The 114532-nt window shown below is 59.9% G+C and carries 97 protein-coding genes, 3 tRNA genes and 2 pseudogenes (1 of these 102 only partly in view); 64 read left to right on the top strand and 38 right to left on the bottom strand.

What is annotated here, in order from left to right; genetic code table 11:
• Window positions 1-1491: the 5' portion of a bifunctional 2',3'-cyclic-nucleotide 2'-phosphodiesterase/3'-nucleotidase gene (locus SJY32_RS10465; protein WP_376874634.1), read on the bottom strand. Its footprint begins 459 nt before the window's first position; only the first 1491 of its 1950 coding nucleotides appear in the window; its start codon is at window positions 1489-1491; its stop codon lies off the left edge, out of view.
• Window positions 1492-1869: 378 nt separating this feature from the next.
• Here SJY32_RS10465 and nudC point away from each other — a divergent pair, with 378 nt between their 5' ends.
• A complete protein-coding gene (gene nudC / locus SJY32_RS10460) occupies window positions 1870-2931 on the top strand; it encodes an NAD(+) diphosphatase (protein WP_376874631.1) in 1062 nt (353 codons plus the stop codon).
• A gap of 66 nt (window positions 2932-2997) precedes the next feature.
• The gene (locus tag SJY32_RS10455) at window positions 2998-3462 is read left to right on the top strand and encodes an SRPBCC family protein (protein ID WP_376874628.1); all 465 of its coding nucleotides are present in this window, start codon (window positions 2998-3000) and stop codon (window positions 3460-3462) included.
• 18 nt (window positions 3463-3480) lie between these two features.
• Here the strand turns inward: SJY32_RS10455 and SJY32_RS10450 are convergent, their stop codons facing one another.
• A complete protein-coding gene (locus SJY32_RS10450; protein WP_376874625.1) occupies window positions 3481-4359 on the bottom strand; it encodes a prephenate dehydratase in 879 nt (292 codons plus the stop codon).
• A 288-nt stretch (window positions 4360-4647) separates the two neighbouring features.
• Here SJY32_RS10450 and SJY32_RS10445 point away from each other — a divergent pair, with 288 nt between their 5' ends.
• The 6 genes from SJY32_RS10445 to SJY32_RS10420 all read left to right on the top strand — a co-directional run bounded on the left by SJY32_RS10445 (window position 4648) and on the right by SJY32_RS10420 (window position 12497).
• The gene (locus SJY32_RS10445; RefSeq protein WP_376874622.1) at window positions 4648-5181 is read left to right on the top strand and encodes a c-type cytochrome; all 534 of its coding nucleotides are present in this window, start codon (window positions 4648-4650) and stop codon (window positions 5179-5181) included.
• 193 nt (window positions 5182-5374) lie between these two features.
• Window positions 5375-7312 (top strand): extracellular solute-binding protein, encoded by a 1938-nt coding sequence (locus SJY32_RS10440; protein WP_376874619.1) that lies wholly within the window; start codon window positions 5375-5377, stop codon window positions 7310-7312.
• Window positions 7313-7364: 52 nt separating this feature from the next.
• The gene (locus SJY32_RS10435) at window positions 7365-8516 is read left to right on the top strand and encodes a microcin C ABC transporter permease YejB (protein ID WP_376874616.1); all 1152 of its coding nucleotides are present in this window, start codon (window positions 7365-7367) and stop codon (window positions 8514-8516) included.
• Window positions 8516-9634, top strand: coding sequence for an ABC transporter permease (locus SJY32_RS10430; protein ID WP_376874613.1), 1119 nt, complete (start codon window positions 8516-8518; stop codon window positions 9632-9634). Before SJY32_RS10435 ends, SJY32_RS10430 begins: the two co-directional genes overlap by 1 nt.
• 5 nt (window positions 9635-9639) lie before the next feature.
• Window positions 9640-11280, top strand: a complete 1641-nt coding sequence (locus SJY32_RS10425) for an ABC transporter ATP-binding protein (protein WP_376874610.1) — start codon at window positions 9640-9642, stop codon at window positions 11278-11280.
• Window positions 11277-12497: a glycosyltransferase gene (locus SJY32_RS10420; protein ID WP_376874607.1), complete on the top strand. Its 1221-nt coding sequence runs from the start codon at window positions 11277-11279 to the stop codon at window positions 12495-12497. Before SJY32_RS10425 ends, SJY32_RS10420 begins: the two co-directional genes overlap by 4 nt.
• A 33-nt stretch (window positions 12498-12530) precedes the next feature.
• Here SJY32_RS10420 and hemN read toward each other — a convergent pair whose 3' ends face one another.
• Window positions 12531-13886 (bottom strand): oxygen-independent coproporphyrinogen III oxidase, encoded by a 1356-nt coding sequence (gene hemN / locus SJY32_RS10415; RefSeq protein ID WP_376874604.1) that lies wholly within the window; start codon window positions 13884-13886, stop codon window positions 12531-12533.
• Between the two features lie 136 nt (window positions 13887-14022).
• Here hemN and fnrL point away from each other — a divergent pair, with 136 nt between their 5' ends.
• Window positions 14023-14769, top strand: a complete 747-nt coding sequence (gene fnrL / locus SJY32_RS10410) for a transcriptional regulator FnrL (protein ID WP_376874601.1) — start codon at window positions 14023-14025, stop codon at window positions 14767-14769.
• 66 nt (window positions 14770-14835) lie between these two features.
• Here the strand turns inward: fnrL and SJY32_RS10405 are convergent, their stop codons facing one another.
• Window positions 14836-15690: a universal stress protein gene (locus SJY32_RS10405; RefSeq protein WP_376874598.1), complete on the bottom strand. Its 855-nt coding sequence runs from the start codon at window positions 15688-15690 to the stop codon at window positions 14836-14838.
• A gap of 265 nt (window positions 15691-15955) precedes the next feature.
• Here SJY32_RS10405 and ccoN point away from each other — a divergent pair, with 265 nt between their 5' ends.
• The 8 genes from ccoN (at window position 15956) to ccoS (ending at window position 23973) form a co-directional block, all read left to right on the top strand.
• A complete protein-coding gene (gene ccoN / locus SJY32_RS10400) occupies window positions 15956-17551 on the top strand; it encodes a cytochrome-c oxidase, cbb3-type subunit I (protein WP_376874595.1) in 1596 nt (531 codons plus the stop codon).
• Window positions 17552-17563: 12 nt separating this feature from the next.
• The gene (gene ccoO / locus SJY32_RS10395; RefSeq protein WP_376874592.1) at window positions 17564-18289 is read left to right on the top strand and encodes a cytochrome-c oxidase, cbb3-type subunit II; all 726 of its coding nucleotides are present in this window, start codon (window positions 17564-17566) and stop codon (window positions 18287-18289) included.
• Window positions 18290-18299: 10 nt separating this feature from the next.
• The gene (locus tag SJY32_RS10390) at window positions 18300-18521 is read left to right on the top strand and encodes a cbb3-type cytochrome oxidase subunit 3 (protein WP_376874589.1); all 222 of its coding nucleotides are present in this window, start codon (window positions 18300-18302) and stop codon (window positions 18519-18521) included.
• Entirely contained in the window at window positions 18518-19390 is an 873-nt protein-coding gene (gene ccoP, locus SJY32_RS10385) for a cytochrome-c oxidase, cbb3-type subunit III (RefSeq protein ID WP_376874586.1), read from the top strand. The genes SJY32_RS10390 and ccoP overlap by 4 nt, the downstream gene beginning before the upstream one ends.
• A gap of 289 nt (window positions 19391-19679) precedes the next feature.
• Window positions 19680-21098, top strand: coding sequence for a cytochrome c oxidase accessory protein CcoG (gene ccoG / locus SJY32_RS10380; protein ID WP_376874583.1), 1419 nt, complete (start codon window positions 19680-19682; stop codon window positions 21096-21098).
• Window positions 21095-21595, top strand: a complete 501-nt coding sequence (locus SJY32_RS10375; RefSeq protein WP_376874580.1) for a FixH family protein — start codon at window positions 21095-21097, stop codon at window positions 21593-21595. Before ccoG ends, SJY32_RS10375 begins: the two co-directional genes overlap by 4 nt.
• A gap of 100 nt (window positions 21596-21695) precedes the next feature.
• Window positions 21696-23810: a heavy metal translocating P-type ATPase gene (locus SJY32_RS10370; protein WP_376877684.1), complete on the top strand. Its 2115-nt coding sequence runs from the start codon at window positions 21696-21698 to the stop codon at window positions 23808-23810.
• A 4-nt stretch (window positions 23811-23814) separates the two neighbouring features.
• Window positions 23815-23973, top strand: a complete 159-nt coding sequence (gene ccoS / locus SJY32_RS10365; RefSeq protein ID WP_376874577.1) for a cbb3-type cytochrome oxidase assembly protein CcoS — start codon at window positions 23815-23817, stop codon at window positions 23971-23973.
• A 111-nt stretch (window positions 23974-24084) separates the two neighbouring features.
• Here ccoS and SJY32_RS10360 read toward each other — a convergent pair whose 3' ends face one another.
• Both SJY32_RS10360 and SJY32_RS10355 read right to left on the bottom strand, forming a co-directional pair.
• Window positions 24085-25839 carry a serine hydrolase gene (locus SJY32_RS10360; protein ID WP_376874574.1) on the bottom strand — a complete coding sequence of 585 codons (1755 nt, stop codon included), beginning with the start codon at window positions 25837-25839 and terminating at the stop codon, window positions 24085-24087.
• Window positions 25840-26116: 277 nt separating this feature from the next.
• A complete protein-coding gene (locus SJY32_RS10355; RefSeq protein ID WP_376874571.1) occupies window positions 26117-26842 on the bottom strand; it encodes an HAD family hydrolase in 726 nt (241 codons plus the stop codon).
• A 258-nt stretch (window positions 26843-27100) separates the two neighbouring features.
• On the opposite strand from SJY32_RS10355, the gene clpS reads away from it, so the two are divergent.
• The 3 genes from clpS to SJY32_RS10340 are packed head-to-tail and all read left to right on the top strand — an operon-like array spanning window position 27101 to window position 29299.
• Window positions 27101-27421: an ATP-dependent Clp protease adapter ClpS gene (gene clpS / locus SJY32_RS10350; protein ID WP_376877681.1), complete on the top strand. Its 321-nt coding sequence runs from the start codon at window positions 27101-27103 to the stop codon at window positions 27419-27421.
• Window positions 27422-27445: 24 nt separating this feature from the next.
• Window positions 27446-28462: a class I SAM-dependent methyltransferase gene (locus SJY32_RS10345; RefSeq protein WP_376874569.1), complete on the top strand. Its 1017-nt coding sequence runs from the start codon at window positions 27446-27448 to the stop codon at window positions 28460-28462.
• Between the two features lie 24 nt (window positions 28463-28486).
• Window positions 28487-29299: an SDR family NAD(P)-dependent oxidoreductase gene (locus SJY32_RS10340; protein WP_376874566.1), complete on the top strand. Its 813-nt coding sequence runs from the start codon at window positions 28487-28489 to the stop codon at window positions 29297-29299.
• Between the two features lie 57 nt (window positions 29300-29356).
• Here SJY32_RS10340 and SJY32_RS10335 read toward each other — a convergent pair whose 3' ends face one another.
• Window positions 29357-29803, bottom strand: coding sequence for a hypothetical protein (locus tag SJY32_RS10335; protein WP_376874563.1), 447 nt, complete (start codon window positions 29801-29803; stop codon window positions 29357-29359).
• Between the two features lie 166 nt (window positions 29804-29969).
• Between SJY32_RS10335 and hemF the strand changes: the two genes are divergently transcribed.
• From hemF to SJY32_RS10315, 4 genes are all read left to right on the top strand, one after another.
• Window positions 29970-30902: an oxygen-dependent coproporphyrinogen oxidase gene (gene hemF / locus SJY32_RS10330; RefSeq protein ID WP_376874560.1), complete on the top strand. Its 933-nt coding sequence runs from the start codon at window positions 29970-29972 to the stop codon at window positions 30900-30902.
• A gap of 3 nt (window positions 30903-30905) precedes the next feature.
• Complete coding sequence (locus SJY32_RS10325) at window positions 30906-31520, top strand: LysE family translocator (RefSeq protein WP_376874557.1); 615 nt, start codon at window positions 30906-30908, stop codon at window positions 31518-31520.
• Between the two features lie 34 nt (window positions 31521-31554).
• Complete coding sequence (locus SJY32_RS10320) at window positions 31555-32136, top strand: LysE family translocator (RefSeq protein WP_376874554.1); 582 nt, start codon at window positions 31555-31557, stop codon at window positions 32134-32136.
• Between the two features lie 66 nt (window positions 32137-32202).
• Entirely contained in the window at window positions 32203-34149 is a 1947-nt protein-coding gene (locus SJY32_RS10315; RefSeq protein WP_376874551.1) for a DEAD/DEAH box helicase, read from the top strand.
• An 82-nt stretch (window positions 34150-34231) separates the two neighbouring features.
• On the opposite strand, the gene hemE is transcribed toward SJY32_RS10315, so the two are convergent.
• Entirely contained in the window at window positions 34232-35263 is a 1032-nt protein-coding gene (gene hemE / locus SJY32_RS10310; protein WP_376874548.1) for a uroporphyrinogen decarboxylase, read from the bottom strand.
• A 96-nt stretch (window positions 35264-35359) separates the two neighbouring features.
• On the opposite strand from hemE, the pseudogene hemC reads away from it, so the two are divergent.
• The 3 genes and pseudogenes from hemC (at window position 35360) to SJY32_RS10295 (ending at window position 38191) form a co-directional block, all read left to right on the top strand.
• A pseudogene (gene hemC, locus SJY32_RS10305) lies at window positions 35360-36301 on the top strand (hydroxymethylbilane synthase).
• Between the two features lie 129 nt (window positions 36302-36430).
• Window positions 36431-36898 (top strand): transglycosylase SLT domain-containing protein, encoded by a 468-nt coding sequence (locus tag SJY32_RS10300; protein WP_376874545.1) that lies wholly within the window; start codon window positions 36431-36433, stop codon window positions 36896-36898.
• A 99-nt stretch (window positions 36899-36997) separates the two neighbouring features.
• Entirely contained in the window at window positions 36998-38191 is a 1194-nt protein-coding gene (locus SJY32_RS10295; RefSeq protein ID WP_376874542.1) for an ROK family protein, read from the top strand.
• Window positions 38192-38201: 10 nt separating this feature from the next.
• Here SJY32_RS10295 and SJY32_RS10290 read toward each other — a convergent pair whose 3' ends face one another.
• The gene (locus SJY32_RS10290) at window positions 38202-40757 is read right to left on the bottom strand and encodes a heavy metal translocating P-type ATPase (RefSeq protein ID WP_376874539.1); all 2556 of its coding nucleotides are present in this window, start codon (window positions 40755-40757) and stop codon (window positions 38202-38204) included.
• A gap of 240 nt (window positions 40758-40997) precedes the next feature.
• Between SJY32_RS10290 and SJY32_RS10285 the strand changes: the two genes are divergently transcribed.
• Both SJY32_RS10285 and SJY32_RS10280 read left to right on the top strand, forming a co-directional pair.
• Window positions 40998-41654, top strand: a complete 657-nt coding sequence (locus tag SJY32_RS10285) for a L,D-transpeptidase (protein WP_376874536.1) — start codon at window positions 40998-41000, stop codon at window positions 41652-41654.
• A gap of 195 nt (window positions 41655-41849) precedes the next feature.
• A tRNA-Met gene (locus tag SJY32_RS10280) sits at window positions 41850-41926 on the top strand.
• Between the two features lie 249 nt (window positions 41927-42175).
• Here the strand turns inward: SJY32_RS10280 and SJY32_RS10275 are convergent.
• Window positions 42176-42505 carry a phage holin family protein gene (locus SJY32_RS10275; protein WP_376874533.1) on the bottom strand — a complete coding sequence of 110 codons (330 nt, stop codon included), beginning with the start codon at window positions 42503-42505 and terminating at the stop codon, window positions 42176-42178.
• Between the two features lie 3 nt (window positions 42506-42508).
• Window positions 42509-42877: a DUF883 domain-containing protein gene (locus SJY32_RS10270; protein ID WP_376874530.1), complete on the bottom strand. Its 369-nt coding sequence runs from the start codon at window positions 42875-42877 to the stop codon at window positions 42509-42511.
• Between the two features lie 451 nt (window positions 42878-43328).
• Here SJY32_RS10270 and SJY32_RS10265 point away from each other — a divergent pair, with 451 nt between their 5' ends.
• Window positions 43329-43502, top strand: a complete 174-nt coding sequence (locus tag SJY32_RS10265) for a DUF1328 domain-containing protein (RefSeq protein ID WP_376874527.1) — start codon at window positions 43329-43331, stop codon at window positions 43500-43502.
• 231 nt (window positions 43503-43733) lie between these two features.
• Window positions 43734-44222 (top strand): Dps family protein, encoded by a 489-nt coding sequence (locus SJY32_RS10260; protein ID WP_376874524.1) that lies wholly within the window; start codon window positions 43734-43736, stop codon window positions 44220-44222.
• 77 nt (window positions 44223-44299) lie between these two features.
• On the opposite strand, the gene SJY32_RS10255 is transcribed toward SJY32_RS10260, so the two are convergent.
• From SJY32_RS10255 to SJY32_RS10235, 5 genes are all read right to left on the bottom strand, one after another.
• On the bottom strand, window positions 44300-46585 hold the full coding sequence (locus SJY32_RS10255) for a molybdopterin-dependent oxidoreductase (protein WP_376874521.1): 2286 nt from the start codon (window positions 46583-46585) through the stop codon (window positions 44300-44302).
• Window positions 46586-46766: 181 nt separating this feature from the next.
• Window positions 46767-46961, bottom strand: a complete 195-nt coding sequence (locus SJY32_RS10250) for a hypothetical protein (protein ID WP_376874518.1) — start codon at window positions 46959-46961, stop codon at window positions 46767-46769.
• Window positions 46962-47181: 220 nt separating this feature from the next.
• Complete coding sequence (locus tag SJY32_RS10245) at window positions 47182-48180, bottom strand: LLM class flavin-dependent oxidoreductase (protein ID WP_376874515.1); 999 nt, start codon at window positions 48178-48180, stop codon at window positions 47182-47184.
• Window positions 48181-48381: 201 nt separating this feature from the next.
• On the bottom strand, window positions 48382-51504 hold the full coding sequence (locus SJY32_RS10240) for an efflux RND transporter permease subunit (RefSeq protein ID WP_376874512.1): 3123 nt from the start codon (window positions 51502-51504) through the stop codon (window positions 48382-48384).
• On the bottom strand, window positions 51501-52775 hold the full coding sequence (locus SJY32_RS10235) for an efflux RND transporter periplasmic adaptor subunit (RefSeq protein ID WP_376874509.1): 1275 nt from the start codon (window positions 52773-52775) through the stop codon (window positions 51501-51503). The genes SJY32_RS10240 and SJY32_RS10235 overlap by 4 nt, the downstream gene beginning before the upstream one ends.
• Before the next feature lie 302 nt (window positions 52776-53077).
• Here SJY32_RS10235 and SJY32_RS10230 point away from each other — a divergent pair, with 302 nt between their 5' ends.
• The 8 genes from SJY32_RS10230 (at window position 53078) to SJY32_RS10195 (ending at window position 64760) form a co-directional block, all read left to right on the top strand.
• Entirely contained in the window at window positions 53078-53662 is a 585-nt protein-coding gene (locus SJY32_RS10230; RefSeq protein WP_376874506.1) for an ANTAR domain-containing response regulator, read from the top strand.
• Complete coding sequence (locus SJY32_RS10225; protein ID WP_376874503.1) at window positions 53659-54801, top strand: CmpA/NrtA family ABC transporter substrate-binding protein; 1143 nt, start codon at window positions 53659-53661, stop codon at window positions 54799-54801. Before SJY32_RS10230 ends, SJY32_RS10225 begins: the two co-directional genes overlap by 4 nt.
• 337 nt (window positions 54802-55138) lie before the next feature.
• Window positions 55139-56437, top strand: coding sequence for a CmpA/NrtA family ABC transporter substrate-binding protein (locus SJY32_RS10220; RefSeq protein WP_376877678.1), 1299 nt, complete (start codon window positions 55139-55141; stop codon window positions 56435-56437).
• Between the two features lie 81 nt (window positions 56438-56518).
• Complete coding sequence (locus SJY32_RS10215; protein WP_376874500.1) at window positions 56519-57622, top strand: ABC transporter permease; 1104 nt, start codon at window positions 56519-56521, stop codon at window positions 57620-57622.
• Between the two features lie 5 nt (window positions 57623-57627).
• Window positions 57628-59328 (top strand): ABC transporter ATP-binding protein, encoded by a 1701-nt coding sequence (locus SJY32_RS10210; RefSeq protein ID WP_376874497.1) that lies wholly within the window; start codon window positions 57628-57630, stop codon window positions 59326-59328.
• 4 nt (window positions 59329-59332) lie between these two features.
• Window positions 59333-61768: a nitrite reductase large subunit NirB gene (gene nirB, locus SJY32_RS10205; protein ID WP_376874494.1), complete on the top strand. Its 2436-nt coding sequence runs from the start codon at window positions 59333-59335 to the stop codon at window positions 61766-61768.
• Window positions 61765-62121 (top strand): nitrite reductase small subunit NirD, encoded by a 357-nt coding sequence (nirD, locus tag SJY32_RS10200; RefSeq protein WP_376874491.1) that lies wholly within the window; start codon window positions 61765-61767, stop codon window positions 62119-62121. Before nirB ends, nirD begins: the two co-directional genes overlap by 4 nt.
• A complete protein-coding gene (locus SJY32_RS10195) occupies window positions 62118-64760 on the top strand; it encodes a molybdopterin-dependent oxidoreductase (RefSeq protein WP_376874488.1) in 2643 nt (880 codons plus the stop codon). The genes nirD and SJY32_RS10195 overlap by 4 nt, the downstream gene beginning before the upstream one ends.
• Window positions 64761-64874: 114 nt before the next feature.
• Here the strand turns inward: SJY32_RS10195 and SJY32_RS10190 are convergent, their stop codons facing one another.
• Window positions 64875-66287: a condensation domain-containing protein gene (locus SJY32_RS10190; protein WP_376874485.1), complete on the bottom strand. Its 1413-nt coding sequence runs from the start codon at window positions 66285-66287 to the stop codon at window positions 64875-64877.
• A 116-nt stretch (window positions 66288-66403) separates the two neighbouring features.
• Between SJY32_RS10190 and SJY32_RS10185 the strand changes: the two genes are divergently transcribed.
• Both SJY32_RS10185 and SJY32_RS10180 read left to right on the top strand, forming a co-directional pair.
• Complete coding sequence (locus SJY32_RS10185; protein ID WP_376874482.1) at window positions 66404-68035, top strand: (2,3-dihydroxybenzoyl)adenylate synthase; 1632 nt, start codon at window positions 66404-66406, stop codon at window positions 68033-68035.
• 48 nt (window positions 68036-68083) lie between these two features.
• A complete protein-coding gene (locus SJY32_RS10180) occupies window positions 68084-68383 on the top strand; it encodes a phosphopantetheine-binding protein (protein WP_376874479.1) in 300 nt (99 codons plus the stop codon).
• Between the two features lie 45 nt (window positions 68384-68428).
• On the opposite strand, the gene SJY32_RS10175 is transcribed toward SJY32_RS10180, so the two are convergent.
• From SJY32_RS10175 to SJY32_RS10165, 3 genes are read right to left on the bottom strand one after another with little or no spacing between them, the layout of a single operon-like run.
• Window positions 68429-69214 (bottom strand): SDR family oxidoreductase, encoded by a 786-nt coding sequence (locus SJY32_RS10175; protein ID WP_376874476.1) that lies wholly within the window; start codon window positions 69212-69214, stop codon window positions 68429-68431.
• Entirely contained in the window at window positions 69205-69885 is a 681-nt protein-coding gene (locus tag SJY32_RS10170; RefSeq protein ID WP_376874473.1) for an isochorismatase family protein, read from the bottom strand. The genes SJY32_RS10175 and SJY32_RS10170 overlap by 10 nt, the downstream gene beginning before the upstream one ends.
• Before the next feature lie 2 nt (window positions 69886-69887).
• Window positions 69888-71189 carry an isochorismate synthase MenF gene (locus SJY32_RS10165; protein ID WP_376874470.1) on the bottom strand — a complete coding sequence of 434 codons (1302 nt, stop codon included), beginning with the start codon at window positions 71187-71189 and terminating at the stop codon, window positions 69888-69890.
• Between the two features lie 407 nt (window positions 71190-71596).
• Between SJY32_RS10165 and SJY32_RS10160 the strand changes: the two are divergent.
• From SJY32_RS10160 to SJY32_RS10150, 3 genes and pseudogenes are all read left to right on the top strand, one after another.
• Window positions 71597-71919: pseudogene (locus SJY32_RS10160) on the top strand (siderophore-interacting protein); the annotation flags it as partial.
• Between the two features lie 21 nt (window positions 71920-71940).
• The gene (locus SJY32_RS10155) at window positions 71941-72375 is read left to right on the top strand and encodes a siderophore-interacting protein (RefSeq protein ID WP_376877674.1); all 435 of its coding nucleotides are present in this window, start codon (window positions 71941-71943) and stop codon (window positions 72373-72375) included.
• Window positions 72376-72466: 91 nt separating this feature from the next.
• Entirely contained in the window at window positions 72467-72796 is a 330-nt protein-coding gene (locus SJY32_RS10150; protein ID WP_376874467.1) for an ArsC/Spx/MgsR family protein, read from the top strand.
• A gap of 66 nt (window positions 72797-72862) precedes the next feature.
• Here the strand turns inward: SJY32_RS10150 and SJY32_RS10145 are convergent, their stop codons facing one another.
• On the bottom strand, window positions 72863-73069 hold the full coding sequence (locus SJY32_RS10145) for a cold-shock protein (RefSeq protein WP_376874464.1): 207 nt from the start codon (window positions 73067-73069) through the stop codon (window positions 72863-72865).
• A gap of 220 nt (window positions 73070-73289) precedes the next feature.
• Window positions 73290-75242, bottom strand: a complete 1953-nt coding sequence (thrS, locus tag SJY32_RS10140; protein WP_376874462.1) for a threonine--tRNA ligase — start codon at window positions 75240-75242, stop codon at window positions 73290-73292.
• 289 nt (window positions 75243-75531) lie between these two features.
• Here thrS and SJY32_RS10135 point away from each other — a divergent pair, with 289 nt between their 5' ends.
• Window positions 75532-76305 (top strand): alpha/beta hydrolase, encoded by a 774-nt coding sequence (locus tag SJY32_RS10135; protein WP_376874460.1) that lies wholly within the window; start codon window positions 75532-75534, stop codon window positions 76303-76305.
• 128 nt (window positions 76306-76433) lie between these two features.
• Window positions 76434-77165, top strand: coding sequence for an alpha/beta fold hydrolase (locus SJY32_RS10130; RefSeq protein WP_376874458.1), 732 nt, complete (start codon window positions 76434-76436; stop codon window positions 77163-77165).
• A 53-nt stretch (window positions 77166-77218) separates the two neighbouring features.
• Here SJY32_RS10130 and phaZ read toward each other — a convergent pair whose 3' ends face one another.
• Window positions 77219-78502, bottom strand: coding sequence for a polyhydroxyalkanoate depolymerase (phaZ, locus tag SJY32_RS10125; protein WP_376874456.1), 1284 nt, complete (start codon window positions 78500-78502; stop codon window positions 77219-77221).
• Window positions 78503-78730: 228 nt separating this feature from the next.
• Here phaZ and phaC point away from each other — a divergent pair, with 228 nt between their 5' ends.
• From phaC to phaR, 3 genes are all read left to right on the top strand, one after another.
• Window positions 78731-80524: a class I poly(R)-hydroxyalkanoic acid synthase gene (gene phaC / locus SJY32_RS10120; protein ID WP_376874454.1), complete on the top strand. Its 1794-nt coding sequence runs from the start codon at window positions 78731-78733 to the stop codon at window positions 80522-80524.
• A gap of 154 nt (window positions 80525-80678) precedes the next feature.
• A complete protein-coding gene (locus SJY32_RS10115; RefSeq protein WP_376874452.1) occupies window positions 80679-81128 on the top strand; it encodes a phasin family protein in 450 nt (149 codons plus the stop codon).
• A gap of 205 nt (window positions 81129-81333) precedes the next feature.
• The gene (phaR, locus tag SJY32_RS10110; RefSeq protein ID WP_376874450.1) at window positions 81334-81894 is read left to right on the top strand and encodes a polyhydroxyalkanoate synthesis repressor PhaR; all 561 of its coding nucleotides are present in this window, start codon (window positions 81334-81336) and stop codon (window positions 81892-81894) included.
• Between the two features lie 43 nt (window positions 81895-81937).
• On the opposite strand, the gene SJY32_RS10105 is transcribed toward phaR, so the two are convergent.
• From SJY32_RS10105 to hisA, 3 genes are all read right to left on the bottom strand, one after another.
• Window positions 81938-82249 carry a phosphoribosyl-ATP diphosphatase gene (locus tag SJY32_RS10105; RefSeq protein WP_376874448.1) on the bottom strand — a complete coding sequence of 104 codons (312 nt, stop codon included), beginning with the start codon at window positions 82247-82249 and terminating at the stop codon, window positions 81938-81940.
• 10 nt (window positions 82250-82259) lie between these two features.
• Entirely contained in the window at window positions 82260-83018 is a 759-nt protein-coding gene (hisF, locus tag SJY32_RS10100) for an imidazole glycerol phosphate synthase subunit HisF (protein ID WP_376874446.1), read from the bottom strand.
• 99 nt (window positions 83019-83117) lie between these two features.
• The gene (gene hisA, locus SJY32_RS10095; protein ID WP_376874444.1) at window positions 83118-83837 is read right to left on the bottom strand and encodes a 1-(5-phosphoribosyl)-5-[(5-phosphoribosylamino)methylideneamino]imidazole-4-carboxamide isomerase; all 720 of its coding nucleotides are present in this window, start codon (window positions 83835-83837) and stop codon (window positions 83118-83120) included.
• Window positions 83838-84005: 168 nt separating this feature from the next.
• Between hisA and SJY32_RS10090 the strand changes: the two genes are divergently transcribed.
• Window positions 84006-84395 carry a DUF2147 domain-containing protein gene (locus tag SJY32_RS10090; protein ID WP_376874442.1) on the top strand — a complete coding sequence of 130 codons (390 nt, stop codon included), beginning with the start codon at window positions 84006-84008 and terminating at the stop codon, window positions 84393-84395.
• Between the two features lie 82 nt (window positions 84396-84477).
• Here SJY32_RS10090 and hisH read toward each other — a convergent pair whose 3' ends face one another.
• Together hisH and hisB are read right to left on the bottom strand one after the other, a co-directional pair.
• Window positions 84478-85119 carry an imidazole glycerol phosphate synthase subunit HisH gene (gene hisH, locus SJY32_RS10085; RefSeq protein ID WP_376874440.1) on the bottom strand — a complete coding sequence of 214 codons (642 nt, stop codon included), beginning with the start codon at window positions 85117-85119 and terminating at the stop codon, window positions 84478-84480.
• Window positions 85119-85706, bottom strand: a complete 588-nt coding sequence (gene hisB, locus SJY32_RS10080) for an imidazoleglycerol-phosphate dehydratase HisB (protein ID WP_376874438.1) — start codon at window positions 85704-85706, stop codon at window positions 85119-85121. The genes hisH and hisB overlap by 1 nt, the downstream gene beginning before the upstream one ends.
• Window positions 85707-85885: 179 nt before the next feature.
• Here hisB and SJY32_RS10075 point away from each other — a divergent pair, with 179 nt between their 5' ends.
• Window positions 85886-86413, top strand: a complete 528-nt coding sequence (locus SJY32_RS10075) for a hypothetical protein (protein WP_376874436.1) — start codon at window positions 85886-85888, stop codon at window positions 86411-86413.
• Between the two features lie 104 nt (window positions 86414-86517).
• Here the strand turns inward: SJY32_RS10075 and SJY32_RS10070 are convergent.
• The 3 genes from SJY32_RS10070 to SJY32_RS10060 form a co-directional block, all read right to left on the bottom strand.
• Window positions 86518-86592 (bottom strand) — tRNA-Gly (locus SJY32_RS10070).
• A gap of 60 nt (window positions 86593-86652) precedes the next feature.
• Window positions 86653-86727: transfer RNA gene (locus SJY32_RS10065), tRNA-Gly, on the bottom strand.
• Window positions 86728-87028: 301 nt separating this feature from the next.
• The gene (locus SJY32_RS10060; RefSeq protein ID WP_376874434.1) at window positions 87029-90463 is read right to left on the bottom strand and encodes a pyruvate carboxylase; all 3435 of its coding nucleotides are present in this window, start codon (window positions 90461-90463) and stop codon (window positions 87029-87031) included.
• A 282-nt stretch (window positions 90464-90745) separates the two neighbouring features.
• Between SJY32_RS10060 and SJY32_RS10055 the strand changes: the two genes are divergently transcribed.
• Window positions 90746-92194 (top strand): TrkH family potassium uptake protein, encoded by a 1449-nt coding sequence (locus tag SJY32_RS10055; RefSeq protein ID WP_376874432.1) that lies wholly within the window; start codon window positions 90746-90748, stop codon window positions 92192-92194.
• 108 nt (window positions 92195-92302) lie between these two features.
• Here the strand turns inward: SJY32_RS10055 and SJY32_RS10050 are convergent, their stop codons facing one another.
• Window positions 92303-94120 (bottom strand): trypsin-like peptidase domain-containing protein, encoded by a 1818-nt coding sequence (locus SJY32_RS10050; protein ID WP_376874430.1) that lies wholly within the window; start codon window positions 94118-94120, stop codon window positions 92303-92305.
• Window positions 94121-94403: 283 nt separating this feature from the next.
• On the opposite strand from SJY32_RS10050, the gene SJY32_RS10045 reads away from it, so the two are divergent.
• The 8 genes from SJY32_RS10045 (at window position 94404) to glmM (ending at window position 105109) form a co-directional block, all read left to right on the top strand.
• On the top strand, window positions 94404-95363 hold the full coding sequence (locus tag SJY32_RS10045; RefSeq protein WP_376874428.1) for a glycine--tRNA ligase subunit alpha: 960 nt from the start codon (window positions 94404-94406) through the stop codon (window positions 95361-95363).
• The gene (locus tag SJY32_RS10040) at window positions 95360-95836 is read left to right on the top strand and encodes a DUF6446 family protein (protein ID WP_376874426.1); all 477 of its coding nucleotides are present in this window, start codon (window positions 95360-95362) and stop codon (window positions 95834-95836) included. Before SJY32_RS10045 ends, SJY32_RS10040 begins: the two co-directional genes overlap by 4 nt.
• Window positions 95837-97897, top strand: coding sequence for a glycine--tRNA ligase subunit beta (gene glyS, locus SJY32_RS10035; protein WP_376874424.1), 2061 nt, complete (start codon window positions 95837-95839; stop codon window positions 97895-97897).
• A 159-nt stretch (window positions 97898-98056) separates the two neighbouring features.
• Entirely contained in the window at window positions 98057-100591 is a 2535-nt protein-coding gene (locus SJY32_RS10030) for a putative PEP-binding protein (RefSeq protein WP_376874422.1), read from the top strand.
• Between the two features lie 241 nt (window positions 100592-100832).
• The gene (locus tag SJY32_RS10025) at window positions 100833-101543 is read left to right on the top strand and encodes a cell wall hydrolase (protein WP_376874420.1); all 711 of its coding nucleotides are present in this window, start codon (window positions 100833-100835) and stop codon (window positions 101541-101543) included.
• 147 nt (window positions 101544-101690) lie between these two features.
• A complete protein-coding gene (locus tag SJY32_RS10020) occupies window positions 101691-102647 on the top strand; it encodes a dihydroneopterin aldolase (protein WP_376874418.1) in 957 nt (318 codons plus the stop codon).
• Between the two features lie 39 nt (window positions 102648-102686).
• A complete protein-coding gene (folP, locus tag SJY32_RS10015; protein ID WP_376874416.1) occupies window positions 102687-103766 on the top strand; it encodes a dihydropteroate synthase in 1080 nt (359 codons plus the stop codon).
• On the top strand, window positions 103763-105109 hold the full coding sequence (gene glmM / locus SJY32_RS10010; protein ID WP_376874413.1) for a phosphoglucosamine mutase: 1347 nt from the start codon (window positions 103763-103765) through the stop codon (window positions 105107-105109). Before folP ends, glmM begins: the two co-directional genes overlap by 4 nt.
• Before the next feature lie 83 nt (window positions 105110-105192).
• Here glmM and ilvC read toward each other — a convergent pair whose 3' ends face one another.
• Window positions 105193-106215: a ketol-acid reductoisomerase gene (gene ilvC / locus SJY32_RS10005; protein ID WP_376874411.1), complete on the bottom strand. Its 1023-nt coding sequence runs from the start codon at window positions 106213-106215 to the stop codon at window positions 105193-105195.
• Window positions 106216-106339: 124 nt separating this feature from the next.
• On the opposite strand from ilvC, the gene SJY32_RS10000 reads away from it, so the two are divergent.
• Together SJY32_RS10000 and SJY32_RS09995 are read left to right on the top strand one after the other, a co-directional pair.
• On the top strand, window positions 106340-106798 hold the full coding sequence (locus SJY32_RS10000; protein ID WP_376874409.1) for an Lrp/AsnC family transcriptional regulator: 459 nt from the start codon (window positions 106340-106342) through the stop codon (window positions 106796-106798).
• Window positions 106795-107262, top strand: a complete 468-nt coding sequence (locus SJY32_RS09995) for an Lrp/AsnC family transcriptional regulator (RefSeq protein ID WP_376874407.1) — start codon at window positions 106795-106797, stop codon at window positions 107260-107262. The genes SJY32_RS10000 and SJY32_RS09995 overlap by 4 nt, the downstream gene beginning before the upstream one ends.
• A 2-nt stretch (window positions 107263-107264) precedes the next feature.
• On the opposite strand, the gene SJY32_RS09990 is transcribed toward SJY32_RS09995, so the two are convergent.
• The 3 genes from SJY32_RS09990 to SJY32_RS09980 form a co-directional block, all read right to left on the bottom strand.
• Window positions 107265-108506 carry a UbiH/UbiF family hydroxylase gene (locus SJY32_RS09990; protein WP_376874405.1) on the bottom strand — a complete coding sequence of 414 codons (1242 nt, stop codon included), beginning with the start codon at window positions 108504-108506 and terminating at the stop codon, window positions 107265-107267.
• Between the two features lie 59 nt (window positions 108507-108565).
• Window positions 108566-108811, bottom strand: a complete 246-nt coding sequence (locus tag SJY32_RS09985) for a hypothetical protein (protein WP_376874403.1) — start codon at window positions 108809-108811, stop codon at window positions 108566-108568.
• 114 nt (window positions 108812-108925) lie between these two features.
• Entirely contained in the window at window positions 108926-109579 is a 654-nt protein-coding gene (locus SJY32_RS09980) for a pyrimidine 5'-nucleotidase (protein ID WP_376874401.1), read from the bottom strand.
• Between the two features lie 113 nt (window positions 109580-109692).
• On the opposite strand from SJY32_RS09980, the gene SJY32_RS09975 reads away from it, so the two are divergent.
• Entirely contained in the window at window positions 109693-110337 is a 645-nt protein-coding gene (locus SJY32_RS09975; protein ID WP_376874399.1) for a GntR family transcriptional regulator, read from the top strand.
• 73 nt (window positions 110338-110410) lie between these two features.
• Here the strand turns inward: SJY32_RS09975 and SJY32_RS09970 are convergent, their stop codons facing one another.
• Both SJY32_RS09970 and carA read right to left on the bottom strand, forming a co-directional pair.
• The gene (locus SJY32_RS09970) at window positions 110411-112546 is read right to left on the bottom strand and encodes a glycosyltransferase (protein WP_376874397.1); all 2136 of its coding nucleotides are present in this window, start codon (window positions 112544-112546) and stop codon (window positions 110411-110413) included.
• A gap of 178 nt (window positions 112547-112724) precedes the next feature.
• A complete protein-coding gene (carA, locus tag SJY32_RS09965; protein ID WP_376874395.1) occupies window positions 112725-113891 on the bottom strand; it encodes a glutamine-hydrolyzing carbamoyl-phosphate synthase small subunit in 1167 nt (388 codons plus the stop codon).
• A 168-nt stretch (window positions 113892-114059) separates the two neighbouring features.
• Between carA and SJY32_RS09960 the strand changes: the two genes are divergently transcribed.
• Complete coding sequence (locus SJY32_RS09960) at window positions 114060-114518, top strand: GatB/YqeY domain-containing protein (RefSeq protein ID WP_376874393.1); 459 nt, start codon at window positions 114060-114062, stop codon at window positions 114516-114518.
• Window positions 114519-114532: the final 14 nt, after the last annotated feature.

Below are 114532 nucleotides of genomic sequence, written 5' to 3'. Positions count from 1 at the left end.
CGTTTCGTCGATCAGCAACTGGTCCCGCTGACCCGGTGCGATTTGCTGGAACACGCCAGCCGAAAGCTCCAGCCATTCCGCGATCTGCGCGCCAGTCACCCGCATCGCGCAGCAAAAATTGGGATACAGGTATAGATTGGCGACGTCGGCAACCGTCAGCGGGCCTGCGGGGATATCGATGAAGGCTTCTGGCCCTGACCGACCACCGATGCGGAAGGGGGCGACCGCCGAAAGAATGGGCAGGCCCTCATGCTCGGTGCCTGCCAGCACTTGGCGGATATGCCGGCTTTGCGCATCCGCGACGATTTGCAGGCAGGGATCCGCGCGAAGGAATGAGAAATAGCTGTGCAACCCTTGTGCGGTCGAGCCGACAATCTGCGCGAGATGGGCGAGTGTCGCCGCGTGCGCGGGCGCGATAATCGCGCCGATGGCGGGATCATCGGCCACCAGCGCACGCGTCTGTCTGTCTGGCCCGCGTTCAGACACTGGCCAAGCCTGCGTGTGCGTCGTAGCCACCTGCCAGCGACCGCAAGCGCGCACCAAGTCAAAATCCGCAACGCCCAAATGCGAGCCATACAGTCCCGCCATCACCGTCGGCGTTCCCGCAACGGTGCCGCGCATGGGATCAATATCGTCATGTCGCGGTAGGTCGTGGCTCGGGAAGGCGTGATGCGTGTGGCCGGCCACCAACAAATCAATACCCTCGATCTGCGCGAGGGCAAGGGCGGCTTGTTCGGCATACGGGCTATCACCCGCGGCATCTTCAACAAAGCCGGTGTGCGCGAGAACAACGATGAAATCGGCGCCGTCTTCGCGCATTCGCGGCAAAAAGGCGCGAACCGTTTCCGTCACCCCGCGCGCAACGACCTTGCCCGCCAGATGCTTGTGATCCCATGCCACGGTCTGTGGCGGCAAAACGCCGATGACGCCAATTTTAAGGGGATGTGTGTTGCCGTGACTGTCCAGCAGATCGCGATTCAGAATCAAGTAAGGCGGAAGAAGATGCGTATCATGCAGCGGCGTGCTGCCGAGCTCCACGACGAGATTGGCCGTCACGACCGGATGATTTGCACCTGCCAAGACATCGTGCAAATACGGCAGCCCGAAATTGAAATCATGATTTCCTAGCGTCGCCGCGTCATATTCAAGCGCGTTGAACGCGGCCATGACGGGGTTTGGCCGTCCCGCGGGCCATGCTTGAGAGTCCTCAGGTGATTGCGGTTGGCTCGCCGCGCGATTTTGCCATGCGCGCGCGATCACATCACCAATCACATCGCCCTGAAGCAAATCCCCATTGTCAAAGAGCAGTGTGTTGGGCGTCTCGCGGCGCGCTTCTTTGATCAAACTCGCGACGCGCGTCAGGCCGCGCATCTGGTCGGGGGAGGTGCCATAATAATCATGCGTGTTGAGGTGGGCATGAAGATCCCCCGTGGTGAGAATACGCAGCCGCATCCGGCTTTGTTCAATCTCGTTTTGGGGTTTGATGGGCAACGGGTCCGTTCTCCGGATTTTGGTATTTTGGACGGCAAGGCCAAGATGCCCTGCGCAGCTAACCCTGATAATCCACGAATATGAAAGTGCTGCAACATAAATACAACTTTGGGTTGCCAAGGTGTGATCTGGCGCGCAACGCTAAGGGCCCACTCGCCCGCAAGCCGCATGAAATAACGCTTTTAACGGATAGATTCCGTGTCTAGCGAGCCATCATCTTTCGTAAATATGTGACATTTCCGCCGCAAGGGGTTGCGCGCGGCGCCTCCCCAACGGCCAATTGTGACAAGCGTTGTGGAAGGGGGCGGGGCTTTGCTAAGACTACGCCAAGCGCCGCGTGCGAAAGATCGGCGCGCCTATAGAATGGATAAGATTTGAATGCCTCGTTTTGCCTTTGATCGCCTCTCCGACACAGACGCCCGCCGCTCACCGCAGAGTTCTCAGGATCAGCCTTCGCCGGGCAACACAGTCGCGGGCGCGCGCGTCTATCTTGACCGCGCGGCGCATGTGCGCGGCGATGCGGATGCCTTGGCAGAGGCATTGGAGCATGGGCGCGTGTTTCCGATTTGGCGCGGGCGTGTCTTGATCGGCGACGACGGTGCGCCCTGCGACTTTTCGCATGATCACGCGATTTTCGGGCAAGGCAGCGCGCCGATTTACCTCGGCCATTGCGCGCCGGACGGGGGCGAGGATACGTCGCAGGCCGCGCGCGAACATTGGTTCGCGGTTGATATCTCAACTTGGGAACCGGAATCGGGTGCGCCTGCGACGGAGGTGTTTCTTGATCCCTCCGAGACCGTTCATCCCGCCGCACCATCCGCGCGGTTTGTCGAGATGCGCAGCCATTTGGGCGCGCTCGATCCGCGGTGGGGGGAGCGGTTGGCCACGGCGCGCGCACTCGCGCTCTGGCATGTCTCGCACCGGTTTTGTGCGGCTTGTGGCACGCAAAGCGACATCGCCGATGCCGGATGGCGTCGTAGCTGCGGGCATTGCGGAACGGCGCATTTCCCACGCACGGACCCTGTGGTGATCATGCTGGTGACGCGCGGAAACTCCGTGCTGCTTGGGCGGTCACCGGCTTGGCCTGAGGGCATGTATTCCTGCCTCGCAGGGTTTGTTGAACCAGGCGAGACGGTGGAGGCGGCGGTCGCGCGCGAGGTGCTCGAGGAAACCGGAATTTTCGTCGATGCTGTGCGGTATGTGGCGTCCCAGCCGTGGCCGTTCCCCGCGTCTTTGATGCTCGGGATGCGCGCGGAGGCTGTCAGCCAAGAGATTACGATTGATCCCGTCGAGATTGAGGATGCGATCTGGATGACGCGGGAGGAGTTGGCGGATGTTTTCGCGGGGCTTCACCCGAAGATCACCGCGCCACGCAACGGCGCCATTGCGGGGTATTTACTACGTCAATGGCTTGCGGACGCGCCGGATTGCGGCGCATAAACGCCATTACACCGCCGCTTTTCCCGCGCAAGCGAGGCCAATTCCCAGTCTACGGAGCCTGACCCGATGCAGTTTTCTTCCCAGCAAGACATCCTCGCCCCGATTGAGCGCGCCTTCGATATCCTGTCGGATTTCAACCAGATCGAAACCATCGCCCGCGGTCGTAAGATCGATGTTAAACGGCTGGATAATTTGACGCAGGCCGGTGTCGGCCTGTCGTGGGACATCAGCTTTAAGATGCGGGGAAAACGCCGCGAGTTGATCGTCGATCTGGTGGAGTTCACGCGCCCGGACACGCTGGCATTTTCCGGTGTCTCCTCCTCGTTCGAAATCGAGGCGAACGTCGTGTTGACGGAAGTTACGCCGATGAAAACGCGCATGAAAATTGTCACGTCAATCGCCCCGCGCAGCTTGGGCGCGCGGCTGATGATTCAATCCGCGAAGCTCGGGAAGACGTCGCTCAACAAAAAATATGACAAGCGGATCAAGGCCTTCGCCGATGCGATCACCGCGTTCGCAGCCCGGAGCTAACCGGTTGCGCGCGGCCGCTCAGGATGGCTCGCCGCGGCGCGGATCGGCAGGGTACACGCCCAGAATTTCGAGATAATCGGTGAAATAGCCGAGTTCCTCTAGGGCGAGGGCGACATTCGCATCTTGCGGGTGGCCCTCAATATCGGCGTAGAATTGCGTGGCGGTGAAAGTGCCGCCGACCATGTAGCTTTCGAGTTTGGTCATGTTCACGCCGTTCGTCGCAAATCCGCCCAAGCCTTTGTAAAGCGCCGCCGGAATGTTGCGCACGCGGAACACGAATGTCGTCATCATCTTATCGGCGCGCGGCCGCATATCGGCCTCGGGCTGCATGATGAGGAAACGGGTCGTATTATCCTGACGGTCCTCAATATGGCGCGCCAAGACGTCGAGCCCGTAGATTTCGCCCGCGAGTTCGGAGGCAAGTGCCGCGACGGCGGGGTTGCCGTCTTGCGCAACGATCTGCGCCGAGCCCGCCGTATCCGCGCCGGTGATCCGCTCCAGCCCGTGCTCTTGCAAGAACCCGCGACATTGACCGAGCAAAACAGTGTGGCTCATAGCCGCTTTTACATCGGCCAGCTTTGTGCCGCGCACGGCGAGGAGGTTGATGTGCACACGCACAAAATGCTCGTCGATGATCTTAAGCCCGCTCTCGGGTAGAAGGTGGTGAATATCGGCCACGCGCCCGTAGGTAGAGTTCTCGACAGGGAGGCAAGCCATTTCGGCCGCACCAGACTTGACCGCCTCAATCGCATCTTCAAACGTGCGGCAGGGGATTACCTCCATGCCGGGGCGGGCGTCGCGGCAGGCTTGGTGCGAATAGGCGCCGAGCTCGCCTTGAAACGCGATCTTGCCTTTGCCTGGTGTCTGACGTTCGATTTGGGGCGTGTTGGCGGGCATCGCGTATCCTCCAGCTGGTGCTGCGCTAAACTGTTGCCTCGTCCTATACCTTGATCTGCGCGGGGAAAAGCGGCTTTGCGGCGGGAGGGTGCCGCAAAGTATTTGGAGCGCCCTGCGGCCTTTGGGCGCGACCTATCCGCGCAAGCTCGCAATTTCAGTAGACCTTTGTTGCATTTTTCACTTACGATCCGCGTAAATCGCAACGTTATCGCGCATTCTCATCTTGAAATCAGGGTGCTGAAACGGATAGATGCCCGCAACCCAATTCCGCTATCTCAGGGAAGAACCATGTTCAACACGATGACCATCACCAAAGTCGCAGGCGCCGTTCTGGGGGCATTCTTGTTCTTCCTGCTTACCTCTTGGGCGGCTTCGGCGCTGTTTACCGTGGGTGGCGGGCACGGAACGCATGAATTGGCCGAGGGCGAAGTCGATACCTCCGCGCCTGGCGATTTGCTGGCGGCAGCGGCATCGGATTCGGGCGAGCCTGAGGAAGAAGAAATCATCGATTTCGCGCTGGGCGATGCGGCCGCGGGCGAGAAGGTCTTTGGCAAATGCAAAGCTTGTCACAAACTTGATGGATCGAACGGCACTGGCCCGCATCTTGACGGCGTCTTCAACCGCGCACGTGGCGGCGTTGACGGGTTCAACTACTCCAGCGCGATGGCCGAGATCGGCGGCGAGTGGACACCTGAGCACCTCAACGACTTCCTGCTGAAACCAAAAGAAGCGGTGCCGGGCACCAAAATGGCCTTCGCGGGCCTGCCGAAGACGCAAGATCGCGTCGATCTGATCGCTTATCTCGAATCTGTGACGCCCTAAGCTCCAGACCAGTTGATGTGAACGCCGCGCCGAAAAGCGCGGCGTTTTTCGTTGCGCCGCTTTGGGGAACGGGCGGCTGTTCTCATGATCACAGCTTCGCCAGATCCCCTCTGCTCACGATGTTCTCACAGGTTTGCTGCTTGCGCTCGGCACAGCACCAGCTAGCTTACAAGGAACTTTATCGGAGGTTCCCATGACGCATCGCTCGCCGCCCACCCCCCAGATCATTGCGCAAGGCTATTCGAGACGCGAAATGCTGCGGTTCATGGGGATGACGGCGGCCTCTGTAGGGCTGTCAGGGGCGATCGGCGGGCACGCTTTTGCGCAAGAGGCTGGGAGTGTTGACGCAATGCCAGCGGATGCGCCAAACCCTTCGCACGGAATCTCGACCTTCGGCGATCTCAAATACGGGCCCGATTTCAAACACCTTGATTACGTGAACCCCCAAGCCCCCAAAGGGGGCGAGATTGGCGAATGGTTGCCGGGCGGTTTTGATACGTTCAACCCGTTCACCGTGGCCGGGCGCGCGGCGGCGCTTGCGACATTGCCGTTGGAGACATTGTTGGCGGGGACGTCCGACGAGATCGGCGCGTCCTACTGCCTGCTCGCGGAGCGCCTTGACTACCCGCCCTCACGCGATTGGGTGATTTTCACCCTGCGCGCGGAGGCAAAATTCTCGGACGGCAGCCCAGTCACGGCACAAGACGTTGCCTTCTCCTATGATCAATTGCGCCTTAAAGGGTTGTCCTCTTTCCAAGTCGTCATCGCCAAACAAGTCGCCTCTGCCGAGGCATTGGACGCGCGTCGGGTGAAGTTCACCTTCGTCGACGGCTACCCGCGCCGCGATTTGATTCAGACGGTTGGCGGTATTCCCATCTTCTCGCAGGCGGATTTCGAGACGCGGGGTATTGACCTTGAAAAGCCCATCGACGCGCCCTTCCTCGGTTCGGGGCCCTACATGTTGGAACGTGCGACTGATGGGCGCAAACTGGTTTGGCGGCGGAACGACGCCTATTGGGGGGCGGATCTGCCACTCAATGTCGGGCGCAATAATTTTGATCGTATCAGCCTGACCTATTTTGCCGATTACCAAACAGCGTTTGAGGGTTTCAAGGCGGGGAATTACACTTTCCGCTCTGAGGCCTCCTCATCGATTTGGGCAAATAGCTACGATTTTCCGGCGGTGCAAAAAGGGCATGTCGTTAAGCGGCAATTGCCGCGCGGCGGGATTCCTTCGGGTCAGTGCTTTGTGATCAACCTGCGGCGGCCGCAGTTTGCGGATATCCGGACGCGCGAAGCGTTGGGGATGCTGTTTAACTTCGAGTGGACGAATGAGACGCTGTTTTACGGGCTCTATGCGCGCGTGACCTCGTTCTGGGATCTTTCTCCAATGGCTGCAAAGGGCGTGCCAACCGCGGAGGAGCGCGCCTTGCTCGAGCCCGTGGCCGCCGATCTGCCCGAGGGAATTCTTGAGGCTGAGGCGGTGGAACCCTATGTGGCGGGCGCGCGGCAGATGGACCGCAAGACTTTACGAGCAGCGGGCGAATTGCTCACGCAGGCCGGTTGGATCGTGGGCGACGACGGTATGCGTCGAAATGCCAACGGCGAGGTGCTGCGGGTCGAAATTCTCAACGATAGCCAGACCTTCGACAAGGTGCTCAATCCTTACGTCGAGAATATGCGCGCGGTGGGGATTGATGCGCGCAACTCCCGCGTTGACGATGTGCAATACGAGTCCCGCCGCCGTAGCTTTGATTTCGATCTGCTGACATCGCATTTGGGTCAGGATGCGATCACCGGCTCGGATCTGGAGCAATACTTCGGATCAGGCGCGATCGACGATGTTTTCAACGCGATGGGCGTCGCCAATCCGGCAATTGATGCGCTCATCGAAAATGTCGTGCAAGCGGAGACGCGCGCACAGATGGAACTTGCGGCGCGGGTTCTGGATCGGGCGCTTCGATCTTTGCATTTCTGGGTGCCGCAATGGTATGCGCCGACACACAACGTCGCCTATTACGATATGTTCGAGCATCCCGAAACCCTGCCGCCCTATGCTCTGGGCGAGTTGGATTTCTGGTGGTATAACGCCGAAAAAGCAGAGAAACTAAAGGCCCAAGGCGCGCTGTAAACGCGCGAGGGGCTCGGAAAAAGCCGGTAAACGGTTGGAGAGAGCGGAACGAATGGGCGCCTATATCCTGCGGCGATTGCTTTTGATTATTCCCACGCTTTTGGGAATTTTAATCGTGAATTTTGCACTGACGCAATTTGTCCCCGGCGGGCCGATCGAACAGATTATGGCGCGTATCGAGGGCGAAGGCGATGCCTTCAAAAACATCGCAGGCGGCGGTGATGCGGGGCAGTCGCAGGATGCGGGCGGGGAGGGCGGCTATCTCGGCGCGCGCGGCCTGCCGCCTGAAAAGCTCGCCGCACTTGAGGTGCAAATGGGGTTTGCACGCCTAGTTTGCGCGGACGGTTATGACGGCACGCCGAACCCCACCGATTGCGAAAAACAGCAGATTTCCGCGCCGGAGCGGTTTTTGATTATGCTCGGCAATTACGCGCGGTTTGATTTCGGCTCCTCTTTCTTCAATCCAACGAAAACCGTTGTCGATCTGGTGCTCGAGAAAATGCCAGTGTCGATCACGCTGGGTTTGTGGTCGACTTTGCTTGCGTATCTGATCTCAATTCCGTTGGGGATCCGCAAAGCTGTGCATCACGGGTCCGCCTTTGATGCGTGGACCTCGGCGGCGATCATTGCGGCCTATGCGATCCCATCTTTCCTCGTGGCGATCTTGTTGTTGGTCTTGTTTGCCGGTGGCTCGTATTGGCAGATTTTCCCGCTATCTGGCCTGGTCTCGGACGGGTTCGCGAGTATGTCCCCGATGGAAAAGGCGCTGGATTACCTGTGGCATATCGTGCTGCCGGTTGCTGCCTATACAATCGCAAGCTTTGCGACACTGACTTTGCTGACAAAAAACTCGTTCCTTGACGAGATTACCAAGCAATATGTGATGACCGCACGGGCGAAGGGGCTGACGGAGGGACGCGTGCTCTATGGGCATGTGTTCCGCAATGCGATGCTGATCGTCATCGCGGGTTTCCCGGCCTTGTTTTTGGGTGTGTTTATGGGCGGGTCGATCCTGATCGAGACTGTGTTCTCGCTCGATGGGTTGGGGCGGATGGGCTATGAGGCCGCTGTGAACCGCGATTATCCGATCATCTTCGGCACGCTTTATGTGTTCGGGCTGATTTCTCTGCTAGTCGGGATCTTGTCAGATTTGATGTATGTGTTCGTCGATCCGCGGATTGATTTTGAAAAGAGGGCTGGTTGATGAAACTCCTGCCTGAACTCTCACCGTTGAACAAACGCCGTTGGGCGAATTTCCGCGGGAACCGCCGGTCATTCTGGTCGCTTATTTTGTTCTGCGTGCTCTTTGGGGTGTCGCTCTTTGCCGAACTCCTCGCCAATGACAAACCGATCCTCGTCTCGTATCGCGGCGACCTTTATTCGCCCGTGATGCGGTTCTACTCGGAGGAGACCTTCGGCGGCTTCATGCGAACCGAAGCCGTCTACCGCGATGAGGTTGTGCAATGTTTCATCCGGTCGGGCGGCTCGGAACTGTGCGAGGATGATCCTGAGGCGGTCATCGCCGAGGTTGAGGCAACTGGCACCGTTGAGGGTGAGGCGGTCGAGGCGGGCTGGATGGTGTGGCCGCCGATTCCCTACCATTACCGAACGATCAACAACGTAGGCGCCGCACCATCCGCCCCTGACGGCGATCATTGGCTTGGCACGGATGACACCGCCCGCGACGTGTTGGCGCGGGTCATCTACGGCTTCCGCCTGTCGATCTTCTTTGCGCTGATCGTCACGGGCGTCTCGTCGGTCATCGGGATCGCTGCTGGCGCGGTGCAGGGCTATTTCGGCGGGCGCACTGATCTGATTTTTCAGCGGATGTTGGAAATCTGGTCCTCGACGCCGTCGCTCTACGTGATCATCATCCTCTTCGCGATTTTGGGGCGGTCCTTCTGGCTCTTGGTTTTGGTCGCGATCTTGTTTGGGTGGCCTGCCTTGACAGGGGTCGTGCGCGCGGAATTCCTGCGCGCGCGCAACTTTGAATATGTGCGCGCGGCCCGTGCGCTTGGTGTTTCGGACAGGGTGATCATGTTCCGGCACATCTTGCCAAATGCGATGGTGGCGACGTTGACGATGCTGCCATTCGTGACCACCGGCGCGATTTCGATGTTGGCGTCGCTCGATTTCCTTGGCTTCGGGCTCCCGAGTTCGGCACCGTCGTTGGGGGAATTGACCTTGCAAGCCAAGCAGAACCTGCAGGCGCCGTGGCTCGCCTTCACCGCCTTTGCAACCTTCGCGACCATGCTGTCGCTCCTGTTGTTTATCTTTGAGGGCATCCGCGACGCCTTCGATCCGCGCAAAATCTTTAAGTGAGCCGTATGACACAGATTTCTGCTTCCAATGTTTTGCTTGATGTGCGCGACCTCAAGATCGGGTTCCGTTCCGAGGGGCGGCTGACGCCTGCGGTGAAGGGGGTTAGCTTCCAGATTTTGCGCGGCGAGACGCTTGCGATTGTGGGGGAATCGGGATCGGGAAAATCGGTCACGGCGCTCTCGACGGTTGCTCTCTTGGGGGCGAATGCTGTGCTGGAGGGATCGGTCAAATACCGCGAGCAGGAGATGGTCGGCGCGGATGCGGCCTTGCTGCGCAAAGTGCGCGGCAATGATATCAGCTTCATTTTTCAAGAGCCGATGACCTCTCTTAACCCTCTGCATACGATCGAAAAGCAGATCACAGAGAGCTTGGCGCTTCATCAGGGGTTGCGGGGGGCGCAGGCGAAAGCACGCGTGATTGAATTGCTGCAAAAGGTTGGGATACCCGATCCCGAGGGGCGTCTACAAAGTTACCCGCACCAGCTTTCCGGCGGCCAAAGGCAACGCGTGATGATCGCGATGGCGCTGGCGAACGGGCCGGAGCTTCTCGTTGCCGACGAGCCGACGACGGCGCTAGACGTGACCATTCAGGCGCAGATTTTGGAATTGCTGGCCGAGTTGAAGCGGACAGAGTCGATGTCGCTGATGTTTATCAGCCACGATCTGGGCGTGGTACGCCGCATCGCGGACCGTGTCTGCGTGATGCAGCACGGCGAGATCGTAGAGCAGGGCAAGGTTGAGGATATCTTCACCAATCCGCAACATCCCTACACCAAAATGCTGCTTGCGGCGGAACCGAAAGGCATCGCCGAGGCCGCGCCGTTGGGGGCGAAAGAAATCGTATCCACGCGGGATTTGCGCGTCTGGTTCCCTATTCAGCGGGGTTTGTTGCGCCAAACGGTCGGGCATATCAAGGCGGTGAACGCGGCAACGCTGACCGTGCGCGAGGGCGAAACCCTTGGGATCGTCGGGGAATCTGGCTCGGGGAAGACAACCCTTGCCTTGGCAATCATGCGCCTTATCGCGTCGGAAGGCCCGATCAATTATCTGGGCGAGAACATCGCGACATGGCCTGCGGCGCGCCTGCGCGCTTTGCGGCGCGATATGCAGATCGTGTTCCAAGATCCGTTCGGCTCGCTATCGCCACGGATGACGATCGAACAAATCATTGCCGAAGGCTTGACGGTTCACGGCGTCGAAAAGGGCCGGTCACAACACGATATGGTGGCCGAGATTATGCGAGAAGTCGGCCTTGATCCCGCGATGATGACGCGCTACCCGCATGAGTTTTCCGGCGGACAGCGTCAGCGGATCGCAATCGCACGGGCGATGATCTTGCGGCCTCGCGTAATGGTTTTGGATGAGCCGACATCCGCGCTCGATATGACGGTGCAGGTGCAGATCGTCGATTTGTTGCGCGATTTGCAGAAGAAACATGGCCTCACCTACCTCTTCATCTCGCATGATTTGCGCGTGGTGCGGGCGCTTGCGCATCACGTGATGGTCATGAAATCAGGTGATATCGTTGAAGCTGGTCCGACGGCGCAGATTTTCGATGCGCCCAAAACCGACTATACGCGCGCTCTGATGGCGGCTGCGATGGGGGATGAGGCGTCAACTCCGGCGGTGTCCGCCAGCCCTCAATGAAGATCCTGTTCGTTCATCAGAACTTCCCCGGCCAGTTTCCGCATCTGGCACCCGCCCTACGGGATCGCGGGCATCAGGTTATGGCGCTCACGGCGGAGACGAACAAACGCGCCTCGCCGGTTGAGGTCGTGAAATATCGCAAGCCCGAGCCCGTCACGCTGTCTTCTCCTCTGACGAAGCTCTATGCGGAAGTTTCGGAGCGCGGTCTGAAAGCTGCGCTCGCAGCCAAGCAATTGCGGGACAAATATAATTACGTCCCAGATGTGATTTTTGGCCATTCGGGTTGGGGTGAGACGCTGTACCTCAAAGAGGTCTGGCCCGAGGCGAAGCTGTTGGTGTATGCCGAGCTGATGTACCGGTCCGAAGGGTTGGATACCGATTTCGATCCCGAGTTTCGTCGCGAAGGCTTAGGCCCGAAGCTCTCGACGGTCGCACGGTCGGCGCATCTGATGCAGGCCATGATACAGGCGGATGCAGGTGTGTCGCCCACGCAGTTTCAAGCCGATACATTCCCGCCGGAATTGCGCAGCAAGATCTCGGTCATTTTTGATGGTGTCGATACGGATGTCATGGCGCCTGATCCCGACGCACGCCTATCCCTCTTGGGCGGGGACTTGGTTTTCAAACCGGGCGACGAGGTTTTGACCTTCGTGAACCGGTCTTTGGAACCCTATCGCGGGTATCACAGTTTTATGCGGGCGCTTCCTGCGGTGATGGCCGCGCGCCCGAAGGCACATGTGGTCATTGTCGGTGAGGAGGGGCAGAGCTACGGTCCTGCGCCCGCCCAGGGAAGCTGGAAACAGATTTTCCTAGATGAGGTCGAAAGCCGCCTCGATATGTCACGGCTGCATTTCTTGGGCCGCGTGCCCTACAGCACATTTACCGCCTTGCTACAGGTCTCGCGCTGTCATTGTTATCTGACATATCCGTTCGTGTTGTCATGGTCTTTGATGGAAAGCATGGCGGCGGGCGCGGTTGTGGTCGCGTCTGATACGGCGCCGGTCCGAGAGATGATTGTCGACGGGGAAAATGGCAAATTGGTTGATTTCTTCAATCATGCAGCCCTCGCGGATGCGATGATAGACGCGCTTGCTAATCCGCAAGCTTATGAAAGCATGCGGAAAAATGCGCGCCAAACCATCGTCGACGGCTATGATCTGAAATCGATCTGTTTGCCGCGTTTGGTTGAGTTTGTGGAATCGGCTGTAAGTGGCTGAAGCCGCCGGAGGAGGGCGGCTTCAGCGTTCACCTTAGATCGCGGAGGAATGACCGGCCTTTGACAGATCATACGCGTCAAAGGATCGCGCGATCACACGTGTGAGGGCGCGCGCCGCGAGGGGGATCTCCACCCCTTGTGGCGTGAGGGCGAGGGCACCTGTGAATTTGACGGCGGCCTCGCTTAGCATGCCATGCAGATCTTTTGGTGCGATGTCAAAATTGCTGAGGATTTCAGAGCGATCGATTTTGAAATCGCACATCAGCGCCTCGATCAATCGCGCGCGCAGCTTGTCATCGGTGCTAAAGCGATGTCCGCGCGCGGTTGCGAAGCCACCCGATTGAATTGCGGCGGTATAGGCGCCGGTCGCAGGATTGTTTTGCGCGTAGCCTTGCGGGAATTTTGAAATGGATGAGGCGCCCAGACCAATCAGGGCGGTTGCCTGATCGTCGGTGTAGCCCTGAAAATTCCGCCTTAACTTCCCCGCTCTTTGCGCGCGCGCGAGCCCGTCGGACGGCAGGGCAAAATGGTCGATCCCGATCTCGACATGGCCTGCGGCCGTGAACAAATCGCGCGCGGTTTCGAACAACGCGAGGCGCTCTTGCGGCGTGGGGAGATGCTCGGACGGGATCATCACCTGACGCCGCGCCATCCACGGCACATGCGCGTATCCGTAGAGTGCGACGCGGTCGGGCGCGAGGGCGAGGAGTTGCTCGACGCTCCGCGTGATGGTGGCGTGATCTTGGTGCGGCAGCCCGTAGAGGATATCCGCATTCAGGCTTTGCACGTTGCGCGCGCGGATCATATCCACGGCTTTTTGTGTGACTTCAAAGCTTTGCTCGCGCCCGATGACGGCCTGAATTTTCGGGTCGAAATCCTGCACGCCGATCGACGCGCGGTTCATGCCAAACTCGGCCAGCGCATCAAGCCGAGGGGCGTCGATCTCGTTCGGGTCAATCTCCACCGAGAACTCTGCGCCCTCGCCCAAAGGCACGGCGTCGAACACGGCCTGCGCAATCCGGCGCATCATATCGGCGGGCATCAAGGTCGGCGTGCCGCCGCCCCAATGCAAACGCGAGAGAGTCACCCCGCGAGCGAGGCGCGATTTGAGGAGTTTGAGTTCCGCTAGCAAAACATCCGCATAGGCGCGGACGGGATCGGACGATTGCGTGCCCTGCGTCCGGCAAGCGCAGAACCAGCAGAGCCTGCGGCAAAATGGAACATGCAAATACAGCGAAATCTCGCCACCTTCGGGCACCTGCGAGATCCAATCGGCAAAATCGGACGGCGCCACATCCTTGTTGAAATGCGGCGAGGTCGGGTAGCTGGTGTAGCGTGGAACTTTTGCGTCAAAAAGTCCCAAGCGTGCGAGTTGTGATTCATGTTTCATAGGCGTATCGTTAGGGACGCCAGCGAGGCTTTTCTTTGATGCAAATCAAATCAAGCACGGGTTGCGACAGACTTAGGCCCGATCGATTGCCGCGGCGGGTTGGATTTGTAATTTTCGGTAAACGTGAGTTGAAACGATGACGCTTCAAGTTCCCCAGACGCATTCGCCCGAATGTGGCGAGTGTCCTATCCGGCACCGTGCTGTTTGCGCGCGGTGCGAAGCGGATGAGCTCGAAGTCCTTGAGCAGATTAAGTATTACCGGAGTTTTGAGGCCGGACAGACGATTGCCTGGTCGGGCGACAAGATGGATTTTGTGGCCTCTGTTGTGTCAGGCATCGCGACTTTGACGCAAACGCTCGAAGATGGCCGCACACAGATGGTGGGATTGTTGCTGCCGTCAGATTTCGTCGGGCGCCCGGGGCGCGAGACGGCGGCCTATAATGTGACGGCTACGACAGATATCGTGATGTGCTGTTTCCGCCGCAAACCATTTGAAGAAATGATGGTTAAAACGCCGCATGTCGCGCAGCGTTTGTTGGAGATGACCTTGGACGAGCTGGATGCGGCGCGCGAATGGATGTTGCTTTTGGGGCGTAAAACCGCGCGTGAGAAAATCGCATCGCTGTTGCTTATCATCGCGCGGCGGGATGCTTCGGTGAAGCTGCAAACGGCGCGTGGCAGAATGACATTTGAACTTCCGCTCACGCGTGAAGCGATGGCGGATTACCTCGGTCTGACGCTTGAAACTGTGTCGCGTCAGGTATCCGCCCTGAAACGGGACGGGGTGATCGAGCTTGTCGGCAAACGCCAGATCATCGTGCCTGATATGGATCTGCTCGCCTCCGAGGCGGGTGACGATTCTGATGGCGGTTATCTGACTTGATCGCGCCGTAGCCGCCCTTCGGTTCATCTTGCGCCAGAGTGTCTGGCGCAAGAAAAAGCACGACGATCAATGGGCCATGAAGACAGGGGTAGTTGCGCTTTCCAGCATGTTGCGTGTGGTGCCGCCCAAGATCGCCTCGCGCAGGCGGGACTGCCCGTAAGCGCCCATCACCAACATATCCGTCTTCGTATCGGTCAGGTGGCGTTGCAAAACGTCCACGGCGCGCGGGAGCGTCTTGGCCAGAACTGAAATTTCGCAATTCACTCCGTGACGCGCAAGCCATTGCGCCAGCTGCCCGCCCGGATCCGAACGCTCGGGCCCGTGCGATGGCGGATCAATCACCGTGATATCAACGCGCTCTGCGCATTTAAGAACAGGCAACGCCTTGCGGATGGCGCAAAGGGCTTCGTTGCTTTGGTTCCACGCCACCACTACGCGACGCGGCGCAAGGGTTAACGCTTGGCCCTTCGGTGCGAGCAAAACAGATGTTCTCGCGTCAAACAACGCAGCCTCGACAATGGCTTCCTCCGCCGATCCACAATCCTCGCCATAAGGCGACGAGGCAACGACGAGATCGGCAAATCGCGCCCGTTGCCCGATGAGGGCGCCAACGGAGCCAAGCTGCGCGACGGCTTGCTCGGTGCTCCAACGAAGCTTGACGCCCTGTGCTTCCGCCTCGGACAACGCAGCCTTGGCAGCTTCTTGCAATTTACGCGCATCTTCCTCGGCCAACGCGCGACCTTCTTGATAAAGAGCCGCACTGGCACCCGAGAAATAATAGCCGGTTTGAACCAGATCCAGCCCGAGGCACAGAACGTCAAGATGCGCGTCTTGATCTTGCGCGGCGGCAATCGCGGGCGCCAGATCCGCCTCGATATAGGCAGGGCGGGTGAGGACGGTCATAACGGTTTTGTAATTCATTTGTTCGACCCTTTCAGCATGGAAATTATACTCACACTATGCCCTGTCACCCGCTCGCGCTTTGATGCGGATCAAATGCGTTTGCCGCCGCGGGCTGCGCTGTGGTGTCGCGGTGTGCAGCACTCACATTTACTTGATGCAGATCAATGCGTGCGCCGCGCGAGTCGTGGACAAGCAACGCAGGCGAACAAATTCCCGCCCGATGAGTCGTGTCGTGCAACAAGGCGACGGATGACTTGGGACGGGTAAGACGAAGGGACGCAGAATGGATTATTTTAAGCTGATCGTGCTTGGCTTGGTGACGATTTTCGCCGCCATTGCAGCCAATTATGCACGGGATCTCGCGTATCAAGTGAACGCAATCGAGGTCGCCATCGCGGCGACCGTGACGTTCATTTATGTGCTGCGCAATATGGGGGTGAAACGCTATGCCCCTGAAACCGAATATTTCGATAGTGTGGTGCGCGCGGGCGTGATCGCCACGTGCTTTTGGGGCGTTGTGGGCTTCCTCGTGGGGGTCTTTATCGCGTTTCAGCTTGCGTTCCCGCAGCTGAACCCCGAATGGGCGCAGGGCATTTTGAACTTTGGGCGCTTGCGGCCTTTGCACACTTCGGCGGTGATCTTCGCCTTCGGTGGTAACGCGCTTATCATGTCGGCGTTTTATGTCGTGCAGCGCACCTCGGCGGCGCGCTTGTTCGGCGGCAACCTCGGCTGGTTCGTGTTCTGGGGTTGGCAGTTGATGATCGTTCTCGCGGCCTCGTCCTATATCTTGGGCGGAACGCAGGGCAAGGAATACGCCGAAACGGTTTGGTATATCGACATCTGGATTACGATTGTCTGGGTTGCGTTCCTGATCGTCTTCATGTGCACAATCTTGCGCCGTAAAGAGCCCCATATCTATGTGGCCAACTGGTTCTACCTCTCGTTCATCGTCACAATCGCGATGCTCCACGTGGTCAACAATCTCGCGATCCCTGTGTCGGTCTTCGGCTCGGTTTCTGTTCAGGTTACGGGCGGCGTCCAGGATGCGATGACCCAATGGTGGTACGGCCACAATGCGGTTGGCTTCTTCCTGACGGCCGGTTTCCTCGGGATGATGTATTACTTCATCCCCAAACAGGCGGAGCGTCCGGTCTATTCCTACAAGCTGTCCATCGTGCACTTCTGGGCGCTGATCTTCCTCTATATCTGGGCTGGTCCGCACCACTTGCATTATACTGCGCTGCCAGATTGGGCGACAACGCTTGGCATGGTGTTCTCGGTGATCTTGTGGATGCCGTCATGGGGCGGGATGATCAACGGTCTGATGACCTTGTCGGGGGCATGGGACAAGCTGCGCACTGATCCGGTGATCCGGATGATGGTTGTGTCTGTCGGCTTCTACGGGATGTCCACATTCGAGGGCCCGATGATGTCGATCAAGGCCGTGAATTCGCTCTCGCATTACACTGACTGGACGATCGGACACGTGCACTCCGGCGCGTTGGGTTGGAACGGTATGATCACCTTCGGGGCGCTCTATTTCCTGACGCCAAAGTTGTGGAACCGTGAGGGCCTTTACTCCCTCAAGTTGGTATCCTGGCACTTCTGGCTCGCGACGATCGGGATTGTTCTCTACGCCGCATCGATGTGGGTATCGGGCATCATGGAAGGCCTGATGTGGCGCGAAGTCGATGCGAACGGGTTCCTCGTGAACGCCTTTGCAGACACGGTGAGCGCGAAATTCCCGATGTATGTTGCGCGCGGACTGGGCGGGGCGATGTTCCTCTTGGGTGCGATCATCATGTGCTACAACCTCTGGGCCACTGTCGCCAAACAGCCGCGAGACGCAGTTGTTGGCGCCGCAGTGCCCGCCGAATAAGGAGAGACGAATATGGGTCTTCTCGACAAACACGGCGTTATTGAAAAGAACGCCTCCCTGCTTCTGATTGGGTCTTTCCTTGTCGTTACCATCGGCGGGATCGTGGAAATCGTGCCGCTTTTCTATCTGGAAAGCACCATCGAGAAGGTGGAGGGCATGCGCCCTTACACCCCTCTCGAACTGAAGGGGCGCGAGATCTACATCCGTGAGGGTTGCTACAACTGCCACAGCCAGATGATCCGGCCGATGCGCGACGAGGTGGAACGTTACGGCCATTATTCGCTCGCGGCGGAATCCATGTATGACCACCCGTTCCAATGGGGGTCCAAACGCACGGGGCCGGATCTGGCGCGGGTCGGCGGGCGCTATTCGGATGCTTGGCATGTCGATCACCTGACGGACCCGCAATCGGTTGTGCCGGAATCGGTGATGCCAAAATACGGGTTCTTGTCGGATACGCGCATTGAGGGCGAGTTCATTGAGGACTCACTCAAAGCCAACGCGATGGTCGGTGTGCCTTATACATCGGAGATGATCGAGTTGGCGCAGGCCGACTTCAAAGCGCAGGCCGATCCTAACAGCGATTACGACGGCTTGGTTGAGCGCTATCCGGGGGCGAAAGTGTCGAACTACGATATGAAGCCCGGGATTACCGAGATGGATGCTCTGATCTCTTATCTCCAAGTCCTTGGGACGATGGTCGACTTCTCGACCTTCCAGCCCTTGGCAAGCCGGTAAGGAGGGCGAGATGGACTATCATATCTTGCGCGAATTCGCGGATAGCTGGGCGCTTCTATCGTTGTTTTGCGTCTTCGTGTTCGTGATCCTTTGGGTGTTCCGTCCGGGTGTGCGCAAAGTGCATGAGGATGTCGCGAGCATTCCCTTCCGCCATGAAGACAAACCCGCCCCGCGCGGCGCATCCGCTGCGCGCACCGATGAGGGCCATAGCCGTCAGGAGGCTTCGCGATGAGCAAGAAACCAATCGAGAAAAAGCAGCCTTCGACCACCGGCCATGAATGGGACGGCATCAAAGAGCTCAACAACCCATTGCCGCGTTGGTGGCTCTGGACGTTCTATGCCTGTGTGGTCTGGGGTGTTGCCTATTCGATCGCGATGCCGGCTTGGCCCTTGATCAACGGCGCAACGCCGGGCGTTTTGGGGAAATCGACGCGGGCCGATGTGGCGGCGGAGATTGCGCGTTATAACGAGGCCAATGGCCCGATCGAGGCCAAGCTCGCATCGGTGGAATTGACCGATATCGCGCAAGATCCGGAGCTCAGCGATTACGCGCGAAATGCCGGAGAATCCGTGTTCGAGACATGGTGCGCGCAATGTCACGGCGCGGGAGCGCAGGGCAATGCGGGCCTCGGCTATCCGAACCTGATTGACGATGACTGGCTCTGGGGCGGGTCGATCGAGGATATTCACCTCACGATCACCCACGGGATTCGCAATACCGAGTATGAGGATGCGCGACTGTCGGAAATGCCTGCCTTTGGTCGCGATGAGTTGCTGGAGAAAGATCAAATCGCGCAGGTCGTGCAATTCGTGCAGCAGATTTCAGGTCAGGACCATGACGCCGATCTCGCGCTCGCAGGCGCGACGGTGTTCGAGGAAAACTGCGCCTCGTGCCATGCCGACGATGGAACCGGGATCCGCGAATTGGGCGCGCCCAACCTGACGGATGCGATCTGGCTTTACGGTGGAGACACCCAGACCCTCACCGAAACCGTGAACAACGCGCGGTACGGGGTTATGCCAGGCTGGAAAGAGCGCCTCACGGAAGCGCAAATCCGCGCCGTGGCAAGCTACATCCACAGCAGCGGCGGCGGCGAGTAACCTCGCCTCACCCGAAACGAGAGATCCGCAGGTCACTTGGTCTGCGGTGAGAGCACCGGCCCCCTTGTCCTGTTCGCGCGTGTCTCGGGCGCGCCGGTGCTTTCTTAAACATCCCAGTTCCGCGGATATGCGGAGCTGGGAGTATTTCGTTAGGGGCAGGCGCTTTGACGCATGTCAATGTCGGCCCCATCAAGGCACGTTAGGACTGGTGTCAATGGTGCCGCCCCGAGACGTGAGCGGCGCATGGATGGTTCGCCCCTAGAAGAGGGGGCTTTGCGATAGACGGAGAATGCACGTGACGACAGAGCCGGACGAACAACTTTACGCCGCGCGTGAGCCCGTCTTTCCCCGTCGCGTGAAGGGCCATTTTCGCACGTTGAAATGGTGGCTGTTGGCTATGATGCTGGGCATCTACTACCTACTGCCTTGGATTCGTTGGGATCGCGGGGCCGATTTGCCGGATCAGGCAGTGTTGCTCGATCTCGCGCATCGGCGGTTCTTCTTTTTCATGATCGAAATCTGGCCGCATGAGTTCTACTTCGTTGCCGGCCTGTTGATCATGGCGGGCCTCGGCCTGTTCTTGTTCACCTCTGCTTTGGGGCGGGTGTGGTGCGGATATGCCTGCCCGCAAACGGTTTGGACCGATCTCTTCATCTTGGTGGAGCGTTGGGTCGAGGGGGATCGCAACGCCCGCATCCGGCTTTTGCGCCAGAAATGGAACGCCGAGAAAATCCGCAAGCGTCTTACAAAATGGGTTCTATGGTTGATGATTGGCTTGGCGACGGGCGGGGCTTGGGTGTTTTACTTCACCGATGCGCCCACGCTCTTGGTCAATCTTACGCAAGGCACTGCGCATCCGGCCGCCTATATTACGATCGTTGTCATGACGTTGACGACATTTGCTTTTGGCGGTTTCGCACGTGAGCAGATCTGCATCTACGCCTGCCCTTGGCCGCGGATTCAGGCGGCTATGATGGATGAAGATACAATCACAATCGCCTATCGCGAATGGCGTGGTGAGCCGCGCGGCAAGCAATCGGTTGCAGGCAACGGCGATTGCATTGATTGCATGGCTTGCGTCAACGTCTGCCCGATGGGGATCGACATTCGCAACGGTCAACAGTTGGAATGTATCACCTGCGGTCTGTGCATCGATGCATGCGACGAGATGATGGATAAGATCGGCAAGCCGCGTGGTCTGATTTCCTATCTCGCTCTTAAAGACGAGGCGATGGAACGGGCAGGGGGCGCGCCGCTTAAAGTTTGGAAGCACATCTTCCGGCCGCGCACGATGATCTATTTCGTGCTTTGGGCCGGCATCGGTGTCGGGTTGGTCGCGGCGCTGTTCCTGCGGGCGCCAGTCGATTTCAACGTGACGCCCCTGCGCCAACCGATCTATGTGACGCTCTCGGACGGCTCGATCCGAAATGCCTATGATATCCGCCTGCGCAACAAACAAAATGATGAAACCGAATTCCGGTTGAGCGTCACAGCGCCTGATGCCGTGCGCACCGAATTGGAGGGCGCCGAGGCCGATACGATCCTTGTTGCCGCCGATAAACTGAAAACCCAGCGCCTCTATGTGATCGCGCCGAAAGGTGCGCAAATGGCCCATGCCGAGAGATCCGAGATTACCATCTGGGTAGAGGATATCGAAACGGGTCTTCGGATTGGCGAGGCGGTGGTCTTTAACGGAGACGAAAAATGACGCAGGCTTATCCCACGATTCCAGAGACAAAAGGTGTCAAAATGGCTGCTCCGATGACCGGTTTTAAGGTTCTGATGATCGCGGTTGCGGCATTTGGTATCATCATCAGCGTGAACGTATTCATGGCTTTCAAGGCCATTTCGACCTTCCCCGGATTGGAGGTCGATAACTCCTATGTCGCCTCGCAAAGCTTCGACGCAGACCGCGCCGCGCAAGAGGCGCTCGGGTGGAATGTCGCACAGGTCTACGACGGCACGCGGCTGACGATCAACATTCTCAATGACGCGGGCCAGCCTGCGCCTGTCGCCAGTTTGGAGGTGTTGGTGGGGCGCAAAACATCCTCTCGCGAAGATCAACGCCTTGATCTGGGGTTTGAGAACGGCAGCTTTACCGCGCCGGTGTCTTTGGGCAAGGGGGCGTGGTTGATGCATGTTGATGCCACGGCCGAGGATGGCACGCGCTTCAAACAGCGTCTTGATTTTGTGGTGAAGGGGTAACCCCGTGACCGATGCGACTGCGCAACTGAGCGGCTTTGACGAACGCCCTTCCGCGATTTCGGCCTGTCCGGCCTGTGTGGCGGCGCCCTCCGCCGCGGGGATGGCTCTGGCGGGCCAAGACGCCCGCGACGCCCGGATTATGCTGTCCTTGCCCACGATTCATTGCGCGGCCTGCATCACGGATGTCGAACGGGCGTTGGCGCGCCATGAGGGTGTGGTGTCCGCGCGGGTGAACCTCACACTCCGGCGGGTGTCGGTTGAGGCCGATCCCGCGGTTACCGCGGATGCTTTAATCGCGGCGTTGCGCGCGATCGGCTACGAGGCGCATGAACTGGACCCCGCCTTGCTGACCTCCACCGAGGCGGATCGTCAGGGGCGCGATTTGCTGATGCGCATCGGCGTCTCGGGGTTTGCGATGATGAATATCATGCTGTTGTCCGTCGCCGTTTGGTCGGGGGCGGAGGCGGCAACGCGCGACTTGTTCCATTGGATCTCCGCCGCGATTGCTTTGCCGACGGTGGTCTTTGCGGGCAAACCCTTCTTCGCCTCGGCTTTCGCGTCACTGCGCGCGGGGCGGTTGGGGATGGATGTGCCGATCTCGCTGGCGCTGATTCTCGCCTCGGCGATCTCAATTTTCGAGACGATGCATTCGGGCCATCATGCTTATTTTGACGCGGCGGTGATGCTGACGTTCTTCCTTCTAACGGGCCGGTATCTGGATTACCGCACGCGCGCTGTTGCGCGGTCGGCGGCGGAGGAACTCGCGGCGCTCGAGGTGCCCCGCGCAATCCGCATGTCGCAAACAGGGGAGGAAATTGTCCCCGTCGGCGATTTGCGGGTGGGCGATTTGGTTGTGATCCGCGCGGGCGCGCGCGTGCCTGCGGACGGGATCGTCGAGCAAGGAACGTCGGAGATTGACCGCTCGCTGCTGACGGGCGAAAGCCTGCCTGTGTTTGCGGGGAGCGGCCTTGCGCTGAGCGCTGGTGAGACCAATCTGACGGGCCCGCTGATGATGCGGGTGACCGCGGCAGGGCGCGACAGTTCGTTGCACCGGATGGCGGATCTCGTTGCGACGGCGGAGAGTGCGCGCAGCAAATATACCTCGCTCGCGGAGCGCGCGTCGCGATTTTATTCGCCCGCCGTCCATGTGCTGTCCTTCGGGGCGTTTGCGTTTTGGATGTGGAAAACCGGCAATGACGTTCGGTTTGCCGTGAATATTTCGGCCGCCGTCCTGATTATCACATGCCCCTGCGCGCTCGGGCTTGCGGTGCCGGCGGTTGTCACGGCGGCGTCTGGTAAGCTGTTCCGGATGGGGCTTTTGATCAAGGATGGCACCGCGCTGGAGCGACTGGCCGAGGTCGATACGGTTGTGTTCGATAAAACCGGGACGCTTACACAAGGTATCCCCACGCTTGAAAACCTCGCAGGGCTCAGCGAGCGCGAGGTGCAGATCGCAAAGGCTTTGGCGAGTGCGTCGAGCCACCCCCTCGCGATGGCGCTGGCAGCGGCGATCGACGGGCCGAGCGCTTTGGGCACCGATCTGCGCGAGAGGGCAGGCTACGGTGTTGAGGGCTGGTTCGACGGCGAGCTTTGCCGTCTGGGCCGCGCGGATTGGACGGGGGCCGCGCCGGTAAACGTCACCGCGACCACGCTGCGTTTGGGTGATGCCACGCCGGTGACGCTGACGTTCCAAGACAGTTTGCGTGCGGGCGCGATGGAGGCCGTCAGCGCGCTTCAGGCGCAGGGCAAGCGTGTGCTTTTGGTTTCGGGGGACGTGGAGACTGCGGTGGAGGCGCTCGCCGCGCGATTGGAGATCCGCGACTGGCACGCAAGGCAGCTGCCGGAGCAAAAGGCGGATATTATCGCGCAGATGACAGAGGCGGGCGCGCGGGTTTTGATGGTTGGGGATGGGCTCAATGATACGGCTGCGCTTGCGTCAGCGCATGTCTCGATCTCGCCTGCCTCTGCTCTGGAGGCGGCCCGCACGGCCTCGGATATCGTGCTTTTGGGCAATTCACTCGCACCTGTGGCCGAAGCCATCCGTATCGCCGTGAAGGCGCGGCGACGCATCAAGGAAAACTTTGCGATCTCCTTGCTTTACAACGTGGTGGCCGTGCCGATCGCGCTGGTGGGGGCCGCAACGCCTCTGGCGGCGGCCTTGGCGATGTCGCTGAGTTCGATTACCGTGTCGCTCAACTCATTAAGGCTTAAGTAACGCAATGGACATTCTGACCTATCTGATCCCGATCTCGCTCTTGCTGGGCGGCGCCGGTCTGGGGGCGTTCTTCTGGGCACTCAGATCGCGCCAATATGATGATCCCAAGGGCGATGCGGAGCGGATTTTGCGCAAGGATTACGATGATCACCCCGCGCCGTGATCGGAATTTCAGTCACAAAACCCACGAAATAAAAGAGCCGCATCCTTCCCTAGGATGCGGCTCTTATCTGCGCACGTCCGGAGCTAACGGGGCGCAGGGGTAAAGGCGATCTTACGGCCCGATCAACTCGCACGGGTTGGAGCGCGCCGCGATCCGGCGGCATGCCAGTTTGGCGTCATCTTCGGTCATGCCGACGAAGCTTGCCTCAAATCCCTGCGGACGTCTGTTGACCTTGCGGAGCGCCTCGCTCAGCGAATTGCTTTCCATCAATGCTGTCTGAACCAAGGCGCGCTGGGCGTTATATTCGGACGTGTGGAGACCGAGTTTGATCCCCCAATGACGACCGCCGGATGTCGACGCGCGCGCGATAACCACAGGATCTTCGCGGGGTGCGGCGGGTGTCGGCCCGACCGACGCGAGCAATAAGGTCTCGGGTTGCGGTTTGGATGATTGCACGAATCCGGCAGCGGGGGCCGCGAGAGGTTCTTGCGCCGTCTCCGTTTGCGCCGGAGCGGGCGCGGACGCGAGTGCAAGCGTTTCGGGCTGGGGTGCCGTGGTCTGGGTCGGCGCGGCCTGCAACGCGGTCGGCTTGGCGGCCGGAATTACAGGAGCGGGAACAGCGGCGGCTTGCGCGACAGCGACAGGCGCTTCGGGTTCGCTCACAGGATCGTTGCGGCGCGGAGCCTTGAGCGGACGCGGGCTGACATTGAGCCCGCCCTTCGCTTGCGCGACAGCAACCGGCGCGAGCACCCCCGAATCGGATGGGGTGTCCGCAATGCTCGCCACCGCATCTTGCGCGTCACTCACTGCGGCGGCCACCACAGCGGAATCCGATGGTTTAGGCGCCTGCGCAAGCGCGATCGCAGCCATGATTGCATCCGTATCCGTATCCGGCAGGTCTACCATTTGCGGTTTGGAATCGGGGCGGGGGCTTTCTACCAACGCCGCGCCAGTCACGCGAATCGTTTTGGCCGAATGCCCCGGCGCAGGCGCATCGCGCGGCGCTTCTGCGAGGTATTGCGGCGCTTCGGGCGCTTGTTCGCGCACTTTGCCTGGCGCGCGTCCGAAGCCTAGATCGAGCAGCTCTGCCATTTTGGCATTGCGTTGTGCGGTCGATGTGCCGCCAAAGACGGTTGCGATGATGCGCTTGTTGCCGCGCTTGGCCGAGGCGGTGAGGTTGAAGCCCGCAGCCGATGTGTAGCCAGTTTTGATGCCGTCCGCGCCCTCATAGGCGGCGAGGAATTTGCGGTTTGTGGAGTAGACGGTGCCCACGCCAACATCGGCCGAACGGCGGGAGAAAATGTTATAATATTGGGGAAAATCGTAAAACAAATGCCGACCGAGCAGGGTCATGTCTCTAGCCGTGGAGAGGTGTCCTGTGCGGGTCAGGCCGTTCGCGTTTTTAAATGTCGTGTTCTTCATGCCGAGCGATTTCGCCATGGAGGTCATGCGCTCGGCCCAAGCTTCTTCGCTGCCTGCGATGCCATCACCGATGGCGGAGGCGGCATCGTTCGCGGATTTTACCGCTGCTGCACGGATCAGGTAGCGCAGCGCGATTTTTTGTCCGGCCTTCAACCCCAAACGCGAGGGCGGCTGGGCGGCTGCGTTTTTCGAGACGGTAATTTTGGTGTCGAGCGTGATTTCGCCCCGTTCAATCGCGCGGAACGCAAGATAGAGCGTCATCATTTTGGTGAGAGAGGCGGGGTGAAGACGCGTATCGGCATTGTTTGAGTAAAGAATTTCGCCCGTTCGCGCGTCCATAACGATCGCAGCATAGGGGGCTGCCTGCGCCAAAATCGGAGCGCAAAGGAGTGTAAATGCCAAAAGCCCAAAACGGACCCAACGCATTAGCGTGGTCACGACCATGATCTTTTCCTGCCTCATTTGGTCCCGGTTTTTTGTGGGACTCTGAACTGCTTTGTTTCAGCGTAACACGGGTGTGTGAGGGAGAAAACAACCTTATTTCAAAGTGTTTCGTCGCGTCCTTCACGCAACACTTCCAGATTGCGCGGCTGTATCTAGTGCGGTTCTTGCTCCGTTCGTCCTAGATTTTGGGACGAGAGGGGCGCGACCGATACAGCGGCGGTATTGCGGGCGGCCTGCGCGTGCCAGCTTTTGGTTTCGTCGCGCGGAACTCCGCCGATCATTCCCGATCAATTTCGCGCTCGTCCCCTTCGAGTCGTTCCACAAGCCGAGCGAGGGTGTTTAATGTCTCGATTTCGTGGAATCTTGGCTCGTCGCGGGGCGCGTCGGCGGCCTCGAGCGCCCATCCTAATTCGGCGGGCACATAGACGCCGTGGCCACCCGCGCCGATCATGGGCAAAACATCGGACTTCATCGAATTCCCGACCATCAGCCCCTCGGCGGCGCCGCTGCCATGGGCCGCAAAGATACGATCATAGACGGGGATCTGTTTATCCGAGACGATTTCGACCGCATCGAACATGGGCCCCAAACCCGATTGCGCCAGTTTTCGTTCCTGATCCAGCAAATCGCCTTTGGTGATCAACACCAATCGGTGCGAGCGCGCGAGCGCCTCAACCGCCTCGCCTGCGCCGTCGAGAAGCTCGATCGGATGACGTAGCATTTCGCGCCCTGCGGCCATAATTTCTCCGATGACCTGTGCGGGGACGCGGCCTTCCGAGATTTCAATCGCGGTTTCGATCATCGACAGGGTAAAGCCCTTCACGCCAAAGCCGTAATGGCCGATATTGCGCCGCTCGGCGGCCAGAAGCCGCGTCTCCAGGTTTTCACGATCCGAATAGGGCGCGAGCATATCAAACACGCGCTGCTGGGTGAGGTGAAAGAAACGCTCGTTGTGCCAAAGCGTATCATCGGCGTCGAAGCCTATCGTCGTAATGCGGCCCAATGCGCGCGCCTCCTGATCCGGTGGGTGAATGTGCCCCCCGCGGGAAGGGGTGCCCGAAATGCGGGCAATTTGTCGCAAATGTTGGCGTTGAGCAATGAGCGCGACATCTTTGAGCGGTAATACAGGGGCGCCGCGTCAGGCAATCGCATAGGCTTTTATCCTTCGGGGTTTCAATATCCCGATATATTCCTATATTCCCAGCTCAAACCTTTTGATTCCGCCGCAATCACGGAGCACGCCTTGCGTCAGCCCGATATTATGATGAACGATGACGACGCGCCCGACGGCGATCTAGGCATCGCCCTCAAGACGCGGCCGAAATCCAAACGCCCGCCGCTTTATAAAGTCCTTCTGCTCAATGACGACTACACGCCGATGGAGTTCGTGATCCATGTGTTGGAGCGCTTCTTCGGCCTTGATCACGCGCAGGCGTTCGAGATCATGTTGACGGTCCATAAAAAAGGCCTCGCGGTTGTGGGCGTCTTCTCTTATGAGATCGCTGAAACCAAGGTCGCGCAGGTTATGGATAGCGCGCGGCGCAACCAGCATCCGCTGCAATGCACCATGGAAAAGGAGTGAGGGCCTCGCGCCCCGCCCAATAAAATGTCTCATCCCCGTATCTCTCTTGCGCTTGACGCATTTCCTCCGCTGCCTGACGGGCAGATTCTCGTTCTGGGCGCACGTGAAAGTGACGATCTGTCCGATCTGGCGCAAGATCGTCTGACGGTGATCCGTGGCTTTGCGCCCGATTTCGCGGTTTTGAAGGCGCGCGGATTTTCGGTATTTCCCGCGATCGAGGGTCTGGAAGCAACGACCTTCGCCGCGGCGCTGATTTTTCTGCCACGCTCCAAAACCGAAGCGCGGGCGATGATCGCGCAGGCGCGGGCCCGCACCAAGGGCCCGATCTGGATCGACGGCGGTAAAACCGACGGGATCGATTCGATTTTGAAGGACATGCGCGCGGCAGGCGAGGTTGTCCCGCCGATTTCAAAAGCTCATGGCAAGATTTTCGCGGCGCATCCTGCGGGCGATCTGGCCGAGTGGCTGCCAGTCGAGACATCCCCCGCTGAGGGTTTCGTGACGCGTCCGGGCGTGTTTTCGGAAGGAAAGGTAGATCGTGGCTCGCAGCTTCTTGCGGCGGTGCTGCCCCCCAAACTCCCCTCGCGCGTTGCCGATCTCGGTGCGGGTTGGGGGTGGTTGTCCGCGCAGGTACTGGGCATTCGCGGCGTTGATGAAGTCCACCTGATCGAGGCGGATTACACCGCGTTGGAGTGCGCGCGCCTCAACATCACCGATCCGCGTGCGCAGTTCCACTGGGCGGATGCGACGGATATCAGCTTTGACCACCGTTTCGGGGCGGTCGTGATGAACCCACCATTCCATACCACCCGCGATGCCGATCCTGCTTTGGGGGCGGCGTTTATCCGTGCGGCGTCAAAAATCCTGTCGCTGTCGGGTAACCTCTACATGGTGGCCAATCGTCATCTGCCCTACGAGACCGCCTTGCGGAGCCAGTTCAAAGAGGTGGAGGAATTGTTCGCGCCACAAGCTTCCGGCGCGCGCGGGCCAGATGGCGCTTTCAAGCTCTACCGTGCCGCAAAACCCGTCATCGGGCGCTAAGCGCGCCTAGCATCGAGGTCTGATATGTCACTTTCAATTTCCGGTAAAACCGCAATCGTCACGGGCGCCGCGCATGGCATCGGCGGCTGTATCGCACGGCATTTTGTCGACCGTGGCGCGAATGTGATGTTCGCGGATATCGACGAGGCCAAACTGGCGGCGGATGTCGGGGCGGATGCCGAAGCTGAAGGCCCGGTGCGGTATTTCGCGGGGGATCTTTGCCAAAAGCTAACGATCAACAATCTCATTTCTGCGACCATCGATGCGTTCGATCGGATCGATATCCTCGTCAATGCATCGCGATGCTTCGAGGCGAGCGATCCGCTTGCCGTGCAAGACGATCTGCTCGACAAGATGCTGCGTCAAAACCTGACCTCTGGACTGCGCCTGTCGCAGATGGTCGCGAAGCGAATGGTGTCGCAGGCGGAAAAAGAGGGCGTTGAGGCGGGTCAGGCCATCGGGTCAATTATCAATCTCTCCTCCATCGCGGCACAGCGCAGCCAGCCTGAATTGTTGGCTTATTCCATCGCCTGCGCAGCGCAAGATCAGGCGACGCGGTCGCTCGCGTTGGCGTTGGCGCCCAAAGGTATCCGCGTGAATGCGGTGGCGATCGGGTCGGTGATGTCAGCCTCGCTACAAGCCGCGCTAAAAGAGAACGGTGACCTGCGGGATGCAATTTTGGATGCGACGCCGCTCGGCCGGATCGCGGCCGCGCCGGAGGTGGTTGAGGCAGTGCAATTCCTCGCCTCTGCGGGATCAGGGTTCATGACCGGTCAAATCATGACCGTGGACGGCGGCCGTAGCTTGATGGACGCGGTGAAAGTTCCGGCGTTCTGAAGCAAATGCGCGGGGCCAACGCGCCCTGCGCCGCCCGAGCGTCGCACTTTTTCCCTGTCAGCTTTCCGCTGGAAACTCGACGCGACACTGCGCCATCGCGGCCTCGGTGGGCGCACGCAGCTTCTTGAGCCGCGATCGCAAGACACCCAATTCCGCCTCCGCGATTTCCGTATCAACGCGTACACGACGCGTGATCGTGACGTCGTAATCCTCCAAACAAAGCCGCGCACGACCACCGCCCCGTTTATCCCGTCCGTCGTTGCCTTTTTTGTCGCCTGTCTCACGGCGCGGGCGGGGGCCGCAAGGCACCCAGCGCGTGCGCGACACGTCTTCCTCGACGAGCGAGTACCCCCGCGCGATGTCTTGCTCCAACGTGGCAACGCGCGATTGGGTCATCCGGTAGGTCCGCGTTTCGCGGTTCAAACACCGATCAAGCGGCGTTGCACATGCCGCCAGCGCCAAGAGCCCGAAAAGCCCCAGCGCCTGCGGTTTCATCTGACGCATTCCTATACGCATTGCGGTCTCTCCCTCAAACCCGAGCGCGGCGCATCTGACGACAGGGCGCGGTGTGCCGAGTTTCTCCAGCCGTTATCCTTACGAGGTTGCGACAAAAACGCAATTCCCGATCACGCCGCAGCCTGATAGGAACAGCGCAAAGAAGGAGCCTGCTATGACTGATCCCGCCTCGACCTCCGCCCAAGGTATCACCCCACCGGCGCCAGATTTTACCGATCAAAAGAGTTGTGCCGCGGCATGGTTTTCGGAGTTGCGCGATCGGATCGTGAGTGCCTTCGAGGCCTTGGAAGATACCCAGACCCAAGGGCCACACGCCGACCGCGCGGCAGGACGGTTTGACGTGACGCCGACCACCCGTGTGGGGGAGGGTGGCGAGGATCAGGGCGGCGGCAAGATGTCGGTGATGCGCGGCGGACGCGTGTTCGAGAAGGTCGGGGTGAATATCTCGACCGTTTGGGGGACGCTCGCGCCGCGCGCGCAAAAGGCTATGGCCGCACGCGGTGTTCCGGGAATGGCCGAGGATCCCCGATTTTGGGCGGCAGGCATCTCGTTGGTTGCGCATATGCAAAACCCCCATGCGCCTGCCGTGCATATGAACACGCGGATGTTCTGGACGCCGCATGCTTGGTGGTTCGGAGGAGGGGCCGATCTCAACCCGTGTATCGAATACGCGCAAGACACGGCTGATTTTCACGCTCAAATGCAGGGCGCTTGCGATGCGCATGACGGCGCTTATTATCCGAAGTTCAAAGCTTGGGCGGATGAGTATTTCTTCATTCCGCACCGTGGTCGCGCCCGCGGTGTCGGCGGGATCTTCTACGATGATCTCAATACCGGCGATTGGGAGGCGGATTTTGCCTTCACGCGCGATGTCGGCGCGGCGTTCTTGCCAGCCTATCTGCCAGTGACCGAGCGCCGCCGCGACACCCCTTGGACCGAGGCCGATCGCGAGACGCAAGCCCTGCACCGTGGTCTTTATGCCGAATATAACCTTGTCTACGATCGCGGGACGAAGTTCGGTTTGGAGACGGGGCATAACGCCGATGCCGTTTTGATGAGCCTTCCGCCCGTCGCGAAGTGGTATTGAGCGATGTCGCCGGACGTTCTTCTGGCCTTTGCAATGACGTCCGCGCTGATTGAACTTACGCCCGGGCCGAATATGGCCTATCTCGCGCTGCTTGCGGCAACAGAGGGCCGCAAAGCGGGTGTGGCGGCGGTCGCGGGCGTGGCGCTAGGCCTCGCGATCGTTGGGGCCTTGGCGGCGTTTGGTGTCGCGGCCCTGATCTCCTCGTCGGAATGGGTTTACCAATCTTTGCGATGGGGCGGGGTGGCGTATCTGCTATGGCTCGCGTGGGACGGGTGGCGCGGCGCGGCCGAGCAGGTAGAACATGCTCCGCTCGGGTCAACCTTGTGGCGCTATTTCCAGCGCGGTCTAATTACCAACCTGTTGAACCCCAAAGCCGCCGTATTTTACGTCGCCGTTTTGCCCAGCTTTCTGGCCGATACGGCCGCCTTGCCGCAAACAATGACCCTTTGCGCGATTTATGTGGCGGTGGCGACCGCGATCCACCTCGCCATTGTGCTGCTGGCCAGCACGGCGCAGCGGTTCTTTGACAATCCCGTACGCGAACGGATCTTGCGGCGGGTGCTTTCCATCGGTTTAGGGGTTGTGGCGATCTGGTTCGCGTTTAAAACCGCTCGGTAACGCGCAGGGGCGCGATCATGAGCAAGGGCGGGCAATGCTTCACACAATCTTGGCGCTGATTTCGTTTTCATTCGTTTCCTCGATCACGCCCGGCCCCAATAATCTGATGTTGATGACCTCGGGCGCGAATTTCGGGTTTCGGCGTACGGGCCCGCATATGTTGGGTGTCGCGATCGGATTTGCGGTGATGGTTGCGCTGGTCGGGTTTGGTGTCGCGCAGGTGTTCATCGCGCATCCGGCCGCACGGCGGATTCTGGCGGCGCTGTCTGTCATCTATATGTTCTGGCTCGCGTGGAAAATCACGCAAGCCAGCGCGCCATCCAAGCGACAAGTCGCGAAACCGATGACGTTTTTGCAAGCGGCGGCGTTTCAATGGGTCAATCCCAAGGCGTGGGCGATGGCGGTGACCGCGGTTACGGTCTATGCCGCGCTTGGCCCCTTGGCCGTTGGGCTTGTCTTCGGGCTGGTCACAATACCTTGCGTGGCGGTCTGGGCGGCGCTCGGTTTGGGTGTTGCACGGTGGCTAAGCGATCCGCTGCGGCTCAAGATCTTCAATTACAGCATGGCAGCTATGCTCATACTTTCGCTTGCTCCGGTGCTGGAGCTTGCAAAATAAGGCTATACAGCGCGGAGTTTTACCGCTATTGGGGCTGCTTCCTTAAATTCGAAAGTGATACCCCCCATGAGCAATCTCGACCGCGTGCATCCGGCCCTCGCCGACGGCATCCGTGCCAAAGGCTACGAGAGCCTGACTCCGGTGCAAGAGGCGGTGCTCGATCCTGAGATTGCCAATGCGGACCTTCTCGTTTCTGCGCAAACTGGCTCCGGTAAAACCGTCGCCTTCGGCCTTGCCATGGCCGAAAACCTGCTAGAGGGCGCAGCGTTCGCCTTCGCAGATATCCCGCGTGCATTGATTATTGCACCGACACGCGAACTTGCGATGCAAGTTCAACGCGAATTGCAGTGGCTCTATGGCCCGACAGGTGCCGTGATCGCTGGCGCAGTCGGCGGCATGGATGCGCGCGCAGAACGTCGCGCGCTTGAGCGCGGCGCACATATTGTTGTCGGCACACCTGGCCGGATTTGCGATCACATGCGCCGTGGCGCACTGGACTTGTCGGCGTTGCGCGTTGCTGTGCTCGACGAGGCCGACGAGATGCTCGATTTGGGCTTCCGTGAAGATCTCGAATTCATTTTGGAGGCGGCACCGGAAGATCGCCGGACGTTGATGTTCTCGGCGACCGTGTCCAAAGATATCGCGCGCCTTGCGGGTGAATTCCAAAAAGATGCACAGCGCATCTCGACCGTATCCGCGCAAACACAGCATTCGGATATCGAATACCGTGCTTTGCTCGTGGATAACGCGGATAAAGAAAATGCCATCGTCAACGTGCTGCGCTTCTATGAAGCCCCCACCGCGATTGTCTTTTGTTCAACGCGCGCGATGGTGACGCATCTGACAACGCGGTTCTTGAACCGTGGGTTCTCGGTCGTGGCGTTGTCGGGCGAGTTGAGCCAGGACGAGCGGTCGCGCGCCCTGCAAATGATGCGCGATGGCCGTGCACGTGTGTGTATTGCGACGGATGTCGCCGCACGCGGGATCGACCTTCCGGGCCTTGAACTGGTCGTCCACGCGGATCTTCCGGTCAACAAGGAAGCACTCCTGCACCGCTCGGGTCGGACGGGCCGCGCTGGGTCGAAAGGCGTTTCTGCGATCATCGTCCCGATGCGCGAGCGCAAAAAAGCCGAGCGCCTGCTGGGGTTCGCGAAGATTACTGCCAACTGGGCTTCGGCGCCATCGGCGGAAGAGGTTTCCACCCGTGATGTGGAGCGTTTGCTCTCTGATCCGTTGCTGACCAAGCCCGTGACCGAGGACGAGAAAGATCTCGTCGCGCGCTTGCTGTCGACCTATGACGCGGAAGCGCTGGCGGGTGCAGTGATGCGCCAGTTCCTCGCGCAGCGTTCGGCACCCGAAGATCTGAACCAGATTAACGTCGACGGTGCACCGCAGCCGCGCCGCGAGTTTGGCCCAAGCTTGTTCGTGAAGCTCTCGGTTGGTCATGCTGGCCGCGCCGATCCGCGTTGGCTTTTGCCGATGCTCTGCCGCGCGGGCGATATGTCGCGCCGTGATATCGGTGCGATCCGTATCTTCGAAGAGCACACGTTTGCGCAGATTCACGATGATGCGCGGGCAAAGTTCATCGCGGGTATTGGCGCTGGACAAGAGCTGGAAGACGGCATCAAGGTCGAAGTGCTGAGCGGCGAGCCCGAAGGCATGAACGGCCCGACCCCGCGCCCCGCGCGGTGGGATAGCAAGCCTTCCGGTGGTGGTTTCGACAAAAAGCCGCGCCGTGACTTCGGCGACAAACCAAAACGCGATTTTGGCGATAAGCCAGCCTACGGTGACAAGCCCAAGCGCGACTACGGCGACAAGCCAGCCTACGGTGATAAGCCCAAGCGCGACTACGGCGACAAGCCTGCCTACGGCGATAAGCCGAAGCCCGCGGGCAAGGCGGCGACGGGCGATAAGCCTTGGGCGAAAAAAGGTGGCCATGGTGGTGCGGCTGCGAAGCCTGCCAAATACGGCAAACCGGGCGCCAAGCCGGGAAAGCCTAAGGGTTGGGCGTAAGCCCAACGTCCCAACGGCGGAAACAGACATAAAGAAAGGGGGCCTCGCGGCCCCCTTTTTTCGTCTTGTTTCACGGGGGATGTTATCCCTTACGGACGGTCTCGATCATCAGGGCAACATTTTCAGGGTCCGCATCTGGCGTGATACCGTGCCCAAGGTTGAAAATATGCGGCCCGTTTTTGAACGCCCGCACGACTTCTTGCGTGGCTTCCACCAATGCCTCACCGCCCGTCACCATGTGACGCGGGTCCAGATTGCCTTGAACGCAGCCGTCTTTTTGCACATTCGCTGCCGCCCATTGCGCAGAAATCGAGTTGTCGATGGCGACGCAATCCGCGCCCGTTTTCTTGGCGAACCCGACATAGCCCGCCCCTGCTTCGCGCGGGAAAGCGATCACCGGAATATGCGGATAGCGCGATTTGAGCGCCTTAATAATCTTGATCGTGGGTTGGACGGCGAATTCATCAAAATCCGCACCCTTCAGCGATCCTGCCCAGCTATCGAAAATTTTAACGACTTCCGCACCCGCCTCGATCTGCATCGCGAGATACTCGATCGTCGCATCCGTGATCAGGTCGATTAGCGCACTGAAGGTCGCGCGGTCTTCCGATTTAAGCAGATGTGCAGGCCCTTGATCTTTCGTGCCTTGGCCCGCGATCATATAGGTCGCGACAGTCCACGGCGCGCCAGCAAAGCCAATAAGCGTCGTCTCGCGGGGGAGGGCCTCGGAGAGGCGCTTCACGGTCTCGTAGACAGGCGCGAGATGCGTGTGGATATCGTCCTTACCCTTCAACGCCTTTAGCCCCTCTGCGGAGGTGATCGTCGAGAGGCGCGGGCCTTCGCCCGTCACGAACCAAAGATCGGCGCCGAGTGCTTGTGGGATAAGTAAAATATCCGCAAACAAAATGGCCGCATCAAAGCCGTAGCGGCGGATGGGTTGCAACGTGACTTCGCACGCGAGTTCAGGGTTGTAGCACAGCGACAGGAAATCGCCTGCCTGTGCCCGCGTCGCGCGATATTCGGGCAGATAGCGGCCCGCCTGACGCATCATCCAGATGGGCGGCGTCGGCAGCACCTCGCCCTTGAGCGCGCGCAGGATGGTTTTTTCGGTCATCGAGGTCTCCTTCGTTCCCCCCTTCATCGCGGCCTGCGGCGCGATGTCAACCCACTCGCGCTTGCAAGGGCCCAATGTCGCAGCTAATCAAGGCATATGAAACACATGCCCACGCCCCAATCCCCGCTGAAAATCGGCACGCGCGGCTCGCCACTGGCGCTCGCGCAGGCTTTCGAGACCCGTCTGCGCCTGATGCGCGAACATGGTTTGTCCGAGGAGGCGATGGAAATCGTCGTGATCAAGACAACGGGTGACCGTGTTCTGGATCGTCCGCTGAAGGAAATTGGCGGCAAGGGCCTGTTCACGCGCGAGATCGAGGAGGCGATGATCTCGGGTGAGATCGATATCGCCGTGCACTCGATGAAAGACATGCCGACGATTTAACCGCAGGGTTTGGCGCTGGATTGTTTCTTGCCGCGTGAGGATCCGCGCGATGCCTTCGTCTCCGAGACATACGCGAGTTTGAGCGAGATGCCTGCGGGCGCGATCATCGGCACATCCAGTTTGCGCCGCCGTGCGCAGGTGGCCCATGTGCGCCCTGATCTGCGGATCGTCGAGTTCCGCGGCAACGTGCAGACGCGTTTGCAAAAATTGGCGGACGGGGTTGCCGATGCGACGTTCCTCGCCATGGCGGGGTTAAATCGGTTGGGTCGTCAAGAGGTTGCGCGATCTGCCATTGAGGTCAAGGAGATGTTGCCGGCGGTGGCGCAAGGCGCGATCGGGATTGAGCGCCGCGCCGATGACGTGCGCGCGGCGTTGCTGCTTGCCCCCATTCAAGATGTCGCAACATCGAACCGTTTGATGGCCGAGCGTGCGTTTTTGGCGGAACTGGATGGGTCTTGCGAGACGCCGATCGCGGCATTGGCCATTCTTGAAGGGTCAAAAGTATGGCTGCGCGGCCAGATTCTGGCGAGCGATGGGTCGGTCGCCTATGCAGGTGAGCGCCGCGGCCAGATCGCACAGGGGGCCGTCTTGGGCCAAGACCTCGCGCAGGAGCTTTTGTCGCAGGCAGGCGAGGGGTTCTTCGCGCATCGCTAAATGCCGTTGCGCGGGGGGCTGACCTGCGACCACTGTCGAGGCATCGGCGGTTTCTCGCGCAGAGGATGGGCGCAGGCTTCCGCGATGTCTCGCTCAAAGGTATGAGCGATAAAAACCGAGGGTGAAGCTATGTTGATCTCCCGCCGTCAGGCGCTCGTTTTTGCCCTCTTGGGGCTCTCCGCTTGCGGCGGAAATTCTGAAAGCCGTGCACGCAGCAATAAGCTCGCGTTGCAAAACGGTGAGACGCCAGAGCTTCGCGCGCTGATCAACAAATGGGCCGATCACTACGAAGTGCCGCGCACATTGGTGCACCGCTCCGTGCAGCGCGAATCAGGCTACCGCGCGGAGGCTCGCAACGGCCCTTACTACGGGTTGATGCAAATCTTGCCGCAAACCGCCCGCACGATGGGGCATCGAGGCGCGCCGAGTGAGCTTTTGGATGCGGATACCAACCTGAAATATGGCGTGAAATATCTGCGCGGCGCATGGCTATTGTCGAACGGGTCCGAGGATCGCGCGATCAGCTGGTATGCGAAGGGCTATTATTACGAGGCCAAGCGTCGCGGGATGTTGAAAGAAACCGGTCTGCGCAGTTAACTTTCGGCGGCGCCCTGATTTTGTGAATCCTTAAAATTGATTTACGCGCCCATGCGTATCAGGCTTGACGCATGGGCCAATTTTAGGGACAGATTTCTTATGAAAAACAGTTTTATCCGCGATCCCGCAGGTGGGGTGAACCAGATCGGTGTTCGCGATCACAATGAGCGGCTTTTGCTGTCATTGATACACCGCCATGGCGCTATCGCCTCTGCCGAAATCGCCCGTCGGACAGGTCTGTCGCCGCAAACAGTGTCCGTGATTTTGCGCAAGCTTGAAACCGACGAGCTTGTCGTCAAAGGCGAGCCGCAGCGCGGCAAGGTTGGCAAACCCCTCACGCCGATGGCGCTTCGGGCGGACGGGGTGATGTCGTTTGGCCTGAAGATCGGGCGGCGGAGCTGTGATCTGGTGCTCACCGATTTCACGGGCAAACCGCGTGCGCGGCGCAGTTGCACATATGTTTTCCCCACGCCCGATGCGATCATTTCGTTCCTGCGTGAGGGGATGGAGGCGATCCACGCTGACCTGACGCCCCGCGAGGCAGGCAAGATTTGCGGCATCGGCATCGCGGCGCCTTTTGAGATGTGGAACTGGCTCGAAGCGGTCAACGCGCCTGCCGAGAAAATGGAGGCATGGCGCGGATTTGATTTCGTCGCGGAAATCGCAAAGTTTTCGGAATACCGTGTGTTCATTGCCAATGATGCGACTGCCGCCTGCGCCGCAGAGCACGGGTTTGGCCGTGGCCGCGAGATCGCGGATTACGCCTATATCTTCGTGGGCTATTTCATCGGTGGCGGCGTTGTTTTGAACGATAACGTGTTTGCGGGGCGCTCAGGCAATGCGGCCGCGTTCGGTACATTGCCTGTCGCCGACACCAGCCGCCCTGGCCATCAGCTCATTCACAACGCATCGCTCTACCTGCTTGAGCGCCGCCTCGCGGAAGCGGGGTTGGACCCTATGCGGATCTGGCAGGGGCCAGACGCTTGGGACGGGATCGAGCCACATTTGGGAGAGTGGATCGACGGGGCTGCGAAACATATCGCAATCGCGATTGTTGCCATTTCCTCCGTGATTGATTTCCAAGCGGTTATCCTCGACGGTGGTTTCCCCGAAACAGTCCGTGCGCGTTTGCTCGCGGCGATTTCGAAGGCGCTCGCGTCGGTGGACAGTCAGGGGATCGCTTTGCCGAGCTTGCTCGAAGGCTCGGTCGGCTCCGATGCGCGGTCTATTGGGGCGGGAAGCCTGCCGATCACCGCGCAATATCTTCTCGCGGGCAGTGCCTTTAGCAGCTGACCTTGTAGCGTTACGCGGCCCGGAGACGTAGGGCGTTTGTCACGACAAATACGGAGGAGAAGGCCATTGCGCCTGCCGCTAGCATGGGCGAGATCCCATGGAGGCCAAGTGGCGTAAAGGCGCCCATCGCGACGGGAATAAGGGCGGCGTTATAGGCAAAGGCCCAGAACAGGTTTTGGCGGATGTTGCGCATCGTCGCTTTGGACAGAGCGAGGGCGTCAGCCACCCCGCGCGGATCGCCACGCATCAAAACGACCTCTGCCGCTTCGATCGCGATATCTGTCCCGGTGCCGATGGCGATCCCGATATCCGCCTGCGCAAGGGCAGGGGCGTCATTGAGCCCATCCCCGACAAAGGCGACGATGCCCCGTTCTTTCAGCGCCGTGATGGCGGCGGCCTTGCCCTCGGGCAAAACGCCGCCAATCACATTGCGGTCAGTGTCTTTGAGGCCGATCTCGCGCGCGACCGCCTCGGCGCTCGCTTGCAAATCGCCTGAGAGTATCGTCACCGTGATACCCGCGTCTTGAAGGCGCTGCACCGCCTCGCGCGCCTCGGGTTTGATCGGGTCGGCCAACCCGAGGAGAGCAAGAACCTCGCCTTCCACTGCGATCCACACGGGTGTCTTTCCGGCCTGCGCCAATCGCTCGGCATCCTCAATGAAACGCGGCGCGATGTTTTCCGCCTCAAGCGCGCGGCGGTTGCCGATAACAACCGTTTTGCCCTCGACCTGCGCGCGCAACCCCATGCCCGCCAAAGCCTCAACCTTGCGCGCGCGGGGGAGGGCCGCCCCTGCGTCTCCGGTGGCGCCCTGTGCGTCGGTCAGGCTTTGGCGCGCGCGGTCTACAATCGCGCGCGCCAAAGGGTGCTCTGATCGGCTTTCGGCCGCCGCTGCCAGTCGCAAGGCCGATGTGATATCCGCCGGCTCTCCGATACAGTCGGTGATCTGCGGGTGCCCTATGGTCAGCGTTCCTGTCTTGTCAAACGCGATGGTCGAGACGTTGGAGAGGCGTTGCAATGCATCGCCGCGCCGAAACAACAGGCCCTTTTGCGCGGCGCGCCCGGTGCCCATCAGGATCGAGACCGGCGTTGCCAATCCCATCGCGCAGGGGCAGGCAATAATCATCACCGAGATCGCGGCGATCAGCGCGGGTGCAAGCTGCGCGCCAAGCGCCAGCCAGATCGCGAACGTCGCCAGCGAAAGCATGATGACCGTGGGCACAAAGACGCGGGTGACGCGGTCCACCAAGGCTTGCACGGGCAGTTTAGCGCCTTGCGCGCTCTCAACCATCGCAATGATCCGCGCCAGAACGGTTTGCGCGCCCGTGGCCGTTACGCGAAAGCTGATCGCAGAGGCCCCGTTCAGCGTGCCGCCTGTAACTTGATCGCCGACCGTTTTACGTTGCGGGAGCGGCTCGCCCGTCAGCATTGCTTCGTCAATCCAGCTGTCGCCATCGATGATAACCCCGTCAAGGCAGACGCGCTCCCCCGCCGCGAGATGCACGATGTCGCCCGCAACAAGGTCATCGACGGGCAGAGTGATGACGCCGGACGGACGTTCGACCTGTGCAGTTTGCGGCGTCAATTCAACGAGTTTCGCAATCGCCTCGCCCGCTTGGCCCTTGGCGCGGGCCTCCATCCAGCGCCCCAGCAAAATCAGCGTGACAATCATTGCCGCCGCCTCGAAATACACCCCGCGCGACACGATCGGGAAGGCATCGGGGAGTATGGTGACGCAAGCCGAGTAGCCAAATGCAGCCAGTGAGCCGAGTGCCACAAGGGAGTTCATCTCCGGCGCGCCGCGCAGGAGCGCGGGCAGTCCTTTGCGCAAGAAGACGCGCCCCGGCCCGATGAGCACGAGCGCTGTCAGGCCCATCTGGATCACCCAGCTCGTGCGCTCGCCCATGGTGGCCATGATCCAGTGGTGAAACGCGGGGATCATATGCGCGCCCATCGCCAGCACGAACACCGGCAGGGTCAGCACGGAGGCGATGGCCATATCGCGGGCTAACTGCGCCGCTTCGGCTTGCTGGCGCAGCGCAGGCGAGGGAGGGGGGGATTGCGAGCCTTGCGCAACTGCGACAAGCCCGCCCTGATCTTTCAAGATGTCGTTGAGTGCACGTGTCAATTCGCGCGGCGAGGTCATGCCTTGTGCATAGGTCAGTGTCAGCGCCGCCCCGTTCGGGGGGCTGCTGAGTGAATCGCCTTTGCTCTCATCGGTATCATGTGACTGGACGACCTCGATCACCCCCGCAATTGCGCCGATCTGCGCGATGATGTTGTCCTGTGCAGCATCGCCCAGACCGTCGATCACGTAGCGAGTTTTGAGGGTCGCCGCCGGATAGCCGGCCGTCTCCAGCGCTTCGAGCAGGGCGTGGGGGCTCGCGGGTGCGGTGTAGGTGACATGGACAGTGCGGGCCATCAAATTGGCCGCCGCAGAGTGCACGCCGTCTTGATCTCGCAAAGCCCGTTCGACGCGCCCCGTGCAGGCCCCGCAATGCATTGCATCAATCGTGAGGTGGAGTGTCGATGGGTGTGCGGGCGATCGTGGTGGGGTACGGGGTTCCATGCGGGCCTCCTCTCACATTCCACCGAGATAAGGGCTCACGCGGCACGGTGCAAGCCGCGCGGCGCATATGCCGATCTTCGCCTAGGGGCCGCGGCGCGGGCGCGCATCAACGCAGAGCGGCGCGTGAAATCGTTCAAAACAAGGACGTTTGCGTCAGTTTCCTACCGGCAAAGTTGCGCTTAAGGTTGAGCGCTCGTGATTGAGGTGCTAGCGTCACACGATCATTGAACGGAGAACCCTATGGACCGTCGCGCACTTCTCACCAGTTTCGCCGCTATCCCGCTCTTGGCTGCGCCAAGCCTGTCATCCGCACAAGCGGCGCCGGAGAAACTGATCAAGGCCGCTGCTTCCGCGCCGGTTTCCACTTCCGCCACGTCGCAGATCGAGATGGGGCCGGTGACCTTCCCGGAAGGGTCCACATGGCCTATCGCCGAGCGCTTCTACCCGCGCGAGGTCCAGGTCAAGCCGTCGCTCACCGTCGGGTCCATCATCGTGGTGAGCGAAAAGTTCTTTTTATATCATGTATTTGCGCCGGGCCGCGCGATGCGTTACGGCGTCGCCGTCGGCACCGAGGAGCTCGTCTTCCGGGGGGATGCGACCATTCAGCGCAAAGTTGAATGGCCAAGCTGGCGCCCGACGCAAGAGATGATCGAACGAAACCCGCAGGCATATAAGAAATACGAAGATGGCATGCCGGGCGGGCCGACCAATCCGCTGGGCGCGCGGGCGCTCTATCTCTACCAAAACGGCCGCGACACGGCAATTCGTATCCACGGCACGACATCGCCGTCTTCCATCGGCCATGCGGCATCGAACGGATGCCTGCGGATGGTGAACGAGCATGTGATCGCGCTGTTTGATCGTGTCCCTCTCGGAACGCCGGTGACGGTCTATTAATTTTATTGCTGAGTGTGCTTCAAAAGGTCCGGTCGTTTGGCCGGACCTTTTTGTTTTGCTGCGATCCGCTGACGCGCCAATCCCAGTAAAACAAGCCTGTCGTACGCGGGATGAAATTAGTTTTGAGGCTGGTTGAAAAAAACGGCCGTTTTCGCTTGACGCCCCCCGTCCCCTCCCTTAGTTACCCGCCGCAGTGGCTAGGTAGCTCAGCTGGTTAGAGCATGCGACTCATAATCGCAGGGTCGGGGGTTCGAGTCCCCCCCTCGCCACCACTTCCCCCCTTTTTGCAAATTGATGCCGAACGCAACGCGTAGCGCGGCGGTTTCTGGCACGCGCGATCGCGCAGATCTCCGCGCAAGGCATAAAAAAAATCCGCGCCACTGGGGCGCGGATCAGTCAGGGAGGGGTAGCAGGCAGCCACGCTCGCGAAGCTAAGCGGAAGACTCAGCCATATCGGGCACTCACGCATATGGGGCACGTCCGGTAGCGAGGGCATGGCGGAAGCTGGTCGGAGGGCGCAGTTAACGCGGCCTCCTCATGTCACGGCCTTGCTCAAACCCGGCGAGAAATGCGGGGATCAACGAGGCAATCGGGTTGGTCTGCGCCACGGGCGGTGGTGGTGGTGGCGGTGTCGGGCGTGAGAAGGCAATGGCCAGTGCGACAATACTGATGCCGAGGTAAACCAACCCCAACACGATCGCCGCGAATGTGGCGTCCCGCGTGGCTTCCAGAACAAGCCAACCCGCAACGGTCAAAAAGCCAAGGCCGACCAATCCGAACACCGCCCCCACGCCGGCAAAGGCGGAGCGGCGCGCGGCGTCTGCGATACGATGTTGCAACGCGCCAAGCATATCTTATTTCCGCGCGGTCAACAGGCCAGCAAGGAAGCCGATACCGGCCGCGATACCAACTGCAGCGGCTGGGTTTTGGCGCACGGTGTCCTCGGTTTGCATGTAGGCGAGGCTCGCCTTGTCGCGGGCAAGGTGATAGGCCTCGTCCGCCTTCTGCGCGGCGATCCGTGCAGCTTCCTCGCCGGACGCTTTGACGGATGCGGCTTGGGTGCTTGCGGCTTCCGACAGGTTCTTTCCTTGGGTCTGCCCGTAAGCGGCGAGCGCTTTGGTGAGGCCGGACACGTCGCTGCGCAATGCGGCGAGTTGTGCTTCGATTTCGGAAGTATCGGTTTTGCTTACGTCTTTAAGTGTCGTTGTTGCCGATTGTGCCATGGTCATTCTCCAAATTGAATGGGCTGCGGTGGGCGGTAAAACCGTCGTTCGTTGCAGCGATTGAAAAGATAACGCGCCATCTCGGGGAAAGTTCCCGTGCTTTGGCAAAACCACGTCGGGAAGCCGTCGCAGGCGCTGCATTGGTCCGCCCTAACCTTACGCGCGCGCACACGCTGCGCGCCATGACCTGTGTCAATATGCCGATATTCGGGGATGATGTTTGGCGAAAATTTGGCCGATCACCCGCGCGCTTCCTGCGCGTTTGCTAATGTGAGGAGGCGCTCAAATAAGTAGCCCCCGCGGGCGGCAAACAGGAGCACCTGCGCGGCTTTTCTCGAAGAGTTCGGGAACCATCCCCTCATAAGTCGCGTTGGTTGCACAATGGGGCGTCGAGAGAGACGCTCACCCCGGCGCCAGTTTTCGGCGCGTCACACAACAAATGGAGAGTATCATGCTTGGTTGGGCTTTGACGTTTCTCATCGTAGCACTCATCGCGGCAGCATTCGGTTTTGGCGGTCTCGCCAGCGCGTCTGCCGGTATCGCGCAAATTCTGTTCTTCGTCTTCCTCGTGCTGTTTGTCATCGCGATGGTGGCCCGTGCGGTCCGCGGTAAACCGCCCGTCTAAGGGCATGTGTTAAGCGCGAAGCTTCGTGAGAGACCAGCAGGGCGCGCCATCCGGCGCGCCCTTACCAATTCGATATCATGTGATTTTATGAGACGGTTTAGATGCTCCGCTGTGAAAAAAACGCATCCGCAAGGAACTGGAGCGCGTCGACTGCGTTGATTTGGTGAAACGCGCGGCGGGGACGATCTGTCCCTAAGGCCCGCGATGGATTATTGAGAAAGGATACGACAGATGGCTGACGTTCTCACCACAATCTCGACCGCCGACAAGGTTTCCACCGGTATCAAGGCGCCCAAGAAAGTCGCAACGGAATTGAACAAGGCGCTGAGCGCGACGTATCGGTTGCTCATCGATACGCATGTCACGCATTGGAACGTTGAAGGCCCAATGTTCTATTCGATCCACATGCTGACAGAGGCACAATACGGCGAATTGTTCGAGGCTACCGATGTGCTGGCCGAGCGCGTGCGGGCGCTGGGCTCGCTCACGCCGATGGGTGCCGATGCGCTGATCGGCAAACCGAATGCCGTGGCGGAGAAGCCTTCGGCGCGTGAGATGGTCGAAGCGCTCGCCGAGAGCCACGAGGAACTCGCCCGCATGATGCATGACTTGGCGGAGACGTCGGAGGAAGCACGTGACATCGTGACGGCCGATCTGGCGACGGCGCGGTCTGGTGTGCACGAGAAGGCCGCATGGATGCTGCGTTCGATGGCCGCCTAAGGTCTTTGAGGCCGCCATAAAGCCCGCCAAGCAACCTGCTTGGCGGGCTTTTTTATGCGTATCACAGGGGCAAACCCTCACGCAAAGCGAGGCTGCGAGTGGACGTGGATTTCGGGGACCGGCTTATCCCATTTCGAGACGCGGACAAGTGTCGTATGCGCGATGTTGCCTTGGCTGAGGGATGTCGACCCCTGATCCAAAGTCAGCATATTCGGGTTGCCGTGCACGCAGATCCGTTCACCGTCGATCTCGCGCAGATCGAGCCAAGCCCCGGTCGGCAGCGAGATGCAATCGCGCCGCATCTCGGGCGTGAGGATCAGCCCTGCGAGGCAAGCGCCGCGCGGGCTTTCAAGGCGCACGATATCGCCGCTCTGAAGGCCGCGTGCGGCCGCCGCGTCGGGGTGCATCCAGCACGCCTCACGCCCCGCCACTTTCGCGGCTTTGGCGACGCTTCCACTGTCGTTCTGCGAATGAAGCCGCGTGTCGGGCTGTCCCGACACAAGATGCAGTTGATCGGGGGCCGCGGTCGTAAGCCCCTCGACGGGGGTCTGCCAAGTGGGGATTGGCCCGCAATCCGCCAGACCCATTGCGGCGATCGACTGACTTTCGATCTCAATCTTGCCGCTCGGCGTCTGGAGGGGATTGTTTACCGGATCGTTGATGAACGCGCCGAACTGAATGCGCAGCGTCTCAGGTTCGGGGAGGTCGAAAATCCCGTCCTCTTTAAAGCGGTCGAACGCCGGTAGGGAGGCGCCAAAGCTTTGCGCCGCTTGCGCACAGCCCTGCCAGAGATGCCGTAGCCAGCCCTTAACATCGCGCCCCTCGCAAAAGGCCGCCTCGGTCCCCATACGCGCCGCAAGAGCGGAGAGGATCGCATAATCGTCGCGCGCCTCGCCCTTGGGCGGCATCGCGGCGGACATATACACCAATGCTGGATCACGGCGGTTCACCATCAGATCGTCGCGTTCCAAAGCGGATGTCGTGGGCAAAACGATGTCTGCACGGCGCGCGGTCGCGGTCCAGCTATGATCCAAGACTACCACCGTTTCAGGATTGCGCCAGACCCGATCAAGGCGATTGAGGTCTTGATGATGATGGAACGGATTCCCGCCTGACCACCAGATCATCTTTGCATCGGGGTAAGTGCGTGTCTCGCCGTTGTAGCGATACGCAGTGCGGGGGTATTCGAGCATGTCCGCGATCCGTGCGACCGGGATATAATCACGAACGGGGTTGCGCCCCTGCGGCACGGAGGGCCAATCGACCCAACGCGTTGCGCGGCCAACGATTTCGCTACAGCCATAGCCGAAGGCGTAGCCCGTGCCGGGTTGGCCGATTTGCCCGAGCAAGCACGCCAATGAGAGGCCTGCCCAAAGTGTAATTTCGCCCCGATCCGCTCGCTGCATCCCCCAGGCCATGGCGATCATCGTGCGGGTTGTGCTGATCCGATCCGCCAGATCGCGAATTGTTTGCGCGGGGATATCGCATAACGCGGCTGCCCACTCGGGCGTCTTCGGTGTGCCGTCTTGGGCGCCCGTCACATAGGCTTCGAACGTCGCCGCGCCATGCGTGTAGCGGTCAAGGAAGGCTCGATCCGCGCGGCCCAAACGGAATACTTCATAGGCCAGCGCAAGAATAAGTGCGCAATCCGTGCCGGGCCGCAGGCCAACCCAATCCGCCGCCAGATGCGCGGCCATATCGGTGCGCAGGGGCGAGATATTGACGAGCTTGCACCCATTGCCCTTCGCCTTCGCCAACCAATCCTCGGTTTCATGGCTGGACGTGCCCGCGGAGGCGATTTGTGCCGCGCGCTTCGATATGCCGCCGAACGCCAAAAGCGTTTCGCAATGCTGTGCCACCAATGGCCAGCTTGTCATCTCGTCTTGGAACACTTTATTCGACATCCCGGTGAGATGCGGAAAAATGACCTCGGCGCCGGCATGGGAATAGGTGTCCCGCGCATTTACGAAACCGCCGATTGTGTTGAGGAACCGACGCAGTTGCGATTGCGCATGATGAAAGCGGCCCGCCGACGCCCAGCCGTAAGAGCCCGCGAACAAGGCGCCGTTGCCATGTGTATCGACCACACGGCGCAGCTCTTGTGCGGTGATGTCCAAGGCTTCGTCCCAAGGCAGCTCAACAAACTCGGCATCGCCATTGCGATCTGTGTCGCGGTTTTCGAGCCAGCCTTTGCGGATCGAAGGCCGTAAGATGCGGCTGTCACTGTCGCGCATGGCGTCCAGCCAACCGGACCCGATCCGCGCGGGTTGATTGTCGCGGGCGATGGGTTTGAGGTGAGCGGTCTCACCAAAACCGTCGATTTCAAAAATACCCCAATGCGCCGCGGTCAATTTCTGAACCATCGAAAACCTCTTGTGAATATGGGCAATCCCCTATCGCACGGAGTAGCGCCAGATCAGATCAAAGCCAAGTGGTGGCAGGTAGCGGGGCGGGCGTTTGATATGCAAAAGGCCGCGCAGATTGCGCGGCCAGAAGCGGACCCCTTTTGGGGGAATGGGGGCGTCGCGCTGGGCGACGTAGACCTTAGAAGGTCGTTTTAACAGTAACGCTCGACAGGGCAGCGTCGATTTTCGTGGAGGCTGCGCCTGTGCCTTTGGTGACCATCGAGAGCGCTGCTGCGCCGAGGCCAACCACTGCTGCGGTCAGAACAACCCAGTCAACAGTCACAGCGCCTTCTTCTTCTGCGTTGAATTTTTTAACAAGTTTGAACAGTTTCATCGGGTCTCTCCTACCGAGTGGTTAATCGTAAGTTGTTTAGGGCTAGGCATGTTTGCCTTGGCATGTGGGTGTTTTGGCCCCCAATCTGGGCGCGAATGGGGCAGGATACGGGCCATTTTCGAGCGAAGTGATTTTTATTAATAGAAGTTAACAAAGCTGGAAACGGGAACGGCCCGCCGTTTCGGGCGGGCCGTCGTCGCGGGCTGCTTTGGCACGCGTCTTATCGCGAGGTTTTTAAACCGCCGAGAATGTCCGCCGCCAGTTCAAACGATCTGATGCGGGCGGCAGGGTCGTGGATCATCCCTGTGACAATCAACTCGTCAGGTTGGTAACGCGCGATCAGATCCGCCAGTTCGCGCGCGACAGTCTCGGGCGCGCCGGTCGCTGAACATGACAGGGCTTGCTGCACACCGGCCATGACCTGAGGCGGCACCTCGTCGGCCAGGGCCTCGGTCGGGGGCGGTAGCTTACCAGGCTTCCCCATATGCAAACGCGCGAAGGCGAGGATTTGCGAGCTGCGCAGATAGGCGGCTTCTTCTTGCGTGGGGGCCACACAGACCCCCGCCGCGATCATCACATGGGGCTGCTTAAGCGCGGCTGACGGACGGAATGTGGCGCGGTAGGTCGCCAGCGCCTCATCAAGCATCGCAGGTGCGAAATGCGATGCAAAAGCGTAGGGCAGGCCGAGATACGCGGCGAGCTGCGCGCCGTAGAGGCTCGACCCCAAGATCCATACGGGAACATGCGTCCCCTCGCCGGGAATGGCCCGCACGCGGGGCGTGGCGGGCGCATCGCCCAGATAGGCAATCAACTCTTGCACGTCTTGGGGGAAGCCGTCCTCGGGGGCCATATGACGGCGCAGGGCGCGCGCGGTGGCCATATCCGTCCCCGGTGCGCGGCCCAAGCCAAGATCAATCCGGTCGGGATAGAGCGTCGCCAATGTGCCAAATTGCTCCGCGACCATGAGGGGTGCGTGATTGGGCAACATGATCCCGCCTGCGCCAACACGCATGGTTTTCGTCGCCCCCGCGATATGGCCGATCACCACAGCGGTCGCCGCGCTGGCAATGCCGGTCATGTTGTGATGCTCGGCGAGCCAATAGCGATGGTAGCCGGCCGCCTCGGCATGCTGCGCGAGAGACACGGAATTTGCGAGGGCATCGGCGGCGGTGCTGCCCTCCGGAATCGGAGAGAGATCGAGAAGTGAAAAGTTTTGCATCATATCCTGCTATCTGCCCGCAAGCTCGCCCGTTTCGCGCATGGCGCGGCGTGCCCGACGTGCGATGATCGCGCCCTGCTGCGTTTGGGGGCGTTGCTTTTTTATTAGCTAAGAATGGCCGCGCGAAAAGCAATGGGCGGAGGGCATGTTTATCTGCTCCTCCGCCCATTGCTTGATGTGGTTGCCAATGGTTTGGCGGGATTACGCGCCGAGGAACTCCGCCTTCTCGCGCGCCAGGCGTTTGGACGCCATTGCGGGCTCTGCGCCCCAAACAGCGATCCAGCGATAAAAGACGGGGGTGAGGAACAGGGTGAAGACGGTCGCAAACCCCAACCCACCCACAATCACCCAGCCGACTGCGATCCGCGCTTCCGCGCCCGCGCCAGAGGTGAGGATGAGGGGCAGGCCGCCGAAGACTGTCGAGACCATCGTCATCATCACAGGCCGGATTCGAAGGCGCAGCGCATCACGGATGGCACTGTCGATATCCTGTCCCGCCTCGCGCAACTGGTTCGCGAACTCGACAATCAAAATGCCGTTCTTCGCCATCACGCCGATCAACATCACAAGTCCGATCTGGCTATAATAGTTAAGCGATCCGCCGCTCAAGCTGATCGCCAATACGGCGGCAGCAAGGCCGAAAGGCACCGTTAGCATGATCACGACTGCGGAGGCGAAACTCTCGAATTGGGCGGCAAGAACGAGCAAAACGATCACAATCGCGACCCCGAACACGGTATACATCCCGCTTTCGCTTTCTTGTAAACTGGCGGCCTCGCCCGTGAAGATGATGTTCATCCCCGACGGTAATTCCGCCTCCGCGATGTCCGATAGCCGCGCCATTGCGCTGCCCAGATCGACATCCTCGCCAAGGTTGGCCTGCACAGAAACTGCGAGCGCTCCACCTTGCCGCGTCAAGCGCGACGGGCTGATGACGGTTTCCAAGGTCGCGGCGGCGGAGAGGGGGACATAGCCCCCGTCCGGCAATTGCAACTGGATCGAATCGAGGTCGGAGGGATCGTCAATGGGCGCGCCACCGGGCAACACGTCGACATCGATCTCCTTATCGTTCTCAAACACGCTGACCGCGGTGACGCCGGTTGTCATCGCGCTCACGGTTTTGGTGATATTCGCCTCGGTCAGGCCGAACATTCCGATCATCTCGTCGTCAATCATGAGCTCGAGCTGGGCTTCGACGGCGTCCGCCGAAAGTTGCGGGTTTAGGAATGTGTCGTCTTGCGCCATGCGCGCGACGAGCATTTCTGCCGCATCTGTCATTGCCGCCGAGTTTGTGCCCGTTACCGCGAATTGCAGACCTTGCCCGCCGCCACGGATATTCAAACTGTTGGTTGAGCGGGCCGAAACCTGCAATCCGGGGACTGCGGCGACTTTCCGACTGAGCTCCGCGATGATCTCTTGCTGGCTGCGCGCGCGTTCGTTCCAGTCGGCAAGGCGGATGATCAGGAAGGCACTATTTGATCCGCCCGCGCCGATAATGCTTTGCGCGGCGGTGACTTCGCCACTGTCACGGTAGGGCTGTAGCATTTCTTCGATCTGCACGACTTGGCTCTCGACATAGTCGAGCCCCGCGTCATTCGCACCGCGCGCGGAAATCAGGAAGAAGCCGCGATCCTCGGTTGGTGTAATGGAGGAGGGTAGGGTGGCCGCAGCGCCCGCCGCCACAATGACGAGACCCAACGCGATGCTGATGACGATCATCGGCGCGCGGATGGCGCGGTCCATGATCGTATCAAACCAGCGCGCCAATCTGCTCGGCGGTTTGGGGGAGGCGGATGAGGCTGCGTCGAATTTGCCCGGATCAAGGAACGCCGCCATCACCGGCGCGAGGGTCAGCGCCGTTATCGAGGAAAGCGTCACCGCAAAGGCGAGCACAAACCCGAATTCGCTGAACACGCCGCCCGCTTGGCCGGGGAGGAAGGAAATCGGGATAAAGACGGCCGCGAGGGTGGCGGTGGTCGAGATGACGGCAAAGAATACTTCATTCGTCCCTGCCGCCGCCGCCGCAAAGGCGCCCATCCCCTCTTTCCGCTTGCGCACGATATTCTCGATCACCACGATGGCGTCATCGACGACCATCCCTGTGGCAAGGACGAGGGCGAGCAAGCTGATCGTGTTGACGGAGAAGCCGGTGATCCAGATCGCCGCGATGGTGCCAAGCAGCGCGACAGGAATCGTCACCGCCGGAATGATTGTTGCACGCAGCGACCGCAAGAAGCCGAAGATCACCGCCACAACGATAATCGTCGCCAGCCCGATGGAATTGACCACCTCGTTGATCGAGCCCTCAATAAAGACCCCGTCATCGGAGGTGATGAGCAAGTCGACGCCGTCAGGCATTTGTTTGCGTAAGTCCTCAACAGCGACCCGCACGTCTTGCGAGATGGTGAGGGTATTGCCGACGGATTGCCGGGTAATCTCGACCCCGATCGCAGTTTGGCCGTTCACGCGCGCGGAGGTGCTGCGATCTTCGGGGCCGAGTTGGACGAAGGCGACATCGGATACGCGCGTCGTCGCATTGACGGGAATTTCCCCCACGCTTTGCGCCGTGACGAGCGAATTGCCGACGCGCAATGGCATCACCTGCGTCTCGGTATCGAGCGAGCCGAGGGGCGTATCGTCGCGCAGGGCGGCCAGCGCATCCGAGACGTCGAACACCGTCAGGCCGCGACTTTGCAAGGAGGGGATATCGACATTAACACGGAAGATATTTGCCCGATCCCCGCGGATGGAGACTTCGGCAATGCCGTCGATCAATGACAGTCGATCATAGATCGTCGTTTCCGCGATTTCGGTGAGCTCGGCGAGGGACGCATCGCCCATGACGGCAAGGCGGATGATCGCGTCGCTGGAACTGTCACTCTTGCTCACGACCGGATCATCGATGTCGTCGGGAAGTTGGCGCAGGGTCTCCGAGACGATCTCACGGGCCTCGTTGGCCGCGACGTCGATATCGGCATTGGTCGACAAGTCGATCGTGATCCTGCTGCTCTCGCTGCTTGATGTGCTTTCCATATAGGACAGACCATCGAGGGCGCTGAGCGCATCCTCCAGCACCTGCGTCACTTCGCGGTCAACCGCTTCGGGCACGGCGCCTTCGTAGGTCGTGCGCACGGACAGCACGGGCTGGTCGACATCGGGCATCTCACGGACATTGACCGCGACGAGCGCTGCCAAACCGGCGATGAGGATCAAGAGGTTGATGACGATTCCAAGGATCGGGCGGGCGATAAACAGATTTGCCAAACCCTTTTCGCCGGAATTGGCGGCGTCGTGTTGGGGCGCTTTGCCCTCGCCGCCGTTCATGCCGGATCTCGGGCTGGCGTTGCGTCAGCGGCTTCTTGTGCGGGCCTGCCGCCGGAGGGCTTCGCCCCCGCATCGACGATCGCGGCCCCCTCGCGCAGTTTCTGCGCGCCTTCGCTGACAATCATCGCGCCCTCAGGCAGATCCGCCTGAATCCAGACTTGCTGATCGACGCGGTAGAGAATGGTCACCGGCACGGATTTCGCCTTGCCAGCGTCATTGACCCAGATGCTCGATCCCGCGCGCGACCATGTAATGGCAGTGCTGGGCACCATCGGGAGCGGGTCACTTTCATGCAAGAGCCGGACAGAGAATGTCATCCCCGGCCAGAGCTGCTCATCTGCATTGTCAATTTGCGCGCGTACCGTGATGGAGCGCGTAACGCTATCAATGCGACTGTCGTAGGAGGTGATTTCGCCCTCAAACACTTTACCGCGCAACGCAGGCGTGCTCGCAAGGATGGTGCTTTCGCGATCCAACATCGCGATCGCGCGTTCGGGAAGCTCGAATTCAACCAAAAGCGCGTCTGTCTCGTCGATCGTGGTGATCACACTATTGGCCGAGATCACATCCCCGACGTCAATGTCGCTTAGGCCAAGTCGGCCCGAGATCGGCGCGCGGATCGTCAAATCCTCCAGCGCAATTTGCGCGAGCCCCAGTTCGGCCTCGGCCAGACGTTGCGCCAAGCGTGCATCAGACAGCGTTACATCCGTCACGGTAGAACTGCCGCCGGACCGCAGACGTTCATACCGCGTGACGGTTTCCGTCGCTTGATCCAACGCGGCTTGCGCGGCCACCACGTTCAGGGCCTCGATGCGGTCATCAAGCTCGAGGAGGACATCGCCCTCCTCAACGCGCCCGTTGGCGGGAAGGAAGACGGCCGTCACCTTGCCTGCGCCTTCGGAAACCACGTCGACACTGCGCATCGCTGTCGCGGAGCCAATGGCGCGCAGGTTGTCTTCGTATGGCACCTGTTCCAACGGTGTTAAAACCACTGTGGTCGAGCGGTCTCCGCCGCGCCCGCCGCCACCGCGTGCCCCGCCTCCTGTCCCGGCGCCTCCTGTCCCAGCGCCGCCTGTCACCCCTGCCGGAGCGCCACCGTTCGGTGAACCATTCGCGTCTTGCTGTGCTCCCCCCGCGCCAGATTGCGGCGCGGACGCTGCCTCGCTGGGCGTACCCGCAAGATCTGTGAGAGCCCCGGGCACGCCAAACGTCGCAAAATAAGCACCTGAAAGGATCACGACGCTGACGCCGAGAGAGAGAATTTTTTTCATCGATAGGTCCGGCATAAGAGGGGTCGCTACGGGTTTAACGCAGGTGGTCAGGGTTTCCGTCGAAAACTTTATGCACAGACCCCGCAAACCTCACATGACGATCACGTGTTCTTCTGTTTACGTCTTTTGACATCTTGTGATCGAGGTGCGTTTTGGGGCCTGCGTCAGCTTGCCGATTAATTTATGTGCGATCAGCATATTTTTAGGGCGATGTTGAGGGGATGTGCAACGCTAAGACGGCGCGGGGGGAGGGGGCGCGCAAATTCTCTGGCGGGGGGTGCGTGCTGCGCTAATCACATCTCATGCCTCAGCCCCTTCGTATTCTTGTTGTCGAACCCGATTCCACCCGCGCCGCCGCGATTGCGGAGGCGTTGATGTCGGGTGGATGGTCGGATGTAACAATCGCCCCACAGATGACGGGGCTTGCGCGCAAGTTGCAAGAGGTCGATCCCGATCTGGTGCTGATTGATCTGGCCAACCCCAACCGCGATATGCTCGAACAGGTCAGCGCCGCGTCGGACGCGAAAGGGCGACCTGTCGCGATGTTTGTCGATCAGTCGGACGATGACATGACAAGTGCCGCCGTCGCCGCAGGCGTGAGCGCCTATGTCGTCGGCGGGATGGTGCCTGAACGGATCAAGCCCGTTTTGAAAACCGCTATCGCTCGGTTCCAGATGATCAGCCAAATGCGATTGGAACTCGCGGCGGCAAAGCAGGCGTTGACCGATCGAAAGGTGATTGATCGCGCGAAGGGAGTGCTGATGCGCGCGCGCGGGATTTCCGAGGAAGAGGCGTATAATTTGCTGCGGGTAAGGGCGATGGACCGTAAATGCAAAGTGATCGACGTCGCAGAAGCCCTGATCACGGCGTCGGATCTTTTGACATGAATCGTCAGATCCTCAATTGCGGGTATTTACCCCTCGTCGATAGCGCCCCGTTGATCATCGCGCAGGCTTTGGGCTTTGCGCAAGAAGAGGGCATCGCGCTGAACCTTCTGCGTCAGCCCTCTTGGGCGGCGTTGCGAGATCTGCTTGCGCTGGGCCATCTGGATGCGGTGCATATGCTTGCGCCTATGCCGGTTGCCATGTCACTGGGTTTGAGCGGAAAGCAGATCGCGACGGATGCATTGATGATGCTGTCGATCAACGGCACGGTGACGGGCGTGTCGAAGGCCGTTGCGAACCGGATGCGTGAGCAGGGATGGTCGGGCGCATTTTTGGATAAGTCGGGCACGCGCGACGCACTTTTGGCGTGTTGCACCGGCGAGGCCGCGCTGCGCGTGGGGGTCCCGTTCCCCTATTCGATGCACCGGTTTTTATTTGCGCACTGGATGGGCGCGCAGATCGGGGCGTTCGAGTTTGTGACCATGCCGCCGCCTTTGATGGCGCAGGCGGTTTCGGATGGCGAGATTGATCTGTTTTGCGTGGGTGAGCCATGGGGGACGGTCGCGGTCGAAACGGCGGTGGCGGAGCTTATCCTGCCCTCGGTCGAAATCTGGAACCGCGCGCCGGAGAAGGTTCTCGCGGTGCGCCGTGACTGGGGCGAGCAGAATGCGCGGGCGGCGGGTGCGTTGATGCGGGCGATCCACCGTGCCTGTGCGTGGCTTGATACCCCCGATAATCACGGCCTTGCCAGCGGCATCCTCGCGCGCAGCGAGCATTTGGATCTGCCGGACCACGCCATTGATCGCGCGTTGACGGGGCAAATCTTGCCCGCTTTGTGCCGCACCCCAATCGAAGTCCCTGCGTTCCTGCGCTTTCACCGCGGCGGGGCAACTGTGCCGCAGCGCGAGCAGGCCGATTGGATCGCGAGCGCGATGGCGCAAAGCCAGTCGATGGACCTCGCGGATGTGCTTGGCGCAGCGCGGGCGAGCTTCCGCACCGATCTATATACCGCTTACATTCCGGATGCCGCTTTGGAAATCTCGCTCGCACAGACCCCTTTTGGTGCCGCGCATGACGGCACAATTCCTTCATCCGGCGCCTTTTTTGGGGGCGCTACCCAAGATCACCTGCCAAAAAAGTGATCGAATTTTAAGCGGCTTTTGCTTCGGGGCAGAAAACACCGCCCAAGTTTACCGTCAAAGTTGATCAGAGCGCCGAATATGGCATCCTGACTTCAACGAAGCAACGACGCTTCGATTAGGCCCTCAAAGCAGAGAGCCGCGAAAACAAGCAAAGCCGCTTGATTGAATGCCTGCGCCCCTCCTCCCCGCGCAAGGATTTATCAAGCGGTTTTTTTCATGTTCAATCTCGTAAAAAGGATGCTCGTCTATGCTGTTCCCCAAGTTCCCGACCGCACGAAAATCTCTTGCCTGTGTTGGCTTGATTGCCTCGGTTCTTGCATCGCCCGCCTTGGCGCAGATGCTGGACCTTGAGAAGGACGAGCTGAAATTCGGCTTCATCAAACTGACGGATATGGCCCCCTTGGCCGTCGCCTATGAGCAGGGCTTCTTTGAGGATGAAGGTCTTTACGTGACGCTCGAGGCGCAGGCGAACTGGAAGGTTCTGCTCGACGGCGTCATCGACGGCCAGTTGGACGGCGCGCATATGCTCGCGGGCCAGCCCCTTGCCGCGACCATTGGCTACGGCACCAAAGCGCATATCGTCACGCCTTTCTCGATGGACCTCAACGGCAATGCGATCACCGTCTCCAACGAAGTTTGGGACGAGATGAAACCCCATGTACCGATCATGGAAGATGGCCGTCCGCAGCACCCGATCAGCGCGAGCTCGCTTGCGCCCGTTGTTCAAAGCTACCGTGATGCGGGCAAGCCGTTCAACATGGGGATGGTGTTCCCGGTGTCGACGCATAACTACGAGCTGCGCTACTGGTTGGCTGCGGGCGGATTGGAGCCAGGTTACTATTCGCCGCAAGATGTTTCGGGCCAGATCGGCGCACAGGTTTTGCTTTCCGTAACGCCGCCGCCACAAATGCCTGCGACGATGGAAGCAGGTACGATCTCGGGCTATTGCGTGGGTGAGCCATGGAACCAGCAGGCAGTGTTTAAAGGCATCGGCGTGCCGGTCATTACCGATTACGAGCTGTGGAAAAACAACCCCGAGAAAGTCTTCGGCCTGAGCGCTTCCTTCGTTGAAGAAAACCCCAACACAACCACTGCGATCACCAAGGCCTTGATCCGCGCGGCGATCTGGTTGGACGAGAATGACAACGCCAACCGCGAAGAAGCTGTCGAAATTCTTTCGCGTTCTGAATATGTCGGCGCGGATGCGGAAGTGATCGCGAATTCGATGACGGGCACCTTTGAATATGAAAAGGGTGATGTCCGCGAAGTCCCTGATTTCAATGTGTTCTTCCGCTATAACGCGACCTATCCGTTCTATTCGGACGCAATCTGGTATCTGACGCAGATGCGTCGTTGGGGCCAGATCGCCGAACCCCAGACCGACGAATGGTTCGTTGAGACCGCCAAGAGCGTCTACCGCCCCGACATCTATCTCGATGCGGCCAAGATGCTTGTGGATGAGGGCATGGCGAATGAGGCTGATTTCCCGTGGGACAGCGACGGGTTCAAACCTGTCACGACAGATGTGATCGACGGGATCGCCTACGACGGCCGCACGCCAAACGCCTATATCGACAGCCTCCCGATTGGGCTGAAGGGCGCCCAAAAGGTTGTTGGCAATAAAATCGAGGGCTGACGCGTAGCGTCTCCCTCCCCACCCCCTCACTTTCACGCAAACTCTCCCCCCATACCCGACCCAAGTAGGCAGGACGTTATCATGACCGCAATTGATCCCGAGGTGACTGAGACAGGCGCAAAATCCGCCCAGAACGCCTCTCGCAAAGCAGCGCGCAACGCGCGTTACTTTGGCGCCGTGACAAAGGCCGACCGCTGGTTCCAAGCTTTCGGTCTGGCTTGGATGACGCCGTTGCTGAAAGCGATCGGGGGGGAGGCGCCGCGTGCGCAGATGGGGGAAATCTGGCGCCTCTTGGGTGTACCTTTGCTGTCCATCGCTATCTTCCTTGCTGCTTGGGGGGCGCTTGCGCCGAAAGTGCAAACCTCGCTTGGCGCTATTCCCGGCCCTGCGCAGGTTTGGGAACAAGCCAAGGGTCTACATGCGGATGCCGCCCGCGAACGTGCCAAAGAGGTCGCGTTTTATGAGCGTCAGGACGAGCGCAATGCGAAACTGGTTGAGGCCGGCCGCGCCGAGGATGTGAAAGAGCGCATCTACACCGGACGGCCGACCTACTACACCCAGATCATGACCTCGATCAAAACCGTGTTCTTCGGGTTTCTGATCGCCTCCGTTGTGGCCATCCCGCTCGGGATTGCGGCGGGTTTGTCTGCTACGGCGAATGCGGCACTCAACCCGTTGATCCAGATCTTCAAACCGGTCTCGCCGCTGGCATGGTTGCCCATCGTGACGATGATCGTATCGGCCGCAACCGCGACGGACGGGATGTTTTCCAAGTCCTTCCTCATCTCGGCCATCACTGTCACGCTTTGCTCGCTCTGGCCGACGTTGATCAACACCGCCCTCGGCGTGGCCAGTATTGATAAAGACCTGATCAGCGTGTCGAAAGTTCTGAAAATGAACGCCTATACGAAGATCACCAAACTCGTGCTGCCCTCGGCGTTGCCGCTGATTTTCACCGGCCTGCGCCTGAGCCTCGGTGTGGGCTGGATGGTTCTGATCGCGGCGGAGATGCTTGCCCAGAACCCGGGTTTGGGGAAATTCGTTTGGGACGAATTCCAAAATGGGTCCTCGCAATCCCTCGCTAAAATCATGGTCGCGGTGCTGACCATCGGGATCATCGGCTTCCTGCTCGACCGCGTCATGTACGCCTTGCAATCGGCCTTCACATTCACAGCGAACCGGTGATCGACATGAGCATTCTTAGCCTGAAAAACGTCTCGAAATCCTTTGGCGAAGGCGCCGCAAAGCATCAGGTGCTGCGCGGGATCAATCTGGAAGTCGTTGAGGGCGAGTTCGTTGCGATCCTTGGCTTTTCGGGAACGGGGAAATCGACCCTGATGAACCTGATTGCGGGGCTTGTGATGCCCGATGAGGGCGAGGTGTCATTTAAGGGCGCTCGGGTCACCGGGCCGGGGCCCGAGCGCGGCTTGGTGTTTCAAAGCTACTCCTTGATGCCGTGGCTGACGGTGGGGGGCAATATCGGCTTGGCGGTGGATGCCGCTTTCCCGAAGCTCTCCAAGGCCGAACGTCAGGCAAAGATCGCGCATTATGTCGGCATGGTTGGCTTGCCGCATGCGATCAACCGCCGCCCGGCGGAGCTTTCGGGCGGGATGCGTCAACGCGTCTCTGTAGCGCGCGCCCTTGCGCTGGATCCCGAGATGCTTCTTCTCGACGAGCCGCTTTCGGCGTTGGATGCTTTGACACGGGCGAAATTGGCTGATGAAATTTTGGAGATTTGGGAGCGCGACCGCAAGACCTGCGTTTTGATTACGAATGATGTGGATGAGGCACTGCTCCTCGCGGATCGGATTATCACGCTCAACCCCGATGGGACGCTGGCCGATCCGGTGCAGGTGACCCTGCCGCGTCCGCGCGATCGCGGGGCCATGAACACAGACCCAGTGTTCAAATCTCTGCGTGCAACGGTGACCAATTATCTTATGGATGTGGGCTTCGCCGCAAAAGCCGACGCGCAGCGATCCTTGCCCAATGTCACCGCCATTCACGCGCTGCCAAAAGCGGTGGAAAAGGCGCAAGAGGGGTTGATCGAGAACCGCTTCCTCGATTTCAGCCAGTTGCACAAAATCTACCCTACGCCGAAGGGTCCGCTGACGGTGGTGGAGGATTTCGATCTCAAAGTGAATCGCGGCGAGTTTATCAGCTTGATCGGCCATTCGGGATGCGGGAAATCGACCGTGCTGACGATGGCGGCAGGGCTGAACGAGATCAGCAAGGGCGCGATCCGGCTCGACGGGACCCATGTGATGGGTGCTGACCCCGAACGGGCAGTTGTGTTCCAATCACCCAACCTGTTCCCGTGGTTGACCGCGAAAGAAAACGTCGCGATCGGCGTGGATAAGGTCTACCCCCAAGCCTCGCAGGCCGAGCGGCAGGATGTTGTGGAGTACTATCTCGAACGTGTCGGCTTGGCGGATGCGATGGATCGCGGCGCGGCCAGCATGTCGAACGGCATGAAACAGCGCGTCGGGATCGCGCGGGCCTTCGCGCTCTCGCCCAAACTTCTGTTGCTCGACGAGCCCTTCGGGATGCTCGACAGCCTGACGCGTTGGGAGTTGCAAGAGGTCCTGATGGAGGTTTGGTCGCGCACGAAAGTGACCGCGATCTGTGTCACGCATGATGTTGATGAGGCCATTTTGCTGGCGGATCGGGTGGTGATGATGACCAACGGGCCACAGGCCAAGATCGGCAAGATCACGGATGTGAAACTGCCGCGCCCAAGAACGCGCAAGGCCTTGTTGGAGCACCCGGATTATTACGAATACCGCCAAGAAGTGCTCGATTTCCTGGAGGAATATGAGCATGGCAACAAATCCAAACGCAGCGCGCAGACGCCCAAGGCGCGCGGCGCAGACACTATTGCAGCGGAGTAAACTCATGGCGCAAAAGCTGATTATTATTGGGGCCGGAATGGCGACGGGCCGTGCATTGGAGGCATTGATCGATGCCAATCCAGATGCGTATGACGTGACCCTGTTCAACGCCGAGCCGCGCGGGAACTATAACCGGATCATGCTATCCCCCGTTTTGTCGGGCGATAAAACCTACGCCGAGATCGTTACGCATGATGCGGATTGGTATGCGCAGCGCGGCGTTGCCTGCCGCTTTGGCGAGAAAATCGCGGCGATCGATCCCGCCGCCAAAACGGTCACCTCCGAAACCGGCGATGTCTTGTCCTATGACAAGCTGATGTTCGGTACGGGGTCGACGCCCTTTATCATCCCGCTGCCAGGCCATGATCTGGAGGGGGTGATTGCCTACCGCGATCTGGAAGACACAGAGCGGATGATGGGCATGGGCGAGGGCAATAAGGTCGTCGTGATCGGCGGCGGGCTGCTCGGGCTGGAGGCTGCCGCAGGCATGGCGGCGCGCGGGGCGGATGTCACGGTCGTGCATATCATGGGCCATTTGATGGAACGCCAACTCGATGCGGCGGCGGGCTATCTCTTGCGCGAAGCGTTGATCAAGAAGGGTATCACCGTCCTATGCGGCGCGAATTCGAAAGAAATCGTCGGGGAAGGTGGCCAGGTGCGGGCCTTGATGCTGGAAGATGGGACGGAATTGCCATGTGATTTGCTGGTTATGGCGGTGGGTATTCGTCCGAATGTTGCACTGGCCAAGTCAACGGGCCTCGCCGTTGGTCGCGGGATCCACGTGGATGATCAGATGGTGACGTCCGATCCCGATATTCTTGCGGTAGGCGAATGCGTTGAGCATCAAGGCGCGGTCTTTGGCCTTGTGGCACCGCTTTACGATCAGGCAAAAGTTGCGGCCAAAACATTGCTCGGCGAGGCGGATGCTTTCGTACAAAAAGAGCTTTCGACCAAGCTGAAGGTGACGGGATGTGATCTCTTTTCTGCGGGTGATTTCGCAGAAGGGGAGGGTCGCGAGGATATCGTGTTCCGTGATCCGGCGCGCGGCGTCTACCGCCGCTTGGTGATCGAGGGCGGGGCGCTGATCGGGGCGGTCATGTATGGTGACACGGCCGACAGCAATTGGTTCTTCGGGCTCATCCGCGATAAAACCGACATCACCCCGATGCGCGACACTTTGATCTTTGGCCCTGCGTTCCAAGGGGGTGCCCCCCTTGACCCTTTAGCGGCAGTTGCAGCCTTACCGCGTGACGCGGAGATTTGTGGCTGCAACGGAATCTGTAAAGGCACAATCGTCGACGCGATCAACGGCGGAGCAAACGACCTGAACGCCGTGCGCGCCTGTACGACAGCAAGCGCCTCGTGCGGATCATGCACTGGGCTGGTCGAACAGGTTCTCGCCTCGACTTTGGGTGACGCGTTCCAGGCGCCGGTCTCGACGCCGATGTGCAAATGCACGACGATGACGCATGAGGATGTGCGCCGGATGATCAAAAGCCAGCGCCTCACCTCAATGCCCGCAGTTTGGCAGGCGTGCAACTGGTTGACGCCGGACGGATGCCATTCGTGCCGCCCTGCGCTCAATTACTATCTCCTCGCGGATTGGCCGCTGGAGTATCGCGACGACCCGCAAAGCCGCTTCATCAACGAACGCAAACACGCCAATATCCAGAAAGATGGCACGTTCAGTGTCGTGCCGCGGATGTGGGGCGGGATCACAACGCCGGACGAGCTGCGCGCGATTGCGGATGCGGCGGAGAAATACAACGTGCCGACGGTCAAGGTCACGGGCGGTCAGCGGATTGATTTGCTGGGCGTTAAGGGGGAAGATCTTCCCGCAATCTGGAGCGATCTGAACGCGGCCGGTATGGTTTCGGGGCACGCGTATTCGAAAGGGTTGCGCACCGTCAAAACCTGTGTCGGCACGGATCATTGCCGCTTTGGCACACAAGACAGCACGGGGCTTGGCATCAAACTGGAGAAAATTCTCTGGGGCTCGTGGACGCCGCATAAACTCAAGCTCGGTGTATCGGGCTGTCCGCGCAACTGCGCCGAGGCGACATGCAAAGATATCGGGGTTGTGTGCGTCGATAGCGGCTATCAAATCAGCATCGGCGGCGCCGCAGGTATGGATGTCAAAGAGACGGAGCTGCTGTTGCAGGTTGCGACCGAGCAAGAGGCGATCGACGTGATCCGCGCCGTCACCCAGCTTTACCGCGAAACCGGTAAATACCTTGACCGGATGTATAAATGGATGGGGAAACTGGGCCTAGATTGGATCACCGAACAGGTCAGCGACCCCACGATCCGTGCCGAGTTGATCGAGCGGTTCGAGCTCTCGCAATCGATCTACCGCAAAGATCCATGGGCGGACCACGCCAAAACCCGTGCGCCGAGCTACAAACCGGTCGCCAATCTGACCTTGGAGGCCGCAGAATGACAGTGCAGGACGATTGGATCGATATTGCCGCCCTCGACGAGATCGCGCCACGCGGCGCGCGCGTGGTGAAGACGGCGCTCGGTTGCGTGGCCGTATTTCGCACGGCGCAAGATGAAGTCTTTGCGCTCAACAACAGCTGCCCTCATAAAAAAGGGCCGCTCGCGGAGGGGATTGTGCACGCGAAAAGCGTGACGTGCCCGTTGCATAACTGGGTGATCTCGCTTGAAACAGGTCTCGTGGAGGGGCGCGAGAGCGGACCGGATCAGGCCAGCGTGGCCACATTTGGCGCGCGCATCGAGGGGGGGCGGATCTTCCTCAACGCGGCGGCGCTGCGCGCACGGTCGGCGGCATGAGCATCAAGACAACCTGTCCTTATTGCGGCGTGGGCTGCGGTGTTTTGATCGAGAAGACCGCGCAGGGCGGCGTGACCGTTACGGGCGATCCGGAGCATCCGGCGAATTTCGGGCGTCTTTGCTCGAAAGGCTCCGCGCTGGGCGAGACGCTCGATCTGGAGGGCCGGTTGCTCGCGCCACAGATCGGCGGGCAGCCTGCGACTTGGGATACGGCGCTTGATCTCGTGGCGGAGAAGTTTCGGGGCGCGATCCGTGACCACGGACCCGACAGCGTGGCGTTCTATGTTTCGGGGCAGTTGCTGACTGAGGATTACTACATCGCGAACAAGCTGATGAAAGGTTTTATCGGTTCGGCAAATATCGACACGAATTCAAGACTTTGCATGGCGTCCTCTGTGGCGGGGCACAAGCGCGCCTTCGGGGCTGATGTTGTTCCGTGCAGCTATGAAGATCTCGAGACGGCGGATTTGGTTGTCCTGACGGGCTCCAATCTGGCGTGGTGTCATCCGGTGTTGTTCCAGCGGATCGCGGCGGCGAAAGAAGCGCGCCCCGAAATGAAAATCGTCACAATCGATCCGCGCGAAACCGCGACGACGGCGCTGTCTGACGTGCATCTGGCGATTGCGCCGGATGGGGATGTGGCGCTGTTCAACGGGCTTTTGGCGCATCTTGAGGCCTCGGGCGCGATTGATCGTGCCGCCGTCGCCCGTCACGTGGAGGGGCTTGAACAAGCGCTGATCGCAGCGCAGGCAAGTGATCTGAGCAAGACAGGGCTTTCGGCCGCCGCGTGCGCCGAGTTCTTTGACCTGTGGGCAAAAACGCCCAAAGTGGTCACGGTGTATAGCCAAGGGGTCAATCAATCGGGCAGTGGCACGGATAAGGTTAATGCGATCCTGAATTGCCATCTCGCAACCAATCGCATCGGTCAGCCGGGGACGGGGCCGTTTTCTGTCACCGGACAACCCAACGCGATGGGCGGGCGTGAGGTGGGCGGATTGGCGAATATGCTGGCCAGCCATCTTGATATCGAGAACCCGGCTCATCGATCCGCCGTCCACACCTATTGGAAAAGCCCGCGGATTTGCACCAAGCCGGGGCTGAAAGCGGTCGATCTATTTGAGGCTTGCGCGCAGGGTAAGATCAAGGCGCTGTGGGTGATTTCCACAAATCCGGCGGTGTCGATGCCTGATGCCGATTTCGTGGCCGATGCCCTGAAGACGGTGCCGTTTACGGTTGTCTCTGATATCGTCGCGCGTACGGATACGGGCGATCTGGCCGATGTGTTGCTTCCGGCGACGGGTTGGGGCGAAAAATCCGGAACAGTCACAAACTCGGAGCGTCGGATTTCGCGCCAGCGGGCCTTCTTGCCAGCGCCCGAGCAAGCTCGGCCGGATTGGCAAATCCTGTGCCAATTCGCCGCCAAAATGGGGTGGGGCGCCCAGTTTTCATACGCAACTCCGGCGGAGATTTTTCGCGAATATGCGACGATGACGGCGCTGTCGCGGCGGTTCGGTCGCGCGCTTGATCTGACGGGCCTCGCCCAGCTGTCGGGTGCGGGCTATGACGCGCTTGAGCCGGTGCAATGGCCCGTGTCTGTTGAAGGCCCGCGGCAGGATGCTGCACGGTTTTTCGGGACGGGTGGCTATTTTCATCCCGATCATCGCGCGCGAATGGTGCCTGTCACCGCGCCCGATTTGAAGGCGGTCAAAGGGGCTTTCCGCCTCAATACGGGCCGGATCCGGGATCAGTGGCATACGATGACCCGCAGCGGAAAATCCGCGCGGCTGAGTGCGCATCTTGCTGAGCCGTTTGTCGAAATTCACCCCGAGGATGCCGCAGATCTAGGCGTTGGGGCGGGCGAGCTACTGATGCTATCGGGGGGGCGTGCGCAGGGTGTTTTCCGCGCGTTGATCACGACGCGTGCGGCGCGCGGTCAGTTGTTCGCACCAATGCATTGGACGCGCCAAAATACGCGGTCTAGCCATGTCAACGCCTTGACCTTGAGGACAACCGACCCTGTCTCGGGCCAACCCGCCCTGAAATCGGGATCGGTCGCGGCGCGCCGTTATGAGGCAAAATGGTATGGCTATTTGGCGTCGGTGAATGCGATCGATTTGGACGGCCTCACGAACGGGGAGTACGCGGCCAAAGCCCGGACCGTGACGGGGTATCAGGCGGAGATCGCGGGGCTTCATGCGGCGCCAAGCGGGGACGCTTTGACGGCACTGTTCCGTCAGATGACGGGCCGGACGCTGGGCGAGATTGCGCAGGTCAGTGATGTGAAAACCGGTCAGACACGCCTTGCCTTGACGCATGAGGGCCAGCTCGTTGCGGCGTTGTTCATGGGCCCTGCACCGGTAAGCCTGTCGCGGGCGGCAGTGATCAATACGATTGGTACGCAGACGCCGGCCTTGATGGCTTTGGCGGGGCGCGCCTCGGCGGGAATGGTCGATGACGGCGCAATCGTTTGTGCGTGTTTCTCGGTTGGGGTGAACGCCCTGACACGTGCGATCGAGGCCGGTGCGCAAAGCGTCGCGGAATTGGGCGAGCGCACGTGTGCGGGCACCAATTGCGGCTCATGTCGGCCCGAGTTGGCGGCGTTTCTTAAGGTCGCAAGGCCGCGCATTGCGGCGGAATAGTCAAGAACAGACTTATCCATATCGAATATTAAGGGCGTGAACCTTCCAGTTCGCGCCCCTAATTTATGTGCTTTTGCTGCGACGCTCTATCGCTTATACAACAATAGTGTGATTTTACCCTATGGCGTCCAAGAGGGGGATTGATCCCTCCGGTTGGGATGTTGCTGCTTCAAAAAAGGCCGGCAAACGGGCCGCGTGCGCGTCAAACTCCTTGCGTGGCATCACCGCCGGATCGACCTCAAGGATCAGGTGCAGGTCCTCTGCGTCTGAGCGGGCGGCGAATGTCATGTTGACCCCATCGCCTGGGCCGGCGGCGAGGACTTCGCGCTGGGCCTCGCATCCCCAAAACTGCGGTGGATCGAACGGAAGCACGTTGATGAGCGGCGAAAAGAAGAACCGCTCGCCTTTGCCCAGCCCTTGATCCGCGGCGATCTGTTCAATCCGGTATCGACCGTGCCTGCGCAGTTTGCGCAAGCGGTCTGCGTGCTTTCGTATATTGGTTGCAAGGCTGTCCTGTGGATCAAGTTCAATGCTGAGCGGCAGAATGTTTACGACCAGAGCCGGAATCGCGGCGCTGACACTGCCGAGCCGCGACATGAAGGGAAGCCAGATCGCACGCGGAACGGCGCCGGTATGCGTGCCAGTTTCGGCGGGCGTCAAGTGCCGCGAAAGATAGAAACCGCTGAGCAGCGTCAGAAGATCTGGCCAATGTAGCCCTTGCGCCGCGCCCATCGTTTTGAGCGCGGGGAGCAAGCGATCGTGTAGCGGGATCACGGCCTCATGCATCGCGGTTCCGTAGCTTTCGCCGCCCTTTTGCAAAACGGGCAGGCGATGGGGGGCGCGCGCCGCAGTGTTTGAGGGATCGCCGCCAAGCTCGTTTCGCCAGAAGTCACCGTCTTTCACATGGCGCGGGCTCGCGCGGTAGTCGGCCTCCTCCGAAAGATAATGGACGAAAGGTTTCAAGGGCTCTCCCGCTGAGCCTTGGCCGATGAAATGCGCGTAAAGGGCGGCGCAGCGTTGCTCGATCAAGGCCATCGAATAGCCGTCCAAGATGATGTGATGACCGCGCTCATACCAAAACCATTGCGTATCAGCGAGCCGCAGCAGCCATTGCGCGCTCAACGGATCATGGGCCAGATCAAGGGGCGCGTCGATGTCGGCTTGCATAAGATCACGCGCGGCTTTTTGCGGATCGTCCGTGTGACGTAGATCGATTTCGCGCAGGAGCGGGCGCCGTGTCTCATCCACGCACTGGACAGGATCGGCACCGCTTTCCTGATGAAAGCGAAGCGCGAGCACATCTGCCTCCTGCGTGGTTTGGGTGATCGCCCGTGCCAGAGCGACGCCGTTGATTGGGCCCGAAATTAAAGTGCCATGCGCCACCGTCGACACAGGCGTGTCGGGGTGAAACCGAAACTCCTCCCAAAAATCGAGCTGGGCGAGGGTCAGGCTGTGCCACGTGGTCTTGTTGCGGGGGTCTTGTAGTGTGGCGCAGTGCGGCGGGGGGGATAGGGTCGCGTGTGACATGGGAATTCCCGATTGACATTATCCGATAAAAATACTCAACTATTGAGGCGTGTCAAGCAAGGCGGCCTCCGCCACGGCCAGATACCCAACTGAATCCCACCATCGAGAGACGCTTTATGATCGAGTTTACGCCTTGGCCTGACGACCTTGCCGCGCTGTATCGCGCGCGTGGATATTGGATCGACGAACCCCTCACGCGGTGCTTGTCGGATCAGGTCCGTCAGCGACCTGACGCGCCTGCGATCTTTTGCGGCAGCAGGGTTTTCAGCTATGCGCAGATGGACCGGATGTCGGACGCTTTGGCCTCCTATCTGCGCGGGCGCGGTTTGGTGAAGGGCGATACCGCGCTTGTGCAGCTCCCGAATGTTGCCGAATTCTATCTCGTGTTTTTTGCCTTGCTCAAAATTGGTATCGCGCCCGTCAACGCCTTGTTTCATCACAAAACCGCCGAACTGCGCGCCTATGCGCAGCAGCTTGAGCCCGCGCTTTTGATCGGGGCGCGCGCGCATTCGGCTTTTGCGGATCGCGCCTTCGCGGACGCGTTGCAAGCGGCGCATTCCGGCTTGAAGACGGTGTTGATCTTGGGGGGCGATGACCCTGTGATCTCGCTGGAGGGGGCTTTCTCGACTGCGATTGCGCCTAATGTTGCGGACCCCTCCGATGCGGAGCAGGTTGCATTCTTCCAGCTTTCGGGGGGGAGCACCGGCACGCCAAAACTGATCCCACGCACGCATAATGATTACGATTACAGCCTGCGCGCCAGCGCCGAGATTTGCGGTGTGACGCAGGCGACGCGTCTGCTGTGTGCGTTACCTCTGGCACATAATTTTATGATGAGTTCTCCCGGCGCTTTGGGGGTGTTTCACGCGGGTGGGAGCGTTGTTCTGGCGGGGTCGCCCGATCCCGCGCAGTGTTTTGATCTGATCGCGGCGCATGGCGTGACGATGGCCTCACTGGTGCCGCCTGCGGTGTCGCTTTGGTTGGAGGCAGTCGCCGATCCGCAGGCGCGCGGCAAGATTGCGAGCTTGGACGTGTTGCAGGTGGGGGGCGCGAACTTCGCGGCCGCGACCGCGCGGCGGGTACCGGTGGAGCTGGGCTGCAGGCTGCAACAGGTCTTCGGGATGGCGGAGGGGCTGGTGAACTACACCCGCCTCGATGACTGTGAGGAGATGATTTTCTCCACGCAAGGGCGTCCGATTTCGCCCGATGACGAGCTACGCATTCTCGATGAGGACGGGCGCGAAGTTGCCTGCGGGGGGGCGGGCGAATTGGCGACGCGCGGCCCGTATACTTTGCGCGGGTATTACAAAAGTCCTGATCAAAACGCGCAAGCATTCGACCCAGATGGATTTTACAAAACGGGCGATCTCGTCGAACGCTCTCCCCAAGGCTATCTGCGTGTTGTCGGGCGGGTCAAAGACCAGATCAATCGCGGTGGCGAGAAGATCGCCGCGGAGGAGATTGAGAACCTCCTTTTACGCCATGACGCGATTGCCCAAGCGGCGTTGGTCGGGATTGCGGATGAGACATTGGGCGAGAAATCCTGCGCTTTTGTTGCGCTTCGCACAGGGGGACAGGCGCGCCCGACCGGCGTGAGTTTGAGGCGATATCTGATTGGTGCGGGCATCGCGGAGTTCAAGGTGCCCGACCGGATTCGCTTCGTTGATCAGATGCCGCTGACGGCCGTAGGGAAGATCGACAAGAAGGTCTTGCGCGCGCAATTCGCGCGCGAGGCGTCGGATATTTGAATTTCGGCGGAGGCTTTTATGGCCGCGCGCATTGAGACGGAGAGACACATGACACAGCATCTGACGACCACGGAATTCACTGGCGAGGCGATCGCCGACGATCATCTTGCGAACGCACATCTTGATCGGGCCTGGCTTGCCGCTCAGGTGCGCGGCATGATCGAGGACGCGGAGGAGGAGATCGACCCTGATGAAAGCCTCATCTTTTACGGTTTGGATTCCATCGCGGTGATGCGATTTGCGGCCGAGCTGAAAACCTACGGAATCGAGGTGCCGTTCGAGGCGCTCGCTGCGGCGCCCAGCCTCACAAATTGGTGGACTTTGATCGAGGCACATCGCGCAGGTTGAGAGGGGGGCTGCGCGCCGGGGCCTCCGGCGCGCAGCACAAAAGGCCTAGCCGCGTAGGGTGGCGCCGCCATCAACAAACAGATCGGCCATGGTGATATGGCTGGCCTGGTCGGACAAAAGGAACAGGCAGGCTTGCGCAACCTCGGTGGGAGTCGCAATCTTGCCCAAAGGGATGCCGGTGCGATGCTGCGCGAGGTCGCCCTGAATTACGGCCGCGCCGCCCGTGCCATCCGCCCACATGCCGGTCTGCATCGGGGTCATTGTCGAGCCCGGCGCCACGATATTACACCGCACATTGCGCGGCGCCAATTCGAGCCCGAGACAGCGCGTGAACATCGTCGCGGCGGCTTTAGATGCGGCGTAGGCGGCCATATTCATCCGTGGAATCGCAGCGGCGTTCGAGCTGACAACAACCAGCGCCCCGCCACCCGCTTGCGCGATGGTTTCGCCGAGGGCTTTGCCGATGCGGAAGGTGCCGCCCGCGTTTACATCCATCACGCGCGCCCAATCCGCCTCGGTCATCTTCGCGACGGGTGTAAGTGAGAGAACGCCCGCTGCATGGGCGCCGAGGGTGATCGCGCCAAGGTCCGCGCAGGCTTGCGCGACGCACCGTGTGACCGCCTCCCCGTCGCATAGATCAAGCGCGCGCCAGACGGTTGCGTCGTTGCGCGGGATCGCGCCCGTATTTTGTGCGGCTGCAATGGCCGCGGGGGTGTCGGTGGCCGTCACGCGCGCCCCCGCGGCGCATAGCTCGGCAACGATGGCCTGCCCGATACCACCCGCCGCCCCCGTTACAAACACATGTCGCCCGAAAAATCCCGTCAGCTGCATCCGGCGTCTCCCTGCGCGGTCATATCCGGCGCGGCCCTGCGCATCATATCCAGCGCGTGCTGCGTTCCGATCACGCCGCCTGCGCAATCGCCGACCCAACGCATCGCCATATCATGTTTCTCGCGGCTGAAATCGGCCTGCGCATCTGCGACGGCGAAGGGTTGAATATCGCGCTGGAAGGCCTCGGCGGCGGTCGCAAGGCACCCGATATGGGCGTAAACCCCGGTGATGAGAAGTTGGTCGCGGCCGCGCGCGCGCATCAGCGTTTCGAGGTTGGAACGCTGAAACGCGCTGTAGCGGTGCTTGACCAGAACAATGTCCTGCGGCGCGGGGGCGAGCGCGGGGAGGATCTCCTCGTGCTCAGGGGTCGCATGCATGCCGGGGCCCCATAGATCGGCCTGCAAGCCGCGGTCTGCGCGCAATTGATTGCCCTTTTGCGCAGTGTAGAACACAGGAATACTGGCTGCGCGCGCCGCGATGACCAAAGCGGAGATATGGGCGATCACGGCCGGCAGCGGCGACAGGTCGACGGGGTAAGGCGCGCAGAAATAGCGCTGCATGTCGTGCACCAAAAGCGCGCAGCGTGCGGCATCGGGTTGCCACGGCGCGCGCGTATTGGGCAGGGCCTCGGCGTCGGGGAGCGTGTAGGCGGGGATCGTGGGAAGTGCCATCGTCAATCCTTGAGGTTGGTAAAGGGAAGGCCGATCATCCCAGTGGTGAGCGGCAGATCGAGAGCGGCGAGCATCGCGCCGAATTTTGCGCCGGTCTCGACGGCCTCGGCCATCGGGTCGGAGCCCGCGACGATGCCAGCACCAGCATAGAGACGCGCCTGCGCTCCGCAGATCTCGGCGCTGCGGATCGCGACATACCATGCGCCATCCCCCGAACGATCCGTCCAGCCGACGGTGCCTGCGTAAAAGCCGCGGTCGTTTGGCTCCAAGGTGTGGATGAGGGCGGCGGCGCGGTCATGCGGCGTGCCGCAAACGGCGGGTGTGGGGTGCAGTTTCGCAGCAAGGAGGACTGCTGGTTGGTCTGGATCGCGCAACACGCCCTCAATGCGCGTGCCCAGATGCCACATGCTGCGCGTTCGGGTAATGGCGATACCCTGCGGGCAGCGCAACGAAAGACATTCAGGTGCGAGCGTGTCGAGAATATATTCGACGACCAGCCCGTGTTCGCGTCGATCCTTCTCAGAAGCCAGCAGCGCCACCGCATTGGCTTGATCACGGGCCGGATCATCGTCGCGGCGCGCCGATCCGGCAAGGGGGTGGGAAAAGATCGCGTGCCCCGTCTTTTGGATCAACAACTCCGGCGTTCCGCCAATCAAGAAACGTGGATCGCGTAGGGTGCCTGCGCGCAGATCGCCGAGAAGGTCGGTTTGGGCATCGGGCAGGCGGGTCTCGAACGCCGTCGCCGCCGGATCAGAGGCAAGACGAGCGAGCACGACGGACCTGTCGAAGAGTGTCGTGGCGGAGATTTGCAAGCTGCGAGCCAGAACGATTTTGCGCAACCCGTCTGGCAAATCGGCCTGTGCGCGCATGATCTCCAGAGTTTGCTCCACCGCACGGGCATAGTCGCGCGCAGGGGGTTCGGGGGCTACATGCGCGGGCGCGGTGCGATTGATTGGGGTCGCCGTGTTTTTTGCCGGAGGGGCTGGCCACGGGCTGTCTTGGTTCGGCGGCAGGGCGATGCTTTGGGGGGCCAGCCAAAGGCAATCCTGTGCGTCGATATCGAAGGGCAGAGCGCCGCCGATCACCCCGCGCGATGGGCGGCCCTGCGCGGAGACGCGGCGGGGGTCGGGGAGCGTGGCAAATGCCTCATTGATGCGGCTTTCCAATGTCTCGCGGGTGCCGCGCCGAACGGCGGTGGTCGGCCCTTGCGCGATGCAGCTGCCTTCCGGCCCGTGGAAAGCAAAGGGGCGTTGTTGGGATTGGTTGCGCGCCGCGGCGTGAGGGGAGGCGAGGGAGATATTCATTCGGGTCATCCGCAAATATGCGCCTAAGGTCGGGACGCTTGGAAATTGGGATGCTGGCGTTGGCTGGCACGGGGGTGGGCAGGATCGCGGCCCGCGGGAGAACAGGCGCAATCAGCAGCGCAACAAGACGCCCTTCGGGAGGGGAACGGGGGGTCGTCGCGCGGTTGCGACCGGATCATGGGGCGTGGAGGACGCGCGCGCATGATATCGGGGCGGTCGATCCGCCGTGCTGCCTGCGGGGAAAATGTCACGCTGGCATATAATAGTAAAGTAAAAAACTCAGGATTGCGGCGCACCTCTTGCCACGGCATTTGTTCTGACTATTTTCGTCAACAAATATTCAGCGCAGAGCACGGTTCAGCTTCTCTGACGATTGGGCGTCAGATGCGTAAGACAAGGATGAGACGATGACACACACCACCGAGACAGCCGCGCAAGCCGCCGCGGACGCACAACAAGCACCGCGCGTGGAGCGGGTGCGCCATGAACTTCGCCGCCGGAGTTTGACGGTCGCCAAGCGCGAGATGATCACCCCCAATATGTTGCGCCTGACATTGATGGGGCCGGAACTGGAGGGGTTTGTATCGCTCTCGCCTTCCGATCACCTTAAAATCATCGTTCCGGATGCGGGGGGGAGGACGCGATGCGCGACTACACTCCGCGGTTCTATGATGCCGACGCCCAGACGCTGACAGTGGATTTCGCGATCCACGACGAAGGCGCCGCCACATTATGGGCGAAGGCGGCGCAGGTGGGTGATGAGGCGCGTATCGCCGGGCCGCGTGGCTCGAAGGTCATCACCGGTGAGATTCGAAACTGGCTGCTGATCGGGGACGAGAGTGCGCTCCCCTCCATTGCGCGCCGGATCGAGGAACTGCCCGCAGGCAGCCGTGTCACAAGCCTTGTCGCGGTTCAGTCCAAGCGCGATGAGCAAACCCTCGCGACCGATGCCGAGCACGTGGCGCTTTGGGTGCATCGTGCCGACCCTTTGGACGCGCAGGCCCTGTCGGACCGTCTCGCGCAGATCATTTTGCCAGAAGGAACCTATGTCTGGCTTGCGGCTGAGGCGACAGTGGTCAAGCGGTTGCGTGCGCAGTTGTTGGATCGTGGCCATCCGCTTGGCTGGATGTCGGCCTCGGGCTATTGGTCGGCCGGTGAGGCGGACGGTGGCGAGCAAGAGTTCTGATCGCGACTTTTCAAAACGGGGCGGGGCGGCTACCAAAGGCCATAAGCGGCCCGATGGCCACATCCCCGACCTGTTGAAAAAGGACTGCGTGATGATCCTCTATGGTATCCCCACATGCGACACCTGCCGGAAGGCACGAAAAGCTCTTGAGGCAGCAGGGCAAGACGTCACTTTCCGCGATTTGCGGGCCGATCCCCTCGCGCCGGAAGATATCGCGCGGTTCCATGCGACCTTCGGTGATAAGCTTCTCAACCGCGCGTCCACGACTTGGCGCGGGCTGGATGAGGCCACGCGCGCGCAACCTTTCGCGGAATTGCTGGCCGCTCATCCGACATTGATCAAGCGTCCGATTATTGAGGGCGAGGCGCTGACCTTGGGGTGGGATAAAGCCGCGCAGGCGACGCAGCTGCCCGCAAGCTGATCGTTCAAGGCTTATGAAAACGGCCCCGCACTGCGGGGCCGTTTCGCATTTATAAACTGATCAAGCTCAGAGTAGCTTCAAATCCGCGGCGGATTCGCGGCCGTCACGGCCAGCTTGCAGATCGTAGCTGATCTTTTGGTTGTCGTTCAAACCGGTGAGGCCTGCGCGCTCGACTGCGGAAATGTGAACGAAAATATCTTTGCCGCCATCATCAGGTGCGATGAAGCCGAAACCTTTGGTGGCGTTGAACCATTTTACGGTGCCAGTGGCCATACCGTCTCTCCTTCTCAAGTCTCCCGAGGCGATATTGCCATCGGGCCGTGCAGCCAGGTCTTTCAAGTCTTCCGGCTGCCCCAAGAAGGGAGGCGGTAGAAAGTCTGCGGTCACGCTCCTGAAATGATGCCTCAGCGGATAAAAAAATCAATAAGAAAAATGGGGGCACATGGCCCCCACTCATGACGTTTTAATGACTTTTGCACACAGACCCGACAGCTTAGCGCAGGTCGGGCGGAGTTGCCTCGATTTTGAGCTCCGGCAGCAGCGCATCCAGCGTCATCACTTGCGTGCGTGTGTCGCCCAACCGCCGGACAGAAACCGAGCGATCCTCAACTTCTTTCATGCCAACCGCCAAGATGACCGGAACTTTCCCGAGCGAATGCTCGCGGACTTTGTAGTTGATCTTCTCGTTGCGAGTATCTGCCTCGGCGCGAATGCCCTGCGCGCGCAGGCGAGCCACGACTTCCTCAACGAACCCGTCCGCATCCGACACGATGGAGGCCACCACGACCTGACGCGGCGCCAGCCAGAACGGAAGCTTGCCCGCATGAGATTCGATCAAGATTCCGATGAACCGCTCGAACGAGCCCAGAACGGCACGGTGCAACATGACTGGGCGATGCTTCAACCCGTCTTGCCCAATGTAGCTGGCGTCCAGCCGTTCGGGCAGGTTTGGATCGACCTGCAACGTACCACATTGCCAATCACGGCCAATTGCATCCGTCAAAACGAATTCCAACTTCGGTCCGTAAAATGCGCCTTCGCCCTCTTGCAACTCGAACTCATATCCGGCCGCGCGGCACGCATCGCCCAAGGCCGCCTCAACGCGGTCCCAGCTTTCATCCGACCCGATCCGTTTCTCGGGGCGGGTGGAGAGCTTGATCTTCCAACCGGTAAACCCGAGGTCCGCATAGATCATCGCCAAAAATTCGATGAACTTCTTGGTCTCGGCCTCGATCTGCTCATCGGTGCAGAAAATATGCGCGTCATCTTGGGTAAACCCGCGCACCCGCATGATCCCGTGCAACGCGCCCGACGGCTCATACCGGTTGCACGATCCAAATTCCGCCATCCGCAGCGGCAAATCGCGGTAGGATTTGAGGCCGACATTGAACACCTGCACATGGCACGGGCAATTCATCGGTTTCAACGCGTTCACGGTCTTTTCGCGCGCGTGATCCTCGTCCACCTCAACGATGAACATGTTCTCTTGGTAGTTTTCCCAGTGTCCCGACGCCTCCCACAGCTTGCGTGAAACAACCTGCGGCGTGTTCACCTCAACATAGCCGTCGCGGTCCTGCTGGCGGCGCATGTAATCTTGCAAGGTGGTGTAGATTTTCCAGCCGTTGGGATGCCAGAAAATCTGCCCCGGCGCCTCTTCTTGCATGTGGAACAGGTCCATCTCGCGGCCCAGCTTGCGGTGGTCGCGCTTGGCGGCCTCCTCAAGCATTGTGAGATGTGCTTTGAGATCTTCGCGGTTTTTGAACGCTACACCGTAGATGCGCTGCAACATCGGACGGGAGCTGTCACCCAACCAGTAAGCGCCAGCGACATTCATCAGCTTGAACGCATCGGCAGGCACTTGGCCCGTGTGCTGCAAATGCGGGCCACGGCAGAGATCTTGCCAGTCGCCATGCCAATACATCCGCAAATCTTGCCCCTCGGGGATCTTCGCGATTAATTCAACCTTGTAAGGCTCGTTCGCCGCCTCGTAATGCGCAATTGCGCGCGCGCGGTCCCAAGTCTCGGTCTTAACCGGCTCGCGGGCATTGATGATTTGCTTCATCTTTGCCTCGATCAACCCGAGGTCTTCGGGCGTGAAGGGCTCCTCGCGGTCGAAATCATAGAACCATCCGTTGTCCCGAACCGGCCCGATCGTAACTTTCACATCCGACCAAATTTCTTGCACCGCGCGCGCCATGATATGCGCGAGGTCGTGGCGGATCAATTCCAGCGCGGGGCCATCTTCCGCCATCGTGTTGATCGCGATCTGCGCATCTTCCCGGATCGGCCACTGCAAATCAAAATGCGCACCGTTCACTTGCGCCGAAATCGCTTTTTTCGCGAGAGATTTGGAAATCCCTTCGGCCACTTCCATTGCGGTTATCCCGGCAGGGTATTCGCGCGCATTTCCATCGGGGAAGGTAAGGGTGATCGGAGACTGGGACATGGTGTCCTCCTCGTCGGTTTGGCGCCCACGGAGCGCCCGGTTGCGGGTTATGGTGCGGCGGGTATGAAACGCGGCGGCTGCCAAGTCAACGGGAATGACGCCTTGCGGCCCCTGTAGGGGCTCTGCCCCTTTGCTGCGCATTCACCCCGGGATATTGGGGGGCAACCGGAAGCCTGTCTGATGTCCGGTTGCCCTAAATATCCCGGGGGAGCCCTGAAAGGGCGGGGGCAGCGCCCCCTCTTTCTTCGCGGCGTTTGGTTGGTTAGGGTAAGCAAAAAGGAGATTTACCATGCCCGATTTGTCCACCGCCACATATTTTACGACTCCCGAAGGTCGCCGTCTCGCGTATCACAAAACCGACGCGACGGGTGCGGGAGCGCAATTGCCAGGCGTTGTATTTCTGGGCGGCTTTCGGTCGGATATGGAGGGGAGCAAGGCCTTGGCGCTGGAGGCGGCTGCAAAGGCCTCGGGGCGCGGCTTCTTGCGGTTCGATTATTCCGGGCACGGGGTGTCGGACGGGGCGTTCACTGATGGCGCGATAGGGGATTGGTTTGAGGATGCGCGGGACTTGATCCTTGCGGTTACGCAGGGACCGCAGATTTTGGTAGGCTCGTCGATGGGCGGCTGGATTGCGCTTTTGATTTGCAGGGAGCATCCCGAAAAAGTGGCGGGGCTTGTGACGATTGCGGCGGCGCCAGATTTTACCGAAGACGGCTATTGGGCTTCTTTCGATCAAGCCACGCGCCGTCAGCTTGAAGAAGAAGGGCAGCTTGAGATTCCGTCGGATTACGGGGAGCCTTATATTATCACGCGTCGGCTGATCAATGAGGGGCGCAATCGGCTCGTGTTGCGGGCGCCATTGGAGTTGCCTTTCCCGGTGCGATTCTTGCAAGGGACGGCGGATGAGGCTGTCTCGGTTGAGGTGGCCAACAGGTTGTTGGGCCATGTGAGCGGCGCGGATATCCGGCTTGTTCTCGTCAAGGGGGCGGATCATCGGTTTTCAACGGATGAGTGTCTCGATCTGATCAACGGGATGATCGATGAGGTCATGTCGCGGGTTTGATCGCGTGACCGTGATCGCCGCGAGTGGTCTGACAGGAAAAACCTCGCGCTAGGGGGTTGGACCGCTCGCTTGGCTGGGGCATCTTGGCGCGACATGGCCGAATTTGCGGCCCGAATTAGGACGTTCTCTTGACCCATTGTGCAGCTGATATGCCGCAAGATCCGATCATTTTTTTGCCGGGCTTCATGGCCGATGCCCGCTTATTCTGGCACCAGATCCTTGATTTCTCTACCACACATGCCGTGACCGTCATGCCGATGCGCGGGACAAGCGTTGAGGAGATGGCGAGCTTTGTCCTCAAGCAGGCGCCAGAAAAATTTGCACTGGTGGGGCATTGGCTCGGCGGACTTGTCGCGATGGAAATCCTGCGGCGCGCGCCAGAGCGGGTGAGCCAAGTGGCGTTAATCAATGTATCGCCTTTGCCTGAGACGCCACAGGTATCGGGGGGGCGCGAGACGCGGATTGTGCGCGCCCGCACGGGGCGTCTCGATGAGGTGATGTTGGAGGAGGTGCCGGTCGGCGCGCTCTATCAGGGGCCGATGCTGCGCGATGTGCAGGCGATGATGCTCGAGATGGCGGCGGCACTGGGGCCCGATGCGTTTCATGATCAAAGCCGCGCGCTCATGCGGCGGCCGGATCAACAACGCGCTTTGCGAAATACAAAGGTGCGGGCCATACTGATTTGCGGCGAGTTCGACAGCATTTGTCCGCCGCGGCGGCATGAGTTTCTTGCGGAGCTCATGCCACATGCGGAGTTTCGATTGGTGCTGGGCGCGGGGCATCTTACGCCGCTGGAACAGCCTGAAAAGGTAACGCAGGCGCTGCGGGATTGGTTGGCCGCGCCACTTCTTCTGAAATAACGCAAACGGGGCGCCTGCGCGCCCCGAAAACTCTTGCGATAGGGAATGTTAGATCAGACTGCTTTCAACGTCGCCTTTTCCGAAGGTTTAAGTTTCGGAGCGGCAGTGCCTGCTTGTGCGTCGATGAAGTCGAGTACCAGCGGGCGGATGTTGTTGCGCCATGATTTGCCCGCGAAAATCCCGTAGTGGCCCGCTCCCGGCTCCAGATGCTCGGCCTTCTTCGTGTCCGGTAGTCCGGTGCATAGGCGCAGGGCGGCGACGCATTGGCCGGGGGCCGAGATGTCGTCGTTCGCGCCTTCAACGGTCATTACCGCGACGGAGGTGATTTTATCGAGATCGACGTGTTTTCCGTCGACGACAAATTCATTCTTTGCGATTTCGAGGTTTTTGAAGATCCGCTCCACCGTGGAGAGGTAGAATTCGGCGGTCATGTCCATCACGGCGAGGTATTCGTCGTAGAAGACATTGTGGCGGTCGCCCTCTGATCCATCCCCCTTTGCTTCGGCGGTGATCTTATCGCTGAACGCTTTGGCATGGGTTTCGGCGTTCATTGAGATGAACGAGGCTAGCTGCATGAGGCCGGGGTACACCATCCGGCCGACGCCCTTGTACTTAAAGCCGACGCGCTGGATCACCATATGTTCAAGCTGACCCATGGTGACACGGCGACCGAAATCGGTAACTTCCGTTGCCGCAGCATCAGGATCAATCGGGCCGCCGATAAGCGTCAAGCTGCGCGGCTGCGCGGCGGGGTCTTCTTGCGCGAGATAGGCCGTCGCCGCGAGGGTCAATGGCGCAGGTTGGCACACCGCAATGACGTTGATGTCGGGGCCGAGGTGCCGCATGAAATCAACGAGATAAAGCGTGTAATCCTCGATGTCGAACTTGCCTGCGGACACGGGAATGTCGCGGGCATTGTGCCAATCGGTGATGTAGAGATCCGCATCCGGCAAAAGCGAGGCAACCGTGGAGCGCAGCAAGGTGGCGTAGTGGCCCGACATCGGCGCGACGAGCAGGATCCGTCGCGGCATTGGCGCGCGATCGACCACTTTAAACTGGATCAAACCGCCGAAGGGCTTGTCGAGGATGGTCTCCACGCTGACCTGATGATCGCGGCCATCTTCGCCAACGATCGTTTTGATGCCCCAATCAGGCTTGATGACCATCCGGCTGAACGAGCGTTCTGTAACGCGGCCCCAAGCGGACATCACTTTGAACATCGGATGCGGAGCCATGCCCCAAATCGGATAGGACGCCATGGCGCGGGCGGAAGCGCCCATCCATTCGTTGGTGTTTCTGATGGTTTCCATCAGATCGTAGGACATCATACCCTTCATGCGCGTCTCCAATGCCCTGATACACGGGCCTTGTTGCTGGGCCTTGCCGCGTTGCCTCGGTTGAGGACGGGCAAGGGTATCTGTTTGGCTCGTTTTGCGTGATGCTTTGAGTCGGGCAATGACGCGATCGGGCGAAATTCCTCACAAAGCAGCGGCAATAGGGGCCGTTTTTTCCTTGCGTTTATCGCGGATTACGGTTCGTCTGAGAGGGTAGGGGGGAACCACATAATGACCGCCAATGACGAGACAGTGCCTGCTGCATCGCAGCATTTCAAGGAAAATCTAGCGAAAATTGAGGCTTTGACGCTGCGGCTCTCGGAAGCGTTATCGCATAAGCGCGCGATCAACCCTGCATTGGAAGGGCCTGGCGCGGATCTTTACATGAAGGCTGGCGGCTCTGTTTTGCGCGAGATGATGGAGAAGCCGTCGAAAATTGTTGAGGCGCAGGTAGCCTATTGGGGGCAGGCGATGACCCAATATATGGAGGCGACGGAAGCCTTGCGCGGCGGCACACTCGCACCTCCTGCTGATAAAGGGCGCCCCGACCGGCGCTTTACAAACCCGCTTTGGGACAGCCACCCCTATTTCAACTTCGTCAAACAACAATATCTCATCGCGTCCGATGCGGTCACGGACAGTCTCGCCAATCTTGAGGGGCTGGATGATGTGGACCGGAAGCGGATGGAGTATTTTGCTAAGCAGATCGTCGATCTCATGGCGCCGACGAATTTTCTCGCCACAAACCCCGATGCGCTGGAGCGTGCAGTGGAAACCGAAGGGGAAAGCCTCGTGCGCGGGTTGGAGAACCTTGTGCGCGATGTGGAGGCGAATAAGGGCGATCTCGTCGTGACGCTGGCAGATCGAGATGCGTTCAAACTGGGTGAGAACCTTGCGACGACTGAAGGGTCTGTTGTCTACCGTAATCGCCTGTTCGAATTGATCCAATACGCGCCCACGACCGAAACCGTGCATAAAACGCCGTTGCTGATTTTTCCGCCGTGGATCAACAAATATTATGTGCTCGATCTCAAGCCTGCGAATTCCTTGATCAAGTGGATCGTGGATCAAGGATTTACGCTGTTTGTTGTGGCATGGCGCAATCCTGATCAAAGCTTCGCCGACACCGGGATCGAAGATTATATCGAACACGGGTATCTCACCGCGATCGAGCAGGTAAAGGCGATCACTGGCGCGCCCAAGCTCAGCGCTGTGGGCTATTGCATCGCGGGGACGGCGCTATCGCTAACTCTGGCGCTGTTGCACAAGCGCAAAGACAAATCGATTAACAGCGCGACCTTTTTCACGGCACTGACGGATTTCTCGGATCAGGGCGAGTTTACCGCCTTCTTGCAAGATGATTTTGTCGATGGAATTGAGGCGCAGTGCAAGGCGGACGGGGTGCTGTCCTCCTATTTCATGACGCGCACTTTCTCGTTCCTGCGCGCGAATGATTTGATCTACCAACCCGCGATCCGCAGTTACATGCTCGGCGAGCGGCCTCCGGCCTTTGATCTGTTGTATTGGAACGGCGACAGTACCAACCTCGCCGGCAAGATGACGGTGCAATACTTGCGCAAGCTTTGTCAGCAAAACATGTTCGCCAAAGGCGGCTTTGAATTGCTGGGCGAGACGCTTCGTATCAAGGACGTCCGCGTGCCGCTCATGGCGATTGCCTGCGAGACAGATCACATCGCGCCTTGGGTCGCGTCCTTTAACGGGATTTCGCAAATGGGCGCGAAGGAGAAGACCTTTGTCCTCGCGCAATCAGGCCATATCGCGGGCATCGTGAACCCGCCCAGCAAGCAGAAATACGGGCACTATTTATCCGATGCGCCTATCGAGAATCACGCCGATTGGCGCGCGCAGGCCACGTTCGAGAAGGAGTCATGGTGGCCGCAGTGGGGGGAGTGGCTCGCGAAAAAATCTGGACGATTTGTAACAGCGCGCCCCGTCGGCGGACCGGATCATCCAGTGCTTTGCGCGGCCCCTGGAAGCTATGTGCTTGAAAAGCCGGAGCTATAGGTGCCCTAAGGGCAATTCGTCATTGTGACAGTCAAAATTCTGCAACGCAGCGTGAAAAAACTTGCAATGCTGCGCTGCGGCATATATAAATGTTGCATGCGATGCACGGGCCCGCTCGCCAGTTTCCTCCTCGGGCCCAAGACGGAGAGACACTATGGCTAACACCCAAGATTTCACCAAAATGATGCAAGACATGATGGGTTCGTTCCCGAAAGACGGCAAAGCGTTCCAAGATGCTTTCAAGACCCAAGCTGCGCTGGGCGAGAAAATGGCGAAAGTCGCTCTCGAAGCCGCTGAAAAATCCACCGAGATTTCTTCTGTCTGGGCGAAAACCACGCTCGCGAAGATGTCCGATCTGACCGCGACCAAAACAGAGCCTGCTGATTATGCGAAATCGGCCTCTGACTTTGCGTCCTCGGCTGCGGAAACCGCTGCTGAAAAGATGTCGGCATTCGCGGAAGTTGCGAAAAAGCTCCAGATGGAAACTGTCGAGTTGATGCTGGCCGCTGGCAAGGACGCTTCGGAAGAAGCGACTGCAGCTGTCAAAAAAGCAACCTCGGACGTCACATCGGCTACGAAAAAAGCGACGGCTGCTGCAAAGTAAGCTGATCGACCTTCCATACCCGGCGCGGTGTTCCCCGCTCACGGTATGATCGAAAGGCGCGTGGGTCCCCACGCGCCTTTTTTCATGCGCGCGGCGCGGCGACAGGTTGTTTCCGTTTCGGGTGTTGCTTTTACGGCGTGCGCGCTTAATCATTGCTGCGCTGCGACACCGTCACAGCCGCGTTGCAAAATCGGGAGGATACCGCATGTCGGATGATGTTAAGCCACTGCTGATCAAGCGTTATGCGAGCCGCCGCCTCTACAATACCGAGACCAGCGACTACGTGACGCTGGAAGATATCGCCTCGTTCATCCGCGACGGCCGCGCCGTGCAAATTGTGGATTTGAAATCGGGCGACGATCTGACGCGGCAGTATCTTTTGCAAATCATTGCGGAACATGAAAGCCGGGGCGAAAGCGTGTTGCCGGTGGATGTTCTGACCGATCTCGTGCGCTCTTACTCATCGAATGCGCAATCTGTGGTGCCGCAATTCCTCGCGGCGTCTTTCGAGATGTTGCGGGACGGGCAATCCAAGATGATCGAAAATCTTGGCATCCCCAATCCGATGATGAGCATGCCGGGGTTTGACGCCCTGCAGCGGCAGCAGCAGGCGTTCTTGCAAAACATGATGTCAGGCTGGGGCGGAGCGGGCTCGACCATGCCAGAGGCCGAGGAAACCCCGGCCAAGAGCGGTGGCGGGCGTGACGAGCTTGCGGGCATCAAAAAACAGCTCGCTGAACTGCAGGCGAAGCTGTCGAAGCTTTAAGGTTGGGCGATGAGCCTCCGCTGTGATCGGCGGAGGCGCGCTCTTATCCGCGGGCGGCTTTCTCGGTGATGCCCGACGTGCCCTCGCGGGCCTCGAGCACCGCAAGCACAGCCGCCAGATCGACGTCGCGAGCCTCAAGCATCACGATCAAATGGAATAGAACATCCGCCGCCTCCGAGGCCAGCTTCTCGCGGTCGCCCTTGACGGCTTCGATGATTGCTTCGATTGCTTCCTCACCGAACTTCTCGGCGCATTTCTCTGGCCCCTTTGCAAAAAGCTTTGCCGTCCACGAGCTTTCGGGATCGGCGCCCTTGCGGGATTTGATAGTGGCGGCGAGGCGATCGAGAGTGTGCATCTGACTGTCCTTACAGGCGGACGGGAATGCCGGCGGCGGCCATATGCGCCTTGGCTTCACCGATGGTGAATTCCCCAAAATGGAAGATTGAAGCGGCCAGCACGGCCGATGCTCCGCCTTTGGTCACGCCCTCAACGAGGTGATCCAGGGTTCCAACACCGCCCGAGGCAATAACGGGGATGCTCACAGCGTCGGAAATTGCTTTGGTAAGCGGCAGGTTGAAGCCCGCGCGCGTGCCATCGCGGTCCATCGAGGTGAGCAGGATTTCGCCCGCGCCTTTCGCCGCGACGGTCATGGCGAATTCGACGGCGTCGATGCCGGTTGCCTTACGCCCGCCGTGGGTGAAAATCTCCCATTTTCCGGGGGCGACGGTCTTGGCGTCGATCGCGCAGACGATGCACTGCGATCCGAACCTGTCGGCGGCTTGGGCGATGACATCAGGGTTGGCGACGGCGGCGGAATTGAAAGACACCTTATCCGCCCCCGCAAGCAACAGCGCGCGCACATCTTCATGGGTCCGCACGCCCCCGCCAACGGTCAGCGGCATGAAGCATTGCTCCGCCGTGCGCGTCACCAGATCAAACATGGTGCCGCGGTTTTCGTGAGTCGCATGGATGTCGAGGAAGCACAGCTCGTCCGCGCCCGCCGCATCATAGGCTTTTGCCGCCTCAACAGGATCTCCCGCGTCAATCAGATCGACAAAGTTGACGCCTTTGACAACGCGCCCGTCGGCCACGTCGAGGCAGGGAATGATGCGGGTTTTGAGCATGTTGGTCTCCTTAACTGCCTACATATCTGCGTCTGGCAGGCTTGGCAAAGAAAGATCGGGGCGCTTGATGAAAGGGGGCTGCGCCCCCTCCCGCGTGGCTCAGGCTTTTAGGGCTTTGAGGGCGGCGCCCAAATCCAGAACGCCATCGTAAATCGCGCGGCCCGAAATCGCGCCAGCGATCACCCCGGTGTCGCGGAGTTTGATCAGATCGGGGAGGGAAGACACCCCGCCCGACGCAATCACAGGAATGGTCACCGCCCGCGCCAAGGCTTCGGTGGCATCGAAGTTGGGCCCCTGCATCGCCCCGTCGCGCATGATATCGGTGTAGATGATCGCCGAGACGCCTGCGTCCTCGAACGATTTGGCAAGGTCGGTGACCATCACATCGGTTTCCGTGGCCCAGCCTTTTGTCGCGACCTTGCCGTTACGCGCGTCAATGCCGACCGCGACCTTGCCCGGGAATTCACGAGCGGCTTCGCGCACCAGATCCGGATTCTCGACGGCAACCGTGCCAAGGATGACGCGGCTCAGGCCTTTTTCGATCCATGTTCCGATCGTCGCCATGTCGCGTATCCCGCCGCCAAGCTGGGCCGGCACGGTGATGCGGTTCAAAATCGCTTCGACCGCAGCGCCGTTCACCGGCTCGCCTGCGAAAGCGCCATTGAGATCAACAAGATGGACCCACTCACAGCCAGCAGCTTCGAATTTGGCGGCCTGCGCTGCCGGATCATCTCCGAACACCGTTGCTTTATCCATGTCCCCGTGCAGCAAGCGCACGCATTGGCCGTCTTTAAGGTCGATTGCAGGGTATAGGATCATCGGGGAGGCTCCGAAAAAGGATGGGTCAAGTGATCAGTTGCGGGCGTCATGCCACAGGGGCGGGGCGATTGCAAAGTTTCGTGAAGGTTTCCCCTATACGCTACGTCACACTTGCTGCAAAGCTGTTTGACTGACGTAATGGTCATCGGCAACATTGGAGGATGAGCCATGAAAACACTAATTTTGGGAGGCGCTTTCGCGCTGATCGCAGGGATTGCCCATGCTGATCCGATCGAAGGCACGTGGAAGACCCGCACCGACGATAACGGCAACTTCGGCCATGTGCAGGTTGTGCCATGCGGGAAGGGCTATTGCGGGACGCTGGTAAGATCCTTCGGCGGCGATGGTCAGGAACTGGCGTCCAGCCCGAACAAGGGCAAGATGCTGATCTCCGACACGCGCAGCACCGGTGGCAGCAATTACGAGGGCAAGATCTACTCGCCTGACCGCGATAAAACCTACAACTCGAAGCTCAGTCTTTCGGGCGATAAGTTGAAGGTTTCGGGCTGTGTGATGGGCATTTGCCGCGATGGCGGGACTTGGACGCGCGTGAAGTGACATGGTTTGCGTGCGCTCCGCATCGCGCGTGACGTGCGCAAGGCAGATAAACAAAGGGCGCTCATTCGGGCGCCCTTTGTCGTTACGGTTTCCAGTTCAGGAAGTTTGACAAGATCCGCAGGCCCGTCGCCTGACTTTTTTCGGGGTGGAACTGTGCCCCCACCATATTATCCCGTCCGATCAGCGCGGTGACGGCACCTGCGTAATCCACATGTGCAAGGCGTTGCGAGGGTTCGGCAACGCGCATGTGGTAGGAGTGCACGAAATAGGCGTGATCGCCGGTCTTGATCCCCTCCAAAACAGGGTGCGGCGTATCGATGACAAGATCGTTCCAGCCCATATGCGGAACTTTCAGGCTGGGGTCTCGCGGCGTAATTTTGACCACTTCGCCTTTGATCCAGTCAAACCCGTCAGTATCTTCATATTCTCGGCTTACAGTGGCCATCATCTGCATCCCGACGCAGATCCCCATGAAGGGGCGCCCGCGCTGGGTCACCGCCTCGGAGATGGCCTCGAACAGCCCGCCGTATTCGCCCAGATTGGCGCGGCAATGGGGGAAGGCGCCATCCCCGGGCAAGACGATCCGGTCTGCCTTCGCGACAACGTCAGGTTCCGACGTGACGGTAATCGTCCCATGGCCCGCTTCATGCGCCATGCGTTGGAACGCTTTTTCAGCGGAATGAAGATTGCCGGAATCGTAATCGACGAGGACCGTAAGAGACATCAGAGCGCGCCTTTGGTCGAGGGGAGGGAGGTCGCCATGCGGGGGTCGATCTCGACCGCCATGCGCAGGGCGCGGGCGACGGATTTGAACGTTGCCTCGGCGATATGGTGGCTATTGAAGCCGTTTCGTTTGTCGATATGCAAGGTGATGCCGCCATGCGTTGAGAGGGCTTGGAAGAACTCGCGGACCAGTTCGGTATCGAACGTGCCGATTTTCGGGCTCGGCATGTCGCAATTCCAAACGAAGAACGGCCGCGCCGACAGGTCAAGCGCGGTGTTGATCTGCGTGTCGTCCATCGCCAGCGCGAAATGACCGTAGCGATAAATTCCTTTCTTATCGCCCAAGGCTTGCGTCAGGGCCTGGCCAATCGCGATCCCCGTATCCTCGACGGTGTGGTGGTCGTCGATATGCAGATCCCCCTTGGCGCGGATTGTCATATCAATCAACGAGTGACGCGAAAGTTGGTCGAGCATGTGATCGAAGAACCCGACGCCGGTCTGGTTGTCGTAGATGCCTGTGCCGTCGAGGTTGATCTCGACGTTGATCTCGGTCTCGGCAGTTTTACGGGTAATGGAGGCCTTGCGCATAATTATCCCTCAATGTTTGCGCCCTTATAGGCTGCAAAGCGCTGGTTGTTAAGCGTTTCGAAGGCGCTGCGGCGGCGCAATTTCTCAAGGGAATGGATATACCTATGAACAAATCGTTTATGCCTTAACAGGTTTTTAACGGCGGGCCGCTACGCTTCAAGCCGTAGTGGAGTGTTGCGATGCGTATCATCTTTTTGGAAGACAACACGGTGGCCGCGAAGAACGTGGTGCGGAGCCTCACGGCGGATCATCATCATATTTTGCACACCGACAGCACCTCTTTGGCGCAGTCCTACGCGCGGCTCGATCCGCCTGATCTGCTGATCGCGTCGCTGTTTCCTAAAGGCACGGGATGTGTATCGGAAAACGGGTTGAGCGTGGCGATGGCGGCGCAGTTTCACAATCCCGATGTCGTGACGATTTTTCTCTCCGACAGCCCCGTGTTTTCGCAAGGAGAGTTGTTCGCGATGATTTCTTCGCTGCGCTGTGTCTTGCCGCGCCCGATTCAGGTGCATGACCTTGTGGAGATTGCGCGGTATTTCTTGCGCGTCGGGCCTGTCGATTGCGCCCTCGCGGAGGGAGCGCCGGATTTGTGCGGGCGGTGCGTTCTATCCGATAGCTGCGAGCGTCAGGCGCGACTTGCGCTGCCGTATGAGTATAGCGCTGAGCGTCGCGATGATGCGCCTCGGCGGCGCGCCTGTGGCTGAGGCAGGAGCGTGCGGCCGAGAGGTTATCGGCCCTATCTGACTCGCGGATTATATCGCGGCGCTAAAAAGCAAAAAACCTCCCCGAAGGGAGGTCTTTTTGTATTTGGAGCGGGCGAGGCGATTCGAACGCCCGACCCTAACCTTGGCAAGGTTATGCTCTACCCCTGAGCTACGCCCGCACTCCAGGTTTCTTCAACCGCGAGGACTTTACGTGTCCTAAAACGCTTCCGTTAGGAAGTTGGAGCGGGCGAGGCGATTCGAACGCCCGACCCTAACCTTGGCAAGGTTATGCTCTACCCCTGAGCTACGCCCGCACTCCAATCCAATCAGTCTCCTGATCGGTGAGGCGGGATTTAGGGGATGATGGGCGAGGCTGCAAGAGGAAAATGCGAGGTGATGAGAAATTTTCACATCAAGGCAATCTCTCTTCGGGCGGGCGCGCCGAACGCGACAGGATCGCGGACGTTGCATGGCCTGCGTTATCGGGCACGCCCTGCGCGCCGGATATGTTTGGTGTGGATTGAAGGCGGAGCGCCGCGAGGGTAGGGGGGCGGCGCGAAGAAAAAGGGGCCACATGGGCCCCTTTTGATGTCGTTGGGTCAGGCGATGCGTTGCTTATTCAAGCTCAACGAGCAGATCTTTCGCATCGATCTGTGCGCCCACGCTTACATGCACCGCCTTAACGGTTGCGGCACGGTCAGCATGAATGCCGGTTTCCATCTTCATGGCTTCAATTGTCACCAGTAGATCGCCCACGTTAACCTGCTGCCCCACAGTGACGGCAACGCCCGCCACAGACCCTGGCATCGGCGCCCCGATATGGCCTGCGTTGGCAGGATCTGCCTTCGGCTTGGCCGCCGTTTGCGCTTTCACAGCACGGTTCGGCACTCGGATGACGCGCGGTTGACCGTTGAGTTCAAAGAACACTTTGACCTCACCGATGTCATCTGTCTCCCCAACCGCTTGCAGGCGAATTTCGAGCGTCTTGCCCGGATCAATCTCTGCGGCGATTTGATCGCCCGCTTCCATGCCGTAGAAGAACACAGGTGTCGGCAAGGCCCGCACAGGCCCGTAAGACCGATGGCGGCCCATGTAATCGAGGAAGACCTTGGGATACATCAAGTAGCCCGCGAGATCCTCGTTATCGATCTTGAGGCCTTCGAGCTCCGCCGTGACTTTCTCGCGCACGGCCTCAATGTCGACAGGGGCTAGGTGCTTGCCAGGGCGCTCTGTCGAGGCGGTTTCGTCTTTCAACACCTTCTTCGAGATGCCTTGCGGCCAACCGCCCGGAGGCTGACCCAAATTGCCGCGCAGCATATCGATCACCGAATCGGGGAAGGCGACATCCACCGCAGGATCTTCGACCTGCGTGCGCGTGAGATTTTGCGCGACCATCATCAGCGCCATATCCCCGACGACCTTCGACGAGGGTGTGACTTTGACGATATCGCCGAAGGTCTGATTCGCGTCGGCATAGGCCTGCGCCACTTCATGCCAGCGCTCCTCAAGCCCGAGCGAGCGCGCCTGCGCCTTGAGGTTGGTGAATTGGCCGCCGGGCATCTCATGGAGGTAAACCTCCGAGGCAGGGGCCTCCAGACCGCTCTCAAACGCGCGGTATTGTTGGCGCACACCCTCCCAATAGTTGGACACCTGACGGATCGCCTCGATATCGAGACCCGTTTCGCGATCGGTGTTGCGCGTGGCCTCGACGATCGAGCCAAGGCAAGGCTGCGATGTGCCGCCCGAGAACGCATCCATCGCGGCATCAACAGCGTCCACGCCCGCATCTGCGGCGGCAAGCACGGTCGCGCCGGCAATGCCGGACGTGTCATGCGTATGGAAATGGATCGGCAGGCCGACCTCATCTTTCAGCGCCTTGATGAGCGCGCGGGCCGCGGCAGGCTTGAGCAAACCTGCCATATCCTTGAGGCCCAGCACATGCGCGCCCGCGGCCTCCAGCTCTTTGGCCATACCGACATAGTATTTCAGATCATACTTGGCGCGATTGGGGTCGAGCAGATCGCCGGTGTAGCAAATCGTGCCCTCGCAAACCTTGTTGGCCTCGACCACCGCATCCATCGCGACGCGCATGTTTTCAACCCAGTTCAGGCTGTCAAAGACGCGGAACACGTCGACGCCGGTTTCTGCCGCCTGTTTGACGAAGAACTGGACGACGTTATCGGGATAGTTCGTGTAGCCAACACCGTTCGACGCGCGCAAAAGCATTTGCGTCATCACGTTGGGCATCCGTGCGCGAATATCGCGCAGGCGCTGCCACGGGCATTCTTGCAAGAAGCGGTAGGCGACATCGAATGTCGCGCCGCCCCAGCATTCCACCGAGAACAGATCGCTGAGATTTGCCGCATAGGTTGGCGCGATACGAATCATATCGACAGAACGCATCCGCGTGGCGAGCAAGGATTGATGCCCGTCGCGCATCGTCGTGTCGGTGATCAACAGCTTTTGCTGTGCCTTCATCCAGTCGGCTACGGCTTTCGGGCCTTCGGCTTCGAGCAAGTTGCGCGTGCCTGCCTTGATCTCGCCTTTGGGCGCGGGGGCTTTGAGGGCGCGCGCTTCGGCTGGCGGCTTGGGGCGCCCGGCGGTTTCAGGATGCCCGTTCACGGTGATATCCGCGATATAGGTCAGGATTTTTGTCGCACGGTCGCGGCGTTTTTTGAAGTTGAACAGATCGGTCGATGTGTCGATGAACTTCGTGGTGTAGGAATAATCTAGGAAGGTCGGGTGCTTGAGCAGGTTGATGACGAAGTCGATATTCGTGCTCACACCGCGGATACGGAATTCGCGCAGCGCCCGGTCCATCCGGTTAATCGCGGCCTCGGGTGTTGGGGCCCAAGCGGTGACTTTTACCAACAAGCTATCGTAATAGCGCGTGATTACGCCGCCCGCGTAAGCCGTGCCGCCATCGAGGCGAATGCCCATACCGGTTGCCGAACGGTATGCGGTGATCCGGCCATAATCGGGAATGAAGTTGTTCTGGGGATCTTCCGTCGTCACGCGACATTGCAGCGCGTGACCCGACAAAGTGACGTGGCTTTGGTCAGGTGTGCCGGTCGCCTCCGCTAGGGTTGCGCCTTCCGCGATTCGAATTTGCGCCTGAACAATGTCGATGCCGGTCACTTCTTCGGTGACGGTGTGCTCCACCTGAACCCGCGGGTTCACCTCGATGAAGTAGAATTTCTGGCTGTCCATATCCATCAGGAATTCGACAGTACCGGCGTTTTGGTAGCCGACAGCTTGACCGATTTTAAGTGCGAGCGCGCAGACTTCGGCGCGCTGCTCCTCGGTCAGATAGGGGGCAGGAGCGCGCTCGACAACTTTTTGATTTCGGCGCTGCACCGAGCAGTCGCGCTCATACAGGTGGTAAAGATTGCCATGCGTGTCGCCCAAAAGCTGTACTTCGACATGGCGCGCGCGCAAGATCATCTTTTCCAGATAACCCTCGCCATTGCCAAATGCGGCCTCGGCCTCGCGGCGCCCCTCGCGGACTTTTTCGACCAGCTCCCCCTCATTCAGGATAGGCCGCATGCCGCGTCCGCCCCCGCCCCAAGAGGCTTTGAGCATCAGCGGATAGCCGACCTCTGCCGCCTCTTTCTTGATGGCGTCGAAATCATCCCCCAAAACTTCCGTTGCCGGAATCACCGGAACATCTGCCGCAATCGCCACACGGCGTGCGGAAGCCTTATCGCCCAGAGCGCGCATCGTTTCTGCCTTGGGGCCAATAAATGTGATGCCGTTGGCGAAGCATGCTTCAACGAAGTCAGGGTTTTCGGAGAGAAGCCCGTAGCCAGGATGGATCGCATCCGCGCCTGCCAGCTTGGCCACGCGAATAATCTCGTCAATCGCAAGATACGCCCCGACAGGCGACATCCCTTCACCGATCCGGTAGGCCTCATCGGCCTTGAACCGGTGGAGGCTCAGCTTGTCCTCCTCCGCATAAACGGCAACCGTCTTTTTGCCCATTTCATTGGCTGCGCGCATCACGCGGATGGCGATTTCGCCTCGGTTGGCGATCAGAATTTTGCTAAACATCGGGGTAGCCTTCTATATACTGACGACGATCCGCGCGTTGACCGGGCCATGTCTGTGCGCGCTTTTTATTGCAAGGCAGCTTACTCGCGCCGCAATGCAGCGCAAGAAGAAACTGCGTAAATTGCCCAGCCGAGCTTACCAATTTAAAGAATTTGCACGGCACGTTTACCAGAGTGAAACGCCCTTGGGCGCGATCTGCCTTGCGCGGTTGGGCGCCTCGATCTTCTGAAACGGATTGCTGCGGGGCTTGACAGGCGCGAGGTCGCGCCGCAATCAGGGACGATGATCGACTTACGCCCTGTCGGATATATTATTGGCCTTTTGGTTGCCGTGCTCGGGCTCACAATGTTGGTGCCGATGGCGATTGATTTCGCGCATGGCGATCCCAATTGGCAGAACTTCCTCGAAGCCTCCATTTTGACGACGCTTTCGGGCGGTTTGCTTGCGTTAGCTTCTCAAAACCGGCTCGGTGCGGTGATTACGTTGCAGCAAAGCTTCGTTCTGACATCGGGTGTCTGGCTTGCGCTGCCTGCCTTCGGGGCGCTGCCCTTTATCATTGGCGCGCCGCATGTCTCCTTTACGGATGCCTATTTCGAGGCGATGTCGGGGGTTACGACGACGGGAACGACTGTCTTCCCCAAGCTGAATGACCTGCCCGCTGGAACGAATATGTGGCGCGGGATCTTGCAATGGCTGGGCGGCCTCGGGATCGTGATCGTGGCGATGATTTTCCTGCCCGTAATGCGGGTGGGGGGGATGCAGTTTTTCCGCTCCGAAGGGTTTGATACCTTAGGTAAAATTCTGCCGCGCGCGATGGATATCTCGAACGCGATGATTAAGCTCTACGTCTGGCTGACGGTGCTGTGCGCGGCGGTGTATGCCTTGTTGGGCATGACCGCATTTGATGCGGCGGTTCACGCGTTGACCACGATGAGCACGGGCGGGTTTTCAAATTATGACGCGAGCTTCGCGGTCTATACGGGGGCGCCTGAATACGCGGCCTCGTTCTTCATGCTGGTCGCGTCGATGCCGTTCATCCGCTATATTCAGCTCGCGCAGGGCCATGTTTTGCCGATGTGGCAAGATGTGCAATTGCGGGCGTATTTGCGGTGGACGGCCTATGCTATCGCCGTGATCGTCGGCTACCGTATGTTCCGCCACGAGGCCGACTTCTGGCCGACCTTGCGCGAAGTGACGTTCAACGTGATCTCGACGTTCTCCGGCACGGGCTACGCGTCCGAGGATGTGACAAAATGGGGGCATCTGGCCTTCATGGTGTTGATTATGGCGGGCCTCATCGGGGGCTGTACATCGTCAACGGGGTGCTCGGTGAAGGTCTTTCGCTACATGATCCTGATTGAGGCCATTAAAACGCAAATCCGCAGGCTCTACGGCGCGCATCGTGTCGAGCGGGTGCGCTATGCCGGACAAACCGTGGGCGAGGATGTCACCAGTTCGGTTATCGCGTTTTTCTCGTTCTTTATCCTGACATTCGGGCTTTTGATTATCGCGCTCTCGCTCACCGGGCTGGAGGCGAAAACCGCGATGACGGCTGCTTGGACGGCAATTGCGAATGTCGGCCCCGCGTGGGGGCCCGAGATTACGGCGAACGGATCTGTCGTCAATTTCCCGATCTCTGCAAAATGGGTCATGATTTTCGGGATGTTTGTTGGGCGACTTGAATTGCTTTCGGTCTATGTTTTGCTTTTGCCGCGCTTTTGGCGGACGTGACGACGCCTGCCTGCAAGGCGCGCGGCATCCCGCATGAGGAAAGGCGGCGCGGTTTCCCGGCGCCGCCTGCCGTATGTCAACTTAAACGCCTCTCGGACCGCGTCAGGATCACTTCCAGCATGAGACCGGCACCGTGATCGCCCGCGCAATCAACGACAGATCCTCTGCCGCCAGTGAGCCTGCGGTCTCCGCTGCGGCGGGCGCGTAACCTGCTTGGGTGAGCACGGGTGCAATAGTCGCGGATTGCAATGCAACCGACAGATCATCAGGCAAAATCTGCGCGGTCTCGGTGCGCGCAGTTGTGCTTGGCAAAATCAATCCGATCACACCGCCGGATGCATCCAGCACCGGCCCGCCTGCGTCGCCATCGCGGGTGCGCAGCGCAAGGCGCGATTGCGACGGCTCGCCCTCGAGCCCTTCCGCGGCGGAAAACCGCCCGAAGCTCACAACCGGGCTGGACAGCGCGCCGCCGTATGAAAACCCGGCCGCGGCGATATCGGCATCCATGCGCGGCGTGCCCGATTGGAAGGCCGCAATCATTTTAGGCGCCAACGCGGCCTTGGGCGTCAAAACGGCAACGCCGGACGCGTCATTCAGTGCGATGTCGGCTTCCGTGTTGTCCACGGTCACGCGGCTGCATTGATCCAGCCCCGCGCTGGCCGTCAAAACCGACCCTTTCGCATCGATATAGAACCCTGAGCGGTCAAAGACAGGGCGGCGCACGTCTAGACCCGAGAGCAAATCGGCCTTCGCTACACCAAGCGGTTGCCCCAATGTATCGTCCATGGCGGTGTTTCCGACGGCGGTGAAGCTGTCCTTCATCGCGGAGAGAACGCGCTCCATCTGCGGGGCTTTGGCGGTGGGATAGGCCAGCGTGAACCCTTTTATCAATCCGCCTTGCAGCTTCACCTGCGTGTAGGAGGTCATCTCGGCATTGCTCCCGATCAGGGTAAAGCCGCTGCGATCCCGCTCGCGCGGGCCCTCCAATGGGACGATTTCGAGGGTTTGCATAATGTCGTAGAGGCCGAACAGACGCCCCTGATCGCCGCCTTGCGAGATCAACAGAACTTGCACACCGGATCCATCCTTCGCGGTGTAATTCGCGAAGGGGGCGCTATAGCTGCCGAACTCGACAAGGCCGAGGGGCAGATCAATCTCGATCCCCGCCTCATCGTCGCGCACGGTTTGCAGGCCGAGGGACGCCCGCTCCAGAGAGACTTCGGTCAGCAAATCGGCGCGTTGGGCGGTGGTGAGAATACCGGTCTCCTCAGCTCCGGTCGCGGCCTGCCACGCCGCCATCGAGCGGCGGGTGCCTGCGCCGAACGCGCCATCGATCCCCGCGGTGTAGAAGCCTTGCCACGCCAGTGCCTCTTGCAAATCCATCCGTTGCTGCGTGTTCAAGGCACGCTCCGAGGCGCGCGCTTCGGCGGCGGTTTCCTCGGGCAGGGCAGGGGGCAGATCATTGGTCGGGGCGGGCGCGTCAACCGCAGTCGTCTCGGGGAGATCTGCCTCCGGCGATGCAGGCGACGGCGTCTCAGCCGGAGCCCGTGTCAATTGCGCCCCGATAGGCCAGTATTGCTGGACGTAGCGAGTGCCGTCGGTGATGTAGCTATCGGCCGGGATCACCCGCTCTCCGCGCAGCAAAAGACGTTGCGCATCCGCGTCTTCGCGCGTCTCGAACGGGCCGATTGCAATGGCATACATACCGGTCGTCATCGCGAAGCCGGAGATGTCGGGCAAAGTTTCGGCCCATTGCCGCGCGGCTTGCTGGCTCTCGCTCAACGACGAATTTGCCTCGATTTGCAGCCACATAGGCTCGGCAGATGCGGATTGCGCGAAAATCAGAGTCAGAGCCGTGGCCGAGACAAGGCCGGCAATGCCAAAGCGCGCCGTAGAAAATGCCGTGGCAAATCGGGTCGAGTTCATGGGCATTGGTCCTGTAAATTGCGCGGAGGGCCGCGAGTAATAAAAGACGCAGGCGTCGTATAGGCCCGCAAGGAAAGACAGCGGCGAGGGAGGGCGTCGCAGGGCCGCAAATGGGTCATGCAACGCTGAAAATCCCGCCATTCGGGGCAAATTAACAGTTTGAACCGTGGCGTCACCCCGAAAATGCGCGCCCCTTTGCCCCGCTATGCGCGCCGCCCGTTGACCCCCGCGCCCCTCGCGCCTAGAAAGCCCGTGCTTTTGGCCCGCCTCAAAGGATCATCCCATGTCCCAAGCTGCTCCCGATCTCGCGCCGCACAACGCGCCGCGCTCGTTTCAGGAAATTATCCTGCGATTGATGACTTATTGGGCCAGCAAAGGCTGCGCCGTGATGCAGCCCTACGATATGGAAGTCGGCGCAGGGACATTTCACCCCGCGACCACACTGCGCTCGTTAGGGGCAAAGCCGTGGGCCGCGGCCTATGTGCAGCCGTCGCGCCGCCCGACAGATGGCCGTTACGGTGAAAACCCGAACCGGTTGCAGCATTACTACCAATACCAAGTTCTGATCAAACCGAGCCCGCCGGATTTGCAAGACCTCTATCTTGGTTCGCTCAAGGCGATCGGTATTGATGCCGAATTGCACGATATCCGTTTTGTTGAGGATGACTGGGAATCCCCAACCTTGGGCGCTTGGGGATTGGGTTGGGAAGTGTGGTGCGACGGGATGGAAGTCTCGCAATTCACCTATTTCCAGCAGGTTGGTGGCCATGACTGCCGCCCTGTGTCGGGCGAGTTGACCTACGGGTTGGAGCGCTTGGCGATGTATGTTTTGGGCGTCGATCACGTGATGGACATGCCTTACAACGATCCAGACGCACCGATTGCGTTGACCTACGGGGATGTCTTCCGCCAGACGGAGCAAGAATATTCGCGTTGGAACTTCGATCAGGCCGATACGGATATGCTGCTCCAGCACTTCAAAGACGCCGAGGCGGAATGCGAGCGTATCCTCGCGGCTGAGGAGGTCGACGGGGCCGGACGCCGGATCATCATGGCGCACCCTGCCTATGACCAGTGCATCAAGGCGTCGCATCTGTTCAACTTGCTGGATGCGCGCGGCGTGATTTCGGTTACCGAGCGGCAAGCCTATATCGGCCGTGTGCGGGCGCTGGCGAAGCAATGTGCCGATGCCTTTGTGAAAACCGAGGCTGGCGGGCTTGTCGCTGTAGAGGTGGCCTCGTGAATGGTAAACTCGTCGGAGGAGCGCTCGTGTTGACGGCAATCATCGGCGGGCTGGGCATGTATTACGCCCAAGTCTACGCCTTTTATAATCCGATTGAAGCCTCTGCGCCCGCCGCAGAAATTCGTTTGGTAACGATTGAGGGCGACACGTCCGAAGTTTTGCTGACGGAAGGGTTCAACGGGATTGATGCGGATAGCTCGCCGCTACGCTATCGCGGCTGTTTCTCGACACCTCTCTCGCTCGCGACATTGTCGGAAACCTACAAGGTTTACGCCGATGCGACCCCTCTCAACGCCCCGAACTGGTTCGATTGCTTCAATGCGGATGCAATTGGCGCGGATCTTGAAATGGGCAATGCGGTGGCATTTTTGTCCGAACATGAAATCGAACCGGGGATTGATCGCGTTGTCGCCGTCTATCCCGATGGTCGCGCATATGCGTGGCACCAACTCAACGAGAATGCGGAGAAGTAAATGCCGGATCTTTTGATTGAACTCTTCTCCGAGGAAATTCCCGCGCGGATGCAGGGCAAAGCCCGCGAGGATCTCAAAAAACTCGTCACTGATAGCTTGGTTGAGGCGGGGCTGACCTATGCGTCGGCGGGCGCATTGTCGACGCCGCGCCGTTTGTGCCTCACGATCGACGGACTTACCGCGCAATCACTTCCCGTGCGCGAGGAGCGCAAGGGGCCGAAAACCGACGCGCCGGAAAAAGCGATCGAGGGGTTCTTGCGGTCGACGGGCCTATCACTGGATCAGTTGGAGATCCGCGACGAGAAGAAGGGCCAAGTTTATTTCGCCGTGGTGGAAAAGCCGGGCAGGGCCGCCGCAGAGATCATCGCGGAGGTGCTTGAGGCGACAATCCGTAACTTCCCATGGCCGAAATCCATGCGCTGGGGCACAGGGAGTCTTCGCTGGGTGCGTCCGCTGCATTCGATCCTGTGCATCCTCACAGATGAAGGCGGCGCAGAAATCGTGCCGCTCGAAGTCGATGGGATCACGGCCAGCAATACTACGCACGGCCACCGCTTCATGGCGCCCGCGCGTTTCGCGGTTTCGTCGTTTGAGGATTACTCCCTGAAGCTCAAATCCGCGCATGTTGTGCTCGACAGTGCCGAGCGTGAGAGCGCGATCTGGTCGGATGCCTCCAATATGGCTTTCGCACGTGGGCTAGAACTCGTTGAAGACAAAGCACTTCTGGCCGAAGTCGCCGGCTTGGTCGAGTGGCCTGTTGTTCTCTTGGGCGATATTGCACCGGAGTTTTTGGAACTGCCACCGGAGGTTTTGCAAACCTCGATGAAGGAGCATCAGAAGTTCTTCTCGGTGCGAAATCCAAAAAACGGGCGTATCGAGGGCTTCGTCACGGTTGCAAACCGCGAGACTGCGGATCACGGCGCGACAATTCTGAAAGGCAATTTGAAGGTGCTCTCGGCGCGTCTTTCAGATGCCAAGTTCTTCTGGGAAAACGATCTGCGTATTGTCAAAAACGCTGGGCTGGAAGGAATGGGCGAAGGCCTTGCAAACGTTACCTTCCACAACAAGCTCGGCTCGCAAGCGGATCGTATCGCACGCATTGCCGCCCTTTCCGAGGCACTGGCACCAGCGCTTGGCGCGGACGTCGAACTGGCTGTGCAAGCCGCGAAAGTTGCAAAGGCTGACCTTCGCTCTGCGATGGTTGGGGAATTCCCCGAACTGCAAGGCGTGATGGGCGGCTATTACGCGCGCGCTCTCGGTCTGCCATCTGAGGTTGCGCAGGCCTGCAAGGGACATTATTCGCCGCTCGGTCCGTCAGATGAGGTTCCGGTCGAGCCTGTATCGGTTGCGGTCGCTCTGGCGGATAAAATTGACACGCTCACCGGCTTCTGGGCGATTGATGAAAAACCGACAGGCTCGAAAGATCCGTTTGCATTGCGCCGCGCCGCCCTTGGTGTGATCCGTCTGGTTTTGACGAATAATTTGCGTCTTTCACTGACAGAAATGTTCGAAAAATCCAATCCGCAAGCGGATGCGACTGATCTGCTGAACTTCTTCCACGACCGTTTGAAGGTCTTCTTGAAAGACCAAAACATCCGGCATGACGTGATCGATGCGGTGCTGGGGATGCAAGGCAACGATGATTTGACCCTCGTTGTCAAACGCGCGCAGGCGTTGGATGCGGTGTTGAAAACCGAAGACGGTGCAAACCTGATCCAAGGGTATAAGCGCGCGTCCAATATCCTATCGCAAGCCGAGGAGAAGGACGGCGTCGAATATAGCTTCGGCGCGGATCTTAAATTTGCCGAGACGGAGGAAGAACGCGCTTTGTTCGCTGCGCTGGATCAAGCCGAAGCCGCGATCCTGCCCGCTCTTAAAGCGGAAGATTTCGCCGCCGCAATGTCTGCAATGGCGGGGTTGCGCGCGCCGACGGACGCTTTCTTCACAGCCGTGCAGGTGAATGCCGAAAGCGAGATCGTTCGCCGCAACCGCTTGAACTTGCTATCAAAAATTCGCCAGATTTGCCTTTCTGTCGCAGATCTCGCGCAGATCGAAGGCTAGGCCGTTTCCGGTTGCTAAAAATATCCCCGCCGGAGGCTTCCATCGGCGGGGATGCAGCGTCTTCGAATAAATATTGCCTCAACGCAGCGTTTGGTCTTTGTGACACTTGATTGACGCTACTTCGCGCGTATGCTGCGGGCGTTAGTGGGGCATGCTGCAATGCAGAAAACATCTGAAAACGCTGAATTCACAGAGATCACGCCAACGGCGGGGATCAAGGTGCCGTCGCATGGCTGGCGCGCAAAATGTCTACAGCGGTTGATCCGGATGGAGCTACCGGTTCCGAAGACCGTTGCATTGCCCGCCGAGACGGTTCGGGCGATTGCGGCGGGGCAAATGCCCGATACGGATGGGATCACCCGGATTTTCGGCCCCTCTTTCCTCGTGTCTGTGCGCGGAAGCCCCGCGAACCCTGCTTGGGGCGGACCAGGAACGATCCTGAATGTCGGGATGAACGGCAAGCGACACGCCGAGTTAGTCGAGACCCATGGCCGCGAAAGCGCGGATGCGCTCTACCTGCGGTTTGTCCAGAGCTATGCCGTCCACGTCGAGCGGCTCGATCCTGATATGTTTGAGGCGGAACCATCGCCGCGCGCATTGGAGCAGGCGCTTCTTGCCTATGAGGCGGAAACCGATCAACCTTTCCCGCAAGACTCCGCACGCCAACTTTCCGAAGTATTGCGGTCGATGGCGCGCGCGTGGGAAGGCACATCCGCGCGGCTTCTACGTCAGGCAAAAGGCGCACCTGCGGACGCTGCGTTAGGGCTGGTTGTCCAAGGGATGGCTTTTGGGATCGGGCCGGGTTTGTCGGGCTCCGGGACGATCCAGTTTGCGGATAGTGTCACGGGCGCGCCGCAGGTTGCGGGCCGGTTCCGTGGCCAGTCGCAAGGCCGTAGCCAAGCGCAAACAACGCTTTATCTGACGCGCGATGCGCGCGGGGTGTCTCTGGAGGAGACTGCGCCCGATCTGTTCGCGCAATTGCAAGTTTTCGGCGCGGCTTGCCGTATCCGTCTGCGTGAAGAAATGCAGATTGAGTTTACCGTGGAAAGTGGCGCGCTGCATGTGATTGACGCCGTGCGAATTTCGCGCTCGTCCCGAGCGGCGGTTCGGATCGCGGTAGCTTTGGCGGAAGACAACGTGATTTCGCGCGAGGATGCCTTGTTGCGCATCGAGCCCCGCGCGTTAACTGAATTGTTGCATTATCAAGTCGACCCGCGTGCCCCGCGCGACAGGATTGCGCGCGGCATCGCCGCCTCTCCGGGGGCTGCGACGGGTAAGATTGTGTTCACCTCTGCGGCGGCGCAGGCGGCGGCGGCCCGGGACGAGGCGTGTATTTTGGTGCGGCGTGAAACCGCGCCGGAGGATATTCGTGGCATGCATGCGGCCGCGGCCGTCTTGACCGAGCGCGGCGGGATGACTTCGCATGCTGCTGTTATTGCACGCGGATTAGGCCTGCCTTGCATTGTCGGTGCGTCCGAGATTTCATTCAATACGCGCGACCGGACGTTGGTTGGTCCGAAAGGGCGCGTCCTGCGCGAAGGCGACATCATCACGATTGACGGGACATCCGGCGAAGTGCTTTTGGGCGCGGCGGAGATGCTCGCGCCGGCGCTTGATGACGGATTCCGCACGCTTTTGCATTGGGCGGATGCTGTGCGCGATATCGGCGTGCGCGCGAATGCGGACACGCCCGATGACGCACGCACGGCGCGGATGTTTGAGGCCGAGGGGATCGGCCTGTGCCGCACGGAGCATATGTTCTTCGATGAGGCACGTCTGACCGTGATGCGGGAGATGATCTTTGCCGACACCCCGCATGACCGTCAAATTGCGTTGGAGCGTTTGCTGCCAATGCAGCGCGACGATTTTACGGCCTTGTTTGATATTATGGCCGGTCAGCCGGTGTGCATCCGTCTGTTTGATCCGCCCTTGCATGAATTCTTGCCGCATGATCGCGAAGGGATGCGCGAGCTGGCGGAGGCGCTGGATCGGCCGTTGTCTGAGGTCACGCGGCGCTGCGATGCGCTGTCCGAATTCAACCCGATGCTGGGGATGCGCGGCGTGCGATTGGGGATCACCGTGCCGGAGATCTACGAGATGCAGGCCCGAGCGATTTTTGAAGCCACGGTCGAGGCGTCAAAGCGGGGCGCACCGGTCGTGCCAGAAATCATGATTCCGCTCGTATCGGCGGCGCGTGAGGCGGAGATGGTCAAGGCGCGGATTGATGCGGTGGCTGCGGCCGTGAAATCGGAACGTCGCGCGGAATTCACCTATCGGCTTGGCACGATGGTCGAGACGCCGCGCGCTGCCTTGCGGGCGGGCGATATCGCGGAATTCTCGCAGTTCTTATCGTTTGGCACGAACGACCTGACACAGATGACCTATGGCTTGTCGCGCGACGATGCGGGCAAGTTCATGGGAACCTATGTCAAGCAGGGCGTGTATGCCGAAGACCCGTTCCATATTCTGGATGTCGAGGGGGTTGGAGAATTGCTGTTGATCGGGGCTGCGCGTGGCCGCGAACGGCGCCCCGATCTGACGATTTCGGTTTGCGGTGAACATGGCGGAAACCCCGAATCAATCGCGTTTTGTCGGGCTGCGGGCTTCGATTATGTGTCGTGTTCGCCCTTCCGCGTACCGATTGCGCGGCTTTCTGCAGCACATTTTGCCCTGCTCGCACCCAAGTCACGCTAGAGTGATGAAAGTTTCATGAACCTATCAAAAACCCCTAGCGTTTCTAAGGGGATCTGTGTAGTGCGCGAAGAAAGGGCTTCCTTTAATTTGCGTCGATAAGGCCGATTTCCTCCTCCGATCACGGAAAGGGGCCCGTTGTTCACGTCGATTTTTCTAGACTCTCATCGTCCGGGTGGTCTACGCCCCCCCTCGTCGTGCAGGCTTTCGGGTTTGCGGGGCGAGGAACAATTGGACGAGATTAATGTCGAAACGTATCATTTGGGCAGGCAGTGCGATCATGCTGATGGCTCTCTCGGGAGCGGTGCAGGCAGAGGTCTCGCAAGGCCAGTTGAACACGGACGCCAACATCGGCGCGGGGATCGCGCAGTTGCTCGGCGAGGAGCGTTCGGCGATGAGCGGTGTTTCGCAGCGATTTGACGCTGTTGCGCCGCGCCCTGATGTGATGCGGGCGGGGAAATCCGCCGTGAAGATGGCCTCGGCCTCTGAGATCGAGACGCCCGAGATAGACTACTCGCGCAATTGGATCTCTGCCCAACCTGCGGCAGGCGGTGGCGAGCAGTTCCAATGCCTTGCTGACGTCCTTTACTTCGAGGCGCGCGGCGAAAGTGTTGCCGGACAAGCCGCCGTGGCGGAGGTGGTTTTGAACCGCGTTGAGTCCCCGAAATTCCCGAATTCGATTTGTGATGTTGTGCATCAGGGCGGCAAGAGCGGATGTCAGTTCAGCTGGACCTGTGACGGCAAAACCGACCGCGTCAGCAACCAAGCCGCCTATTCACAAGTCGCTAAAGTGGCGCGGGCTTTGATGGATGGCGCCCCGCGCCAGTTGACCGACGGCGCGACTTATTTCCACACCCCCGCAGTGCGGCCTGCATGGGCAAAACGGTTCACCCGTACGACCCAGATCGGCTCGCATATTTTCTACCGTCCGCGTGTCCGGACCGCGTCGAACTGATCGATCCGCGCGGATCGCATCTGATTTGTGACGCAAAAGCCCCGAACATCAAAGTTCGGGGCTTTTGCGTCATTTCAGGTCGTTTCTTAGCTGCACGCCGTGGCATGGGGCGATAAGATGTCCGCAAGCAAATGAAAGACCTGACGCATGGCCCACGGCAGTAACGACCTCTCGAACGATATCACTCTGGCCTTCGCGCATCCCGAAGCGCGCGCGGAAGCCTCCGCGAGCGCCGATCCGCGCGACCGTATCAGTTTACGCGATCATATCGTTTCGGCGGAGATTGGCGCCTTTCAGCAAGAGCGCGGCCTTGAGCAACGCTTGCAGTTTAACGTTGTCGTTGAAGTGCGGCCTGCGCCAGCACCGCTGGATGACGATGTCGATCGCATCCTGTCGTATGATCGTATCACCGAGGCAATCGCGGACGAGCTCGCAGCGGAGCGCCTAAACCTCCTTGAAACACTTGCGGAGAGAGTGGCCGAGCGCATCTTGGCGGCGCCGCAAGCGATGCGCGTGTTCGTGCGCGTTGAGAAGCTTGATCGCGGACCGGGCGCTTTGGGGGTTGAGATCGTGCGGTCGCGCGCGCCGACACCGGTGCAGCATGTCGCGGATGATGGCACGAAATCCAACCTGCATCCGCTCGTGGTCCACCTGAGCAACGATGCGATTGCCGCGCCGGATTTGGGGGTGCGTCTTGATGCGTTGGAGGCGACGGGCCTCCCTGTGATCCTGACGGTCGGATTGCCGGAGGTCGCGCGTGTCGAGAGTGGGCACCGCCCGACCCAGCGTCGCATTGACCTCCTCGCGATCGAACAAAACGCGTGGGTGCTTGCCTCGCGCGATCCGCGCTGTGTTGTGGTCGCCACGCGGACAGAGATCGACTGGGCGATGAAGCATGGCCAGATGATCGTCTGGGCCCCCTCCAAGATCGTTCTCGACGCGGTTGACGGCCCGCAAGCGCGCGGCGCGGTTGATCTGGCGCTTTGGCTGGCCGAGCAGCTGGCGGCCACGCGCTTGGAGCTGCACGGAGAGGTCGGTGGAGATCACGGGGATGTAACAGCGCCGGCAGGAAGCCGCGTGCCGGTTGTGCCGATCGCCCTCTGAGCGCTTGCCCTTCGTGCAAGCAACGGGCAAACCTGCACAATGATCTATTACAGACCGATTTTGCAGATGGGGCGCGCCCCCCAATGTGCTCCCCAGTGCTCTCCCGAGCGCGCCCCCGAATGCGCGCCGGGGAGCGCCTCTAAAACAGGAGCCGAGAATGGCGCCGCCCACCGTTTGGCGGGGGGGTGGTGTTGGTTCACCCACGCGGTCGCATGTGAACGGGGCGGGGCGTCTGAGGTGGTCAGCGCGGCCGACATTCCTGCCGCTCTCCTCGCGCAACTCACGGCGCCTCGCGCGCCAATGACCGGAGTTGCCTTTGATCGACCGTCCATCATGGGGATTTTGAACGTCACCCCCGATAGTTTTTCGGATGGTGGGCAGTTCGCGGGGATTGAGGCGGCGCTTGCGCAGGCGGCTCGGATGACGCGGGCAGATATTTTGGATATTGGCGGCGAGTTGACCCGCCCGGGCGCGGATTACGTCGAGGTTGAGGCCGAGACGGCACGGACCGTGCCAGTGATCGAGGCGCTTCGAGCGCACGGGGAGACGCGCCCGATTTCGATCGATACGCGTAAATCGCAAGTCGCGCGCGCGGCGGTCGCGGCGGGGGCAGATTTGATCAATGACGTTTCGGCGATGCAGTTTGATCGCGGCATGGCTCAAGTCATGGCGGAATTTGGCGGGCCTGTGTGCTTGATGCATGCGCAGGGCGCGCCGAAGACGATGCAAGATGATCCGCGCTACGGTGACGTAGTGTTCGATGTGTTTGATGCCTTGGCGGCGCGCGTTGAGCAGGCCGAGGCTGCGGGTATTCCTCGCGCGCGAATTTTGCTGGATATCGGGATCGGCTTTGGCAAGACGCTCTCGCATAACCTCGACCTGCTGCGTTCGATTTCGCTGTTTCACGGGTTGGGCTGCCCGCTGTTGCTTGGCGTTTCGCGAAAGCGATTCATCGGGGAAATATCCGGCACAGAGGCGGTGGATGCGCGGATGCCTGGAACTTTGGCTGTGACATTGGCGGCGCTGGGGCAGGGGGTGCAGATGCACCGTGTCCATGATGTTAACGAGATTGCGCAGGGGGTAGACCTTTGGCGCGCTGTGATGATGGGAGAGGGATGATGGGCGATCTATTCGGGACTGATGGTGTGCGCGGCGAGGCGAATAGCTGGCCGATGACGGCGGAAATGGCGTTGAAACTGGGCGCCGCGGCGGGCCGGTATTTCCGATCCGATGGTCGTAACCAGCACCGCGTCGTCATCGGCAAGGACACGCGGCTCTCGGGATATATGATTGAGAATGCGCTCACCGCGGGGCTGACCTCGACCGGGATGAACGTCCTCTTGCTTGGCCCTGTTCCGACGCCGGCGGTTGGTTTTTTGACGCGTTCCATGCGCGCGGATGTCGGAATTATGATCTCCGCGTCGCATAACCCCGCGAAAGATAACGGGATCAAGTTCTTCGGTCCCGAGGGGTTCAAGCTTTCGGATGAGGCCGAGGCCGAGATCGAAGCGATGATTGCCGGTGAGATTCGCCTCGCGCAGCCCCAAAACATTGGACGTGCGAAGCGCATCGAAGATGGCCGCGGGCGATATGTTGAATATGCCAAAACGACGTTTCCGGCCAAAAACCGGATCGGCGGGCTGAAGGTTGTCGTCGATTGTGCAAATGGTGCGGCCTATCGCGCGGCGCCGGAGGTGCTTTGGGAATTGGGGTGTGATGTCATTCCCGTTGGCGTGACGCCGAACGGCCTGAACATCAACGAGCGCTGCGGGTCGACCTATACGCAAACCTGCGCAGAGGCGGTTGTGGCGCATGGTGCGGATTTGGGCATTTCGCTGGATGGGGACGCCGACCGCGTGATGATTGTGGACGAGACTGGTCGCGTTGCGGATGGCGATCAGATCATGGCGCTGTTCGCGAGCCGCTGGGCCGAGGTCGGCCGTTTGCGAGGCAATGCGCTTGTCGCGACGGTGATGTCCAATCTCGGGTTGGAGCACTTCTTGCAAGGCAAGGGCTTGCGGCTGGAGCGCACCAATGTCGGGGACCGTTACGTCGTTGAACGGATGCGGGCAGGGGGGTTCAATCTGGGCGGCGAGCAATCCGGCCATATCGTTATGACCGATTACGCGACAACCGGAGATGGCCTGATGGCGGGGCTTCAATTCCTGCTGGCGATGTCGGAGACTGGGAAGCGAGCATCCGAATTGGTTCAGCAATTCGAAACCGTGCCGCAAATGTTGAAAAATGTACGGTATCAGGCGGGGCAAGCGCCGCTGGATGACCAAAATGTTCAAAAAGTGATAGCGGATGCAGAGGCGATGATCGCCGGAAAAGGCCGGATTTTGATCCGGAAATCCGGCACAGAGCCATTGATCCGCGTTATGGCGGAATGTGTCGATGAGGGGCTTCTGATGCAAACCGTTGACGGGATTGTTGCGGCCGTGGAGACGGCGGCGACGTAACCCAGCCCGTCACGTGAGCGAAAGACATAAAAAAGCAGGGCCGGATTATCCGGCCCTGCTTTTTGTTTATTTCAAAGACGCGATTAGTTGCGCTCTTTGTCGACCATTTTACCAGCCGAGATCCAAGGCATCATCGCGCGCAATTTCGCGCCGACTTGCTCGATTTCGTGCTCGTCATTGATGCGACGTGTTGCTTTGAAGAACGGCTGACCCACAGCGTTTTCTTGCATGAAATCACGCACGAACTTGCCGTTTTGGATGTCGGTCAGAACGTCTTTCATGCGCTGCTTTGTTTCAGCATATGGCAGAACGCGCGGGCCCGATACATATTCGCCGTATTCAGCGGTGTTCGAGATCGAGTAGTTCATGTTTGCGATGCCGCCTTCATAGATCAGGTCGACGATCAGCTTGGTTTCGTGCAGGCATTCGAAATACGCCATTTCCGGCTCGTAGCCAGCTTCCACGAGGGTCTCAAAGCCCATGCGGATCAGCTCGACAATGCCGCCGCAAAGCACAGCTTGCTCGCCGAACAGGTCGGTTTCGCATTCTTGACGGAAGTTGGTCTCGATGATGCCCGAACGGCCGCCACCGATGGCCGAGCAGTAGGAGAGCGCGATTTCTTGCGCTTTGCCCGATGCATCGTTTTCCACTGCGAACAGGCACGGAACGCCGCCGCCTTTGGTGTATTCGCCGCGAACAGTGTGACCTGGGCCTTTAGGCGCCATCATGATGACGTCAACGCCGGCTTTCGGTTCGATCAGGCCGAAGTGCACGTTCAAACCATGTGCGAAGGCAATTGCGGAGCCTTCTTTCAGGTTGTCGTGGACGTATTTTTTATAGGTCTCTGCCTGCAGTTCGTCCGGCATGGTGAACATGATTACGTCGCACCAAGCAGCGGCTTCTGCGATGCCCATGACCTTGAGGCCTTCAGCTTCACATTTTTTCGCCGATGCCGAGCCTTCGCGCAGGGCGACGACGATGTTTTTCGCGCCGGAATCGCGCAGGTTCAGCGCGTGTGCGTGGCCTTGGCTGCCGTAGCCAAGGATAGCAACTTTTTTGTCTTTGATCAGGTTCACATCGCAATCGCGATCATAATAGACGCGCATGGCGGTCCTCCATTGGTTGATGAGGGACATTACCGCAATCGCTATGAATAGGTTATGCAAAAGTTGATGTTATGCGTAATTGATGTAAGTAATCATTCCTATAAATTAAAAATATGAGATAGTCATGCAGATCGATGATACGGATCGACGAATTCTTCGTCAGATGATGGCGGCCCCCGGTCTTGGCACGGCGGATCTCGCCGACAGGGCAGGCGTTACCACGGCGACGTGCTGGCGACGCATCGAGCGGCTGAAAGAGCGCGGCATCCTGAAAGGCGAGGAAATGGTTCTGGATTGGGTCGCACTCGGCTTCGAGGTTGAGGTCTCGCTGCGGTTCTCGCTTGAGAAAACCAACCCTCGCGCATTTGATGAGTTCATCGACGCGGCGCGGGAGGTGCCGGAGGTCATCGAGATACAAACATTTCTTGGGCGCACCGATCTTCGGCTCAATATCGTTGCGCGGGATATGGCCCATTATCAGGAAATCTACCGCCGCCGGATTTTGACCCTGCCGCATATTAATGACACGGAGGCGCTCATGCTTGTCTCAACGATCAAGAATTCTGCGGATTTGCCGCTATGAGCCGTGAAACTGCGAAGATTGATGCGATTGACGCTAAAATCCTGCGCCTTTTGCAAGAGGATGCCACGCGATCGGCGGGGGCGATTGGCCGTGATTTAGGCCTGTCACAACCGGCGGCATGGCGTCGCATCAAGGCGCTTCACGATTCGGGCGCAATTTCCGGCCGCCGGATTGTGGTAGATGCCGGCGCCTTGGGGTTCGGGGTGACCGTGTTCTTGGGGATTAAGTTGGCTTTGAAGGGGCGCGTCAGTTTAGAAGATTTCGAGCGGGCCGTCACCGCCATCCCCGAGGTTCAGGTGGTCCAACACGTGCTGGGCCTTTTTGATTACCGTCTTCGGGTTACCGCCCGCGACATCTCCGATTTTGAGCGCGTTCTGCGCCGCAGGATCATGACCTTGCCCGGAGTCGGAGATGTTGAGGCGAATGTTCTGCTCTCGGAAGAACGTAGGCCCGGTCCGTTATGAGGTTACCGGACGCCGATTCCCGCGCGCATCAACGTCTTGCGAACAGATTTGATGCCGTACATTGCGCCCAGCACGCCCGCACGTAAATCGCGCAACGGGCGGGCTTCGACCATCGACGCGCGATTGAGCAAATCAATCCCCAATTCACGCAGACGCACATCATACCAGCGTTTGCGATGATAGGCCTCGAGCATCTGCGCATCGCCAAGGTTCTCTGGTCGCGCTTTGGCCAAATCAAGAAGGCATCCCAAATCCGCCAGCGACATATTCAGCCCCTGCGCGCCAATCGGCGGGATGCAATGCGCGGCCTCCGCCATCAACGCCAGTCGTTGACCGTTGAAACGCTCAGCCAGTTGCGTCTCCATCGGCCATACCGACCGCCGCGTCTCGAGTTTCAGCTTGCCCATTATCCCTGTCGAGCGCGCCTGCATTTCGACCTCGAATTCGTCCACCGGAAGCGCGGCGAGGCGGTCGGCTTCTGCGTTGCGTTCCATCCAGACGATAGCAGACGCGTGACGTCCGTCGCGGTCAGGGAGCGGAACGAAGGTAAATGGGCCGCCTGAGCGATGAATCTCGGTGGAGATATTGTTATGCGGCATGTCATGCGTCACCGCAAATGCGAGCGCTTTTTGCGCGTAATCGGTGTGGGTTACGGCGATCCCCGCCGCCTCGCGCATCGGTGACTTGCGCCCATCCGCCGCGATAACCAGCCGCGCCGTGATCTGCGCCCCGTCATCAAGGGTAACGCGCGCCTCTACTTCGCGTGTAAAGAGCTTGGCCGTTCGTACGCCGGTTCGAAAATCGACATTCGGCAATTCGTTCAGGCGTGCAACCATTTCACGCCGTAACAGCCAGTTCGGCAAGTTCCACCCGAATGGCTCATCCGACAGATCTGCGGCGTCGAATTCGCGCGTGAGGCGGGCCTCCTCCATGGATTCGCCACCCGCATCGACGATGCGCATCACCTGCAGGGGCGTCGCGTAGGGTTTTAATCGCGCCCAAAGCCCCGCCTGAGCGAGAACCGGAAGGGAGGCCTGCAAAAATGCGGTGCTGCGCAAATCCGCACGCGGGTCGGATTCGGTCGTAGCTGGTGCTTCTGGATCAACGCACATGACTGAGAAACCAGCGCTGGCGAACGCCGCCGCGGCCGTCAACCCCGCGACGCCGCCGCCCGAAATCAGAACGTCAACCGTTTCGCGCGCGGGCACGGAGGCAGATGAAAACTGTTGAGCTGTTTGCGACATGGGGGCTCCTTTGAACGCAATCTAGCGCGGTGGGAGTGCGGGGCCAAGGGGCGGCGCGATCAGCCGCCTGCGGTCATCACCACGATCAGCGCAAGAACGGCCCAAGCCGTGAGAGTCGCAACCGTGATCAACCCGCCCAAACCGAAAGCGGCAAAGGCCGCGACCATCGTTGTCACCCAGCCAAGAAAGACGAGCGCGACGAGCATCGTGTGATTATCCGCAGCGGGGCTATCGTGGTTGGCGGCGGTCTGTGTGTCGGCGTCGCCTGTGATGGCGTAATCGGCTGTGGGGGCGGTGTTGGACATCAAATTCTCCCGATTGAAGGTTCGGGACGGGATATCTACCTGCGCCGCGTGTCGCAATTTGTCGAATTGCCGCGCGCGATAACGTCGCGCGGCAATCTGGCGCAGGTGGAGGGGCTAGACCAGTTGTTGCAAAAATCCTGCAAGATCATGGGTGTGGTAGTGAACGTAGGCCGCGCGCGGTGGAGCATCAGGATCAAGCGGAGTGACGAGAACAGTTTGCAGGCCCATCGCATGTGGCGCGCGCAGGTTGCGGGGATCGTCCTCGAACATCGCGCCGTTTTTGGCCTCAATCCCCGCTTTTGCGAAAATTGTGCGATAGGCAGCTTCTTCAGGTTTGGGGAGGAAATCTGCGTCCTCGACGCCGTAAATCCCATCGAAAAGGCCACTCAATCCGCGCGCCTCGGTCACGCGATGGGCGTAGGGGGCGGTGCCATTGGTATAGACGATCTTCCGGCCGGGCAGGTTACGAATGGCATCGGCCAGATCGGGATCAGGCGTGAGATGATCGAGAGAAATCTCGTGCACGTCCTCCAGATAGGGGGTCGGGTCGACGCTATGCTCTCGCATCAGACCTGCGAGCGTGGTGCCGTAGAGAGACCAGTAATGATTGCGGAGCCGGTCGGCCTCGGGGCGGGCAACATTGAGCGACCGCATCACATAATCGGTCATTCGGACCTCAATCTGATCGAACAGACGGGCGGCGGGCGGGTAGAGCGTATTATCGAGGTCGAAGACCCAGTCGCTCACATGGGAGAAATTATCGCGCATGGGCGGACCCTATGCGCGCGTGGGCGGAAGGCCAAGCGCTATTGATTTCAGGGGGCGCTCCCGCGTAGGGTTCCCCTCGAATTTATACGCGCAATCAATGGGGTGGCGGATTGATGCAGAAAGATGCCTACACATTGATTTTGGAGGCGATTGACGGCGGGCTATACCGCCCCGGCGATCGGCTGGTCGAATCGGAACTCGCGGATAGATTCGGCGTGTCACGCACCCCGATCCGCGAGGCTTTGCAACGGCTTGAGACACAGTCCATGTTGGCGCGCGACGGGCGCTCGTTGATCGTCGCGTCGTTGGATCACAATCAGCTCGCAGAGCTTTATGTTGTTCGGGCCGAGTTGGAAGGCTTGGCGGCGAAACTGGCATCGCGGCACGCGACGCCCGAGGAGGTGAAGGTATTGCGCGATATGGTCACTGAGGACCGTGCGCATATTGGCAACCCGCAGGCGTTGAGCCGTGCCAACCGCCGTTTTCACAAGCAAATCCACCTTGCATCGCATAATCGCTACCTCGTGCAGCAGCTGGATCTTGTGCACCGTTCGATGGCGCTTCTGGCGTCAACATCCCTTGCGGCCGAGGGGCGTGGCGAGACGGCATTGGCCGAGCATAAGGCAATCGTCGATGCCATAGGCGCGGGTGACGGCGAAGCGGCGCAGCTTGCGTTGCGGGCGCATATCTCGAAAGCGTTTGAGACGCGGCTGAAGTTGGACGCGGCGAGCAGTCAGCGCGCGGAGTTGGGTGAGTGAGGGGTGACGCCCTATTTTAACCCCGTGTAGCACCGCGCAAGGCTAATTGTGGAACTTCATGGCTTTTGGCACTTCAAAACGAAGCCGCGCTGTTGCCCGGGGTGGTCTGTTCATTTGCGTCCGAACCCGGTGTCGCAGGCACAATTGCCCCATGCGCATCGAAGATCCCGTGGGTCGTTTTATCCCAATAATAAGGGGCGACGATTGCTTCATAGATGGCCTTCCAACCAGCCAATGCGCCCAGCGGGAAATAGAGGTTGAGTGTGAATGTCCAAGGCATGAGGTGTCGATGCTGGGGCGCGCGAACAGCCCAGAGCGAGACACATAGATTAACGATTTCGACGAGAACGAAACTGGATCCCATCGCGATCACCCATAGTTTCGGGAGATAGGCGGAAACAGGGTGCCAAATCCCGAACGGAATGAGCCAGAAGCTCCACAAAAGAGGAATGAGCAGATACTGGCTGAGGGTGCCGAAGAACTGGATCTGAAACCCGAACCAGCGCCACGCGCCCAAATCGCGCCAAAGTGCCACCGGATCGCGCATATGTACGCCCCATGTGATCGCGTAGCCCTTCAGCCAGCGGGAGCGTTGCTTTACCCATGGAAGGGCGCGGCAGTTTGCCTCCTCGTGGGTGACCGTCTGGACAAGCGCTGTGCGATAGCCGTAGCGCGCGAGACGCACGCCGAGATCGGCATCTTCGGTGACGTTATGCGCATCCCAGCCGCCGAGACGTTCGATCGCCTCACGCCGGAAGAACAAGGTCGTCCCGCCCAGCGGAACGACGAGGCCCATCTTCGCCACGCCCGGGAGCATGGCACGAAACCAACTCGCATATTCAATCGTGAAACACCTGGCCAACCAGTTGGTCCGCGGGTTGTAGTAATCCAGTATGCCTTGCACACAGGCCAAGTCTGGGCCGCGTTGTGAGAACCTTCGGACAACCGTGTGGATCTGATCCGGATCGGGCGCATCTTCCGCGTCATACACCCCGATCAAAGATCCGCGACAGAAATTGAGCGCATAGTTTAACGCCCTCGGCTTGGTCTTGATCGGACCATTGGGAACCTTCACGACCCTGATCCAACGGGGCAGGGTGGTTTGCTCGATCGTCTGTATGGTGACCTCGTCGCTTTGCTCGACCACGATCATAATATCAAGCAACTCGCGCGGATAATTTAGGCGCGACAGGCGCACGAGCAGCTTGCTCGCGATGTCGCGCTCCTTAAACAGGGGAACCATGATCGATACGATGGGGAGGCGAATAAGATTTGCCTCAGTGTCAACCGCATCGGGATGTGTTGCATTTGTGATAAATGCGGCAACCTTCAACGCTGTGCAGACCACCATAGACAGCAGCATCCAAGCGACCAGCGCGCCCAGCATCCCCACCGGCGTGTAGGCCAGCCCCAAAATTATGACTGCAACGATGCCAATCATGATCCGCGAAAGCCGTTTCTCGTCGCGTGTCCGGCAGCTTTCACTGGGTTTGACGCGCGTTTCGGCTTTGCGGATCAGTGAAGTCTGGCGGCGGGCGAGCAAGCTTTCATGGATGTCGCGTTCGGCGGCGAGAACCATCGCATAGGGGCCGAGCTCGGGCGGCAGATCGTCACGCATCGCGCGATATTCCTCTGGACGTGCCGTCGCGATGACCGTTGTGCCTCCGATCCTTGTCCAAGGCACCATGGAGCGCGCGAGGCAGGCTTCCGCAGAGATCTTGTCAATCAGGCGCGGGTCGGGCGGTGTCGCCACCAGATCAACGACGGTTGCGTTCCATTGACGGGCGAGAGCGGCCATCAGATCGTTCTCGCGGACCCAGCCATGCGCAAGAAGGATATCGCCCAAACGGACATCCTGACGTTCGCGCAACGAAAGAGCTTTGAGCAGATTGCCGGGGTCAACCGCGCCGGCCTCTAGCAAAAGCTGCCCCAAGGGCGTCCGTTTTGGCGAGGGTTGTGTCAGCGGGGGCTGGTCAACCGAAACCGGCCTACCCTCAGCGCGGGCCAGATCGGATGCGATTTGTGGCGCGATCAGTGCGCTAGCGTTGAGATCGGGAGCATTTTGCGAAAGTCGCGCGTTGATCGCCTGCGTATGGTCCTGTGATGGGGGATCATTCAGGGCAGGATCGACATAAGAATGATCTTCCCCCACAGCGCGGAGATGCTGTTGGGCCTTTCCCTTGAAGCGTTTTTGGATCGGGATAATCATTCGGCACCAGTACTGAGAACACCACGCTATCGCAGGAGCTTAGCGCACGAATGGTTAATCTCTCGTTAATGTCTTGGACACGCAGGGCCAGCCGGCGAAGTTCCCGCCGCATCGGTGTCGCAAACAAAATGCGCGGCCTTGGGGGCCGCGCATTTTGTTTGGAGTCTTTGTGAAGCTGTTAGGCCTTCGCGCGCTCGCGCATAGCGTCTGCGAAACGCTCAAACAGGTAATAGCTGTCTTGCGGGCCGGGGGAGGCTTCAGGGTGATATTGCACGGAAAACACCGGCTTGTTCTCGACCCGAATACCGCAGTTCGATCCGTCAAACAGCGAGACATGCGTCTCCTTGACGCCTGCAGGCAGGGTCTGCGCATCGACGGCAAAACCGTGGTTCATCGACGTGATTTCGACTTTGCCCGTCTCGTTGTCTTTTACCGGATGGTTTGCGCCATGGTGGCCGTGGTTCATCTTGATCGTCTGTGCGCCAAGCGCCAGTGCGAGCATTTGATGCCCAAGGCAGATCCCGAAGACGGGGAGGTCAGCTTCCAAAACGCCCTTGATCATCGGGACGGCATAAGCACCCGTCGCCGCAGGGTCGCCCGGGCCATTCGAGAGGAACACGCCAGCCGGGTTCAGCGCGAGCACCTCCTCCGCGGTCGCGGTTGCGGGCAGCACGGTCACATCACAGCCCGCAGAGGCGAGACAGCGCAGGATGTTGCGCTTTGCACCGAAATCGACCGCCACGACCTTCAGGCCCTCGGTCTCGCGCTTGGAATAGCCCTCAGGCCATGCCCAGAGCATTTCATTCCACTGGTAGCTTTGCGCGCAGGTGACGTCTTTCGCGAGGTCAAGCCCGACGAGGCCAGACCATCCGCGCGCCTTTTTCACAAGGGCCTCAACGTCAAAAACGCCGTCCGGGTTATAGGCGATGGCCACATGCGGCGCGCCTTGCTGGCGGATCGCACGGGTCAAGCGGCGGGTATCGATGCCGCCAACGCCGATGCGGCCGTTTTTGATCAGCCACTCATTCAAATTGCCCGTCGCGCGCCAATTCGATGGCTCGGTCGGGTCCCATTTCACGACCATGCCGGCTGCGGCTGGTGTGGCGCCTTCCTCGTCTTCCAGCGTCACGCCGGTGTTGCCGATGTGCGGGAAGGTGAATGTGACGACTTGACCCGCGTAGGATGGGTCGGTCATAATTTCCTGATAGCCGGTCATAGCGGTGTTAAACACCAGCTCGGCAACCGTTTCTCCGGTCGCGCCGAAGCCTTTTCCGTAGAAAAGCTGGCCATCGGCCAGAGCGATCAGGGCTGTCGGATTTTCGGCTGCAATGTGACTTGCGGGCATGGCGCGACTCCCTATGGCAAAATCTGCCAGAACCTACGGGCAGGGGGTGCTGGGGTCAAGGGGTGAAAATTCTTTATCTTATGCATTTAAAACAATGACTTAGCTTCGTTGCAGGTGGCGGAGGTTTTCGGTATTCTATCCGCTCGAATTCTCGAGAGGGATCAAGGTATGGAATTGCGTGAGCGGATCTCGTCGGCTTTGAAAGAAGCGATGCGGTCAAAAGAAGCGGAACGTTTGTCGACGTTGCGGCTGATCAATGCAGCAATCAAGGATCGCGAGATCGCTTTGCGCGCGGGCACGGATGAAGCTGTCGTCGGCGATGCCGAACTGCTTGCGATCATGGGCAAAATGGTCAAACAGCGCCAAGAAAGCGCGCGCGCCTATGAAGAGGGCGGGCGGCTGGAATTGGCGGAAAAGGAACTCTCCGAGGTCAAGGTGATCGAGGAGTTTCTGCCGCGCCAATTGACCGAGGCAGAGGTGGTCGCCGCTGTGCAAGCGGCAGTTGAGGCCACCGGCGCGAGTTCGTTGCGCGACATGGGGCGCGTGATGGCGGAGCTGAAATCCAAATACACCGGACAGATGGATTTTGGCGCTGTGGGTGCAATGGTTAAAGGCAGCTTGGGCTAAGGCCATTCGCGAGC

Origin of the sequence: Albirhodobacter sp. R86504 (assembly GCF_042466415.1) — a bacterium.
Classification (GTDB): domain Bacteria; phylum Pseudomonadota; class Alphaproteobacteria; order Rhodobacterales; family Rhodobacteraceae; genus Albirhodobacter.
The sequence above is the reverse complement of the archived record's forward strand: the minus strand, read 5'-3'. Positions and strand labels throughout refer to the sequence as shown.

Bases quoted from the DNA above. Each gene is read 5' to 3' on its own strand.
- nudC (WP_376874631.1), top strand. From the start codon at position 1,870: ATGCCTCGTTTTGCCTTTGATCGCCTCTCCGACACAGACGCCCGCCGC.
- SJY32_RS10455 (WP_376874628.1), top strand. From the start codon at position 2,998: ATGCAGTTTTCTTCCCAGCAAGACATCCTCGCCCCGATTGAGCGCGCC.
- SJY32_RS10450 (WP_376874625.1), bottom strand. From the start codon at position 4,359: ATGCCCGCCAACACGCCCCAAATCGAACGTCAGACACCAGGCAAAGGC.
- SJY32_RS10445 (WP_376874622.1), top strand. From the start codon at position 4,648: ATGTTCAACACGATGACCATCACCAAAGTCGCAGGCGCCGTTCTGGGG.
- SJY32_RS10440 (WP_376874619.1), top strand. From the start codon at position 5,375: ATGACGCATCGCTCGCCGCCCACCCCCCAGATCATTGCGCAAGGCTAT.
- SJY32_RS10435 (WP_376874616.1), top strand. From the start codon at position 7,365: ATGGGCGCCTATATCCTGCGGCGATTGCTTTTGATTATTCCCACGCTT.
- SJY32_RS10430 (WP_376874613.1), top strand. From the start codon at position 8,516: ATGAAACTCCTGCCTGAACTCTCACCGTTGAACAAACGCCGTTGGGCG.
- SJY32_RS10425 (WP_376874610.1), top strand. From the start codon at position 9,640: ATGACACAGATTTCTGCTTCCAATGTTTTGCTTGATGTGCGCGACCTC.
- SJY32_RS10420 (WP_376874607.1), top strand. From the start codon at position 11,277: ATGAAGATCCTGTTCGTTCATCAGAACTTCCCCGGCCAGTTTCCGCAT.
- hemN (WP_376874604.1), bottom strand. From the start codon at position 13,886: ATGAAACATGAATCACAACTCGCACGCTTGGGACTTTTTGACGCAAAA.
- fnrL (WP_376874601.1), top strand. From the start codon at position 14,023: ATGACGCTTCAAGTTCCCCAGACGCATTCGCCCGAATGTGGCGAGTGT.
- SJY32_RS10405 (WP_376874598.1), bottom strand. From the start codon at position 15,690: ATGAATTACAAAACCGTTATGACCGTCCTCACCCGCCCTGCCTATATC.
- ccoN (WP_376874595.1), top strand. From the start codon at position 15,956: ATGGATTATTTTAAGCTGATCGTGCTTGGCTTGGTGACGATTTTCGCC.
- ccoO (WP_376874592.1), top strand. From the start codon at position 17,564: ATGGGTCTTCTCGACAAACACGGCGTTATTGAAAAGAACGCCTCCCTG.
- SJY32_RS10390 (WP_376874589.1), top strand. From the start codon at position 18,300: ATGGACTATCATATCTTGCGCGAATTCGCGGATAGCTGGGCGCTTCTA.
- ccoP (WP_376874586.1), top strand. From the start codon at position 18,518: ATGAGCAAGAAACCAATCGAGAAAAAGCAGCCTTCGACCACCGGCCAT.
- ccoG (WP_376874583.1), top strand. From the start codon at position 19,680: ATGCACGTGACGACAGAGCCGGACGAACAACTTTACGCCGCGCGTGAG.
- SJY32_RS10375 (WP_376874580.1), top strand. From the start codon at position 21,095: ATGACGCAGGCTTATCCCACGATTCCAGAGACAAAAGGTGTCAAAATG.
- SJY32_RS10370 (WP_376877684.1), top strand. From the start codon at position 21,696: ATGGCTCTGGCGGGCCAAGACGCCCGCGACGCCCGGATTATGCTGTCC.
- ccoS (WP_376874577.1), top strand. From the start codon at position 23,815: ATGGACATTCTGACCTATCTGATCCCGATCTCGCTCTTGCTGGGCGGC.
- SJY32_RS10360 (WP_376874574.1), bottom strand. From the start codon at position 25,839: ATGGTCGTGACCACGCTAATGCGTTGGGTCCGTTTTGGGCTTTTGGCA.
- clpS (WP_376877681.1), top strand. From the start codon at position 27,101: ATGATGAACGATGACGACGCGCCCGACGGCGATCTAGGCATCGCCCTC.
- SJY32_RS10345 (WP_376874569.1), top strand. From the start codon at position 27,446: ATGTCTCATCCCCGTATCTCTCTTGCGCTTGACGCATTTCCTCCGCTG.
- SJY32_RS10340 (WP_376874566.1), top strand. From the start codon at position 28,487: ATGTCACTTTCAATTTCCGGTAAAACCGCAATCGTCACGGGCGCCGCG.
- SJY32_RS10335 (WP_376874563.1), bottom strand. From the start codon at position 29,803: ATGCGTCAGATGAAACCGCAGGCGCTGGGGCTTTTCGGGCTCTTGGCG.
- hemF (WP_376874560.1), top strand. From the start codon at position 29,970: ATGACTGATCCCGCCTCGACCTCCGCCCAAGGTATCACCCCACCGGCG.
- SJY32_RS10325 (WP_376874557.1), top strand. From the start codon at position 30,906: ATGTCGCCGGACGTTCTTCTGGCCTTTGCAATGACGTCCGCGCTGATT.
- SJY32_RS10320 (WP_376874554.1), top strand. From the start codon at position 31,555: ATGCTTCACACAATCTTGGCGCTGATTTCGTTTTCATTCGTTTCCTCG.
- SJY32_RS10315 (WP_376874551.1), top strand. From the start codon at position 32,203: ATGAGCAATCTCGACCGCGTGCATCCGGCCCTCGCCGACGGCATCCGT.
- hemE (WP_376874548.1), bottom strand. From the start codon at position 35,263: ATGACCGAAAAAACCATCCTGCGCGCGCTCAAGGGCGAGGTGCTGCCG.
- SJY32_RS10300 (WP_376874545.1), top strand. From the start codon at position 36,431: ATGTTGATCTCCCGCCGTCAGGCGCTCGTTTTTGCCCTCTTGGGGCTC.
- SJY32_RS10295 (WP_376874542.1), top strand. From the start codon at position 36,998: ATGAAAAACAGTTTTATCCGCGATCCCGCAGGTGGGGTGAACCAGATC.
- SJY32_RS10290 (WP_376874539.1), bottom strand. From the start codon at position 40,757: ATGGAACCCCGTACCCCACCACGATCGCCCGCACACCCATCGACACTC.
- SJY32_RS10285 (WP_376874536.1), top strand. From the start codon at position 40,998: ATGGACCGTCGCGCACTTCTCACCAGTTTCGCCGCTATCCCGCTCTTG.
- SJY32_RS10275 (WP_376874533.1), bottom strand. From the start codon at position 42,505: ATGCTTGGCGCGTTGCAACATCGTATCGCAGACGCCGCGCGCCGCTCC.
- SJY32_RS10270 (WP_376874530.1), bottom strand. From the start codon at position 42,877: ATGGCACAATCGGCAACAACGACACTTAAAGACGTAAGCAAAACCGAT.
- SJY32_RS10265 (WP_376874527.1), top strand. From the start codon at position 43,329: ATGCTTGGTTGGGCTTTGACGTTTCTCATCGTAGCACTCATCGCGGCA.
- SJY32_RS10260 (WP_376874524.1), top strand. From the start codon at position 43,734: ATGGCTGACGTTCTCACCACAATCTCGACCGCCGACAAGGTTTCCACC.
- SJY32_RS10255 (WP_376874521.1), bottom strand. From the start codon at position 46,585: ATGGTTCAGAAATTGACCGCGGCGCATTGGGGTATTTTTGAAATCGAC.
- SJY32_RS10250 (WP_376874518.1), bottom strand. From the start codon at position 46,961: ATGAAACTGTTCAAACTTGTTAAAAAATTCAACGCAGAAGAAGAAGGC.
- SJY32_RS10245 (WP_376874515.1), bottom strand. From the start codon at position 48,180: ATGCAAAACTTTTCACTTCTCGATCTCTCTCCGATTCCGGAGGGCAGC.
- SJY32_RS10240 (WP_376874512.1), bottom strand. From the start codon at position 51,504: ATGAACGGCGGCGAGGGCAAAGCGCCCCAACACGACGCCGCCAATTCC.
- SJY32_RS10235 (WP_376874509.1), bottom strand. From the start codon at position 52,775: ATGAAAAAAATTCTCTCTCTCGGCGTCAGCGTCGTGATCCTTTCAGGT.
- SJY32_RS10230 (WP_376874506.1), top strand. From the start codon at position 53,078: ATGCCTCAGCCCCTTCGTATTCTTGTTGTCGAACCCGATTCCACCCGC.
- SJY32_RS10225 (WP_376874503.1), top strand. From the start codon at position 53,659: ATGAATCGTCAGATCCTCAATTGCGGGTATTTACCCCTCGTCGATAGC.
- SJY32_RS10220 (WP_376877678.1), top strand. From the start codon at position 55,139: ATGCTGGACCTTGAGAAGGACGAGCTGAAATTCGGCTTCATCAAACTG.
- SJY32_RS10215 (WP_376874500.1), top strand. From the start codon at position 56,519: ATGACCGCAATTGATCCCGAGGTGACTGAGACAGGCGCAAAATCCGCC.
- SJY32_RS10210 (WP_376874497.1), top strand. From the start codon at position 57,628: ATGAGCATTCTTAGCCTGAAAAACGTCTCGAAATCCTTTGGCGAAGGC.
- nirB (WP_376874494.1), top strand. From the start codon at position 59,333: ATGGCGCAAAAGCTGATTATTATTGGGGCCGGAATGGCGACGGGCCGT.
- nirD (WP_376874491.1), top strand. From the start codon at position 61,765: ATGACAGTGCAGGACGATTGGATCGATATTGCCGCCCTCGACGAGATC.
- SJY32_RS10195 (WP_376874488.1), top strand. From the start codon at position 62,118: ATGAGCATCAAGACAACCTGTCCTTATTGCGGCGTGGGCTGCGGTGTT.
- SJY32_RS10190 (WP_376874485.1), bottom strand. From the start codon at position 66,287: ATGTCACACGCGACCCTATCCCCCCCGCCGCACTGCGCCACACTACAA.
- SJY32_RS10185 (WP_376874482.1), top strand. From the start codon at position 66,404: ATGATCGAGTTTACGCCTTGGCCTGACGACCTTGCCGCGCTGTATCGC.
- SJY32_RS10180 (WP_376874479.1), top strand. From the start codon at position 68,084: ATGACACAGCATCTGACGACCACGGAATTCACTGGCGAGGCGATCGCC.
- SJY32_RS10175 (WP_376874476.1), bottom strand. From the start codon at position 69,214: ATGCAGCTGACGGGATTTTTCGGGCGACATGTGTTTGTAACGGGGGCG.
- SJY32_RS10170 (WP_376874473.1), bottom strand. From the start codon at position 69,885: ATGGCACTTCCCACGATCCCCGCCTACACGCTCCCCGACGCCGAGGCC.
- SJY32_RS10165 (WP_376874470.1), bottom strand. From the start codon at position 71,189: ATGAATATCTCCCTCGCCTCCCCTCACGCCGCGGCGCGCAACCAATCC.
- SJY32_RS10150 (WP_376874467.1), top strand. From the start codon at position 72,467: ATGATCCTCTATGGTATCCCCACATGCGACACCTGCCGGAAGGCACGA.
- SJY32_RS10145 (WP_376874464.1), bottom strand. From the start codon at position 73,069: ATGGCCACTGGCACCGTAAAATGGTTCAACGCCACCAAAGGTTTCGGC.
- thrS (WP_376874462.1), bottom strand. From the start codon at position 75,242: ATGTCCCAGTCTCCGATCACCCTTACCTTCCCCGATGGAAATGCGCGC.
- SJY32_RS10135 (WP_376874460.1), top strand. From the start codon at position 75,532: ATGCCCGATTTGTCCACCGCCACATATTTTACGACTCCCGAAGGTCGC.
- phaZ (WP_376874456.1), bottom strand. From the start codon at position 78,502: ATGAAGGGTATGATGTCCTACGATCTGATGGAAACCATCAGAAACACC.
- phaC (WP_376874454.1), top strand. From the start codon at position 78,731: ATGACCGCCAATGACGAGACAGTGCCTGCTGCATCGCAGCATTTCAAG.
- SJY32_RS10115 (WP_376874452.1), top strand. From the start codon at position 80,679: ATGGCTAACACCCAAGATTTCACCAAAATGATGCAAGACATGATGGGT.
- phaR (WP_376874450.1), top strand. From the start codon at position 81,334: ATGTCGGATGATGTTAAGCCACTGCTGATCAAGCGTTATGCGAGCCGC.
- SJY32_RS10105 (WP_376874448.1), bottom strand. From the start codon at position 82,249: ATGCACACTCTCGATCGCCTCGCCGCCACTATCAAATCCCGCAAGGGC.
- hisF (WP_376874446.1), bottom strand. From the start codon at position 83,018: ATGCTCAAAACCCGCATCATTCCCTGCCTCGACGTGGCCGACGGGCGC.
- hisA (WP_376874444.1), bottom strand. From the start codon at position 83,837: ATGATCCTATACCCTGCAATCGACCTTAAAGACGGCCAATGCGTGCGC.
- SJY32_RS10090 (WP_376874442.1), top strand. From the start codon at position 84,006: ATGAAAACACTAATTTTGGGAGGCGCTTTCGCGCTGATCGCAGGGATT.
- hisH (WP_376874440.1), bottom strand. From the start codon at position 85,119: ATGTCTCTTACGGTCCTCGTCGATTACGATTCCGGCAATCTTCATTCC.
- hisB (WP_376874438.1), bottom strand. From the start codon at position 85,706: ATGCGCAAGGCCTCCATTACCCGTAAAACTGCCGAGACCGAGATCAAC.
- SJY32_RS10075 (WP_376874436.1), top strand. From the start codon at position 85,886: ATGCGTATCATCTTTTTGGAAGACAACACGGTGGCCGCGAAGAACGTG.
- SJY32_RS10060 (WP_376874434.1), bottom strand. From the start codon at position 90,463: ATGTTTAGCAAAATTCTGATCGCCAACCGAGGCGAAATCGCCATCCGC.
- SJY32_RS10055 (WP_376874432.1), top strand. From the start codon at position 90,746: ATGATCGACTTACGCCCTGTCGGATATATTATTGGCCTTTTGGTTGCC.
- SJY32_RS10050 (WP_376874430.1), bottom strand. From the start codon at position 94,120: ATGAACTCGACCCGATTTGCCACGGCATTTTCTACGGCGCGCTTTGGC.
- SJY32_RS10045 (WP_376874428.1), top strand. From the start codon at position 94,404: ATGTCCCAAGCTGCTCCCGATCTCGCGCCGCACAACGCGCCGCGCTCG.
- glyS (WP_376874424.1), top strand. From the start codon at position 95,837: ATGCCGGATCTTTTGATTGAACTCTTCTCCGAGGAAATTCCCGCGCGG.
- SJY32_RS10030 (WP_376874422.1), top strand. From the start codon at position 98,057: ATGCAGAAAACATCTGAAAACGCTGAATTCACAGAGATCACGCCAACG.
- SJY32_RS10025 (WP_376874420.1), top strand. From the start codon at position 100,833: ATGTCGAAACGTATCATTTGGGCAGGCAGTGCGATCATGCTGATGGCT.
- SJY32_RS10020 (WP_376874418.1), top strand. From the start codon at position 101,691: ATGGCCCACGGCAGTAACGACCTCTCGAACGATATCACTCTGGCCTTC.
- folP (WP_376874416.1), top strand. From the start codon at position 102,687: ATGATCTATTACAGACCGATTTTGCAGATGGGGCGCGCCCCCCAATGT.
- glmM (WP_376874413.1), top strand. From the start codon at position 103,763: ATGATGGGCGATCTATTCGGGACTGATGGTGTGCGCGGCGAGGCGAAT.
- ilvC (WP_376874411.1), bottom strand. From the start codon at position 106,215: ATGCGCGTCTATTATGATCGCGATTGCGATGTGAACCTGATCAAAGAC.
- SJY32_RS10000 (WP_376874409.1), top strand. From the start codon at position 106,340: ATGCAGATCGATGATACGGATCGACGAATTCTTCGTCAGATGATGGCG.
- SJY32_RS09995 (WP_376874407.1), top strand. From the start codon at position 106,795: ATGAGCCGTGAAACTGCGAAGATTGATGCGATTGACGCTAAAATCCTG.
- SJY32_RS09990 (WP_376874405.1), bottom strand. From the start codon at position 108,506: ATGTCGCAAACAGCTCAACAGTTTTCATCTGCCTCCGTGCCCGCGCGC.
- SJY32_RS09985 (WP_376874403.1), bottom strand. From the start codon at position 108,811: ATGTCCAACACCGCCCCCACAGCCGATTACGCCATCACAGGCGACGCC.
- SJY32_RS09980 (WP_376874401.1), bottom strand. From the start codon at position 109,579: ATGCGCGATAATTTCTCCCATGTGAGCGACTGGGTCTTCGACCTCGAT.
- SJY32_RS09975 (WP_376874399.1), top strand. From the start codon at position 109,693: ATGCAGAAAGATGCCTACACATTGATTTTGGAGGCGATTGACGGCGGG.
- SJY32_RS09970 (WP_376874397.1), bottom strand. From the start codon at position 112,546: ATGATTATCCCGATCCAAAAACGCTTCAAGGGAAAGGCCCAACAGCAT.
- carA (WP_376874395.1), bottom strand. From the start codon at position 113,891: ATGCCCGCAAGTCACATTGCAGCCGAAAATCCGACAGCCCTGATCGCT.
- SJY32_RS09960 (WP_376874393.1), top strand. From the start codon at position 114,060: ATGGAATTGCGTGAGCGGATCTCGTCGGCTTTGAAAGAAGCGATGCGG.